The sequence below is a fragment of the Viridibacillus arenosi genome, assembly GCF_001955655.1.
Classification (GTDB): domain Bacteria; phylum Bacillota; class Bacilli; order Bacillales_A; family Planococcaceae; genus Viridibacillus; species Viridibacillus arenosi.
On sequence record NZ_MSPW01000009.1, the window covers coordinates 57672 to 162023 of the forward strand.

A 104352-nucleotide genomic window follows, 5' to 3' on the forward strand; every position below is an offset into this window, starting at 1 on the left:
TCACCAATACCAGGAATAGCAAAGATTTGTTCAACTACAAGAGAACCTGTTACTAAACCTGCTGCTAAAGGACCCATTACTGTTATTAATGGAATTAATGCATTACGAAATGCATGCTTAAATGCAATTTCAAGGCCGCTAGCACCTTTAGCTTTTGCTAGAGTAATATAGTCAGTTCCCAATACTTCTATCATTTCTGTTCGAATGAAACGAGCTGATGTCGCTAGAGGACCCATGGCTAATGCAATTGTCGGCAAAATACTAGATTGCCAGCCATTCTCCCATAATCCAACGGGAAGGAATCCTCCCTTAACACCAATCCAATATTGTAGTAATGAAGCAAATACGAATGAAGGGATGGAGATACCAAATATCGCGATTAACGTACTGCCGTAATCCCATACAGTATTTTGCCTTAAAGCTGCAATCATCCCTAAAATAATACCGCCTATAGTACCGAGTATAAGCGCTTGAATACCTAAAAGGAATGAAGGACCAGCACGGTTAATAATTAATTCTGTAACGTTTGCACCTTTAAATTGATAAGAAACGCCAAAATCAAGTTGTACCATCTTTTTCATATATATTCCATACTGAACTGGAAGCGGTTTATCTAATCCATATTTTGCTTCCACCGCAGCTAACTGTTCGTGGGTTAGTTTAGGTGAGCTAGCTATAGGGGAACCCGGCAACATCTTCATCAAGAAGAACGTAAATGTTGCAATCAGGAATAATGTTAGTATCATATACAATACTCGTTTTAAAATGTACTTTGCCATTCTTGCACCTCCTAAAATAGTGGTCGTAACTATGGAACTCATAGAAATATCTCAATTAGAAAATTCTTTCCTTTGTAAATGTTGTTATTAACAAAACCCTTAGTAGCATGATTTTCCAATTAGTTAATATCTGATTAAAAAGAGAGTATATGGCTTAAAATCAACCACATACTCTCCCTATTCAGGGTTTTAGCATAATCTCATAAAATTGAATACTATTATTTACCTGAGATATATGTCCATTTATAACTATATTGAGCACCAAAGTTATGTTTCACTAAACCTTTAACATAAGGTTTTTGAAGTGCCATAGTACCACGTTGATAAATAGGTGCAAGCGCTGCATCTTCTTCAATCAATGTTTTTTCTGCATCTGCCATTGCTTTCCAACGTTTTGCTGGCTCAGTTGCATAAATTGTTTGAGCATCTGTTACTAATTTATCGTACTTTTCAGATGCATAGCTCATATTGTTTTGTTGACTATCTGATAACCATAAATTTAAGAATGTGTATGGATCTTGGAAGTCTGGAGCCCAACCTGCAACTTGGATATCGTAATCTTGTTTAGAATTCAAATCAACACGTACTAAGAAAGGAACTTCTTTTAGTTTAATACTTAAACCAGGTAGATTTTTTTCTAATTGGTTTTTCAAGTACTCGTCCATTTTTTTAGCTAAGTCACTATCATCGCCTAAGAAGTCTAATTCAAGTTTGTCGGTTCCAAGTTCTTTAAGACCTTTTTCCCAATATGATTTAGCTTCTTCAAGGTTGTATTTGTTCATATCTCCGTTTACTTCACGGAAGTCTTTACCCTCTTCATCAAATGTGAATTCAGCTGGAATTAGGTAGTTAGCTTCGAATGAACCATTAGCTAATACTGCTTTAGTTAAATCTTCTTTGTTGAAAGCCATAGAAATTGCTTTACGAATGTTTACATTTGCAAGAGCTGTATCTGTTTTACCATCACGTTTTTGGTTTAATTTCAAGTAGAAAGGTGAAGATTCAACGTCTTTCACTACATCTGGATTGTCAGCATATTGCATTGCAAATTCACCTGATAGTCCTGCACGGTCTTTTTTACCAGAAGTGTAAAGATTTAATTGAGTCTGAACTTCCTTCACTACGTCAACATTGATTGTGTCTAGTTTTACATTATCTTTGTCCCAGTAGTTATCATTTTTAGTATATTTCCAAGTTAATCCTGTTCCATCCCAGCCTTCAAGAACGAATGGACCATTGTATAAAGTTGTATCTGAGTTTGAAGCGTATTTTTTACCTTGCGCTACTACGAATTCTTCTTTTTGTGGTAAGAATGTACTTAGTGAAATTAAAGACAAGAAATAAGGAACTGGTTTTTCAAGTGTAACTTCTAGTGTTTTTTCATCTAGAGCTTTTACACCAAGGTCAGCAGCTTTTGCTTTACCTTTACCAATTGCATTTGCGTTTTTAACTACTCCATCCATCATATATGGACCATACTCAGATCCAGTTTTAGGATCAATTGCACGTTTCCATGCATATTCGAAGTCATTAGCAGTTACTGCAGAGCCATCTGACCATTTAGCATCACGAATCTTAAATGTGTAAACTGTACCTTCTTTGTTTACTTTTGGTTCTTCAGCAGCCATCGCTGGAATTGGTAAGTTTTCTTGATTTAAACGATATAATCCTTCATTAACGTTGTTTAAAACGTTAGATCCTACTACATCTGTTACTAATACTGAGTCCATTGTTGGAATTTCAGCAGTTTCCATAACATTTAGTTCTTGAGTTGCATCAACACTACCTGAATTTTCTTTGCTACCACTACCAGATTCTTTGCTTGTATCTTTGTCATTTCCTGTGCCACAAGCAGCTAAGAAAACACTAAGAACAAGGATAAGACTTGATAGCCATACTAGTTTACTTTTCTTCATGTATAACTAATCCCCCTTGAATTTTCTGAAAAATCATTACATTGCTAATTATACATATTCAAAAAAAGTTGTACAGTAACCTTTTGATAAAAATGTCTTTTTTTGACGTATACTTGATATTCAAATGTGATAACATCAGTATTTATCAGCACAAAGTTCTAATATTCTGAATATATAATGATGTGAAATTTCTTTGATTTTTCAACTTATTTCAACTAAAATGAATACAGAATTGGAGGTTATTAGCTTGAAAAAGAAAGGTATTCTCTTCTTAGCACTGCAATTTTTAATCGTGATCATCATGTTCTTCCAATATAAAATGCTAAGATTAATCGATTACATTAATATTTCATTTATCATAGGAGCTATTGTACTTTTTGTAGGACTCACCTCATATATTCTATCATCTGGATTTTTTGACATTTTCACGGTTAGTATGCGTAAGGTTTTTGTGAAGTCATCTAGATTAGAGGATGTTAAAAGTATGAGAGCCCCATCTGAAATTGTTTCAATGCCCTATTTGGGTATTTTACAAATCGGTGGAGCTACCATTATGATGATGTTCATTGCCCTTATTTTTTATTATTTGTAATCTGTAAACGATTGCTTGATTTTTGGCTTGGTACTATATTATAATCACACAAAGTAATATAGAAAAACGAAGACGAAGAGTAGTACATTTATGTCGTATGTAAAGAGAGTCTGTGGTTGGTGCAAACAGATGATACGCTAAGTGGAATGGACTTCCGAGTTAACTTTGCGAACCTTTATGTAGTAGCTCTGTTCGTTTACCTCACGTTACGAGGATGAGTGGTCGATTTATCGACAAGCTTGGGTGGTACCGCGGATTCAACATCATTCGTCCCTATTTAGGAGACGCATGATGTTTTTTTATATCCAAGGAGGAATTTAATTATGAAACGTATTTTTTCAGGTGTACAACCAACAGGTGTCATTACATTAGGTAACTACATTGGTGCATTCAGACAGTTTACAACTATGCAAGACGAGTACGATTGTATTTTTTGTATTGTTGATCAACACGCAATTACAATGCCACAAGACAGTAAAGAACTTCGTAACAGCATCCGCACGCTTGCTGCAACATATCTAGCAACAGGTATTGATCCAGAAAAATCAACACTATTTATTCAATCAGAAGTACCTGCACATGCACAAGCTGGATGGATGTTACAATGTATTTCTTACATCGGTGAACTTGAGCGTATGACACAATTCAAAGATAAATCTACTGGTAAAGAGGCGGTTTCTGCAGGCTTACTTACTTACCCACCACTTATGGCTGGAGATATTCTTCTATATAACACAGATATCGTGCCAGTTGGTGACGACCAAAAACAACATTTAGAACTTACACGTGACTTAGCTGAACGTTTCAATAAACGGTACGGTAAAGTATTCACGATTCCTACTATTCAATTACCAAAAAGCGGAGCTCGCATTAAATCACTTCAAGAACCAACGAAGAAAATGAGTAAGTCCGATGAAAACAAAAAAGCAACAATCCGCCTTCTAGATACTCCAAAAGAGATCGAGAAGAAAATCAAATCTGCCGTGACAGATTCTGAAGGCGTTGTTACTTTCAATACTGAATCTAAACCTGGTGTCTCTAATTTACTAACAATTGAAGCATCTTTAACAAATGAATCAATTGATAATCTTGTAGCAAAATACGCTGGGCTGGGTTATGGTGCTTTCAAAGCAGGAGTTGCTGAAAGTGTTATTAATCATCTAGCACCTATCCAGGAACGTTTTAACGAGTTAATCGATTCACCAAAATTAGATGATATTTTAGATACCGGTGCTGAAAAAGCGAACGCTATTGCAAGCGCAACAATCAAGAAAATGGAAGACGCGATGGGCCTTGGGAGAAATAGACGATAACTAGTCCAATACTTGAGCCGATGAAAATTTTGAAATCGACTGTATGCAAAATGAACATAAAAACGGCTGTCCAAGTATATCCTAGTGCTCGGTAGTTCAAATACAGAATCATGTGTGTTGAACTTATTACAATCAGACCGTAAAAAGTTAAGAAAAATAGTAAGCGCATTTGCATATTTCCTTTTCTAGTTTTTATTACTATATGAAAAAATGACTTCGTTATAACTAACGAGGTCATTTTTTATATAAAAATATGATGTTCTTACTAATTAATAATCTTTCACTTACTATAATGAAATACATCACTATTCCAGTAATCATTTAATTTAAACAACAAAATTGTATAGATAAAAAACCACAGGGTATTCACCCTGTGGTCATTTATAACTTATTAAAACTTTTTAAATAGTAGTGAGGCATTATGACCACCAAAACCTAGTGAATTACTTAAAGCATAAGTAATTTCTTTTTCTCTAGCACCGTTAGCAACATAGTCTAAGTCACATTCAGGATCTGCTGTTTCCAGATTCATCGTTGGAGGGAGAATACCTTCTTTTAATGCAAGTACTGAAAAAATTGCTTCAATCCCACCTGCTGCTCCAAGTAGATGACCTGTCATCGATTTCGTTGAACTCATCGCTAATTTATACGCATGCTCACCGAATACAGTTTTCACAGCTTTTGTTTCAAATAAATCATTATACGGTGTACTTGTACCATGAGCATTAATATAACCAATTTCTGTTGCATCAATTCCAGCATCATCAATCGCTTGCTTCATTGCACGTGCTGCACCTTCACCCTCTGGAGCAGGAGCTGTAATATGGTGCGCATCTCCAGTTGAACCGTACCCTACAACTTCACCATAGATTTTTGCGCCACGTTTTACTGCATGTTCGTATTCTTCTAAAATAACAATACCCGATCCTTCGCCGATAACAAAACCATCGCGATTAGCATCGAATGGACGAGATGCAGTTTGCGGATCTTGGTTTAATGTAAGTGCTGTATTTGAGCAAAATCCTGCAACCGCCATATTCGTAATTGGTGCTTCTGCTCCTCCAGTAATCATAACATCAGCATCGCCACGTTCAATAACTTTGAACGCATCACCAATTGAGTTTGTACCAGATGCACAAGCTGTTACTGAACATGAGTTAATAGCTTTTGCACCAAAGTGGATAGATACTTGCCCTGCAGCCATATCTGGAATCATCATTGGTACGAAAAATGGACTAACACGTCGTTGTCCCTTTTCAAGGAAATTGCGGAATTGTTGCTCATACGTCTCCATTCCACCAATACCAGAACCGATCCAAACACCTGTACGAAGACCAACTTCAGGAGTTATTTCTAACCCTGCATCTTTTACAGCCATAATAGACGCCGCTAATGCGTAATGTGTAAAACGATCCATCTTACGTGCTTCTTTACGAGGAATGTATGCTTCAATATCAAAATCCTTTACTTCTGCAGCAACTTTTGCAGGAAATTGCTCAGCATCTATACGTGTTAATGGACCGACACCACTTTTTCCTTCTTTAACCGCTTTCCATGTTGTTTCTACATCATTTCCTAAAGGTGTTACAGCACCCATTCCTGTAACAACTACTCGACGTTTTGTCATGTTATTTTAACTCCCTCTTTTCTTTGTATTGTTATTTTCCCCAGCGCATTGCAACGGCGCCCCATGTAAGGCCGCCACCAAATCCAACGAGTACGAGTAAATCGCCATCATGAATTTTGCCGGCTTCTAGTTCTTCTATTAATGCATTGCCAATTGAAGCAGACGATGTATTGCCATATTTTTTAATAGCAGTAGACATCTTCTCCTCTGGCAAATCTAGTCTTTGTCTTGCAGATTCCATAATTCGAATATTCGCTTGATGCGGAATAAGGAAATCAACGTCTTCCTTAGTGTATCCAGCTTTCTCTATGACATTTAATGCTGATTCACCCATTTGACGTACTGCAAATTTGAAAACTTCACGGCCATTCATCTCAATATGGCCTGCGTCATTTTGGAACAAATGCTTTCCGCCTGAGCCGTCTGAACCTAGCTCAAATGATAAAATTCCTCGATTTTCAGATACTTTACCCATCACAGCTGCACATGCACCATCGCCGAATAGGACAGCAGTATTTCGATCTTCCCAGTTTGTAATTTTCGAGAGTTTTTCAACACCAACTATTAATACATAATCATACGTATTAGATTCAATGAATTGCTTAGCCGTTACCAATCCATACATAAATCCTGCACATGCAGCGGACAAGTCCATTGCAGCTGCTTTGTGTGCACCGAGTTGGTCTTGTATCATACACGCTACACTCGGAAATGGTCGGTCAGGTGTTACGGTTGCAACTAAAATAAGTCCGATTTGATCAGCCGAAATTCCAGCATTAGCTATTGCATTTTTTGCAGCTTCAAAAGCTAAATGAGAAGAGTTATGTTCATCTGATGCGATTCTTCGTTCTTCAATTCCTGTTCTAGTGCGAATCCATTCATCTGATGTATCCATTATTTTTTCTAAGTCAGCATTTGTGACTACGCGATTAGGGATACATCTTCCTAAGCCTATTATTCCAGCGTTCATGAAGTAGCGCCTCTTTTCTTTTGTTATCAATTATTAGTACCTGGTAATAATTATAACGAAAGATTTATATTTTTTCAACACTTCGTCAATTTTTGTCCAAATAACGGGGCATAATAATGAAAAGATTCTTTTATTTAAATGTGGCTATATGATATGATAGAACAGGTAAAAAAGTTAGTTAGAGGTGAAATTAATGAGATATATTATGCTATTTTTCTGGTCAGCATTATTAGTTTCTGTACTGAACTACGTAGTAAGTTCAATTCAGAATGTTGGATTTAACTTAAATCTTGGATTAGGGCTTTCAGTAGTTTTCTCTGTATTCTTAATTATTATTAGCAATGTTATTCCAAACGAATCACCTAAACAAGTAGGTCACCAACAATAATGAAAATCCTGTCCAAAGATTGGACGGGGTTTTTTTCTTTTAAAAAAGTCTGAGCAACCTTTTTTCATGGTTGCTCAGACTTTTTATCTTTACGCTGGTTCTTTTTGAATTGTTACTTTACCATCTTCCATTGAAATATCTAGTCTATCCCCTGGTACTGTCTCCCCTTTTAATAATTCTTTTGCAACGAGCGTTTCAATGTGTCGCTGTACAAATCTTCTTAAAGGTCTTGCACCAAAAGTCGGATCTATTCCTTCTGCTACTACCCACTGGATGACATCTTCATTTACTTCTAGTTCAATTTCTTGTTCAGCCACTCGTTTTTGTAATAACTGAATATACTTCCAAGTAATTTGATAAAAATGTTCGTTTGTTAATGAATGGAACATTATGATATCATCGAGTCTATTTAATAACTCTGGTTTGAAATGCTCTCTTAAAGACGCCATTACTAAGTCCTCAACAGCATGTTCACTATTTTCAGGCATATCGAGTAAATAACTTGAACCAATATTAGATGTCAATATGATCACTGTGTTTGTGAAATTAACCATACGCCCTTGGCTATCGGTAATACGACCATCATCTAGAATTTGTAGCAAAATATTCGCCACATCGGGATGTGCCTTTTCAATTTCATCTAATAATACTACTGCATATGGGTTTCTTCGGACAGCTTCTGTTAATTGACCGCCTTCTTCATAACCTACATAGCCTGGAGGTGCCCCTACTAAGCGAGATACACTATGTTTTTCCATATATTCAGACATATCAATTCTAATGAAATGATCCTCAGAGTCGAATAATTGAGCAGCTAATGCTTTTGCTAATTCTGTTTTCCCGACACCAGTTGGACCTAAGAATAAGAAAGACCCAATTGGTTTTTGTGGATCTTGAATTCCTGCACGCGCTCTCCAAACCGCTTCTGTCACTAACTGAACAGCTTCGTCTTGACCGACAACTCGCTCTTGTAATGTAGCTTTTAAGTTGAGTAATTTCTCTCGTTCGCCTTCAACTAATTTTGTTACAGGAATACCTGTCCATCTTGAAACGATTGAAGCTATTTCTTCAGCTGTCACATCTTCTCGTAGCAGACGATCATTGCCTTGTTGCAAAGTCTGCTCTAGTTCTACTAATTCTTTTTCTAATTCAGGAATTTTACCGTGACGTAGCACCGCTGCTTTATTTAGATCATAATTATTTTCAGCTTCTTCTAAATCCCTACGATAACGATCAAGTGTTTCACGTTTTTCTTGGATAACATGAAGAGAAGATTTTTCTGCTTCCCATTGCTCACGCATATTAGAAGTAGAATCTTTTAGCTCCGATAATTCCTCACGAAGTGCTACAAGTCGTTTCTTACTTGCGTCATCTTTTTCTTTCATCAAAGCTTGCTCTTCGATTTCAAGTTGCATTGTACGACGTGTTACTTCATCTAATTCTTGTGGCATCGAATCTATTTCTGTACGAATCATCGCGCAAGCTTCATCGATTAAATCAATCGCTTTATCTGGCATAAAACGCTCAGTTAAATAACGGTTTGATAATTCTGCAGCAGCGACAATTGCTCGGTCATGAATTTTGACGGCATGATGTAGTTCGAAACGTTCTTTTAAACCGCGTAAAATAGAAATCGTATCCTCTACAGATGGTTCACGAACTAAAACTTGTTGGAAACGACGTTCAAGTGCTGGGTCCTTTTCGATATACATACGGTACTCATCTAATGTAGTTGCACCGATACAATGTAGCTCACCTCTAGCTAACATTGGTTTGAGCATATTCCCTGCATCCATCGCACCATCCGTTTTACCTGCACCAACAATTGTATGAATCTCATCAATAAATAGGATGATTTGCCCTTCACTTTCTTTGACTTCTTTCAAGACACCTTTTAAACGCTCTTCAAATTCCCCACGATATTTGGCACCAGCGATTAATGCACTCATATCCAACTCATAAATTTTACGGTCTTTTAATCCTTCTGGTACATCTTTTTTGACGATACGTTGCGCTAATCCTTCAACAATCGCAGTTTTACCAACACCGGGTTCACCGATTAATACAGGATTGTTTTTTGTTTTACGTGATAATATTCGAATGACATTACGGATTTCTTGGTCTCGACCAATAACAGGGTCCATTTTGCCATTTTTCACTTCTTCTACTAAATTACGTCCAAATTGTTCAAGTGGACTTTTTTGCTCTTCATTATTCATATTCATTTGCATTATAGTTCACTCCTTATTTGACCTTTTTTGACCTTTTGATTAACTACATTATATTATCGTCTTCCCATGAAAGTAAAGTGATTTGTTTGACCTTTTTTGACTAAAATAATTTCCCATTTCTAATATGTTTTTAATCAAACATCCATGTCATCAAATAGGTGAAAAAAGAGAATTTCAAATATTGCCCAATTGCAAGAAAACAGTATGTTATAATTGTGAAAAACAGCAGAGGTTGTGAAAATTTTGGAGGAAATTGAAACTATCCCACCTAAGATCCATTCACTTTTCAAAGAGCATGGTACAGTTGTCAAATTCGCCAAAGACACCCCTATATTCTTAGAAGGTGACCGTACCCAAGATGTTTTTTTTGTTGTATCTGGACAAGTGAGAATTTCAAAAGAAACTGCAAGTGGGAAGGAATTAACGATTCGTATCTGTGGTAGTAATAATTTAATTGGTGAAAGTACTATTTTTAGTTCTCTAGATTATAATTCAACAACAGCTACAGCTATGGAAACGACTACTATTTTAACTATCGATAACAACATGCTTGAACTCTATCTAAGTCAAGAACCGTCATTGATGATTGCATGTTTGCGTTGGATACAGTTGCAAAATATGAAAAGTCAATCTAGACTCCGTGATTTATTACTACATGGAAAAAAGGGTGCACTCTTTTCTACTCTAATACGATTAGCAAACACTTATGGTGAAAATTTAGATGATGGCTCAATCCATATTAACTATAAATTAACCAATAATGAGCTGGCTAATCTTTGTGCCACTAGCCGAGAAGTCATTAACCGTATGTTAAATGACCTGAAGAAGAATAATATTATTACATTTGACAAGAGTACAATCACAGTTCTTAATTTACAATTTCTAAAAGATGAATGTGAATGCGAAAACTGCCCTCTTACTATTTGTAGAATTGACTAACCTCAGATATTATACCCATTTACAAATTTAAAAAACCCGCTCGACTTTTCAAGTCAGAACGGGTTTTCTTTACAATATTAGCGAATACCTAAAGCTATTTTCGCATAACGTGACATATTGTCTTTATTCCATGGTGGATTCCATACAATATCAACAGTTACCTCGCTAATTTCTGGTAATTCAAATAGTGCTGTACGGATTTGGTCAACAATAACTGGACCAAGCGGGCAACCCATTGATGTTAATGTCATTGTTACTACACATAATCCTTCTTCAGATAAATCCACTTCATATACTAAACCTAAGTTGACAATATCAATACCTAACTCAGGATCAATTACGTTTTCTAAAGCGCCGTAAATACTTTCTTTCATATCTGCATCCATAGTGTTTCCCCTTTCTGCATAGTGTTTATCCCATCATAACAAATGAAATGACTTATGCCAAATGGTCTGCAAGCCATTTTGTTGCCGCAATCATTCCTGGACGAGATACTTTATGCCCTGCTTGTTTATCGACGATAAAGACAAGATCTTCAGGATGTTCTGCATAATCTGCTTGTATACTCTCATAAAATTGATATGTAGGCGCAAATGGAACCATATGGTCTTTCTTACCGTGCCAGAATAACACTGGACGGTTAGCCATTGATTCAGGTTGTTTTGACATATCAAAGTAACTAAGTGTTTGTTCCATTTTCTGAAGCTCTTCATCAGATATTGGAATTTTAAAACCTCTTTCTTCAAACTGGGCCATCTGTGCTTTTGATAGCTCCACATAACAAGGTGAACCCATCATAACTGATGCCGTTTGAATCCAAGGGTATACACGTAAGCAACCTAATGTAACAATTCCACCCATAGAAGTTCCTGCCAAACCTATTTTACCTTCTGGCAGCAAACCTTTTTCTATTAACTGCTTATGTAAAAAGTCGACTTCTTCAATTGAAGTTAAGATTACTTCCCAAAAACGCAAACTAAGTTGCACTTCATCTAGCCCTTCATCACGTTCACCATGAAGGTAAGCATCTGGTAAAAGTACTCGAACGCCTCTTTCAACTAGTTTATATGCATAGTGCAAATTATGTTCACTCGCACTCATAAAGCCATGGAGAAAAATGACAACTGGTGATGCTGATGTTACTGTCTCTTCATCATAAATGTGAAGTAACGGAATTTTACCCCACTGTTCTTGTTGAACCTTCACTGCATTCACTCCTTGATAGTTTATTCTAATATCGTAACAAAAATATTTGACGGTGACAAAGTTTTGACGAACAAGTAAGATTAACGATACACTCTATTATAGTAGGAAAGGAGTTTTTTCATATGGTACAACCACATTTGATTGTTTTAGATTTAGACGGTACACTTTTAACCGACGAGAAAGTTATTTCTGAAAAAACAAAACGCACTTTACTACAGGCGAAAGAAGCAGGTCATCAAGTTATGATTGCTACGGGTAGACCGTATCGTGCGAGCAAAATATACTATCAAGAACTAGGTTTACATACACCAATCGTCAACTTTAATGGAGCCTTCGTACATCATCCAACTAACACTTCATGGCAAACACTTCATAGCCCAATAGAGTTATCTGTAGTAAAAGATGTTGTCGAATCAATTCACCATTATGAAATTGAAAATTTAATAGCTGAGGTTATGGATGATGTGTACGTTCAATACCATGACCAAAAAATCTTAGATATTTTAACAATGGGCGAACCAAAAGTAACTACTGGTATATTACGTGATTATTTAAAAGATAATCCTACAAGCCTTTTAATTCAAGCTAGCTCTTCGAATGTACCCTTAATTCGTCAACATTTAGCAGACACAAAAGCAGAGCTTATCGATCATCGCCGTTGGGGCGACCCTTGGGAAGTAATTGAAATCGTTCGTCGTGGCATGCATAAAGCAGTCGGGTTATCGCATGTTGCAAAGGATTTACAAATCCCTCGCGAACGTATTATTGCATTTGGCGATGAAGATAATGACTTAGAAATGATAGAATACGCAGGTCTTGGAGTTGCTATGGGTAACGGTATTGGACAGCTCAAAAACATTGCAGATGAAATAACACAAACTAACAATGAGGATGGTATAGCTAACCTCCTAATTGATCGACTAAACCTAAAATAAATTACACTAGGAGGTAAATAAATGAGAATCTATGCAGATAGCGCTTCTGATTTACCTAAATCTTTTTATGAAGAAAATAATGTAACACTAATCCCTTTACGAGTTCATATGAACAACGAAGAATATGCAGATGTCGTTGGTGTCGATGTCTTGAAAGTATACGAATTTATCCGTCAAGGCGGACAGCCAAAAACTTCTCAAGCATCGCCTGAATTGTTTTTAGAACTTTTCGAAGAGCTAGCAAAATCAGGTGAGGAGGGTCTTTATATAGCCTTTTCATCTGAATTATCTGGTACATACAGCACTGCTGTAATGATCTACAAACAAGTAAAAGAACAATACCCTGATTTAAAATTAACAATCGTAGATTCTAAATGTGCTTCACTTGGCTATGGTCTAGTTGTTAAGGAAGCTGTTCGCCTCCGTGAAGCAGGTTTAAGCCTAGACGAAATCTCAGAAAAAGTTCGTTTAAATGCGCAACATATGGAACATTTCTTTACAGTAGAAGATTTAGATTATTTAGCACGCGGTGGACGCGTTTCAAAAGCAAGCGCATTTATCGGTGGCTTACTTAGTATTAAACCGTTACTTCATGTGGAGGATGGTAAACTCATACCTATAGAAAAACATCGCGGACGTAAGAAAGTGATGAAACGTATCTTAGACAAGATGGAGGAAACAGGTGATGGTTTAAGTGATCAAGTTATTGCCATTAGTCACGGAGATGATTTAGCCGCTGCTGAAGAGATGAAAGCTATGATTATGTACAAATTCCAGCCTAAAGCTGTCGAAATCCATTTGATTGGTTCTGCAGTTGCATCACATGCGGGCCCTGGTACTTTAGCTATTTTCTTCTTAAATCAGTACCCTTCCGCTTAAAATACAAAATCCCTTAGAGATAACTTACATTCTTTAAGGGATTTTAATTTAGTTATTTTTTGCTTTTCGATTTTTTTTACTTCTACGTAACACTAATACGATAAATGTTATGAAAAGTACATAGACAAAACCTAATGAAATCATATATGAAATATTCAAGCCAGTATGTTCTTTTACTTGATATAGTTCGACGATTTCTCGATCAACCACTAGTCGGTATATGCCCTTATCTTTCGGACGCACGATATCACTTTCTAATAAGCCATGTAGCTCTTTGTTTTCTCCAATAATATCTTTACCTAAATCAATATGCTGTGTATTTTTTGTGTTGTTCACAACGACAATCCACTGTTCGTCATTAGAAGAGCGTTCAAATACAATGAAACCATCTTTATTCTTTAATAGTTTAAAGTCCCCAGTACGAAGCGTCTCTGATTTATTACGAACAGATTGCACGTCGCCTATGTATGAAACGATGTCATCCTTCGTTTTGAAATCAAATACTGCATGTGATTCAGGGGCTTGTTCACCATTTTGTGCAATTTCAGTACCATATGTCATTACCGGTACACCAGGTAACGTAAACATTGCAGCCATCGCAACTTTAATACGTGTCGGTGGATACATATTTTCATTTGCAGAAGCAAATGTAAAACGAGAGCTATTTAAACTATCTAACATATTAGCTGAAGGTTTTTCTGCATCGTCTTTTTTAATTGTGCCAAGTGGTTGTTCCACTTTTGACGAATCCATATCGACATTTTTGAAAATCGATTGATAAATATCGATTGTCTCTTTATTAACAGACATATCAAAATTTGCATCGCTGTCTTCGGAAGATATAACATAGATATTTTTATTTGTATTTTTTAATGACTCAATCATCTCATTTAAAAATGCTGTATCACTATTACCTAAATTAGTTAAGCGAATACCATCAATATCGTATTTCTGAGCAAAATCAGTTGCTGCATTAATTAATGCCTCTTGTACTTCAGGATTCTCTGTATTCCAATTAATACGACCGTTATCAGCGGTTTCGTACCATTCTGAATTAGCTTTATCTTTAGCCCAGACGTGATTTTTGCTAACATTATTTAGCGGAAAATCAATCATTAGCTTCATTTTGCCTTTATGAACATCAGCAAGCAAAGATTTAAATTCTTTTGCTGTACCAAAATGACGCTCAATATTTTCGTAATCCACTACCGCACTTCCATCATATGATTCAGTTGAAAAAATCGACCCAATCGATAGAACGGTGAAACCCATATCTTGAATATGTGTTAACTTAGTAGCAATCCCTGTAAGGTCACCACCAGCAAAAGCATTTTGATCTCGAGCATCTACATTATAGTCATTTTCGACCGATGAATTAAAATAACGATCCACTAAGAGATCATAGATACTTTCATCTTTAATATTATGCGTCACTTCAGTCTCGGCCTTCGCAATAGGTGCAAACCCCATTGTCGTAGCCAAAAGCGCTGACGCAACTACCGTACTAATCCACTTTGCAACGTTCACTTATAGTCCTCCTCTGCAGAACTGTCCAACGTAATTTTACCAAACCCCCACCATCCCCGCTACGCTTTAACACCAAAAACAACCGAAACAAAAACAAATTCGACAAAAATGTGAATTTACTTAAATGCTGAAAGCGCTCGTTTAGCTACTAAACCTATCAAATGGAAACTCCCTATAAACTTGTTTGTTGCGCTAACTGCATTGTTTGTTGTGCTAAGTGGCTCCTTTGTTGCACTAACTTCATCATTTGTTGCGCTAAAGCCAATGTTTGTTGCGCTAACTGTACCCTTTGTTATTTAGCAGAATATTCACGTCCTAAAAATGCGTATATTACTGTATAAAAATCATCTTTTCCAATAAAAAAACAACCACACAACGAGATTCGTCATGTGGCTGTTTATCATGCCAGTTATTAAGCTAAGAAGTGCTCACCCATTGGTAATTTAAATCCTAGGAACATAGTGATTAATAAGAATACTGCAAATAGGATCCAGAACATAGTTGTTGGTTTGCCTTTTGCTTTTCTTACTAATACCATTTCCATCATACCGATAACTAAAATACCACCAATGAATTTGAAACCATAAAGCATACCCATATTAAAATCCATACCTTTAGCAAATAATGCGCCACCAGTAATGATGATTAGAATATAGAATACACGTAAAATCATATGCGTTACTTTTTGTCCTTTTGTACCACTTTGCATAGCAGCAGAAACTAGGAACAAGATAATTGCGATTACCCAAGTTGTAATGTGTAAATGGGTGCTAGCTAAAAAATCCATTAATTACCCCACCTTAAATAGTTTTAATAATCATTAATATCCTATCACGAGGTGAAAAACTATACAAATTTAACAGACCGATGGAAATTCATCCACCGGTCTATAGTAATATCTATAATATGCTAAAAAGCTTATTTAAAACGGTTTACTAGAGTTCCAATACCCTCGATTGATACTTTTACTACATCACCAGATGATAAGTATGTTGGTGGGTTCATACCTTTACCAACGCCAGCTGGAGTACCTGTTAAAATTACGTCACCCGGCTCTAAAGTTACTAATCTAGAAATCTCAGAAATGATTTCTTCGATTGTGAAGATCATGTCTTTTGTTGAACCATTTTGGCGAATTTCATCATTCACCTTTGTAACGATTGATAAAGAATGCGGATTAGGAATTTCATCTTTTGTTACTAAATAAGGACCCATTGGACAAGCGCCATCTAGGCTTTTCCCTAAGAAGAATTGCTTGTGCTTTGCTTGTAAATCACGTGCAGTGATGTCATTTGCAATTGTATAACCAAATATATAATCATATGCTAGTTTAGTAGGGATGTTTTTACCCTTTTTACCAATAACAACTGCTAATTCACCTTCATAGTCAAGTGCTGAAGTGACGTCTGCATGTGCAGAGATTGTTTGCTCATCTGCAGCAATTGAAGTTGGTGCTTTTGTGAAGATCATTAAATTTTCTGGAGCAGATTCAGCGCCCATTTCTTTGGCGTGATCTTGATAGTTTTTACCAACACAAATAATATTTTTCGTTGTACGTGGAATTGGTGCTAACCACTCAATTTCCGTGAATGCATATTTAAATTGCTCTGGGTTCTCTGAATTCTGTGCAGCTTCTACAAGTTTACGAGATTGTTCTACAAACTCGAAACCAGCTGTCATCCCCTCTACAATTGTTGTAGCGAAAGAAGGTAGTACTTGAAGAGCTTCTTGGATTGCTAAAACATCCCATACAGCTTCTTCTTTTTTTACTTTCGGACCAAAACTTACTACATCGTTATAACGAAATGATAAAATTTTCATGAATATTGGCACTCCTTCTTTTTTTTCAATGATACATTAATTATCGACTAATTTCCTCTTTTTTCTGTAACATTTTTCCGTAAGTTAATCTTTTCCACACTGCTTCAACCGGTCCTTGTTTAAATTTCAGGAACCAAAGCTCCGCAAATACTATTTGAAGAACAAAAATCCCGACAGCTAACCACGTAACGGTATCGACACCGATTTTACCATATAATCCTAATCCATAGTGATAGAAAATGAATGTTCCAATAATAGACTGCATTAAATATATTGTCATTGACATGCGTCCTGCCTTTGCAACAGGCGACAATATTTTTGTGAATTTAGGAATTTGGCATAATAGGACGATTAGCCCCGCATACCCTATCGCAAGAATTGGACCACCAAAAGAAACTTGCACATAATCAAGGAAAAGATTGCGCTCTAAATTATATGGCAACATTTTAAGTGCCACTCCAACCGGTAGAGTAATAACAGTTAAAGCAATCCAAAACACTCGTTTTTCCTTTGCACGTTCAACTAGTTTCCATTTGGATGCAGCAGCCCCTAATAACATATAAGGTAAAATTGTAAACAACGCCACAATCCACATACTTGGGGATGCCTGTACTTGTAAATCTGCTAGGCGTTGCATGAAAGCCTCTGTCCAAGAACCGGAGCCGTAAGCCGCTATTGCACTTTCGATAGCTGTTATGTCAACAAAATCTGAAAAATCAGTAGACTCTTCCACCAATGATGCTAATCCCATTAATACCACTAAAAAGCCATGTACAATTCCATATAATACGCCACCAATTGTTAATAACCAAACTGGTTTCAGACGTAACAGGATTAATAAAAAGAAACCACAAAATGCATACGTCATTAGAATGTCTCCCCACCAAATAAGGAAGGCATGTAACACACCAATGCCAAATAACACACCTAAACGTTTCGATCCAATCTTATAGAAGTTGTCACCTAACTGTGTTGCTTTCGTAAATTGCATTGCTAAACCATATCCAAATAACATTGAAAATAGTGGATAAAAGCTTCCTTGCACAAAAATATCTAGCCACTGATGATATTGTTTATCTATTGGCGATTCGAACCAAGTTTTTAAATCAATATGTGGCGAAGGTGTACTAAACGCAAACATATTTACTAAAAAAATACCTAGCAAACTAAAACCTCGTATTATATCGAGCGTATCAATCCTTTTTTGCATAGGTGTTGGTGTTAAATTCAAATGCTTTTCCTCCTATAATTCAATTGAGCGCTGTGCGTCAAATGCATATATTAATTTTTCTGCAACTTTGATTTTCAATGTCTCTTCTAACGCCTTTTTATAAAGTGTCAACTGTACGTCGTATCGTTCTTTCATTTCCTTTTGTAAGCCTTCAGTTGTTTTCATCGTTTCTTTAATTCGGTCTGTTTTATAGTCAAGTAGAATCCAGTCGCCATCTAATTCTTTAAATAGGCAATCGACAATCCCTTGTACGATTTGTGAATCTCCGTCCTCATCAGTAATACTAAAGGTAAATGGCGTTTCTCGATAAAGTTCCACTGCATTCATAAAGCGCTGACCCGCAGGTGTTGCAAAGAAACCTACAATTTTAGGTGCATGTACAGCTGCCCCCTCTTCCTTCGTCAAAAGTTGACGGTCAACAAGCCTTTGCACAAAAACCTCAACCTCTTCAATTGAATGCAAGCCTTGCTGCGGTATATGTTGCATTACCGTATGCATAGCTGTTCCAATTTCTGCTGCTGTTAACGAACGTTGTTGTAAAAAGCTAGGTCTTTTTGCCACTTGCTGTTGTTTTTTAGGTGCATTCCAAAAAAGTTCAGGTTGCTCGGATTGTTCTAAATTTTGCAGACGTTTTAGTTCACTAACAGATGTTTTAGATCGTTTTGCTATCGCTCTATCGTACGCATATGCTGTATCAAAACGCTTTTTGATAGTCGTTAATAACCCCTCATCAACAATAGTAGTTTTTTGGGTATCCTCGACAACCTCTTCTTTTATTTCCGTCACTTCTAAAGGTGCTTTAAAATGCTCCGCTCCTATTACTTGAACTTTCCATCTTGATAACTCATTGGTGACTAACTGAGTTTCATCATTTAGACATCGGTCATAGTCTGGGTGTCTAGCTAAAGCTGGACCAATCCAATCTAAATAACTTTTTGCTAAAGCACGAATATGATCAGGTAGCATTTCACCTACAGGTAATAGTTTAGCATCTTCCCAAACAGCCTTTGTCTTATCCCAGTTTTTCACAGTACCTACTAGATAAAGGTGCTCTTTTGCACGTGTCATCGCAACATAAAGAACGCGCATCTCTTCTGCCTTCAACTCAAGTTTCTTTTTCTCCTGCATCGCAAGGAATGGTAGAGAGGTATATTGAATACGTTTCTCAGGATCAATCATTTTCACCGCCAAACCAAATTGTTGGTCAAATAAATACGGTAAATTGAAATCCATTTTATTGAACTCTCGACCTAATCCTGCTACAAAAACATAAGGGAACTCTAAGCCTTTAGATGAGTGTATTGTCATTAAACGTACAACATTTTCCGTTTCACTAATAGCGCGTGCAGTTCCTAAATCATCTCCACGTAATCGCATACGATCTACGAATCTCAAAAATCGGAAAAGCCCTCGGAACGACGTTTTTTCATACGATAACGCACGATCATGAAGTGCACGTAAATTCGCTTGGCGCTGTTTGCCGTTAGGCATTGCACCAACCATTTCATAATAATTTGTATCAATATATACTCTCCAAATTAAGTCTGCTAGCGAACCCCTACGAGCTAAATCACGCCAATCTTCATAATGCAGTAAGAAACGTTGTAGCTTTTCAGCAGTACTCGATTTTAGACCAGTACCTTCGATGCGTACAAATTGTTTCAACGCATCATAAAAAGGTGCTTTCGGGTCAGCTAAACGGATTTTGGCTAGCTCATTTTCCGTTAATTTAACAAATGGCGCTCTTAGGACAGATGCTAAAGGAATATCTTGATACGGGTTATCAATAATTCTCAATGTATTTATCATTATCATTACTTCAAGAGCTTCAAAATATCCTTTAGACAACTCTGCATATAACGGAATACCTGCTAGCTTAAACTCTTCTGCTAAATCACCTGACCAAGTCATCGAGCGCATTAATATAACAATATCACGATATTCCAAAGGTCGTTCAGTGCCTTTTTTTGTATCATAAACCATTTGTCCAGAATCCATTAATTGCTTTATTTTCTCAATTATATAGCGTGCCTCTTGCTGAGATTTTTTTAATTCCTCCTCAGCTTGTAACTCAGAGCTAACACCCGCTTCACCATCATCAGATTCCTTAGACTCTTCCTCTTCAGTTTGATCTGTATATAAAACTGTCAATTCAATAGGGGCATCTTTTTCATTATAAGGAGCTTGTGGCTTTAATTCTGCAGCTTCGTCGTAATTGATTTCACCGACTTCTTCGCCCATGATCTGTGAGAAAATATAGTTAGTACCGTGTAATACTTCCTGACGACTTCTGAAGTTTGCATTTAAGTCAATTTTCATACCTGTATTTGTTGGTTCTTCCTCAAACGCCAAATATTTGTTTAAAAAAAGTGTCGGCTCTGCCAATCTGAAACGGTAAATAGATTGTTTCACATCACCAACCATAAACATATTGCCATCCGCTTCCCCACCATTTTTCACTAGCTGCAAAATGGTTTCTTGAAGCCTATTAGTATCTTGATATTCATCAACAAGTACTTCATTGAACTTTTCTCGATAGCTAAGTGCTACAGCTGATGGAACAAGCTCACCGTCTATTTCATCCGTTAGAATTTGCAAAGCAAAGTGTTCTAAGTCGGAGAAATCTACAAGACCTTTTTCATTTTTTGCAGCGGCATATTTTTCACTGAAACTTGCAGCAATTTTCACTAGTGTTAAGAGTATTGGTTTCATTAAACGAATCTCTTCTAGCAATCGTTCTGGTCTTCTTGTGAAATATTGTTTTTTAGCGGCATCAAATAGTTCCTTTGCTTGCTTACGTTTGTTTTGAGCTAAAGCTTTTAATTCTAAATCACAATCCATCTTCTTCGTAGAAATTCTCGCCCAGCTAACAGCATGAAAATATTCATATGCCTCTTCCCAAGAACGTTCATGTAAAAATGCACGAGCTTCAGTTAATAAAATAAAATCCTTCTCAGCTGTTTCACCATAAGCTGATGGTCCGTTTGGTTCTAGGCTTAGCTCTCGCATATCTTTAATAAGCGCATAGGCAGCTTCAATAGCATGACTAACCGAACGCTTAATTATTTTACTAATTGGCAACTCATCAATTGATGTGATAGCTTCAAGGTCATATTGATCCGGTAGTGATTCTAGCCATTTCATCGGCTCTGGATTAACACGTGACATATCGTATAATTTTTCAATTAATGTCTCAATTGCTTGGTCATCACGGTCAGATGTAAAACTGTCAACTAATCGATAAACATCATCAACTTGATCGCTGTTATAAGCCTCTTCTAGCACTTCAGCTAACGTATCATCTTTTAAAAGTGCAGCTTCTGTATCGTTTGCAATTCGGAAGCCTGGATCAATGTCTAATAGATACGCATATTGTCGAACAATATTTAAACAAAATGAATGTAATGTAGAAATTTGTGCTTTATTTAACAAACTTAATTGTCTTCTGAGGTGCTTTGATTCTGGCTGATTGGTAATAGCTTTTTCTAGCGCTTCTGCCATACGATGACGCATTTCAGCTGCAGACGCATTCGTAAACGTTACGACTAACAGCTCATCAACATCGATTGGATTATCCGATGAGATAACCTTTTCAATCATACGATTGATCAATACGGCCGTTTTCCCTGAGCCCGCTGCTGCTGAAACTAAAGTATCTTGTCCAGTAGTCCAAATTGCTTTCCACTGCTCATCAGTCCAAGTCGCTGTCGCCGGCTTCACAGGAATTTCCTTCATCTGCTTTAGTCTCCTTTCGAATTTGCTCAATAACATCTTCTTTCTTACCGATTGGTTGTAAATATCGATAATGTTGATTTGCATCTGTTGTATCAAACTGACATACGCTTTTAAATGAGCAATACTCGCAAGCTGTACGTGTTTTCATACGGTATGGACTTATATCAGTATGACCTGCTAAAATGCCCTCACCAGCCTGTTGATGCTTGTGACGCACAAAATTCCGCAGATGCCCCATATCTTGAGTCGAGATAACAGAAGACATTTTCGGAGAAACAGTACCATCCTTCTTACCCACATAAACTGGTACTACTTGTGAATGGCCGCCTTCTTCTAGCGCCTCATCCATATCAATCAAAGTCTCTCGATCATCTAATAAAAGGCCCTTCATCTTGAATTCTTTTAATCGTTCCAGCTCCGCCTGTTGGCCATCCAAATTATCATGTGGCTTTAACATCGGATTGTGGACATGTATATATAACACACCACCAGCTTCTGAATGTAACGGCAACCATGCCTCTGAATTCTCAACAGCCACATCTAAATAGGTTAACATTTGTAAAGATAGACCATAATACACATCATTTAAATCTAGTTTTTTCGAAGAAGATTTATAATCTACAACGCGAATATACGGCTTATCATTGATTGTAGTTGCATCTACTCGGTCAATTCGACCACGCATTTGCATTTTCTTACCGCCATCTAATTTGATCATTAATGGTGGTAAGGGTTCCCCCGGTCCAAATGCAGCTTCTAGAGCAATCGGTTTGAAATTTGATACACGTGCATGTTGACTTAAAGAAAGCATCGTTCTTTGTACGATCAATGTCAGTTTTCGTTGAATATAACGATAACGGGATGTACTCATTAAAATTTGGTGATACAACAGTGGAGAAATCTTATCCACTGCTCGTTTTGCTAAATCAGCACATTGCTCTGGCGTCAACTGACCCCATTTAATATTCTTCTCATGTGTTTCCTCAGAAATCCATTTTAACGCTGCATGGAATAAGTCTCCGATCGTCGGTGTTTCAAGTCGATATTCAGCACGCTCCTCAAGACGTAAACCATAAGTAGAAAAATGGGAAAACGGACAACCATAAAACTTCTCAATACGTGAAACACTTGAGGTAAGAGTTGAGCCATACAAGGCATCGGTGATATCAGGTGTAAGTTGCTCTGCTTTATTCAGCACTGTTAATGGACGCATTAAACGCTCTAGAATATCCGACCAATAAGGATCCTCTTCATAATACGCCTGTAACGCACGCCATTCAGGTGTTAGCCCCTTTCCATGCTCAGCTTGTCTCAGTTGCATCATTAAATAGGCTAAAGATGTATTAGGGTGATTAATATAAGGGAGATCCGAGAGCTCTGATAAAGCTTCAGTTGGATCTATTAACGCTTTTGTAAATGGTGCATTAGGAATAAGTTGCTGTAACTTCTTCACATATAGGGATGGTAATAATGCTTTACTTTCTTCATCTGCAATGGCATAACTAACAACGAGTTTTTCAGAAGCCATGGTTAAGGCACGATAGGTGATGAATGATTCTTCTAACAATCGCGTTTTAGATGTTGGTGCCAGTTCCATTCCAAGTTGCATAAACCATTCACGTTCTGCATCAGAAAGTAATCCTTCATGGTCCATCCTTTGTGGATATACCCCTTCATTCATACCGATTACAAAAACAGCTTTCATATTCGTTAAACGAGACAAATCTGCTGTTGCAATGGTCACTTGGTCTAATGACGGTGGGATACGTGAAAATTCTAATGTATCAAACCCTTCCTCTAAAGTGTGAAGTGCTTCTTCTAGTGTCATTTCTTGTTCACCAAACATCATGACGAACTGATCAAGTACATCTACCCATTGATTCCAAGCTTGTTCATGTTCACTTGCGGCTAACAGTTGGCCTTTGTCTATTTCTTTATCTTTTAAATCTTGTAGTTTTTCATAAACTTCGAGATTTTCAATAAAATTAAACAGAGCTGTTGCGAAATCACGTCCCGTTTTACAGCTAGTTAATTGATTTTCTAATTCTTTTAAAGGTTCTCTTACTTTACTACGCGCTGCTTCAATTTCTTGTTGGAAGGCGCGCTCTTCATCTGTTTGATTTTTTGTTAAAAATTCCAGTCCACGATATTTTTTATATAGCCAACGATTCTCATCAAACCAGCGTTCACTATAGATTCCTTGCGCGATAACAAAGTTTTCCAAACGGTCTGCTCGCTCCCGCCAAACTTGTAAATCCGCATCTACTGGGAAAAACAAATCCGTTTTTACTGCACGGAAAATAGGCTCGTACTTCCAATCAGATTGAATAACCTCCAGAGCCGAACGACTTAGTTCAATTAATGGATGGTGAAGCATGGGCTTTTTCTGACTCACGAAAACTGGAATATCGTATTGAGGGAAAATTGTCGCAAACAGTGGATCATATACATCAGCCTGACGATATAAAATAGCCATCTCACGATAACGAATTGCGTCATTTTGCATAAATTCTCTAATTTTTCTCGCAATAGCATGTACTTCTGCACGGCGATTAACTGCTTCAATAATCTCAAAATCCTCGGAAGAGTTACACATTGCTTCATCTTGTAAATCAAATTTTTCTTCGATACATTTCAAATCATTGTTTTGAAAACGAAATGTTGTTTGACAATGTACAGTTCGTTCTACTTCAATACCTTCTTCAAATGCTAATTCTTTTAAGCGTACACTTGTCCGAGCAGATTGATAAAATAGTGCTTGTTCATCGTCTGCATCAGCATCTGACTCCATAGGTAAAACAACCGTTACTCGACGTGCTACTTTTAATAATTCTTGCACTAGTTCAAATTCTCGTGTTGTGAACGCTGTAAATCCATCAATATAAATATCTGCAGATTGAATAATTTCCGAATCCTTTAGCTGTGCTGTTAGCAAGGGGAAATAACCTTCACTATCAATATATGTAGTACCTAATCGCTCTTCTAAAGCTGACAATAATAACTGAAGATCATGTGCCTTATCGCGCAATGTTTGTGGTGCATTCATACCTTCAAAATCTGATAGAAGCAGTTCTAATGTTTTGCTATCTAAACTATAGCGATTAAATTCCTTTAATAAAGTTTCCATCTCATCCGTAAAACCACGTTTTCCAGCAGCTTGACGGAACAATGAAAACTGTTCTTTATTATCCTCTAATAAACGTTTGATAAGCATTCGATAACCGAACCCGTTAATCTCTTGTCGGCTAATACCACCAGTTTCTTGCAGGACGCGCCACGCTAAACGCTTAAACGTTGTAACTTGCGCTCGAATAAGTCCTGATACACCGTATCGATGTGTTAAATCATATTCAGAAGAAAATGACATTTGGTCAGGGACAAGTAAGAAAATTGGTGCCCCTATCGACTGTTCCTTTACAATATCAACTATTTCATGATGAATAAGCGTCGATTTTCCAGAGCCTGACCTTCCGGAAACGATACGCAGTGACATTCTAACTCCCCCTCTTTTAATCAAGATAAAATTCCAATCGCTTTACTATTTATGCTCAAAAATATGTAGACCTGAACAAAAGAACGTTTGTTCCTATTTTATATTATAAATAGAACAGTGGCAAATTACTTCACTTTTTATTCGTTCGGGAAGCTCTTCTCATATCTTCTTCTACTTTTGCATTTAAATGTCCTTCAGCCATTTTTCCACCCCACCACATAACCCCTATCAATATAACGATTATACCAGTACGGATAGGATCTGTTATTAGCGCTTTTAAATCTGAGCCAATCCAGCTAATAACGAAAATCATAACAAGTTTTGAAGCCATTATTGTAAATAAATAATGATGGCGCTTTAAATTGGATAAGCCCGCGACAATATTAACTAGCGCTGAAGGTGTAAAAGGAAAACATAGCAAAATAAATAACGGAGTAAACCCTTTCAGTTCAACCCAATGAATTAATTTTTTCACCGTAGCACGATTTGTTACGTAGTTCAATAATCGACTTTGCCCATATTTTCTTACGATCAAAAATACACAATATGATCCTAACACCGCTCCGCTCCAAGAAAGTAGAAAACCAATCCATAACCCATATGCACTGGCATTTGCAACGACAAATGCTGCTAGTGGAAGGAATGGTAAGAAAGATTCAATAAGTGGCAGTAATATACCTAGAAGTGTGCCAAATAATCTATATTCTTTTGCTAATTCATGAAAATTTTCTAACGTTAACCAGTCAGGCATATGTTTCTCCCTCTCTAACAAATAGCGTCTTGTAGGTATCCCAATTGAGGGATGAGCACTACTTAAAAGTTACTGTTTATATTGTAATATAAAGTGCAGGACAGTCATTTCATCTGCTGTATTCGTATATTGATGGATTTGATGTCCTTTAAATACGAGCGTATCACCGACATTTAAGGTTTCACTCATATCACCAGCTTCGACAACTACTTGTCCTTTTATAGCCGTTATGGTTTCTTCTACCCCATCAGTATGTGCATCACTCTTATGACTACATCCCGGATCCATTTCTACTTTAAAGAGTTCCCATCCCCGTTCAGGGTCATAAGGAATAATAGAATACACGCGATATTTTCCTTCGTTCTCCGTGACAAATGGCATTTCTGCACTATTTATTTTTAAAAATTGCTCCTTCGGCTGTTGTAATAATGTTGAAAATGAAATGCGTAAACCGGCGGCAATTTTCCAAATCGTCGACACAGTAGGATTGGATTCTCCTTTTTCCATTTGTGCTAACTGACCTTTACTTACATCAGTTAATTTAGCCATATCATCTAAGCTCAGCAAACGTTGATGACGGATTTTCTTCAATTGTTTTCCTAAATTACGGCTTATTTCTTCCATAAATTTCACCTCTTGTATATTTTATCATACAGTTGTATACTTTATTAAACATTTCAATGGAGGACCAAACATGAAAAAACTTAGCTTCTCAGCTGGTATGAAGGCAGGTTCTAGTATTGCGATCGGCTACTTTCCAATTGCACTGACATTTGGTTTGCTCGCAAAAACAACTGGTCTGTCAATGATTGAAGCAACGGCTATGAGTATACTCGTTTACGCTGGGGCTTCACAGTATATAGCATTAAATTTATTGACAACAGGGACAGATCCTTTACTGATTGTTCTTAATACTTTTGTCGTAAATATCCGTCACTTTTTAATGACGGCATCACTAAATGAAAAGATGCAATCCGAAACAAAATGGAAAAAATCCATCTATGCTTTTTGGGTAACTGATGAATCATTTTCTGTACTTGCAACACGAAAAGAAGAAAAGCTACCTACTTCATTTGGTGTCGGTGTAATGCTCGTTGCATATGGGAGCTGGGTTGTTTTCACAGCAGTTGGTCACTTAATAGGTGCAAATTTACCAGCCTTTTTGCAAGTCGCCATGGGGATTGCTCTATATGCTATGTTTGTCGGCCTTTTAGTTCCTTCTATGAAGGGTAATCGTAAAGTAGTTATGCTCGCTTTACTAGCTGCAGTTATTAACTGCTTTTTCTACTGGACACAAATTTTATCAACTGGCTGGGCATTATTAGTTGCTGCTCTTGTTTCTTCAATAACAGTTGAAATCGTTTATGCAAATCGTGCAAAACGTAAAGGAGGTTTTGTGTAATGGGTTCTTGGTACTGGTGGATGCTTATTGGTATGGCACTTGTGACGTATATTCCACGCGCAATTCCGTTAACATTTTTAGAGGGAAAAGAATTACCCCCTATTATTTCAGGTGTTTTACAAAATATCCCTTATGCAATTTTAGGTGCAATGATTTTCCCAGCAATACTACTGATTAAAGAGGGCGATATTTTATTCGGCTTAGTTGGAACTGTAACTGCTTTTGTCATCGCATTTGCAGGTGCTAATGTGATCATCGTTGTAATTGGTGCTATTGCCATTTTATCAATTTACAGTTTTTTCTTTTAGTTTTTTCTAAATTATTTGACTTTTCGTTCAATGCAGTATATAGTAATATATAATTCTTACAACAATTACATAGTAATATCACTTTCTTATCCAGAGAGACTGAGGGACAGGCCCTATGAAGTCTCGGCAACAGATTCGCGTATGAACACTGTGCCAATTCCTACAAGCATCATTTGCTTGAAAGATGAGAACGAGATGGTTCGTATATATTTGAGAGCCTATTGTTTTCTTTCTGGTAAAGGAGCAATAGGCTCTTTTCGTTCAATAAAGAAGGTTGATGATCTCAATTGTTTGCTAAGAAACTCTCATTTGAGTATCGCCCATTTGCGAGAAAATCTATTCATTCACTCCCATTCGAGTATAGTCATTTAATTTAGTTGTTACCCATTTGTATTAACTATTCTTTCCGCTCTCATTCGAGCAATATATTTATTAATACTACTCATTCGTAGCTCACATTCCATTCAGGTCATTTCCTGGCAAAGCAAAAGCCCGATTGTCTCATTCGACAAATCGGGCTTTCTTTTTTATTCTTATTGTTCTTTTTTGCGATTCATCATGCGCGTGGCATACCAAAAGCCAACTGTCAATGAAAATGCATCAATGACATATAAAAAAGTTGTATGTGTAAAACCAGCATAAACTGAAGCTGCAATAAGCGCTACAGATAACGCTAAAGCTACATAATGACCGAATGTGATACGTGTAAATAATACGACGAGTAATCCTGGAATGAACAGCGCTAAAATTACTTTAGTAACCATAGAATCTATTTTTTCTCCTTTATCTTACGACGAGTAGACCGATTTTGTAATGATCATGTCGATGAATAACATGTTGTCGCAAGCGAACTTCGCCTTCATGATTTAATACTTCAATACGACAGTGCGCAGCATTTATTTGCAACGCTTCGTATAACTCTTCTTCTTTCTGCACTTCAAGACCATTCACCTTACGTATACATTCGCCCACCTGTAATCCCATCGCTTGTGCAGGAGATCCTGGTAAGACAGCGGCAATAACTACACCAGAATCTCGCGGAGTTACCGCATAGCCTGCATTTCGCTCGGTCCAAGCATATATAACCGAAATTAATACACGCCCACCTACAGCGATACAAACAGCGATAAAGCCAAGAACAGTTACCTTGTATGCAATGCCTGCTCCTATTAGCACAATTATAGCTAATGAGATAATGGTTCTCCCCATTCGAGGATAAAAGTGAACAGGCAATGTTTTACGTGTGCGCTGCTGAAATCCAATCACAACTGGTACTAATATAATTGAAAACGTAGAATCAAACATCGTAAATTTTGGCCAATATGGTATATATTCTTGTATTAAACCACCAGGAATAACGAAGAAGATTGGTAACAACCATAACCTTTTCACTAAATATGTAGTGGCCGGCATTCCACGCTCAGACTTTTCTAATCTTGGTGAAGCAAAATTCTTTGCATGCTTGTAGATGAGTATACCTTCAGCTAATAAGAGTAAACCGATAAACGCTGGTATAACTACATATAAACCTAAGTCCATCGATTCTCCAGAAAACGTCCATCCTAAAAAATCAAAAGACTTGTCATTCGCAGATAAATACCAAATAACACCGAAAGCTATAGCGAAGGGATAAACCGCTGAAGCTGTATAATAATAAAAAGTTAAAATACAAATGATACTAGCGCAACTGAATAACACTAAATATTCAAATGGTACAACTAATCCAATTGCAATGCTTACTATCGATATGCCAAGTGCTAATAGCCATCCATCTTTTAACAAGAAAAGCGTTTCTGTCCAGCCCCAGCGTATCCTTGTATTAAATGATTTACGCTCTGTAATTACTCGTCGATAGCCTAGTAATATGGCAAAAATAATGGCAATGTATAGAATTGGATTTAAAAAGAAACGGCCAATGCCTTTTACAAGCTCTACTATTATATCTAAGTACATTTTCCGTATCACCTTCCGTAGTGTATCTAGTAGTTTGTCTATTTTTTAATTGTATCAAACGAATGTTTGAAAACGTAGTGGTATTTGGATTATATTTCATAATAAGAGCCTATTCTGGGTGAAATATAAGAAAAAAGCTTGTAAAGGTGGGCCATTTCTAAAAATTATAAGGCTCAAGCTTTTTTATTAACTACTTTTTACAAATAAATTGCTTTTAAATTCATCATTTTAAATTTTTCAGCATATACCCGATAGCCATTTGTAATTGATGGTCATTTTCATTGCTACCTTTATATTCTACCATTTCTTTATGTAATGCTGAAAAGAATGATTCATTAATAATAGGTTCTTGTGCTAATTTCTTTGTCTTTCTATATAACAGAACTGCTTCGGCTGTTTGGCGATCAAAATAACCATCTGTTCGTTCTAATTTATAGTCCATTTTCGATAATACTTCTTGTACATATCTTACTTGCTCATTAAAATCTCCTTCTTGGAAGCTACCTGTTAGTGGTGGCAATTCCATATGATATAAATCATCTTGCTCTACATGCAATGTTGCTTCTATTCCTTTACCATGAATCCATTCTTTATCTGGTGTTAGCCATTTATGCGTTGATAACTTTAATTCACCACCATTTAATAATGGCCACGTTTCTTGTACTGTACCTTTTCCAAAGCTCTTTACACCTGCGATAGTAGCTCGCTCTAATTCTTTTAATGCCCCACTTAAAACTTCACTTGCAGAAGCACTTCCTTCATCTTGAAGTAATACAATCGGCACCTTTTTTAATTGTGCATCAAAATTTAATTTCGCTCTCTTTTCATCAGTTAAAAGCGGCTCAAGCTCACCCTTTGCATTTTGCATAAAAGCATATGTAGAGCTTGGTTTTACAACACTTGCTATCACTTGCTCAACGCTGCGTAAATAACCACCTGGATTACTACGCACATCAATAATAAGACCTGAGATTTTTTGTTTCATTAAAGAAGACGTATGCTTTTGCCATTCTTCTGCAGTTTTTTCACCAAATAATGAAATGGACACATATCCGATTAGATTATCATCGGCTTGTAAAATTTCACTATGCACAGTTTCCATGGAAATAGCTGCTCTTTTCATTGAAACTTCAATGTGTCTGTCTTCTGAAGGTCTGAAAATAGTCATTTTTACTGTTGTGCCCTCTTCTCCTTGAATAAGAGCCAAGAGCTGAGCCATAGATTTACCTTCTAGTCGTTCTTTATTTACTTGTACAATTTCATCATAAGGTTTCAGCCCTGCTTTTTCAGCTGGAGATGCCTTAACAGGTGAAACAATAATAAACCGGCCATCACTTGCTGTTATTTCTGCCCCGATACCAACACGGGAATCAGATAACGACTCTTTATGCATTCTAGCTTCTTCCTTTGTGTAATAAGTGCTATATGGGTCTCCCAGTGAACTCGCCATTCCTTTAATTGCCCCTTCAACTAGCTGTTCCTCTGAAGTCTCATGCACTGACTCTTTTCTAATTAAATTAAAAGCCTCATCAATTTTTTCTAACTTACTCACTTTTGCACTTGAAGGTTCGGCCCCCTGCATTTTTGATACTGCATACATTCCTGTAGCACCTAGCAATACTATAAAAAAAAGAAAAATCCAACTCTTCCGCATCATGTCTACCCCTTTCTATCCATTCAGTTTATGAATGATTTCATAGGATTAACACTATCAAAAAGTGGATTTTTCTTTATTAATTTAACGCTTTAACACTTTCCCGCATACTATCCTGATCGACAGGGCCAATTACCTTCTTCTGGATAATTCCTTTCGTATCAAGGAAATAAGTCGTTGGAATCGTGTAAATTTCATATGCTCTCATTTGTTCGCCTTCAGTATCTAATAATACTGGAAAAGTCATTTCATACGTTTTAACAAATTTTTCCACATACTTAATTGTTTCTTTTTGACTTGTTAAGTTGACTGCCACGATTTCAAAATTATCTTCTTTTGCAAATTTCTCGTAATACTTTTGCATATGAGGAATTTCTGCCTTACAAGGTGGACACCAAGATGCCCAGAAATTTAATATAACCTTTTTCCCTTGAAAATCCGATAGCTTTACTTTTTTTCCTTCCAATGTTTCTAATTCAAAATCTGGTGCCAACTCACCAATTGCTAAGCCACTTTTAACACCTAATTTGTCCTCTACAATGGTTGCTCTCGTATCTACTTTTTGCTCTTCAGCAACTTTCGTTTTCACAAAATTAGTGACCGCAATTCCAATCATCGCTGCAATTATTAGCAACGCAAATATTTTTTTCTTCATGAGGAAGCCTCCATCTGTTTACGACTTTTATCTTTTAAGAAATGGACAAGTAACACAAACAAACTAAATATGAAAGTTGCCATTAATGATTTCTGCCAAAAACCATCTGGCTGTAATAATGCGATCATTATATGTGATAAGCTAAATAAAATGATGAGTTGCTTACGCCAAATATCCTGATTGAGACCATTTTTTATCGCTATGAGTAACCAAATGATAAAGGCTACAACCGTCAGCCACCTTTGCCATGAGAGACCATCATTTTGCATGGCCATTGCAATTTGATACACGCTTTGCGTTAAAATAAATGCCATTGTTAATGTACGTAATTGAGAAGCTGCAAATACATTCTTTTTCAATTGACGGAATATAGAAATACAAGTTGCAACTATCGCTATGTAAAAGCCCATCGTGCCACCGTTAAAGAATAGTATAATTAAAGGCTGTTTTATCACCAACGACAAATCTGTGACAATGACACTAAATTTCCAGATTAAAATAAAAAATATAGCATGATCCGCATATACACTTGCTTCTTTTTTGCCATAACGCCACCATAGAATAATTCCTACCAAAGTAAACGCGATAAGAACTGAAACCCACGATGTCGGTAATGTCACTCCGCGTATAGTATACCATTCTGTTACTGACAAAGTTCACACCTACTCCCATTATATACCCTACACCGTATGTTAATGGCTGTCATACTAGAATACAAGATTTTTGTTTTGCTAATTGATGACTGGACTGGTTTTTACAGTATTAAGCTCTATTTAAAATCGTTTTATCCCTAAAAGAAAAGTCGCCTGTAGTCGGTGAATTTACCGATTTCCAGACGACTTTTATTTAACCTGATTAGAATGAAATATAACGACGTGGGTCAACTGCCCCTACTTTTTGTCCTTGCCAAGCTGTTGTATGAAGTTCGAAGTGTAAGTGACTTCCGAATGCACGACCCGTTTGTCCCATATAACCGATTACTTCACCTTTAGAAACAGATTGTCCAGCTTTTGCTTTATAACCACTTAAGTGAGCATACACAGTTGTAAAAGTTTTCCCCTCAATTGAGTGAGTGATCATGATTACATTACCGTATGTAGATAAAGGACTTGCGCGGAAGACTACTCCATCAGCTGCTGCTACGATTGGCGTACCCACACTATTTGCAATATCGATACCATAATCAATTTCTGGACCTGAACCTATATCACGCCAGCCGAAATTAGATGTAACAGTACCAGTTGTCGGTCTTGTCCATGTACCACTTGAAACTGTTGGAATATTATCTGATTCGCCAACATTGCCAACATTTGATACATGTGCTGATTTAGCACTCGCTTTCGCCGCAGCTTCTTTACGTGCTCGTTCAGCTAGACGCGCTTGCTCATTTTGAATTTCTTTCTGAACTTTTTTACTTACTTTAATCGCTTCAGAATACTCTTTCTGAAGTGATTTTTTTTGAGATTTCAGTTTTGATTGCTCACGCTCTAAAGCATCTATTAACTTATTTTTACTTGATTTTTGTGAATCCAAAGATTTCTTAAGGTCTTCTAATCGATCACGATTGTCAATTTGTTTTTGACGTTTTTCTTCAAGTTTCTTCTGTTGCTCTTCTAAGCTTTTTTTATCATCTGCTTGTTCTTGCAAAATTTTACGATCTGCATCTAATAAAGTGTTAACTGCAGAAAAACGGTCAATTAAATCTACAAAACTACTAGCACCAAATAGAACGTCAACATAATTAATTGAACCGCCACCTTCTTGAATGGCACGCGCGCGTTCTTGCAATAATGCATCACGTTCAGCAATTTTCGTTTCTAATTCTTTGATAGAAGTTTGTAAATCTTCAATTTCACTAGTTGTTTGAGCAATTGTTGATTTTACAATACTAATCTTCTCATCCGTTTTGATAATCTTGTTATCAAGCTTTTGGATTTGTTTATTGATTTTCTCTTGCTTTGATTTGTTGTACTTAATCTTACTTGATTTTTCATTTATGTTGGAATTAAGTTTCGATTTCTTTTGATCTAATTCTTGCTGTTTAGACTTTAAATCATTTAGTGATTCAGCATTCGCTATTGGTTGAATAACCAATGATAAAGATACTGTTGCTGTAACGACATATAAAATATTTTTAAACTGCTTTTTCAACTAATAACCCCCTCTGTTTCTATTAATATATCTGGATGACTTATACTTTTAAGAATTTACGTACGGACATGAAACTTCCCCAAACACCGATAAATACACCCATTATCAAAATTAATAAATCTACTTGGATAATAAATGGCGTTACATCTAATAGCTGGAACATTTCACCTTGTAATTTTGGTTGCAATACACTATGTAATTTCACATATGAAATTGTTACAACCGTCATTGGAATGATAGAACCTAGTAGGCCTAACCACATACCTTCAAGAATAAACGGAATACGTACAAACCAGTTTGTTGCCCCTACTAATTTCATAATCTCTATTTCTTTTCTTCTTGCTACAATTGTAATTTTAATTGTATTTGAGATTAGGAACATTGCTGTAAATAGCAACGCCACGATTAAACCAATACCTACGTTTCGACTAATATTTAAAAAGTTAAATAACTTTTCAATCTTACCTTTACCGTATAATACCTCATATGTATTATCGAGCTTGTCTATCTCATTGGCTACTGTAGCCGTTTTCTGCGGGTCACTAGCCTTTACATAGATGACGTTGCGTAACGGATTACTTTGTTTAAATAAGCTTAAATCTTCTCCAAAGTCTTTCACAAGATGATTAAGTTCTTCTTCTTTTGTTGAATACTTAAGAGAATCTACACCTGAAAACTCTTTAATTTGTTTCTGTAAAGCATCCTCAGCTTTTTGATCCGCTTCTAAATCAATAAGTACTTTAATTTCGACATCATTTTCTAGATCTGTAGCAATTTTATTCAAGTTCATCATTATCATGATAAATACGCCAACTATTAATAGTGTGACCGTTACTGCTGAGACAGAAGCTACTGTCATCCAGCTATTACGACCTATCGATTTTATACTTTCACGGAAATGGCGACTTATAGTTCTAGATTTCATAGCCGTAACTACCTCCATTTTCATCACGAACAATCAATCCGCCCTCAATAGCGATAACACGACGTCTTATTGTATTAACAATTTCTTTGTTATGTGTTGCCATAATAATTGTTGTTCCACGTGCATTTATTTCCTCAAAAAGATTCATAATATCCCAAGATGTCTCAGGATCCAAGTTTCCAGTAGGCTCATCAGCAATGACAACTTTCGGCACGTTCACAATCGATCGCGCAATTGACACACGTTGTTGCTCTCCACCAGATAATTCATTCGGAAACATTCGAGCTTTATGTTTTAATCCAACTAAATCTAAAACTTCCATGACACGTTTACGTATCGTAGCCGGTTGTTCTTCAATTACTTCCAAAGCAAATGCAACATTTTCATAGACATTTAGCATCGGTAACAATTTAAAATCTTGGAACACCACGCCAATTTGTCGACGGAGATAAGGTATTTCTTTGTTTTTTAATGTCGTCAAATTCATACCGTTTACGATAACATCCCCAGATGTAGCTCGTTCTTCTCGATACATCATTTTGATAAATGTCGACTTTCCAGCACCACTAGGTCCTACAATATAAGCAAATTCGCCTTGATTAAACTTAATACTTAATCCATTCGCTGCTACTATTCCATTCGGATATTTCTTGTAAACATTCTTCATTTCGATCATTTTTTTACCACCTATTTTCTATAAACCCTACTCTATTATAATAGCTATTATATCATTGAATAGCCTGTCTACTATTACAATTTCATTTCATTTAAATTGAATTTCCAATTCTAGCTTGTTACAAAAAAAATTTGCTGTAATAGCGAATTAATCATAAATATGTATTAAAAAAGCGAAGGAGATAAAATCTCCTTCGCTAAAAATTATTTTATATTACAAATTATATCGAACAACGACAGATCCTGTTTTAGTTTCACCATCAATCGTTAATGTTGAAACATCCGGTAACTTTTTAGAGAAGCGCACCGATTTTTGTAAAAATTGCTCATGCTCATTGCGATATTGAACATCTGACAATTGAACATCCATTTTACCTAGATTCGAAGAAACTTCTCCCTCTAGTGACAATGTACTTGGAATATAAAGTTCCACAGCACCTGCAACGGTTTGTGCTTTCATTCTTGTCGCATCAATTGCACGAGTAGTCACAACAACATGGCCACTGATAGATTTCGCTTCAATATCTCGAATTGCACCGTCAATATACACTTGGCCATTTAACGTCTCGGCTTCAAGGTCTTCTCCTGCAACATCCTTCACTTTAATAGCACCGTTAGCAGTTTCTAGCTCTGCACTCTTAAATGCGAATCTTTCACAATCGATCAGACCATTTTTTGTTTTAACCTTCAGTTTACTGACATCCAAATCAGTTAATACAAAACTACCATTAAATAAGTTCGCTGAAATTGCTTCGTATTGTCTAATCGGTACATATAGGACGATATCAACACGCATCGATTTCAAATCACTAATAATGCGTAGTTTCCCTTGATCGTTAGTGAAGATAAATTTATCGAGAAATTCCTTCTGTATATCTTCACCCGACCGAACAATTGAAGGACGCACTCGACATTCTGCATATACAGTTGCATCAACAGAAGGTTTAATTTGCAATTGACCATTCGGAATATCTACACTAATATGTGAAAAGTCCGCATTATCTAGATCAAAACGCTGTTCGAATGCGTTTTTTTCACCAAATGAAAAGTCAAAATCAATGTCTTTGACTTTTGAGACAGCCGTATTCATGAAGTCCATAAACTTTGCACTAAATTGCGAGAAATCTTGTTTAATTTCTTCAAAGAATTCTTGCTCTGAAGTAGATTTTTGTTTAGATGACTGTTGTTTTGGTTCTTCTTTTTTCTCAAAGAAGTCATCATAATTTGTTTGTTTCTGTTCTCTTTCAGGTTGTGATTGCTCTACTTGTTGATTCATTTCAGTTTGGCTGGAATTTGTAAAATTCGCTCCAGTTGATGTATTAGTAGCTGTTTTATTTTCCAATGCTTCTAGTAGTAATATTGCCTCTTGTGCTGTAATGGTGCCATTTTCAAGCAATGTTAAAATGCGTTTACGCTCACTTTGCATTTTTCGGCCTCCTTCTACTTATTACTATTATTTACGAAATTTCATGGAAAAAGTTTCATATACCTAGAATATTTGTCTCTACTTATTTGTAGCTGTTGTCAATACTTTATCCATACGTGCTCGATCGCGTTCTATAATTGGCTTCAAATAATGTCCTGTGTAAGATTCTTTCACTTTAATTACCTCTTCAGGTGTTCCAGTTGCAATAATCATACCGCCTTTATCGCCACCTTCTGGACCTAAATCAATTATATGATCAGCTGTTTTAATAACATCCAGATTATGTTCAATTACCAACACAGTATCACCACTTTCAACTAGACGTTGTAATACTATCAATAATCGTGCAATATCTTCTGCATGCAAACCCGTAGTCGGTTCGTCTAATATATAAATGGACTTACCATTTGAGCGTTTATGCAACTCAGACGCTAATTTTACACGCTGTGCTTCCCCACCTGATAATGTTGTAGCAGGCTGGCCAAGTTCCATATAGCCTAAACCGACATCTACAATTGTTTGTAACTTACGTGAAATTTTAGGTATGTTTGTGAAAAATGCCACTGCGTCTTCAACGGTCATTTTCAAAACATCGGCGATACTCTTGTCTTTATATTTTACTTCTAATGTTTCACGATTATAACGCTTACCATGGCATACTTCGCACGGTACATAAACATCAGGTAAGAAATGCATTTCAATTTTAATAATTCCGTCACCACGACAAGCTTCACAGCGTCCGCCTTTGACATTAAAGCTAAAGCGACCCTTTTTATAGCCACGCACTTTCGCCTCATTCGTTGTTGCAAATACATCACGAATGTCATCAAAGACACCTGTATATGTCGCAGGATTTGAACGCGGTGTACGACCTATTGGTGATTGGTCGATATCAATTACCTTCTCAAGCTGTTCGATACCTGTAATTTCTTTCACTTCACCTGGCTTCACCTTAGAGCGGTTCAGTTTTTGTGCTAGCGATTTATAGAGAATTTCATTGATTAGCGTACTTTTCCCTGATCCTGAAACTCCAGTTACAGCAATAAATAAACCAAGTGGAATATCCGCCTTAACATTTTTTAAATTATTTTCTTTAGCGCCTTTTATCGTAATGAAACGTCCGTCTGGCTTACGACGTTCAATTGGAAGTGGAATGAACTTTTTGCCACTTAAATATTGCCCAGTTAATGAATGTTTATCTTTCATAACTTGAGCAGGTGTTCCAGCAGCTACGATTTCTCCACCATGTACACCAGCTCCTGGACCAACATCAATTAAATAATCAGCCGCAAGCATCGTGTCTTCATCATGCTCTACGACAATCAATGTGTTACCAATATCACGCATGTTTTTTAGTGTATCAATCAAACGGTCATTGTCTCTTTGATGCAATCCAATAGATGGCTCATCAAGAATATACAAAACACCTGTTAAGCGCGATCCAATTTGAGTTGCTAAGCGAATACGCTGCGCTTCCCCACCAGATAATGTTCCTGCAGCTCGGCTTAATGTTAAATAATCGAGCCCAACGTTAACGAGGAAACCTAAACGTTCTAGTATTTCACGTAAAATCAGGCGGGCAATTTGCATATCCTTCTCAGAAAGTGAAAGTGTCGAGAAGAAAACGTATGCATCCTTAATAGAATACTCCGTCACTTCTCCAATATGTTTGCTATCAACTTTAACCGCCAATGTCTCAGGTTTTAAGCGGTATCCTTTACATGATGGGCAATGTTGCTGTGCCATGTACTTTTCCATTTGCTCACGGATATAATCAGAAGTTGTTTCACGAAAGCGTCTTTCAATATTACGTAGGACACCTTCAAAAATAATATCTTGATCCCGAACATTACCAAAGTCATTCTCATAATGGAAGTGGATTTTTTCCGTGCCAGAACCGTTTAAAATTTTATCCATCTTATCTTTCGGTATTTCTTCAACTGGTATATCCATATCGATGTCAAAATGGTCACAAACTGCTTTTAACAGTTGAGGATAATATTGTGAACTTGTTGGTTCCCAAGGTGCTAGCGCATTATCATTTAATGAACGACTCCAATCAGGTATTACAAGCGTAGGATCTACTTCTAATTTTGTTCCTAACCCATCACATTTTGTACATGCACCAAAAGGACTGTTGAACGAGAACATTCTTGGTTCCAATTCGCCAATTGAAAAGCCACAGATTGGACAAGCGTGATGCTCACTGAATAGAAGCTCCTCATGCTCCATAACATCAACCATTACACGACCTTCTGCCAATCTAAGTGCTGTTTCAAGAGAATCACTTAAACGAGCTTCCACGCCTTCTTTTAAAACAACACGGTCAATGACTACTTCAATACTATGCTTTTTATTTTTGTCTAATTCAATATTATCATCTAAATCACGTAATTCTCCGTCGACACGAACTCGAACATACCCTTGTTTTTTCAAGTCTTCAAGAAGTTTCACATGTGTCCCTTTACGCCCTGAAACCATTGGAGCCAACAATTGCATTTTCGTACGTTCAGGAAATTGCACAAGACGATCCACCATTTGCTCTACAGTTTGTGACGTAATTTCTATGCCATGATTTGGGCAAATCGGTTTGCCGACACGTGCATACAATAAGCGCAAATAGTCATATATTTCTGTGACTGTTCCAACCGTTGAACGTGGATTGCGACTTGTTGTTTTTTGGTCAATAGAAATAGCTGGTGAGAGACCTTCGATTGCATCAACATCTGGTTTGTCCATTTGCCCTAGAAATTGGCGAGCATATGCAGATAAGGACTCCACATAACGTCTTTGACCTTCTGCATAGATTGTATCGAATGCGAGAGAGGATTTTCCAGAACCCGATAAGCCAGTTATAACAACGAGCTTATCTCGCGGGATTTTAACATCTACGTTTTTCAAATTATTTGCACGTGCACCTTGAACGATAATTTCTTGATTTTTCAATTTTTTCATCCTTCCGCTTTCAGTTCCAGGATTGTATCACGAAGCTCTGCAGCACGTTCGAAGTCGAGCGCTTTTGCGGCATCCTTCATTTCTTTTTCTAATGAAAGTAAAAGTGTTTCTCTTTCTTGCTTTGTTAGCTTTTTACCCTTCATTACTTTTGTTACGTATGTTTCTTGTTCTTCGGCTGCCTGTGTTGCCCGAATTACATCGCGAATTTCTTTCTGAATGGTTCTTGGCGTAATGCCATGCTCCTCATTGTAGTCAGCTTGAATTGTACGACGGCGATTTGTTTCGTCGATTGCTTTTGTCATCGAATCCGTCATACGATCGGCATACATAATAACGTGACCGTTCGAATTACGTGCTGCACGTCCAATTGTTTGGATGAGCGAACGCTCTGAACGTAGGAAGCCTTCCTTATCTGCATCCAGTATGGCAACTAAAGATACTTCAGGGATATCAATACCTTCACGAAGTAAGTTAATTCCGATTAATACGTCGTATATTCCCATACGCAATTCACGAATGATTTCAATTCGCTCTAACGTTTTAACTTCTGAGTGTAAGTACTGTACTTTAATCCCTATTTCTTTTAAATAATCCGTTAAATCTTCTGACATTTTTTTCGTTAATGTTGTAATTAATACACGCTCATTTTTTTCAGTCCGTAAATTAATTTCATGGATTAAATCATCGATCTGACCTTCAATTGGTCGTACTTCGATCTCAGGATCAAGAAGACCAGTTGGACGAATAATTTGCTCTACCATATCAGGTGTATGTTCCAATTCATAAGGTCCTGGTGTAGCAGAAACAAAAATTGCGTTATGAACATGTTTCTCAAATTCTTCAAATTTTAACGGTCTATTATCAAGTGCTGATGGTAAGCGGAATCCATGATCAACTAAAACACCTTTGCGCGCTTGGTCACCGTTATACATTCCTCGGATTTGTGGTAATGTAACATGACTTTCATCCACTACTAGCAAAAAATCCTCTGGGAAGTAATCTAATAATGTGTATGGTGTTGCACCTGCTGGTCTTAGTGTTAAATGGCGAGAATAGTTTTCTACTCCTGAACAGAAGCCCATTTCGCTCATCATTTCTAAATCATAATTTGTTCTTTGTTCTAAGCGTTGAGCTTCGAGTAACTTATCTTCCTCTCGAAGTTTCTCAAGTTGTTCCTTCAATTCATCTTTAATATTCTCAATGGCTTTGACCATTTTTTCTTCTCGCGTAACAAAGTGGGATGCAGGGAAGATAGCGACATGCTCTCGTTCGCCAAGAATTTCTCCTGTTAACGCATCAACTTCACGAATACGCTCTACTTCATCACCGAAAAATTCTACACGCAAGCATCTCTCGTCCCTAGATATTGGAAAAATTTCAACAACATCACCGCGTACTCGAAATGTTCCGCGTGTGAAATTAATATCATTACGTTCATACTGAATATCTACAAGTTTACGTAACAATTGATTCCTTTCGATTTCCATCCCTGTTCGGATAGACAACACCATTTCTCGGTATTCTTCTGGTGAACCGAGACCGTAAATACAAGAAACAGATGCGATGACGATAACATCTTCTCTTTCAAATAATGAAGATGTTGCTGAATGTCGCAACTTATCAATTTCATCATTAATACTAGAGTCCTTCTCGATATATGTATCGGTTTGTGGTACATAAGCTTCTGGCTGATAGTAGTCATAATAGCTGACGAAATATTCTACTGCATTATTTGGAAAAAATTCTTTGAATTCACTATATAATTGACCCGCGAGTGTCTTATTATGAGCAATCACAAGGGTCGGCTTTTTGACTTCCTTTATAACATTGGAAATTGTAAATGTTTTACCTGTACCCGTTGCTCCTAGTAAGGTTTGGTGTTGTTTACCTTGACGGATACCTTCTACAAGCTCTGCTATTGCTGCTGGCTGATCGCCATTTGGCTTGTATGGTGAATGTAAATCAAATGCCTGAACCATAGCCACGTCCTCCTTGTTACTAATTACATATATTTTACCATAGCAAATTGGAAATATCGAGCAATAAGCGAACATATGTTTTTCGAAACTAGTTTCATTGTTTTGCCAATTATTGTACTACCGAGGCATTTATCATTATAGATTTACTCATTTCTTTTACTATCGATAATTCAATTTAAAAACAAGTTTATATGTGTCCACTCAATGCTGTTTACACTTACTTATTTCCAATGATATTAAATCAACAAAAAAATCGTTCCAATATAGGAACGATCTTCTTCTATGTTGAAATTCTCTATGTATAAGCTCGAAACTTATACTAGTATTTCTATTATCATTAATTATCTAACAATGCTTATCCGGCGCTTGTCTGCAATTTCTCTAATTCTTTTGCGTATTGATAAAAGGCGACTTCATTTCTTTCATCTAGGGCTGAGTCAATGCAAGCTAATAGATACTCTTCCGTTTGTGCACGATGTACATGGTTTAAAAACAAATCTAAATAGATCGTATCTAACAATTTTTCAGCATTATTCGTGTTGTCAGTTCGTCCAAGAGCTTTTAGAAAATCGGTATAGGAATAATATTTATCCAACGATCTCACCTCGAATGCCTTTTTTCTATTATAAGAAATTTCAGATAAATAAGCAATCTTAATTTATATTAAAGGTAATATATAGGATATTATAATTATATATTCCATTTTACCGTTGCACTTTATACCAATTATAGTTAAAATGATAGTGAAATTATACTAATTTCACTATCATTCGGAGGGAGGAACAAATATTGGATGAAAAACTGACGAAATTATCGAATTTCACATTGTCTTTTAGTACATTTGCCCTTATGCCAGTTTTCGAGGGTAATCACATTTACACAAGAGTAGTTGAAAAGGAGAGGGAATTTCTTGTAGATGCAAGGCCATCTAGAGTAATACATAAATCTTGCTCTGACTATGGTACTTCTTTTAAGCTTGCTACGAACAAGTCAAAAGAATATCTTGGTGCACGCCATAAACTCCCTATTGTCGTTGCTTATGATTATGGTACACCTTGTATTTTCATGCCAACTTTATCGCCTAATTCGCATTATAATGTTTGGTTTGCTATGCATGCAATTGAGTTTTTTGAAGATGCTGGTCCATCAAAAAGTCTTGTGTCTTTTAAAAACGGACAAGATGTTGAAGTAGACGTATCAGTCATCACAATGAGAACTCAACTAGCAATGGCATACTTTTTACAACAACGTTTCGAGATTAAACGTCCTTCTCTTTTTTAAATTGGACTTGTGTTAAATAAAATGTTAACAGTTCTTCTACTCGGTTACGTAATCGAATATTAGAATACCGACGATATTCTTCAGTATTATTGTATATAAAGATGTATTCAGAAAATAACTCATCACGATTTCCTCGCATAATTTTAAGCCGGTTTTTTTGCAAATATTGATGAGCTGCATGTAATTCACTTTGCACCTGTTTCATCGCTTCATGCACTAAATCGATATATGGCCGCTTCAATTTGAATGTTCCTTGTTCAAATGCTTTACAGTCTCTTTCGAAAATGGATAGTACCATTGGTAAGTAAATAACTGTTTCAAGCACCGCAAGAGCTTCATTTGGGATACGCGACATGCTTCCACCTCCAAAATAGGAACATTTGTTCTTACTTTGTATTTTACTACGTTTATAAGAAATTGCAAGTAGGAAACATACCCTTTTTACATGCAAAAAAGCCATTCAACGAATTACTCCGTCGAATGGCTTTTCATAGTTAAATTAAAGTTTAGATCGTAAGTAAGCATTGATAAATTGATCAATGTCACCATCCATAACATTTTGCACGTTTCCTGTTTCAGCACTTGTACGGTGGTCTTTTACCATTGAATATGGGTGGAATACGTATGAACGAATTTGACTACCCCAGCCAATTTCTTTTTGCTCTCCACGAATTTCATCTAATTCCGCTTGTTGTTCCTCAATTTTCAATTGATACAACTTCGCTTTTAACATACCCATTGCTTTTTCACGGTTTTTAATTTGCGAACGTTCAGCCTGACATTGAACAACTGTACCTGTTGGTGTGTGGGTAATACGAACAGCGGAGTCAGTTGTATTAATATGCTGACCACCTGCACCAGTCGCACGGTACGTATCAATTTTCAAATCTTCTGTACGGATATCAATTTCAATTTCATCGTTAAATTCTGGCATCACGTCACATGATACGAATGAAGTATGACGGCGACCTGATGAATCGAAAGGTGAAATACGTACAAGACGGTGAACACCTTTTTCAGCTTTTAAATAGCCATATGCATTATGTCCTTTAATAGCTAATGTAACTGACTTAATGCCGGCCTCATCGCCAGGTAAATAATCCATTGTTTCTACTTTAAAGCCACGTTTTTCAGCCCAGCGCGTATACATACGCAATAACATTGAACCCCAATCTTGCGACTCGGTACCACCAGCGCCCGGGTGAAGTTCCAAGATTGCGTTGTTTTTATCATAAGGTTCACTTAACAATAACTGTAGTTCGAATTCTTTTAAACGTGCTACGAATTCTTTTAACTCAACCGTTAAATCATCTTGTAATTCTTCATCAGGTTCTTCACGTAATAATTCTAGTGTCATTTCTAAGTTTTCTTGTGTATCTTCTAATTCTTTATATTCATTCACAACTTCTTTTAAGCCTTTTGACTCATTAATAATATTTTGTGCTTGTTGTTGATTGTTCCAGAATTCTGGTTCAAGCATTAATTCGTCAAATTCTTGTATTCGTGCCTCTTTGTTTTCTAAGTCAAAGAGACCCCCTGAAGTCCGCTAATTTCTTAGCTGAATTGTCTAACTCGTTACGCACGTCTGCTAATTCAAACATTTTTTGTATTCCTCCAAATTTGGTTTGATTATTTCACAATAATCTTTGCCTAAATGATTACCCCTTAGGACGGCATAAAACATGAGAGGATAAAATCCCCCCATGTTTTGTTAGTTGCCACCTATTCATTTAATCATATAATAAGGCTTTATTATACTGCACCGTGGCAGTTTTTATATTTTTTACCGCTTCCACATGGACATAAATCATTACGACCAATGTTGGCATCTTTGCTGCGGACTGGTTTTTTCTTCACTTTTTCGCCGTCTTCTTTTGGGTTAACAGCTTGGCCTTTCGCCACTTCTTCACGTTCTAAATTGCTGCGAATTTCAGCTTTCATCGCATATTTTGCAACATCTACGCGGATTGCTTCAACCATAGCATCGAACATTTCGAAACCTTCTTGTTGGTATTCGCGAAGTGGATCAGTTTGACCGTATGCACGTAAGTGGATACCTTGTCGTAATTGATCCATAGCATCGATGTGATCGATCCATTTAGAGTCAATTGCTCGAAGTAAAATTACTTTCTCAAACTCACGCATACGCTCTGGTGAAAGCTCTGCCTCTTTTTCATCATAGTGTGCTTTAATTTCTTTACGAATTTCATCTAGGATATCATCAACTGATTTACCTTGTAAATCTTCAACAGTAATAACCCCTTCAGGTAATAAATTCGCAGAAACGAAGTCTTCGATTGCTTTTAAGTTCCAATCAGATTCCGAGTCTGAAGAAGTATATGCATTTACTGTGTTCACTAACACTTCATCAATCATCGTTTCAACTAAATCACGCATATTGTCCGTTTCAAGTACTTCGTAACGTTCTTTGTAGATAATTTCACGTTGTTGACGCATAACATCATCATATTGTAATAGACGCTTACGAGAGTCGAAGTTGTTACCTTCAACACGTTTTTGCGCTGATTCTACTGCACGAGATACCATACTAGATTGAATTGGTTGAGAATCATCCATGCCTAGTTTAGTCATCATATTCTTCATATTTTCAGAACCGAAACGACGCATTAATTCATCTTCAAGAGAAAGATAGAACTGAGTCACACCAGGGTCACCTTGACGACCAGCACGACCACGTAACTGATTATCGATACGACGAGATTCATGACGTTCAGTACCAATTACAGCTAAACCACCAATATCTAATACGCCATCAGCTAATTTAATATCTGTACCACGACCAGCCATGTTTGTTGCAATTGTAACTGAACCTTTTGAACCTGCTTCTGCAATAATTTCAGCTTCACGTTCATGGTTTTTCGCATTTAATACTTCATGTGGAATGCCACGTTTTGTTAACAAGTTCGATATCAATTCAGATGTTTCAATAGCAACAGTACCTACTAGAACTGGTTGCTGATTTTTATGGCGTTCAGCAATATCATCTGCAACAGCTTCAAACTTGCCTTTCATAGAAGCGTATATTAAATCAGGACGGTCATCACGAGCAATCGGTTTATTTGTTGGAATTGTCACAACTTGCATATTGTAAATGTTGCGAAATTCCTCTTCCTCTGTTTTCGCTGTACCTGTCATACCAGATAATTTTTCATACATACGGAAGTAGTTTTGGAACGTAATCGTTGCCATTGTCATGGATTCATTTTGAATCTCAAGACCTTCCTTCGCCTCGATCGCTTGGTGAAGACCATCGCTATAACGACGACCATCCATTAAACGACCAGTGAAAGAGTCAACGATAACAATTTCCCCATCTTGAACGACATAGTCAACATCAAGATGCATTGAAGCGTGTGCTTTTAGCGATTGGTTAATAGCATGGTTTAAACCGACATGTGTTAAATCAAAAAGGTTGTCGATATTGAATGCACTTTCAGCTTTTTCAATACCTTTCTCGGTTAATGTAACACCTTTTGTTTGTTCTTCATACGTATAATCTTCTTCTATTTTTAAAGTACGTACAAATGCATTTGATTGTTTATACAGTTGAGCTGATTTTCCAGCTTGTCCAGAAATGATCAAAGGCGTACGCGCTTCATCAATTAAGATAGAGTCAATTTCATCAATTACAGCATAGTAAAGTGGACGTTGCACGCGCTCTTCTTTATAAAGAACCATGTTGTCACGTAAGTAATCGAATCCTAACTCATTGTTTGTACTGTAAGTAATATCACAATTATATGCTTCGCGCTTTTCATCTTTAGATAAACTATTTAAGTTCAGACCTACAGTTAAGCCAAGGAATTCATATAGTCTACCCATTTCAGCAGCATCACGACTTGCAAGGTATTCGTTGACCGTAATTACATGAACACCTTTACCAGTGATCGCATTTAAATACACAGGTAAAGTAGAAGTTAACGTTTTACCTTCACCCGTTTTCATCTCGGCGATATTACCTTCATGAAGGGTTGCGCCCCCCATAAGCTGTACGCGGAATGGGAACATACCTAAAACACGGCGAGCTCCTTCACGAACAACGGCAAATGCCTCAGGACGAAGCGAATCTAAATCTTCACCATTTGCATAGCGTTCTTTAAATTCTTCTGTTTTCGCCTTCAATTCTTCATCAGATAATTTCTCTATTTGTCCAGCAAACGCTTCAACAGCATCTGCAACTTTTGATAAGTGTTTAATTTCACGTTTATTAAAATCGAAAACTTTATTTAATATGCCAAGCATTTATCTTCACATCCCATATAGTCTCAAAGTTCATTTTAACACTGATTTGATACTTAGTGCAAATGAACCCTAGTTATTTTACAATTGAATTTCTCCATATTTTTCATCTACAAATGTGAAAAGTCCTTCTTGCGTTATAGGTCTACTATAAAAATACCCTTGTACCTTGTCTACTTGCAGCATATTTAACATCTGCATTTGCTTCTCTGTTTCGACACCTTCCGCTACAACTTTCAGTCCTAAACTATGTGCCATTTCAATAATATAATGCACCATTGTTGCCTTTTTAGGATCCTCATCCATTTCTTGAATAAACGATCGATCTAGCTTTACTCGATCAATTGGCAAACGACGCAAATAATTTAGTGAAGAGTAGCCTGTCCCAAAATCATCTAAAGCAAGAGCAATTCCTAATTTTTTTAACGCTGAAAGTTTTTCAATTGTTTCCTCTAAACGATCGATGACAACAGATTCTGTAATTTCTAGTTCAATTAAAGAAGGATCAATATTGTATTTTTCAATCGCCATTTTTACTTGCTCTACAAAATTCCGTTCCCTTAGTTGTACCGAACTAACATTTAAACCGATTCGATGTAATCTAGGATAATGTTGTTTTAACGTTTTTGCCATCTTAATACCTTCATCAATGACCCAAGCACCAATCGAACGTATATGGCCAGAACTCTCTGCTAAAGGGATAAATTCATCAGGTGACACCATTCCCCATTCTGGATGATTCCAGCGAATTAAGGCCTCTGCACTCGCCATATACCCTAAGGAAACATTTAATTGCGGTTGATAAAATAACTCAAATTCATTATTTTCAAGCGCTGTCCGTAATCCAGCCTCTAGACGCATTTTCTTTTCAAAACTTTCTTGCATCTCACCTTTGAAAAATTCAACCTGGTTCCGCCCTTGTTTCTTCGCTTCATAAAGAGCAGTATCAGCCTTCACTAATAATCCTGCCCTTGTTATACTATCTGTCGGATATATTGCAACTCCTATAGAAGCAGTTGCATATACATCATGACCGTTCAAATTGAATGGTTCATTGAATAGCAATAGTATTTCGTTTAGATTTTGTCGACTAACTTCGCAATTCGCTTTAAGTAATAAAATAAATTCATCTCCACCGAAGCGACCTAGATAACTACTGTTACTTAGCCTCGTTTGCACTCGTTGCCCAACTTGAATTAATAACTCATCACCATAAGCATGGCCATGTGTATCATTTACATCTTTGAAATTATCAACATCTATAAAAGCGACAGTCATTTCTTCATTTTGCAAGCGACAATGACGAATTCCGACATCTATTCGACGCTCGATGGAAGAGCGATTTGGTAGTTTAGTTAGCATATCAAAGCTTGCTTGAAAATTCAAAATTTCCATCTGCTTATGTATTTGTTTCCCCATATGTTCAGCTGCATCTGCTATTCTTCCTACTTCATCACGACGTTGAATTTTGAGTTTTTTTGTATAATCTCCCTTTTCAATTTGCTTTAATTGGTCAACTACGGAATTAAAATCTTTCATTGAATAAGTCATCACGGCCTTAATGACAAAAAGTAAAATAAGAATAGCGACCAACCAAAAAAAAATAATTCTCTTTTGGAAATCTTTTAAAGGTGCTAAAACTTTCTCTTCGGGAACATAAACCCCCATCTTCCAATCACTATTACTCACTTTACGTAATTCGACATAATAATCACCTTTATCAATAGAAACTGGTGAGCTTATGTTCAATGGAATATGCTCTTTTTTAAATAATGGCCACATTTGATTTTCATCGAATAATACATGTCCATCTGAAGAGAAGAGAACAATATTTTGACCCGTAATCCCACCTGATTTAGCGGTAGGTAAAAGATTATTTAAAGCCATATCAATGCCTATATAGCCTAACCTCTTATCATTTGTGGAAAATGGATAAATGACGCTGATTGTACTCGTTTTCGTATGTTCATCTTGATAGGGTTTTGTATAAAAAACTCCTTCTTTTTTTGTATCTAGTGTAAACCAAGGACGTTTTTTTATACCAATCATATCCTCTGCCAACAATCCTGAATTCCCTATCATAAATTCTCCATAAGCATCAGTAATCCATATATGATCAATATAACTACTCTTACTTTTAGCATCATCTAATAATTTCTGTACAGAATTATTTAAGTTATGAAATTGCACATTGTTATGTGTATGTGCTTTTTGTATGTACGTTTCTACTTCTTTTTTTTCACCAATACGCTCGGCAATCAATCTTTTCTGAAATAACTCATTTGAAAATTGCTTCTCGATACTTTGAATTTCAAGTGAAAGTTCTTTTTCCAATTGTTGTAATTGTATTTTCTTTGTATTCGAATATGTGTAAGTTGCAGTAAGTATAAAAAAAGAAAGTACGACGATTAACATAGGAACCAAAACTTTCCAAGTAAAACTTATTTCATTTAACCAAAACTTTTTAACCACTAACACACCTCACCTAATAATACATTAGAACTAATCTATACCTATTTTATTACATGGAAAAAATATTGCAATACAAATATTAAATTGGAATATTAAGTAATTTTTAATGAATACAGTTTTACGAAATTCGCTTTTTTTGCATAAAAAAACACCCCTCATTTAAAATGAGGGATGTAAATATTTACTGGTTAGTTAGTTTCAATTAAGCCGTATTTGCCATCGCTACGTTTATAGACTATGTTCGTACCATCTGTTTCTGCATCTGTAAAGATGAAGAAATCATGACCAAGTAGGTTCATTTGAAGAACAGCTTCCTCATGATCCATTGGTTTTAATGAGAATTGTTTAGTACGTACAATTGTTAATTCGTCCTCTTCTTCAGCTACAGCCGCTGCAGTCGGTGATTGTTGAACAGTAGCAAAGTAATAGCCTACACCTTCACGCTCACGGAATTTTCGGTTCACTTTTGTTTTGTGCTTACGAATTTGTCGCTCAAGTTTGTTTATAATTAAATCAATCCCTGCATACAAATCTGCATTGCGCTCTTCAGCACGTAATGTTAGGTTTTTCATAGGAATAGTTACTTCAACTTTAGTTTGCTTATCATTGTAAAGCTTCAAGTTAACGTTAGCTGTTGCTTCGAAATCTTCGTTGAAATAACGCTCCATTTTCTGAATCTTGTTTTCAACGTATTCTCGAATTGCTGGAGTCACCTCAATGTTTTCACCACGAATGTTAAATGTTAGCATGTAAACTCCTCCTTTATTTCAACCATGTCTTACTAATTCTACATTTCCCTAAAAACTCCTTCTTAAACCGTAAAAAAATTTTAAAAAATTTAGGAATTCTGAAGAATTTTGTCGAAATATTGAACACTCAATTATCAGAAGACGTTTTATTATTAATTACTTCAGTGCGTCGTCTCGCTTTGAGTTCTGAAATAATCATCTCTTCAACCGCTTCATCTTCTTCTAAATCAATGCCATATACATACGAGCCATTACCTGATTTTTTCCATTTCACTTCACCTATTGTACGTATAGGCTTCGAAAAAAGAACAAACATTAACTCCATTCGAATTAAATAATTCTCCGCAGGCAAATTTAAAGGTGTCGACAACCTCAAGCCACTCGGGCTCATATCTAAAATCAAACAGTCAACTTTACTCGATAATTTACCCTGTTCTTTGCCATCCATACACAAACGAAATTCCGCTTTCACAGGTTCTTGAAGAATATGGCGAAACGACTCCAAGCGATTATATTTCATCAGAACTCACCTTCTCTTTTTATGTAATTTCATTATAATCAAACTGTTTATATTGGTAAATAGATAGGTATAAGTGATTAGAAAACCCTCCTCAATGGGTGAGGAGGGTTGAAGTTAATTTTTCCGGTCATAATACATGCCATCCATCGTACGGACAGATGCATATGGATTTGTGTACTTTTGCTCCGATGCTTTAGTTGTTTGGAGTTGTTGCATATCAGCTTTAATTAAATTTTTCACTTTTAATAGACGTTCTTTAATGCCTTTATCTAATTCAATAAGGTTCTTTAATAGAGGATGATTATTCAATGCATTAGGATCACTTGCCTGTATATCATCAATGATGGCTCCACGAGCATCCAATAGGGTATCTATATTCTCGATAAAAGCATCCCGGTCTTTATCAGCTGGTAAATTAGTTAAGTGTGAATAAAGCTGTTCAGAGGCAATTAGCAATTGTTGGACTTTCCCCATCAAATCTGATTCCCTGTGAATTGTTGTTGACGATTTAAGCGTATAACTTCTTTCCATGTATCACGGAATTCTACAACATAGCCCTCTACTTCATCAATGATTGCTACATCATTTTGTATATTCGCCTCAACTAAACGACGATTCATATATTCATATAAATTTAGCATTTGTTTAGAAATTTCAATATCCATGTTCAACGTTGACATTAATTCAGAGATAATTGCTTGCGCTTTTAATAGATTCGTATTCTTCGCTTCTACATCTTTCGACCCAATAGCAAGTTTACCTTTATGTAAAAACTTAATACATCCATTATAAAGCATTAACGTAAGCTCACCAGGGGATGCCGTCGTCACACTATTTTGTTTATAGGCTTGATGCGCTGATTGTGCTGCCAAAATCATACAACTCCTTCAAAATGTTTACTACTATTATACCAGTTATTGTCCGCCAAATTGCGCGAAAATTGACGATTGTGAGTTGGCTTTGTTAATTGCTGTCTCCATTGCAGTGAATTGCTTCCAATATCTTGCTTCAACGTCCTTTAAACGATCTGTTAAAGTAGTGATTCGCTTATTCGTATCGATTAAATTTTTACCGATAGCAAATTGGTTATCAGTCATTGTTGCACGGCCAGCTTTTTTCTCGATATTTTTTGTGAAGTCAGACATTGAGTCACGTAATCGTTGTACAATACCACGCGTGTCGCCTTCAGAATCTGTTTTACTACCATTTTGAGTTAACGTTTTAACTACACGATCTGGATCTTCTTCTAGAGCTTTACGTAACTTAGTTTCATCAATAACAAGTTTACCACCATCATTAAAATTACTTGATGTCGTAATCCCCATTTTAAACATAGTATCGATGACGTTATTTCCTAGTCCTAGACCTTTCACTTGGCTATACAGTGCATTACGCATATCACCTAAACCATTACGTAAAATTGAATCACCACGTAAAAGTCCGCTCATTGCTTTTTCATCCCAAAGCTTTTGCTCGCTTTCAGTCATATCTTTACGTTGTTCAGCAGTTAACGGGGTGTAGTCACGGTATTTTGTTTCTTTTAGATGATCATTTAAATCGGTGATTAATTCGTTATATTTAGTGACGAATTCTTTTACTTTGTCTACCATAGAATCTAAGTCTTTATCAGCTGATATGGAAACTGTTGAACCAGAAAAATTTTGGTTCAATGTAACTGTATATCCAGATTGTGTAAATGTATTTGAAGTACTTTCCATTTCCATTCCATTTACTGTATAAAATGCGTTAACGACAGGTTTATCGCTATTAATATTTCCTGTATTACCACTTAAAAAACCTAATTTATTAAAGACACCGGAATTATCTTCATCAACTCTGATAGACACACCCGCTTTATGACCTGTCGAATTTGCTGTTATCGACATTTTCCCATCATTAGATACTATAGCCGTTAATCCTGCTCCATTGAGACGTTTCATAAAAGATTCCAAAGTGTCTGTTTCTTTATAATTTATAGTAGCTGGGGCAAGTTCACCTGTTGAATTAATAACTGATAATTTTATAGTTCCGTCTGTTAGCCCCAATTCACCAAGAGTGGTTTTATTAGTAGTAGTATTATTATTATTTACATTAGAATAAAGCGTTTTAGATGTACCTAACTTTGATCCGGCTGATGTATCATCAAAGCCTAATTTACCTAGTTCTACTGAATTATCAGGATTACCTTGTACTTCAATAGATTCACCTGATTCTTTAGCAGTTATAGATAATTTACCGTTTGTTATAGATGCATTAAAACCTTTAGAATTTAAGTCATCTATAAAACTCTTTAGTGTAGTATTTTTATCAAAACTGATGGATTGAATATTATCTGCTTCCCCATCTTTTTTGATAGCTAAATTTAAAGTAGAATTTGAATTGATTCCTAATTCTCCAAAAGTTGTTTCATTTGTTGCTATACTTTTTTCTGTTGGAGGAGCAGTAATGACAACTTTGTTCGCTGCTGTTGCTAATGTAGCCTTATCAATATTTAATGTACCACTAGCACCAGAACCTGCTGTTACAGATACTGCTGTACTATTCGACACATTCACTTTATTTTTCACAAAATTACTAGATAACGAGAAATTATCAAATAAATAATCACTAAATGTTTTTAGTTTTGTATTTACTGAACGATATGCGTCACGTTGCCATTCATATGTTGTTTTCTTTTGATTTAATTTATTTAGGGGCATACGTTCTGCCGTCATTAACTTTTCTACTAATGCATCGATGTCCATTCCTGAAGCTAATCCACCTACACGGTTTACCATTTATATTACCTCCCAGTAATCTTGCTTTTTAGATTGTTTCATCTACTACCATGCCTAAATACTTTTGCATTGTGTAATAAGCATCTAACAGCTTTTTTGGTGGAATTTCACGTACCACTTCATCTGTTTCGGTGTCTACTACTTGCACAAAATAACGATTTAGTCCATCATGCAGGACAAACTTGGAGTTTTTGCTATGAAACTCCATAAATTCATTTAGAGCATTTACCGCTCTTTCTAACGTTTCTTTAGCTGGTTGTTCTTCATGTTGTGAATTTTGCTGTACTTTAATCATTTTATCCATGTCATTTACTTCAACAATGGATGACTTGACTTGTGTTCCAGCAGTAGTTGTAACACTCTCATTAGGTGCTTGTGACGATATTCGCATTTAACTCAATCCTCCTACGTTCACAATATTTATTACTGTTATTATCGGAGTCAACTAAGAATCTTTCAGCAAATCTAAAAAATTCGTAAGATTTTGCCGATATTACATTTGGTAACAAATATTTCACATGGAGGTGAATAGATTGAGAATACAAAATAAGGCATGGACGACCTTTGCAAATAACCGTGTTCAAAAGAATCAATCTGCAATCACGAAAACACTTGAGAAGTTATCCGGTGGAGATAAAATTGTTCGAGCCTCATTAAATGCTTCTGGTCTCAGTATCTCAGAAACGATGCGCTCACAGATTAAGGGCCTTTCACGAGCTCAACAAAATATGCAAGATGGACTATCTGTTTTAGAAGTTACAGATTCTGGATTACAGAGTGTAAATGTGGCATTGCATCGTGGACGGGAGTTAGCAGTACAAGCTGCAAATGACACCCTAACAGATGATGATCGTAATGCGGCTCAAAAAGAATTAGACCAATTAATGGAATCTATCAATGATACAGCAGATAATTTAGAATTCAACACAAAACGAATTCTAGGTGAAATCCGTCCATTATTTATCCAAGTCGGTTCAAATGCTGACCAAAAGTTGGCTATTGATACTGTTGATGTAAGTACTAAAGCGTTAGGTCTCGAAAATGCTAACTTACAGACTCGAGAAAATGCAGATGATTTAATTAGTAAAATCGATAAAGCCATTGAACATATTTCAAAAGACTTGGCTAATGTAGGTTCTGATTATAATGCATTGACATCCCATCATGAAAATATAGGGCGTGCTGAAGAAAGTTTACAAAAATCCGAATCATTAATCCGGGATCCAGATATGGCTCTTGAAATGATGGATTTAGTTAAACAAAACATCGTTCAAAAAGGCGATGAATTACTTATTCAAAATACAAATCGTAATGTACAATCAATCCTCGGGCTATTTAAATAAATGGTGAAAAAAAGAGCTACCAAAAAAGTCGTTTCCATCGACTTTTTAAGTAGCTCTTTTCAATGAAGTTGAAGTCACAAGTAGTGTGATTTGATAATTATCAACTAAAAAACAAGTGGCTGACACAACATATTGCTTGAAAATACAATTACAGAAATAAACAGGAAAAATCCATTTAAAACAATCACTTAGCTATTTACTCTTAACCAATTATGTATATCAATAAATTCCCCTATTATTTAATATTATCCATAAAGAAATTCTACATTTTTTTTAGATTTTCACAAATTATAAAGTCCATCATATTATCAATATCATATGAATGTTCCTTACTCATCAAATAGCCTACTGTATCATCAGCTAAAAAAGATTTTGACTCTTGAATTACTTTTGTTTTACCTATATAAATAGCACCATTTAATGAGTATGTTAAAGGTAAATCTTGACGCCTTACAGCGATTGGTTCATCCGCAAATAAAGGTTGTAAAACTTTTTCTTCGCTCATTTTATACATCCAATAAGGAGATTCAGATGTTTCTACTACACTAACACAATAGTTACTATCGTTTTTAAGCAATTTTTCAATGGCATTATCAATATCTTCTACAGTTCTCATCGGAGAAGTTGGTTGTAGCAAGATAATATAATCATAGCCTGGGCATTGAGCAATGGCATGTAATACAGGCTCCATACCCGATGTCGTATCATTTGCTAATTCAGATGGCCTTACAAAGGGAACTTCACAGCCATATTCTTCTGCTACTTGAATAATCTCTTGATCTTCTGAAGACAAAATGAGTCTCGTTATATACTTCGATTTTTTTGCTTCTTCAATTGTCCATGCAATGAGTGGTTTCCCTGCTAATTCTTTGATATTTTTACGAGGGATACCTTTAGATCCCCCTCTCGCAGGAATCACCGCTAAAAAGGTTGGCTTCATTTTACTTCCTCCTTATAATCAGAGTTAGCTTGCTCAAAATCTGCCATTCGTCCAATATCTAACCAATATTCTCTCACAGGAAATGCTGATACATTATTTTGTTCATCCATTAATTTTTTAAACAAATCTGGCATATCATAAAATTCATCTTGTGGAATATAATCAAACACTTCTGGACTTAATACATAAATTCCTGCATTCACAAAGCTTCTATGCATTGGCTTCTCTTTAATTGAAACTAACTGCTGCCCTTCCGTTTCAATAACACCATAAGGTATTTGATATTCATATTCACGTACGCACATCGTCGCAGCCGCTTCTGTTTCTTCGTGGAATTGCAAAAGCTGTTCAAAATTTACTTGAGTTAACAAATCACCATTCATAACAAAAATAGGGCTTGAAGGTTTTTCCTTCAATAAAGATAAAGCCCCTGCCGTTCCCATTCTTTTATCTTCTTCTATGTAAGAAATGGACACCCCAAAAGCTGAACCATCCTGAAAATAATCTTGAATGACTTCTTTTTTATAATTTACAGATAGTATAAAATTAGTGAAGCCATATTGCTTAAAACCTTCTATAATCGTTTCTAAAATTGGCTTATTTCCTACATTTAGCATTGGCTTCGGAATATTCTCTGTTAATGGACGTAAACGTGTACCAAGGCCACCTGCCATTAAAATAACCGTATTTCCATTATCTTTGGTAGCTGGGTCCTCATCGGCAAAAATGATATCAATAATTCTATTATCCATATCTATAATTGGTAACTGCTTTAATTTATGTTTTTTTAGTAGGTTTAAACAATCACTATATGTATTATTAATGCATGCACTTACAGGAGAAGAATTCATTACCTGTTTAATTGGAACATCTAATCCTTCTCCTCTTAAAATACCCCTACGAATGTCTCCATCAGTTACAGTACCTAGTAAATTCAATGTTTCATCTACCACTGCTGCAAATTGCATAGAAGAGTCATCGATGATTTTCATTGTTTCTAAAAGTGTTGTATTTTCATTAACTAAGATACTTCGCCAATTTTTCAACTATTCCACTTCCTTTGCAGGTACCCCAAAAGCTTTTTTGTTTGTACCTATATTTGAAATAACAACAGCTCCTGCACCAATAAGAGTATTCTTACCAATTTCAACAGCTTGAATAATAGAACTACCAGTACCAATATGAGACCCATCACCAATAATAACACTGCCTGATAGAGTCGTACCTGGTGCGATATGAACATGGGATCCTATTACACAATCATGTTCAATAATTGCTCCAGTATTAATAATCGTATTCTTACCAATTTGAGCATATGGCTGTATAATCGCTCCAGCCATCACTTGTGTGCCCTCAGCTAATATAGCTGTTTTTGAAATAATAGCCTTATCATGGATGCATGTTGCAAATGTATACCCTATTTTATTCATTTTTTCAAAAAGAGTTTCACGGAAATTTGAAATACGCACAGTTCCTATTCCTAAGACAAGTTCTATTTCTTCGGGATTATAGTTTGTAATTACTACATCATTCCCAAGATACTTTAAGCCATAACTATTTACTTCTTCTTTCGGTGCAGTAAAACCGAGTATATTTCGTTGCTGTAATAATAAGATTTCTGTTAAAACAGAAGCATGTCCACCATTTCCTATTATTATTATCGACTTATTCATCGATTTGTTCATCCTCTTTATAAAATTTAGTAGACTTTTTCCCTAAAATAGACCAATACTTTGATGGAGATATGCCATTTCCAGGTCTTTTAACAGCGATATTAGATATTTTTAATATTTCTCCTTGTTTGATATCAGTACTTGCCACAAGACTTTTTCTAGCAGCTACTCTGTTTTTCATCTCCATTGCTGTTGGTTCTTTTAATCCTGTTCCTAAAGCACTTTCAATCTGACGGATACCTTCAATCATAGCGCTTAATTCCAATGGCTCTAATGAAGCTACATGATCTGGTCCTGGTAAATTTCGGTCCATTGTAAAGTGCTTCTCTATGATAGTTGCCCCCATGCTAGTTGCAGCAATTGGAACTAAGATCCCTTGAGAGTGATCGGAAAATCCAATTGGCAAATTTAGCTCTACTGCTAACTGATTCATTGCTTTTAGATTGATTGTTTCAAATGGTGCTGGATATTCTGTTGTACAATGTAGAACCGTCACAAATTTTTGTAAAATCTCTTTAGCCTCATTTGTTTTATAATAAGAATGAACGTTCTCAATAGAAACTTCCTCATATGGCTTTGCTAAGCCATATGCGACAAAGGATAAGGCTTCATGTATTTCTGCAATTGTAGCCATACCTGTTGAAATAATCATTTTCTTTTTCTTTGTTGCAATATAATGAATAAAAGGTGAATTAGTCAGCTCACCAGATGGTATTTTAATAGTCTGCATTTGTAAATCGTCAACTAAAAAATCCACGCTATCATGGTCAAATGGCGTAGATAAAAATTCGATTTCTATTTCATCACAATAGTTTTTCAGCGCTGTGAATTCTTCATATGATAATTCCAGTGATTTTAACATTTCATATTGAGACGTAGCCTCACCAAGATTTTCAACTTGATAATCTGCTTGCATAGCCTCTTTTGTCACTAAGTTCTCTGCATGAAATGTTTGAAACTTTACTGCATCAGCTCCGGCTTTCTTCGCCGTATAGACTAGCTTTTTTGCCAGGGAAAAGGAGCCATTATGATTAACTCCTGCTTCAGCAATGATATACGTTGATTGGCTCATAAATCATAAAACTCCTTTTGTATAGCAAATGTTGCAATTTGCTTTAATTTACTCATAATCTTTTCTACAACATGTCCATCACCAAAAATTTGATCATAAGGACCATCATAATCTAAAGCATTCTCTATAGTTTTTTTAATTGAGAGTATTTCTAACCTACAATCAAAAACTGAACTCGGCTTTTCACGTCCTGCTTGTCGTTCCCCGCAATTAACAGTTGGTGTTCTTAAATAAGGTACCTCAATTAATCCACTTGAAGAATTGCCTATAACTACAGCTGCATGCTTCACTGCGCTTAAATATCTCAATTGCCCTAAAGAATTAAATAAATAGGCATTGTTATGTTTTGATGTATAATCTTCAAGCACTTCGTTAATTTGTCTTCCACCATTATCCGCATTTGCCTTCGTAAATAACAAATTCATATGTGGATAATTCTCTAAAGCTTCCAATAAAGCATGAACACCATCTGTTTGAAGATTTGTCTCAGGATGATAGGTGACTAAGAATATTGGCTTATCAATGTCTAGGTTTAGATTTCTGTATAACTCTTCCTTCGACATTAAAGACATAGTTAAAATATTTTGAATACCAATAGCACCAACATTCCAAACACGTTCAGGATTTTCTCCTAATTGAATGACCCTTTTACGATGTGATTCCGTACTAGTAAAATGCCATGTTGCCATTTTCGTTATAGCATGACGAATAGCATCATCATATGCACCAAAAGTACATTCTCCACCATGAATATGCCCAATTGGTATTTGCATAACAAGTGCAGACTGTGCTGCCGCTAACATTTCAAAGCGGTCCCCTAAAATCAAAAGTAAATCTGGCTTTAATCTCTCGAATGCATCAGAAAAGCTAATTGTTGCTAATCCCATTGATTTTGCAACTCCTGTTGCTGTATCAGATGACAACAACATCTCTACCTTTTCATTTATGACAAAGCCATCAGATTCAATTTGCTTGTATGTTAAACCGAATTCGGAGGATAAGTGCATACCAGTCACTACAAGCTGTAGCTCGAACTCAGTAGATTGTTGTATAGAGTGCATTAAATTAGAGAGCAATCCATATTCAGCACGCGTCCCCGTAATAACACATATTTTTCGTTTCAACATTTATCCCTCTTTTATCGGTGTGCTTGGAATGTTAATAATTTTCTTATTCAATCGTTCAACAGTTGATAAATCAGCTCTAGGACATTCTATAAATGGTTTTAAATAGTGCATTGGTGTCCAAATAGGTCTGCTCATTACACCATTATCATTTAAGAAAGCTAACACTTCATCTCGCTCTAAAGTATCATCTAAAATCAATGTTTGTAGCCAATAGTTACTTGATGTATTTTCTATCTCTTTAAAGAGTTTTACACCCTCTAATGGTTCAACTAGTTTTTCATAAAAAGCTGTTAATTCACGTTTTTGTTCGATAAAATGTGACACCTGTTCTAGTTGTGCACATCCTAACGCAGCATTAATATTTGGCAAGCGATAATTATAGCCAATTTCATCATGATTATATTCCCAGATATGCGAAACTTTTGCAGTTGTCGTAATATGTTTTGCATAGTTTGCAAGGTCTTCATCATCGGTTAAAATGGCACCACCACCGCCGGTTGTGATGATTTTATTACCATTAAAGCTAATCGCACTTACTTTGCCAAAGCCACCTGTATGTTTACCTTTATAGTAAGATCCTAATGATTCTGCTGCATCTTCTACTAATACTAAATGATACTTTTCGCAAACCAATTGTAACTTTTCTAAATCAACAGGATGTCCAAATGTGTGCATCGGTACAACGGCACGAATAATTCGGCCTGTTTCTTTATTGATTAATTGATTATTTTTTAATTCACCAATATCTAAGATATGTGCTTCTAACTTTTGAGGATCAAGACCAAGTGTATTTTCTGACACATCCACAAAATGCGGTACAGCTCCAAGGTACGAAATAGCGTTAGCTGTAGCAACAAATGTTAAAGCTGGCATAAATACTTCTTCATTTGGATGAACACCCGCAACCTTTAGCGCAATATGTAATGCAGCTGTACCATTCATAACGGCAACTGCACGACCTACACCTGTAAAGCGTGCTAATTCCTCTTCAAATCGTGTCACATATGAACCAACGGACGATACCCACCCAGTTTGAACACAGTCTGTAACATACTCTAACTCTTTGCCATTGAATGTGGGTTCATGCAGTGGCACAAAATCCTTCTTATAATGCTCTTTAATCTGTTTTGTGAACTCTAACCATAGAGTGTTCATATATTATATACATCTGCCTTATATTGAGATAAATTCTTCGGATTTGTGAACCATTCAATTGTTTCTTCTAAACCACGTCGGAAACCATCTTTACCACCATATTGAGGTTGCCATCCGATTAGTTCTTTAGCCTTTTTATTTTCAGCCCATAAACGATTGACTTCACTTTTCTCTGGTCTTAAGCGTTGTTCATCTGTTTCGATAGTTAAATTCACACCCATAATATCTGCAATCATTTCAGCTGTTTCACCTATAGAAACTTCATAATTAGATCCAACATTGATGACTTCGCCTAATGATTTTTCAGAATTCATAACTGAAATAAACCCACTAACAGTATCCTGCACATAATTGAAATCACGTGTTGGACTAATCGCACCTAACTTAATTGTTGTTTGTCCATTTGCTAGTTGGCTAATGATTGTCGGTATTACTGCACGTGCTGATTGACGAGGACCATATGTATTAAACGGACGGATCACTGAAACTGGTGTATCAAATGAACGATAGAATGATAACGCCATTTGGTCTGCACCAATTTTAGAAGCAGAGTATGGAGACTGACCTTGTAATGGGTGGTTCTCGTCTATTGGTACATATTGAGCTGTGCCGTACACTTCACTTGTAGAAGTATGTACAACCTTATCCACACCTAGCTCACGAGCAGCTTGTACAATATTAAGCGTCCCATTTACATTTGTATCAATATATGTAGCTGGTGAATGGTAAGAGTAAGGAATGGCAATAAGTGAGGCTAAATGTAGTACATGCGTACAACCCTTCATCGCTTCTTTTACTCCAAATGGATCTCTAATATCTCCAGAGAAAATATCCAATGATTCTTTTATTTCTTTGGTAGATTGATCCAACCATCCCCATGAATTAAATGAATTATAAAAAACAAATGCTCTTACATCGTGTCCTTGTCTTACAAGTTCTTCTGTTAAGTGGGAGCCGATGAAACCATCTGCGCCGGTTACTAGGATTTTTTTAGTCATCTCAATTACACCTTTTCAAATTATTTACTTAATACTTTATCATCTAAAATCTTTTTATAATCAACAATTGGAGTAGCTACCAATTGTTTTTCCATTTCATCAGCACTTATATAAGGAATACCTTCTATTTTTGCGCCATCCCATGCCGTATTGAATATCCGAATAGATTTGTTTGTCGCCTTTTGTTCGAACCAACGGCGGAAAATGTTAAAATTACTGTATGTATTAATATATTTCCCGCTATTTGAAAGAACTTTTTGAAATTTCATACTTGTTTCAAATGTATTAGAAGATGTAGATAGATTCGCATGAGTCTTATTATTCTTAAAACCTAAATCTTGACCGAATAAATATACTTTTTTAAAACCCATGAATTCTAATAATGATAATCCTGTAGTTGCAACTGACCCACCTGTTTCTATTAAAGGAATGGAATTGGATTTTGCAAACTCCTCTGACAAAGGGTACCCACCTTGGAATAATATTGTTTTTGTTCCTCTATGAATTGTTGTCATTCCATGATTTGCCGTAGCCATATAAAACAATAAACCATTATACTCAACATGCTTAATTTGCTCTTGTACTAAGTCTGTTGGGTCTGTAATGATGACTGCATCTGGCACAATATCTTCTTCCAGTAGTGTCTTAAGCGCCGATCCAACAGCTAAAACATAGCACAATCTCCTAATTTCCTTCAATGACTTAATAGTTTGATTAAGAGATGGCCCTGCTGATACTAATACAGCTTCTTCACTTTGAGCAAAACCTTCAAATTCTGACAATGAAAGATGTGAGTTCGTTAGATTAGCTAAGAAATTTTCATGCATAATGGCACTAACATTTTGATAAGACATTTGTCTTACCTTAATATCCTCTAAAGATGCAAACAAGGGGTGATCTGAGCCTATTGCCTTTAACCATTGTAATGGAATAACAAGTTGCGTTTCTTCCAACCTAATATTTGTTAAATGAACTTTATCACTAATAATATGAATACGTTTATCATTTAATATATGAGTGGCACCATGCTCTTTACATAGCTCAATTTCATTCTTATCTGCAATAAGTATGTAAATAGTAGATGTTGGACTATACTTTATAAGAGCTTCTGCATGATAGCCCAGACCTAGCCCGAATAAAACATATTGCTTTGACTGTGCTGTAGTTTCCTTCACAATGAATTTCTCTACGTCTTTTCTAGGACAATATTTACTATAGAGATAAATACCATTCAATTTAAGAGTATACGAGCCATCCCTTGCCTGTTCTACATTCCATTTCATTAATTTTGTTGTCCCTCTATCAGTACTAATTCTTCAAAAAAAGGCGCGATTTCATATTCAAACATATCTGCTACTAATATATAATCTTGTATTTCTAATCCATGATTAACCTCTTTTAAGAAACCATGGATTTTTTCTGTTTTTAAATTCACTGAAATGTCATTATTTTTTAATGATTCACTAATTTCAGCTAACCAATTTGCCCCTTCTGTAAAATAAATGATTAGTTCAAGTGCTTTACTTATCTTATTTTCCCGGAAATTGTCAGCTATCGTTTGACATCCAGTCGGTAAGTTTTTTAAATATTCATAGTATGATTCAACAGCTTCTTGTACTATTTCTGTCAATTTATACTCCTCCTAGTTTTTCCTTTTTTACTTTCTCTAGTAAATCTTTTGTATAGATTTTAGAAAGTTTTATTGCATTTAGTAATCCTTTATATAAACTACTATTTTGATTGTATACTCGCATATAATTTTCTTGTTCAGTTTCGCCTTTTATGGATGGATAATTATTAATTATATCAATAATAATCGGGTCTAAGATACTATTCATAGAAACTGTTTTAAATAATTTTTTTATTTTTTTATCAACCTGTTCTAATCCTTTAAGAACATTACTTGTGAATTTTTCTTTCACTAGACTTCCTTCCAAATATACTAATCCCTTATTTAAAAGTTTTTCAATTTCATTATATATTTGAATCTCTGATTGTATTCTGAAGCACAAATTTTCCCAATCATTTATTGTTTTAGTATTTGCTTTTTGAACTAGATTAAGATTCTTTTCTTCAGATAAATCTATGAATTCGCCAAAATCGCTAAAAGAGATTTGAGTAAATCCTTTAATCTTTACTCCCCCTTCAGTACAGTTAAAGAATCTTCCTTTTTTATTAATCGATTCAACGATATTTTCGAAATCTTTTTTCATAGAGGTAAAAGGTAAATCCGTCAATACTTTATCACCATTATAGCCCTCTGTATAAAATGTACCTCTAATTTTTTTATCATCATCGTCTATATTTGCAAAATACTTGTTATATTTTGCATGAGTCTGATTATTTGTATAAGCCAAATCTTGTCCAATTAATGCAATAGGACCACTAGAAATATACTGAGCTATTACAAATGCATAATTCGCTACTGATGCTCCACCAAGTAATGTAGGTAATTGTTTTTGAGTCATTTGCTCTATATGCTCGTAAACACCCGGTTCAAATACTGGGATGAAGCTAAAAGATGATTTTTTAAATTGGTTCTTAATATCATAATGATTTTTCACACTATATATTAAATGAGAGTTCTCAAAGATATTATTTTCAAAGTGTTTAAAATTAGCTAACGATCCATCAACTGAAACAATGAAATCAGCTTCAATATTATAATGAAGTAATGTGTTTACAGTTGATCCAGCAGCAATTATAATAACATGATTTTGCATTTTTTTAAGTAACGGAATTTGTTTAATAAGAGAGGGGCCACCAGATGCTATTACCACTGGCATATTATAATAATTCTCTAAAACAGAAAGACTTTCGTCCTCAAAAATATGATATATGTTTCGAATATAATTCTCCTGCCACATTTCAGCAAAATAGTTAATCGTATTTAAATAAATTTTTTTTACACTTAGTATTTCTTTTACTATTTTTAAGACCATTTTATATTCTTTTGATAAGAATTTATCATAATTTGGAGAACAAATTACTTTCACTTTAAGATTTAAATCTTTCAATAAATTGCCTAATGCCATTTCAATATTTTTTTCATTGACATCGCTAATAATTTCAAAATCTTCTTGCGTTATTACACTTTCTATTTCTTTATAAATCGGATCTATAATAAGCAAATGCTCGTTTTCTTTACATTTATCTTTAAAAGCTTTTGCAAAATAACCATAACCATACCCAAATAATATGTGTACTTTATTTTCAGCAAAATGATTATTAACAAATTGTTCTGCTTCTTTTTTAGGATCATACTTACTATGTAAATAATAGTCATTTACTTTTAATGTCGGTAACGATGATTTTGAAGTAACTACTTCTATGTTGAAATCTTGACTCATATTTTTTTCACCTCTAATTTTTATATCGGCTTATTATTAAAATTATAAAGAAAATCCCACTCTATAAATAGAGTGGGATTATTAAACACTATAAAGATTATTGTAAAAGTTGTAATACGCCTTGAGGCTGTTGGTTAGCTTGAGCTAGCATAGATTGTGCAGCTTGAGTTAAGATGTTGTTCTTAGTGAAAGCCATCATTTCTTTCGCCATATCTGTGTCACGGATACGAGACTCAGCAGCTGATAAATTTTCTGATGAAGCACCTAAGTTGTTAATAGTATGCTCTAAACGGTTTTGAACAGCACCTAATTTAGAACGTTGAGTCGAAACTGTTTCGATTGCTTTGTTAATAGCAGTAATTGAAGCACTTGCTGCAGAAGTACTTGATACTTTTACAGCGCCAGCAGTAACTTTTAATGCTGATGCGCCCATTGTAGCGATAGACAATTTAATAGATTGTCCTGAATTCGCACCGATGTGGAAAGTTTTACCACTGAATTTACCATTAAGTAGATTTTGAGTATTGAACTCAGTATTATTAGCAATACGATCGATTTCTGAAGTTAAAGCTGTTAATTCATCTTGGATTGATTTACGGTCAGCAGTAACGTTTGTATCGTTAGCAGCTTGAACAGATAATTCACGCATACGTTGTAAAATAGAGTGTGTTTCGTTAAGTGCACCCTCTGCAGTTTGAATTAAAGAGATAGAATCTTGAGCGTTTTTAGATGCCATATCTAAACCGCGGATTTGTCCACGCATTTTTTCAGAGATAGCAAGACCAGCTGCGTCATCTCCAGCACGGTTAATTTGGTAACCTGAAGATAATTTTTCTAAGTTCTTAGAAGACTGCGTGTTGTTAAATGATAAATTACGGTGTGTATTTAATGCTGCGATGTTGTGTTGAATTCTCATTGTGAGATTCCTCCTTGAAATTGTTTTTAGTTCCACTTCCATGTGGACTGTGTTAGACAGTTAGTTTGTTTACACTTACCCTCTGCCTTACAATAGTTATATCGTACGCCAATGTAAATGTTTAATAGTTTTTTAGAGTTTTTAAAAAGTTTTTTTTGAAAGTTGTTCTAATAGTGATTGAGATACATTCAACGCCTCTTTATTTTGTTGTTGAATAGATTGATAAACTTCCGATCGGTGTACTTTTACGGATTTTGGTGCCACAATGCCCAACTTGACTTGATCACCATCTACTGATAGCACTTTCAGTTCAATTTGATCTCCAACCATAATCGATTCCCCTGTTTTACGTGTGAGGACTAGCATTATTTTGCACTTCCTTCCAATGTACCTATTGGATGGCGCAGCGCATATTCCCCATTTTCTTGAAGGACGATTTGCTTACCAATTTTTTCTTTGATGTTAATAAGGACTGGTGCTAATAGATTTAAAGTTGATGAATCGAATGGGTCCTTTAATGTAACGATAGAATATGTAACAATATCAGATTCCACTTCTGCTTTTAATGAGACCTTATCAGATTTGGGTAAATCAAATGCATAATTTTTTTTAAACAAGAAAGGAAATGCGACAACGAATCCGACTTCAACTTGTTCAATCGATTGTAATATTGCAAATGGCGATTCCTTTTCTAAAGGGAGAATAATGAATTTTTTCGCACCTTCAAAACCAGGAATTCCTTCTTCAAATTTAATTATGTCTTCTTCTTTAATTTCTACAGAACCTAAGAATTTAGTTTTAATATTCATATTTACTCCCCTTTTACAACTGTTGTTTCTATTGATGGGTATTGTAGCATTGTTCCCGTTACATCACCAGGTGTATAGTCATGTACTACTTTTCCAATTTGAACATCAATCTTTGGATTTTGAAGTGTGGTATTAATGTTTAATTGATCAGGTACGTATCGTATTTTAACCGCGCCTACTGATGGCTTCCACGTAATACCTAAATTTTTAGGGGACGGATTTGCATTACTTTGGGCAATTAAAGGTACAACACTTGCTTTTCCTTTACCTATATTCATCATTTGACGACCTTCGCTTGCTCGTCTTCCTACCCCTTCTGAAACTTTTTGCATGCCATCACTTGCAAATTTCTGAATAGATTCACGGTTTGTATATAACCCTAAATCTCGATTAGCCTGTGAAGAATCAATTAGTAATTTAGCTGGGTCAGAATTAATTTGTACCGTAGCCGCAGGTTGTTCAATATGCTGTTGAGCCCTTGGCTGTTTGATTTTTTGTATCGGCTCAGTAATATTAATGCCTATCTTTGCATCTGTGGTACGAATTTGGATATGATCAAGTTTCAAGAACCTTCACTCCTTTAAAAAAGACTCCCGCTCTAGACAGCGAGAGCCTTTTGGCTAAGTATTGATTATAAAAAATCTACTAATGTAGGTTGGATGATTCGTCCACCTACGGATAATGATGCACGGTGGATTGATTCTTCCGTGATAAGTTGTGTTATAACTTTTTCATAGTCTACATCTTCATTGTTAGACAGTTGTTTTGTGACATTTACTTCTTGTGCCGAAAGACGATTTGTCATCATTTCTACACGATTTTGCTTAGCCCCAACCTGAGCAAGTGATTCTAATACCGAGTTCTGTTGAGTTGTAATATCGCCTAATAAGTTACCAATTTCAGTACCTGATGTAGTTCCTGCATTTAATGCATCTGGATCATTTAATTTCGATTGAACATCGCTCATTAATTTATCAATATTTGCAAAAAGGTCTTTGCCGTTTGTATTAACACCTAATGTCACGCCATTGTATACTTCCACTTCAACTTGTTGCGTATTGCCTTGAAGTGTTGTTAGTTGGCCAGCACCTGCATTTGCTGTTGTATCTGCAAATAAAGGTTCTAATGTTTTTGTACCGCTAAAAATGTATTTCTCACCGCTTTGCGTGTTTGCCACATCGCGAATTTGCTGACGAATTTGGTCAATTTCAGTTTTTATTTTTTGACGATCCTCATCTGTATTTGTATCCGTTGCTGCTTGTGTAACAAGCTCTTGTACACGTTTTAAAGCATCCCCAACTTGACCTAGAGCCTCATCGGTTGTATCCAACCAATTATTTACTTCATCCATGTTACGTGTAAATTGGGAATTTTTTGTTAAGTCTGTACGATATCCCATACCTTTAATAGCGGCAACTGGATCATCTGATGGGCGAGTAAGCTTGGAACCCGATGAAATTTGTTGTTGTAGCTTTCCCATTTTGTTATAGCTATTACTTAAGTTACGTAGCATATTACTTGATAACATTGATTGTGTTATACGCATTTAACTAACCTCCTATATACCCACACGGCCCATACCGTTAATAATTTTATCTAAAGTTTCGTCCACTACCGTTACCATTCTTGCTGAAGCATTGTAAGCTTGCTGGAACATGATCATATTCGTCATTTCTTCGTCTAATGATACTGAGCTTACTGAAGCACGATTATTACTAACTGTTAATTGGATAGTAGTTGCATTATATGTCATCTTCTCTGCCTCAGAGCCATTTACTGCTATTTTACCTACAAGCCCTTGGTAGAATGATTGTGTTGTAGCACCTTCTAAATCATCTTCTCCTGCTGTGAATGCTAATGTAATTGAATTACCATTCCCTAAATCAATTACCTTACCATTTGATAAGGAGGTTGTTTTTAAATTGGATAATAAAATCGCTAATTTACCATTACCTTCTTCATTTGGCTCAGTAGATGCAGCAATTTGTGATGGGTCTGTAATTAAAACTGTTACTTTTCCATCATTTTCAATTTTAAAGAAATCTGTTCCTTTTGTATTGCTGTTCAATTGGTATCCTGCATTGTGGATTTGATTAAATGCACTAACAAATGCTTTTGCTAGTTTGCTGAGTTCTTGCATAGAATTTGGGTAGTCACCTTGTGGCAAAGCTACTCCGGTTTTTTCATATCCATATGAGTGAGCTAGTGAGATCATTTTACCACCACCAATTTGCATATCTTCTACCTTAATAGAAGAGGCACCAAATTGATTTGGTTGTAAGTTCTTCGCATCCTCTACACTCACTAAATTCGAAACACCAAAACCCGTAAATGCTTGAAATTCTGTTAAATCATCAGTTAATGCACCAGCAGCTCCAGTTATATTACCATCTTTATCTATACTTTTACCTTGAGCTTGTAATTGTGCTACTTTATTTCCTTCAACTAGTGTCGTACCAGAACCTTTTAATTTAATTACTACTGAACCTTCAGCAATTCCTAAAGCGTTTCCACCTGATTTTGTATAGCTAGTTTCGATTGGTACATATTCCGACAATTGATCGATTAAATTATCTCGAGCATCATATAAATCATTTGGTAAGTAACCATTTGGTTCAACTTTTTGAATTTGATCATTAATATTAGCAATCTGACGTAAGATTGAATTAATTGCATCTGTTTCTACACGGAGTTCGTTTTTTAAGTTTCCTTGAACTTCTTTAAGCTGAGAATTTATGTAATTGAATGAATCTGCTAAATGAGCAGCACGCTCAAGCGCTACTTTACGAGCAGAAGCATTTTGTGAGTTGGTACTAATATCCTGCAATGATTGATAAAAATCATTAAATGCCTGGTTTAAACCATATTCAGATGGCTCAGCCATAATGTCTTCCATCTGACTAATAGCATCCGTTTTAGCCCCCCAATATCCAAGCTTTGTCGTTTCTTGTCTAAACTGTCTATCTAAAAACTGGTCGCGAATACGTTGTACTGAACCTGCTTCCACCCCTGTTCCGATATGCCCAGCAGTCATCGGTGCATTCAGGCCAGCACCAGGATAACCAAGTGTTGCTTGCATATTAACTCGTTGGCGTGAGTAGCCAATTGTATTAGCGTTCGAGATATTGTGGCCGGTTGTGTATAGAGCACTTTGTTGCGTATATAGGCCTCGTTTACTTGTTTCTAATCCCATAAATGTGGAGCGCATTTATATTTCCTCCTTTATATCATTATGCTTGTGAGTCAAAACTTGTTTTTAAGCTGCTGCCACGAACTTCGGTTTGTGAGTAGTTGATTTGGTCTGGTTGCGGGCGCAACATATCGAGTGTCATATTGACGAATTGCAGTGATTGGAAAATCATTTTTTGATTTAAGTCGTTTTGATACTTGAGAGTTTCAATGACGAGTAGCAGTTTTTTGCGGGCTTCGTCTAATTTGAGTTGTTCAATTGGCGTATCAGCTACTTCCATTACTTGAGCGACAGTTGCATGTTCAGCAGAGGCAATTCCTTTTGCCTTAAGGTAATCCGTTACCGCTTGCTGACGCTGTTGCTCGAGCTGTGTGATGGCAGCTACATGCGATTGCTCGTCCTTGAGCAATTGATCGAGTCTGTCCATGTCTCCTGTTTTGATGAACTCCGTTTTGTGATATGCAAGTTCTAACAGGCTTTTATGCATTTTTTCTAATTTATCCATAACGGATAAAATCATTTCAATGGACATATCTCATACTCCTTTTGTTTATGGGCGATAGTATTTCAATAAATCTGAAGCGACTTGTTTTGCGTCTACTTTATAATTGCCCTCTTGAATTTGCGCTTTTAATGCTTGTACGCGCTCAGCTCTTTCATCTGCATAACTGACAATTCCTTGAAGATCTTTTGCAGCTGATGAAATCTCTAGCTGATCTGCCTTATTCGCTACCGATTTATTAGCAAAGTCAGATTTTACAGGCTGGTTTTTATATGGGTTTACAGCGTTCACGCCATAGTTGGTAATTTTCATATAGAATGGCCTCCTCTCAATCGTTCCTTTTATATATTCATTATTTCGGTTGGTTTATATCGATGTTAAGTATTTTGTAATAAAAGCGAAAGACATCCTAATCTGTTTTTTAATTGCTAGTGCTATATGCCTTATTTGTGGGAGGGTAGTTGACGGGAGCTTTCGGTGGTGTTTGTTTGGAGTTTGGGGTTGGTCGCTCTGGATTTGGCGCTACTCGCTTCTGCTTTGGCGCTTCTCACTCTCACTTTAGCGCTACTCGCTCGTGCTTTGGCGCTTCTCACCCCTGCTTTGGCGCTACTCACTCTCGCTTTTGCGCTTCTCACTCGCTTTGGCGCTACTCGCTCTTACTTTGGCGCTACTCGCTTCTGCTTTTGCGCTACTCGCTCCCACTTTGGCGCTACTCACTCTCGCTTTGGCGCTACTCGCTCCCGCTTTGGCGCTACTCGCTCCCGCTTTGGCGCTACTCGCTCCCGCTTTGGCGCTTCTCACCCCCGCTTTAACGCTACTCGCTCCTGGTTTGGCGCTTCTCGCTCGGATTTTAGCACTTTTCCCACTACTCATAAGCTCCTTAACTCAAAAACAAAAAATCCCCACATACTAAGTATGCGAAGATTTATATTTTATTGCTTTTTCTTATTCACGTCGGCATAGTATGTTGCTCGGTCTGAGTCTTCTACGCTTGTTCTAAATTCGCGTGCTGCTTCGAATTTATTGAGTTCGGATTTTAGTTCGGTTTGGCATTTAATGCAGAGCTTGCCTTTCGTCGTTAGAGCTCCGCAGCTGTCACAAGGATAACCTAGGTTTGGGAACATAGCTGGTTGCAAGCGACCTTTCCTTACCCATTTATGTAGTAATTCCTCTTCTACACCTGTAGCTTCGACAATTTGCTCGATTGTCGCTGATCGATTATCGCGTTTGCGTAAGAAACGGTATACAGCCTCGTATATTTTCTCTTCATCTTGCGCACATTTTCCGCAAACTTCTCTAATGCCAGTATAGTTATAAAAGTCCCCACATTTTGGACAACTTCGCAATTCACCCATGTTCTTACCCCCTGGAATTTAAATTCTTCTACTTAATATACTAGTTATATTGTCGGTAAAATCAACCTAAAATTTATAAAACACAGGGAGATTGTACAGAATCGTACGATTTTTTGTATCTTTTTAACTAACCCTGAATTAGGGTGAACGCTTTTACGGAAGATGCTCCAGCCTCAGTGAGTATAGCTTTGGCATGTTTTAAAGTGGTTCCAGTTGTTACTATATCATCTATTAAAATATGTGATCGTTTTTCAATTATAATATTCGGCTTTAATTGAAATAGCTGAGCGCTTTGTTCACGTTCCACTTTTGATTTAGATGATTGGGATTCAATTGAAATTTTCTCGAGTAAATGTGTATAGGGTATGCCTGCCGCTTTCAACAATTCATCAATATGGGCAAATGTGCGTAATATTATTTTTTCTGGATGCATCGGAATTGGCACAATAACAGCGTCAGTGTTTTTTAGTGCTTTGGTAATTTCAGATCTAAATACATCTTTTAACACAATATCTTTTAAAAATTTGTATTGATGTAGGAAGTCTTTCATTGCTTCATTATAATGAAATAATGCTTGGATATCTGGAGACTTTTGTTCCCCTGGCTTAACAAACTCAAATTTGCTATGGCAAGTAGGACAAATGACTGCTTGCTGTTCATACATAATCAGTTGCTTCCAAGTTAATTGTCTTTTTAAAGGCCTTGAACATAGATAACAATTCATATTCATATTGTTGTTAGCTCCGTTTTATTGAGACGTTTTATTTCTTTTGTTGCTCGGTCCATTTCAACAGAGATACCGTGGTGAAAGAAGACAAGGTCGCCTGTAGGACAGTCGTAAGAGCGTCCAACTCTTCCTCCTATTTGAATGAGTGCACTTGAAGTGAAGATACCACTTTCTGCTCCTACTACCGCCACTTGTACGTTAGGTATTGTGATACCTCGCTCTAAAATGGTTGTTGTTAATAGTCCCCTCACTTTTTTTGCACGGAGTTCTAACACTTTTTCTTTTCGATTTGGATCTTCTGCATGAACAGCTTGAATGCTTGGTTCCAATTGCTGAAATAACGGGATTGCCTTTTCCATTAGAGCGATAGTTGGAAAGAAAATGAGAAAAGGTTTATTCTCTTGGAGCTGTTTCTTTGTCCATTGAGTAAGTTTTTTTGGTAACCTAGTTGATTCAATCTGTTTTGTGTATCGCCACAATGATTCATAACGTGGTACTGGAAGTGGATGCCCGTGATATCTTCGAGGAATAAATGAATAGCCGCCTTGCAGTTTTTGTATTTGATTGATTAGTTTTTCAGATGGCGTTGCTGTAACGTACAAAATGGGTGCGTCACTTTTTTTAGCTTTAATAACCGCATGTTGTAAAGTTTCATCATGCGTGTATGGGAATGCATCGGCTTCATCGACAAAGATCGTATCAAAAGCATCCTCAAAACGGTAAAGCTGGTGTGTCGTCGCAATAATAATCGGGGCGTAATTCTTGTCGACATCTGCGCCACCGTAGAGTGCTTGTGTTTTTGTCTTTGGAAAAACATGTTGAATACGAGGTGCGAGCTCTAATACGACATCCGTTCGAGGAGTTGCGACTGCAATTCGTTTTCCATTCTTTAAGCATTCGTAAATAGCCGGGAATAAAATCTCAGTCTTTCCAGCACCACAAACTGCATGGATTAGATGAACTCGGTTTGCATTTATACTTTCAATAAGTTCTTTCGAAGCCTTTTGCTGATAGGGAGTGAAGGTGCCTGTCCATGAGAATAAGTGATTAGGTGATTTTCTAGTTGTTGGTCCAATCCATTTTATGAGATCCGAGCAACTACTGACACGCCCCATGCTGATGCAATGTCTACAATAGATACAAGTTTGCTCACAAGCCGCACAATAATAGGTTACAAATAGATTTGGATTATTGTTAGCACATCGATTACATGTATAGTTCATACGCTTAAATCGAGAATTCATTTTGGAGTTTTTCTGCACACCAGGGAGAGTGGCGATGTAGCCAAATTGGATGTGTTGGGTGATTAGTTCATCTGAGAAGGGAGAATGTTCACGTAGCCAAATGCGTCCTGTTAGGAAATCACGCAGTGACGGGTTTTCTAAGGTGCCTATATAGCGGTTAGTTTTGCTTGGTTGCTTGTATAGTCGTTTACGCAAATATTGCCTCCTTACTAGGGGTTAGAGTTGGATTTATTTTACAATCTTTTATATGTGTTTGCAAATAACAATTTTAGAGTTCCAAATCCACAAAAAAACCACCCTACATTTTGTAAGGAGGTTCGTCGTTTACTTTATTTTTTTACCCAACCTAGCCCCATTGAGCCTTCACCAAGGTGAGTTCCAATAACGGGTCCAAAATAGCTTAGTTTGACGTTAACATTTGGGAATCTATCTTGCAAAGTTGCCATCCATTCTTTCGCTTCATCTTCACAGTTGCCGTGTATTACTACTGCATCAAGTTGATCGTATTTCGCTGCGTCTTCACCGAGCATGTCCTCTACTCGTTTAAGGGCACGCTTACGTGTACGAATTTTTTCGAAAGGTACGATGACTTTGTTTTCAAAATGTAGTATTGGCTTAACTTGTAAAAGTCCACCGATTAAAGCTTGTGCTGCTGATAATCGACCGCCTCTTTGTAAATGCGCGAGATCGTCTACCATGAAATAAGCGCGCATTGTTTTACGCATTTCTTCAAGAGCTTCTAAAATTTCTTTTGCAGATGCGCCGTCTTTGGCCATTTCGCCTGCTTTCAATACATAGAAGCCTTGGACAGCACAAGAGATTTCACTGTCGAATCCATAGACATCAATGCCTTGGACCATTTCTCCGGCTTGTAAAGCGCCTAGATATGTACCGCTAATACCACTTGATAAGTGTATAGCCACAATTTCATCATATTCTTTTGAAAGCTCGTCAAATAATGTCACAAAAGTACCAATTGGTGGTTGTGACGTTTTTGGAAGTTCGTTATCATTTCGTACTTTATCATAAAAATTAGAAGTTGTTATGTTTACTTCTTCTTCAAATGTTTCATGTTTGATTACAACACTTAATGGAACCATGCGAATATTATATTGTTCACGCTCGGCTTGCGTTAAGTAAGCTGTACTGTCTGTTACGATGGCAGTTGTCATTAATCGTTCACACTCCTACATCAATAGTATATTAATATCGTAAGAATGTGAAATAATAAATAATGCATTTACAAAAAATGTTACTCTTCGCTATATTTCGTTTTTATTTACGAAAAAAATAGTAAAGCAGCTACCTGTCTATTAAGTAGCTGCTCCTTTTCTTATTCCATTTTTTCACCAATAGCAGCTACGCGTGTTACTAGCCATTTGCCATCTTCTTTAACAAAGACAGTGTTTGTTCTAGCTGCCTGTTTAAACGGTTCGCCATTATCTAATTCTACTTCAACAGTAATTTGAGCTAAAAGTTGCGCTTCTTTTTCATTATATTGAACTACATTTACGTCTTTTGCAGTATGTTTTATATCGAAATTTTCGAAGTTTAGTTTTTGATATTCCACATCTTCTTCCATATCGAAGCCTGTAGGATTTTTAGAAAGCGTTTTGCTATAGCGCTCTATGTCTTCTGCATTTAAAGCAGCAATGTATTCATCAAATGCTTGACGGAGTGCTTTTTCCTCTTCAGCAGGAACATTTGTCGCTGCTTTTGTTTTGCCATCTACCATTTCAAATCCTATTGCTTGATCGTCTTCGCTTGTTTCTTCTGATACTGCAGATTTTTCTGATTTAGTTACGTCATTTTTTTCATCTTCAGTTTTATCTTTAATACTATGGTCAACCGCATTAGATGTTGTTGCGTTCTCACCATCATTGACTGAACCAGTATTCTCTTTTGTTGTGCTGTCATCATTGCCACATGCCACTAACAATAAGGCACATACTGGGACAAGCAACCATTTTTTTATATTCAATTCCAAAACCTCCCGCGGATATTGTAGCATATTTGTAGATTACCTAAAAATTAATAGCTTTATGAAAGTTCCAACTTATAGCTTAATCTTTTTTATCGATTAATACACCATTTCTTTTTATTAATTATTTACAAATAGATGACGTTTGTAGCACGTTGAAAGTTGCAGAAAAACACACAACCCCGCTTCTCGACAAAGAGAAACAGGGTTGTGCTTGGTACCATCAAATACAAAATGATAGAATGCGTGCAAATAAATTTGCAGTGCTAATCGCAGACTATAAGAATGCAGAAAGTGACCAATACTATTCAAGTTTTAAATGCAGGCTCTGACATTGTGCCATGTTCAAAGTTGAACTGCACTTTTAATAATAGGCTAATTCATAATTGAGCACAAGTAATGCGGCGGAATCTTTACTTACGTCAATTAGCTTGTCATTATCTTGATTTTGTTAAACAATTAGCGTACTTCAACCCAGCCGTTTTTAATTGCTGTAACTACAGCTTGTGTACGGTCATTTACGTTCATTTTTTGTAAAATACTTGATACGTGGTTTTTAACTGTTTTTTCTGAGATGTATAAAGTTTCACCAATTGCACGGTTACTTTGACCATCAGTTAACAATTGTAATACTTCACATTCACGTTTAGTTAGTAAATGGAATGGACGACGAATTTCAGTTTGATGGAATGAACCTTTGTTTTCGCGTTCGCTTAAGCGACGGTACTCAGCTACTAGGTTTTTAGTTACTTTCGGATGTAAGTAAGAACCACCAGAAGCTACGATCTTGATAGCTTCAACAATTTCGTCAGCATCCATTTCTTTTAACATATAACCAAGAGCGCCTGATTTTAATGCATGTGATACATATGATTCATCATCATGGATAGAAAGCATGATAACTTTTGCATCTGCGTATTTCTCTAAAAGTTCAGCTGTTGCTTCAACACCATTTTTTTGAGGCATATTAATATCCATTAATACAACATCTGGATTATACTCTTCATAAAGTTGGATAACATCTTTACCGTCATCGCCTTCTGCTACTACGTCGAATGTATCTTCAAAATCTAAAATGCGTTTTACACCTTCACGGAATAATTGGTGATCATCTACTATTATTATTTTTGTCATATAAAATCCTCCTATTTAATACTACTTTAATTCTTTTGTTCATGATTTAGTGGAATTTTGAATATTATTCGAGTTCCATTATTAATTTCAGAAATCATTTCCATTTCTCCACTAAGTAATTCTACGCGCTCGCGCATACCAATTAAACCGAATGAATTCTTTTTCACAATATTAGTATCGAATCCTACACCATTATCCTTTATAGTTACATTGGCATATTCTTCCAACCATTCGAATTTAACCCATACTTCAAGTGCTTTGCCATGTTTTATAGCGTTATTTACGCATTCTTGTACAAGTCTAAAAATGGCTACCTCATAATTTGTACCCATTCTTCTTTGCTCACCCATTGACTGAAAATGGATTGCAGTACCTTTATTATACTCTTCAACTGAAGAAAGATATTTCTTTAGTGTTGGAATTATACCTAGATCATCTAAAGCCATTGGACGTAAATCGTAAATAATGCGTCTTACTTCATGTAATGCATCGCGCACCATATCTTTTAATTGTAGTATTTCTTGTAATGCTTTTTCTACCCCTCGTTCTTGGTATGTGCGATTGATTAAATCTGTGCGAAGTAATACATTGGCTAACATCTGTGCAGGTCCATCGTGAATCTCTCGAGAAATACGTTTTCGTTCATCTTCTGTTGCTTCGATGATCTTAATCGTAAAGTCTTCTTTCATCTTTGCATTTTCGAGTGCTGGACCGACATGCTTCAAATCAAAGGTCAAATAATTCAATACGACATTTACTTGGTTTACGAGGTGATTTGCTTTTTCAATCGTATCAAGTAAATTGCGCATCCTTCTTTCAAGGTCATCTCTTTTCTCACGTAGCTGTTTTTCTTCAGCTTGGACAACAGAATGACGTATTTGAAGTTGATTTGCTTGATTGTATGCTTTGTGGATTTCTGCTTCAGAATAAGTTTGGAAATTTTTTGATACTTCCGCTAATCTTCCTCTAGCAAATTTCGTTTTGGTCTCTAAAATGTCATTTTCAGTAATTACATCGGCGATTTTTTCACGAACTTCTTCCAGTTCGATTTTCATTTCTTCAAATGTCCGTCTACTCTGTTCACTGATCGTAAAAATATCACTTTTAGATTCGTCTATTGTTTTTACCATTCGATTAAAAATTAAATCTAATGATTTTATATCAATTTTATCTCCCAACATACCAAACCCCTTACAATTTGTGCTACATTTAGAAGAAATAATGAGCATATATTATAATTCTATATATACACCTATTTTCCTGTATCACAAAGTTAATTATAGCATTTTTATGATTTTTTTTTATTAAAATTTCGTGTCAACTAGATGTCAAAAATAAATTGATTTATTTAAGGAGTTTACCATGAGAGATAACTATTATACACTAAAAAGCTTTGGAACAGATGAAATAATCATCTCAAAATCGAGATTTATCGCGCATTGCGGGAGAGCAGAGACTGAAGAAGAGGCCATTACTTTTATAAATAAGATAAAAAAAGAGCATCATTCCGCAACACATAATTGTTCGGCTTATCTAATTGGCGAACATGATCAAATTCAAAAAGCAAATGATGATGGTGAACCTAGTGGTACGGCCGGAGTACCTATGCTTGAAGTTTTGAAAAAACAACAGTTGAAAGATACTGTCGTTGTAGTAACTCGTTACTTTGGAGGCATTAAATTGGGAGCTGGTGGTTTGGTCCGTGCTTACGGTAAATCTACTACCGTTGGAATTGAAGCTGCAACTGTGGTTGAACGTCGCCTTCATAGTTTGATGAAAGTTTCCGTTAGCTATACATGGTTAGGAAAAGTAGAAAATGCTATTCGCAATTCTTCTTATATATTAGATAATATTGAGTATACTGATGATGTGGATTTTTATACCTTTGTACCAAAGGAAGAAGTAGATGACTTTACGAATTGGATGATTGAAATGACTAATGGACAATGTAAAACAAATTGCGAAAAGCAAGAATTTTTAGAATTCGACATGCGGTAATATAAATTTAATTTTACTGTTACAAATCTGCATAGTATAATATAATTCGCTATACATTTACATTTGAAACTTTTTGGATAAGCCATACGTCCAATATTTATATATAGCATTTATTCCTAATTTAGAGGAGATCATGTATGACTAATTTAAGAATGGGCCAAAGAAAAAAGAAGCCCTCAAAGAAAAAACTGATATTACGCACTTCTTTAATTCTGATTGCCCTTATGGTTGTCTCAACTGGCACCTACGCATATTGGTTAACCAAAAAAGCAGAAGAAGCGGCAAATAATGCATATGACAAAGACAATACACGTGTAAAGTCGGATTTACGTGAATCGGCCGTAAAGCCAATGACAGATAATGTCTCTATTCTATTTGTCGGCATCGACGATAGTGAAAAACGCGGTCAAGGTTCAGAACATTCCCGTTCCGATGCATTACTACTAGCAACGTTAAATAATAAATCGAAATCGGTAAAGTTATTAAGCATTCCTCGTGACTCATATGTTTATATTCCTAATGTAGACAAGAAAGATAAAATTACGCACGCACATCTTGGAGGCACAAACGCAACAATTGACACTGTAGAGAATTTATTAAACGTACCGGTTGACTATTATTACCGCTTAAATTTCGATGCATTTATCGAAATCGTTGATGCTCTTGGTGGTGTTGAAGTAGATGTTCCATATGAACTTCATGAACTTGATGAAAATGATAAGCGTACAGTAAACCTAAAACCTGGTTTACAAACGGTAAATGGTCGTGAAGCCTTAGCGCTTGCAAGAACACGTAAACAAGATAGCGATATTCAACGTGGTGAACGCCAACAAATGATTTTAGCTGCCATACTGAAAAAAGCATCTTCCGTTACATCATTTACTAAATACGATAACATTCTTGAAGCTGTTGGTAACAACATGAAAACAAATATGACTTTTAATGAAATGAAATCATTCTTTGAATACATTAAAGGTGGTATGCCAAACGTAGAATCATTGTCCCTTAAAGGTAGTGATGATACTTCTACTGGTATTTACTACTACCAATTAGACGAGCCTGCATTAGTAGAAACGCAAAATATCTTACGTGCTCAACTTGGGCTAATAGATAACAACCTAGCTGATAATTCAGGTGAAGCAGATAATGCAGCAGACACAAATAATACTGAAGGCTCTGGATATAATTCAGATTACAAATCGAACTACCAATCAGACAACAACAATAATCAATAATCACAAAAATCCCTTAGTCGTCTTCGGCTAAGGGATTTTATTATGTTCATCAAGGAGTTTAGAATATAGTTTATTAAGTCAATAATTTAGTGTTACCTCCCCCTAACATCTCTGACCTATATGTACTTTAATGTGAGCATTAATACAGTTGATAACAATGACATTAAAGCTACTAGCTCCCGTTCATATCTTTAATTACTCTAGAAGAATTTATCTCTTTTCAAATAAAAAGACGATATCGCAGTCGTTTCTGCAATATCGTCTTTTACTATTTATTTTTTACTACGTACTAAGTTTAATAGCGGTCTATAATTCGATCCTGCTAGTCCGATTATTTCTACAATTAACTCAATCGCAACAAGCAATACCGTAATGAGTAGTATAGCTCCCCATAGCTTAGCCATAGAGAAAACAATCGCTGCTAGGCCGAACATCGCAGCCATCCCGTAAATGATTAATACAGTTTGACGATGTGTGAAACCAATATTTAATAAGCAGTGATGTAAATGTGACTTATCTGGTGAAAATGGTGGTTGTTTATTTAACAAGCGGCGAACAATTGCAAAGAATGTATCTGAGATTGGTACGCCAAGCATGATAATCGGAATAACTAGTGAAACAAATGTAACGTTTTTGAATCCCATTAAAGCTAATACTGAAATCATGAAGCCGAGGAATAACGAACCTGTATCACCCATGAATATTTTAGCAGGATGGAAATTGTAAAATAAAAAACCAATAGAACTTACAGCTAGCATCGTAGCCATGATGATAACAAATGTATTTCCCATTATAAAAGCCATTCCAGCAAGTGTAATCAACGCAATGGTTGAAACACCAGCAGCAAGGCCATCTAGTCCATCAATTAGATTAATCGCATTCGTAATACCTACAATCCAAATGATTGTTAACGGAATACTTAGGAAACCGAAATCAAGTTCTCCACCGAATGGTAGGTTTATTTGTTCAATTTGAATTCCGCCAAAAAATATTACGATTACTGCAGCAATTAACTGACCAAGCAGTTTAGCCTTCGCTGAAATCTCAAACATATCATCAAGGGCGCCTGTCACAATAATGACAAAGCTCCCAATTAATAGAGGAAGCATTGCTTCATGCATAGGTCGTAAAATCAAAATCCCTATGAGGAATGCAAGATAGATGGCTAAGCCACCAAGTCTTGGCATAATTTTAGCATGCACTTTTCGATAATTTGGACGATCGACCGCACCGACACGAAATGCGAGTCGTTTCACAAGCGGAGTCAGTAAAATTGAAGCTATAAATGCTACAATCCATGCAAGGTATGTCATACCCTTCCTCCTTAATAACTCTTTTCATTTATATTTTATAGACGCCAACAATATGCATCCAATATATTTACAATTTATTTACAATGTATTATAGCATGAATTACTAGAAAACACACTTCGTTTAACCGAAATTATTACTTTCTTACACTCTAGTCAATTCGTTTATAGGACGACGTTTCCCTTTAAATAGTTCCCACTTCTACAGAAAAAATCTCCCAACAATGCAGTTAGGAGAAGCATTACGGCATTTTCTTATTATTGTACCCCCCTCCTAGGAAGGCTAAACATTTTTCCATAAATTACACTTAACTAGACATCTCAAACTTCGTTGTTGATTGACGCATTGTCATCACTTGATCAGAAACATCATGAATACGTGCCGACAATAGTTCTATAGTTGATAGATTATCGCTTAAAAACAATGTCGTCTCTTCAATATGCTCAGTATTTTGAAAAATAGCGTCATTTAACTGGTGAATCAAGGTTTTCGTACTTTCCTTTTCTTTTTCTACAGTTTGTATTTGTCTGGATATCGCTTTAAATTGTTCACGTGTATCGCCTATATATTGTATGATAATCGTCATTTGCTGTGCTGCCTTTTGAATTGCTGTTGCACTTTCTTCTGATGTTATGAGTCCCGCGTTAAAAGTATTCGCCATTGTTGTACCTTGTACAGTTATATCATCGGACAAATTATGAATATTGTGAGCAGCATTCGAAACTTCTTCCGCTAACTTACGGACCTCCTCTGCAACAACTGCGAACCCCTTCCCTGCTTCACCAGAGCGTGCCGCTTCAATTTCCGCATTCAGTGCTAACAAATGCGTTTGTTTCGCAATTTGTTTTACCGATAGAGAGACACGGACAATTTCATCAGTACGCTTTTGCAAAAGTATTCTTTCTTGTTCTGCTTCTATTAAAAGTTGCTGTAACCCCATCATTTTGCTGACAGCTTCAGTCATCGAAACACTACTATCTTCTACATATTGTTCAGCTTGAAGCCCCTGTGTTGACAGTTGCTCTACTTGCCCAACCATTTGCTGCAAATTATTTGAAAAGCGTTCCATAAAAGCGACAATACCATCTGATGAATATTGCTGTGCTTTTGCATTTTGCAAAGACTCCTTAAGTGAGACTGATACTATTTTTGATCCTTCTAAAGATTGTACTGAATAATTTTGTAGTACATGACTGTCATTCGATATTTCATGTGCTGACGATTTAATTATTTGCAACATTTCTACAAGTTGATGCTTCATATGATTCATCGCTGTCGATACTTGTCCTATCTCGTCATTCGTATGAATAGGTAATTCTGCAACGTTCAAATTACCTTTAGAAATACTATCCGCTGTTTGTGCAACTAATTCAAGTTGTTGGCGAATTTGGCGATTTGTGATCATCATTAATACGGTCGAAATGGCTACCGCCAGAAGGAATGACACACATAATACGATTAAAGTTCTTCGTTGACTTTCATTCATATTTTGTAGTATTTGCTCCCGTTCAGTTGATGCTCCAGCACGGATTGTGTCTAAATTTTTCTCTATATTGTCATACGATTGATAAACTGAATTTAGTTGACGTCTTTTTGCAATATTGTCTTTTTTCTCAACTGATACTTTCAAACGCTTTATGTATAATTCATTAATCCTTTTTAGTTCCACTCCGATTGCTTCCAAGTTTCCAGGTTGCACAACATCTCCTGATTTTTTTAGTAAACTTTCAAGAGTAGACATCGATGTGCCATACGAGGCATCATGCTTAGCTATCGGATCTCCTGCATAATGGATGATTGCAATATATAATGTACTAAATTCCTTTGATAACATATCTATGTCATTGATGCTCTTTGATAAACTATCTAATTCTTGAGACCATTTTCTATTCTCATTTACTTGAAAAGTGAGTGTGACTGTCATAATGGCAAACAATAGTAAAGTAATACTAAGTGAAAGAAAATACTTCCTTCTCAAGTCCATTTTATTCCATTTAAACATATATATACCCCTCCTTAATGACAATCTAGCACAAAAAATAGACTAAAAGTTTCATTTTACAAATAATTAACAGTCCCTTTACACTATATTCATAAATATTTTCCGTGAAATGAAAGCGCTTTAATACTATAAAGCGCTGGATTAAGAAAAATCCTACTAGCTTGTCTTTTTTTAAGGTTCCATTCTTAACTTATTCATGTTAAAGTTGTTTAGGAACTTTTATAACATTTGTAATTAGAATTTTCAGATTACAAAGAATATTTATTTACCTAAAGAAAAAATTAGTGTTTTGCTTTCATAGATGAAACCATTACGCAAGTAAATTTTTAAAGGAGTCTTTTTTATGAAGAACAAATCTTTATCTCTCGGGGAACAAGTTGCAGTAGGGTTAATGCTTTTCGCATTATTCTTAGGTGCAGGTAATATTATCTTCCCTCCACAATTAGGTCAACAAGCCGGTGAATCATTCAACCTAGCAATGTTTGGTTTTTTAATAACTGGAGTTGGTTTACCGTTAATCGGGGTCATCACTGTTGCTAAAGCTGGTGGTCAATTACAAGATATGGCCGGTAAAGTTCACCCAATATTTGGGGTCGTTTTTACTTCCATCGTCTACTTGGCAATTGGACCATTCTTCGCAATACCACGTACTGGTACAGTATCTTATGAAATTGGTGTCTTACCATTTTTATCAGACGCGATGCGTGAATCTTCTATTCCGTTATTGATTTCTACAATCGTTTTCTTCGGAATAACAACATTCTTTGCACTGAACCCAACGAAATTAGTTGACCGTGTTGGTAAAATCCTTACACCAATTCTTCTATTAGTAATTGCTCTTTTAGCAGCAAAAAGTATTATTACACCAATGGACGGTCCTGGTGAAGCAGTTGGTAAATATACTACGCAGCCATTTACTGAAGGTTTCCTACAAGGATACTTAACTATGGACTTCTTAGCTGCTTTAATATTCGGAATTGTCATTATTCAAGCATTACATGCTAAAGGTGTAACAGATAATAAAAAGATTGTTAAAACAACTATTTTCGCTGCATTTATTGCCGCAGCTGGTTTAGCTTTAGTTTATATTTCTTTAGGTTATATTGGAGCATCAAGCTTCCAAACAATTGGTGCACAAGGTAGTGGTGCTGAAATTATTGCAAAATCTGCAAACATTCTTTACGGTGATTTTGGTAATATTCTATTGTCAGCAGTTATCCTACTTGCTTGTTTAACTACTTCAATCGGTTTATTAACAGCATCATCTCAATTCTTTACAAAACTTTTCCCTAAAGTTCCGTATCCAGCTTTTGTTTTTATTTTCGCGGTTTTCAGTACTGCTATTTCGAACTTTGGTTTAGAGCAACTAATTTCGATCTCTTTACCAGTACTTTTAGCTATCTATCCAATTGCCATCGTGTTAATGAGCTTAGCTTTAATCGATAAATTCTTTAACGGTGCACCAGTTGTTTACACTGTTGCATTAATCGCTACTGCACTAGTTAGTGTATATGACGGTTTACATGCAGCAAAAATGGATATCCCAGCTTACGCAGATCTATTAAGCCACTTACCTCTTTACGCAGAAGGTATTGGTTGGTTAGTACCTGCAATAGTTGGCACAATCATTGGTTGGATTATTTCATTATTTACAAGAAAATAAGATACTTTTCACAAAAATACCCAGAGCACAAAGCTCTGGGTATTTTTGTGTTAATAAAACTTAAATTAATTAATTATTTTGATTAATCATTATTTTCTGCATTATTTATCTATTTTCCACCCCTTGAATCTATCTCAAATTGTGATATGTTATATAAGTTATTGATATAGATTAAGATTTTTTTATAAAAAAGGGGTGTGACGCATATGGGGTGGTTTGAAGGTATTTCTTCTATATTACTCATATTGCTAGTCGTTTTAGTTGTTATTCCATTAATTTCAGTAGTCTTTTTATATTTCCTTGACCGTCATCAAAAGCAACATGCTATTCTAAGAAACTTTCCTATTCTAGGAAGAATGAGATATATTCTTGAAAAGGTAGGACCTGAATTCCGTCAATACTTATTTGACGATGATCATGCAGCGAAACCGTTTAATCGTGAAGATTTTTTACATATTGTATTACCTGGGAAATACTTAGGAAACGTTATTGGCTTCGGCTCAAAACGTGATTTTAATGAGGCAGGATTTTATATTCGTAATGCAATGTTTACGAAACAAGTGGATGAATTACATGTAGATGCAGAAGAACGTATTCCTACAAAAAAATATGTAATGGATGCTGATAATCTATTTTCACGTAAAGAGCACACTGAAGAAGTTGATATCAATCCATGGTTATTGTCAGAAGATGATGCTGTTGTAATCGGCGCTAATTGCCGTGAGCCTTTCCACGTTCGCAGCTTAGTTGGTCAATCTGCTATGAGTTACGGTGCACTTGGTAAAAATGCTATCACTGCGTTATCAAAAGGAATTGGTATGGCCAAAGGTTCTTGGATGAACACCGGTGAAGGTGGTATTTCAGAGCACCATTTAGCAGGTAAAACGGATTTAATTGCTCAAATTGGCTCAGGTCTCTTTGGTTATCGTACAAAAGATGGTGAATTCAGTTGGGATAAGCTCGCTGAAAAAGCAGCCATGCCTCATGTAAAAGCATTTGAACTGAAATTGGCTCAAGGTGCTAAAACACGTGGTGGTCACGTTGAGGCGGAAAAAGTAACAGAAGAGATTGCTAGTATCCGTAATATTGAACCATTTGTCACGATTAATAGCCCAAACCGCTTCCGTCAATTTGATGACTTCCCTACTCTATTTGACTTCATTGAAAAGATTAGAGAGCACGGTGGTCTGCCAGTTGGTATTAAAATTGTTGTAGGTAGCCCGCAAGATGCGGATGAATTAGCTGCTTATATGAAGGAATCTAGTAAAGGTCCGGATTTCATTTCAATTGATGGTGCTGAAGGTGGTACTGGTGCTACATTCCAAGATTTAGCTGATGGTGTTGGCCTACCTATCCACTCTGGCCTAGTGTTATTACAAGATGCATTGGTTCGTCATGGTGTACGTGATCGTGTGAAGATTATCGCATCAGGAAAAATCATAACACCTGACCGTGCAGCTGTTATGCTAGCTTTAGGTGCAGATTTAATCAATATCGCGCGAGGCTTTATGATATCAGTTGGCTGTATTATGGCACAACGCTGTCATTCAAATGATTGTCCAGCAGGTGTAGCAACAACGAATCCAAAGTTGCAAAATGGTCTGATTGTCGATGAAAAAAAATACCGTGTGACGAACTATATTGTTTCAATGCGTGAAGGACTTTTCCGTGTAGCAGCTGCCGCAGGACTTGATTCCCCTACAAAATTAAGTAGTGAACATATTGTTTATAAAGATGCATATGGCCGTGTATTCTCTGTTGAGGATTTAGAGAAAAAATAAAATTCCCTTAAAAGAAGCATTTCGCAGTTGCGAAATGCTTTTTTTTTATACAAAAAAACCGCTTTATAAGCGGTCTATTGTTATTAATCTATATGTGCCATCTCTATTAAAGCTACTCTTTCAACAGCTTCTGCCACCGATTTATGGACGTTTGGATCTAGTGGGTGTGGTACAAGGTCACCGTTTCGCGTTGCATCTACAATGGCATTAGCGGCAGCTAATAACATTGAGTACGTAATACTTTTAACATTGGCATTTAATGCCCCTCTGAAAATCCCCGGGAAACCTAGAACATTATTTACAAGGCGACCATCTGCAGCATATGAAGCTCCAGCAGCAATTGCATCTTCAGGAGTAATTTCTGGGTATGGATTTGAAAGAGCCAAAATGATTTGTCCTTCACGCACCATTGATGGTTGAATCAGACCTGATACTCCTGTCGTTGCAATGACAATATCACATTTTGCCATCGTTTCTTCAACTGACCCTACTACCGTTCCACCAAAACTACGCAAACGGACTAAGGCACTTTCTTGCGGATCTGTGCCACATACTTCTTTAACGCCATAAGCCATTAGCATACGACAAATTGCCAGTCCTGCTGCTCCGAGACCAATTTGACCAACAACAGCATCTTTCAATTCAACTCCTGCATAACGACAAGCTGATATTACTGCAGCTAAAGTAACAACAGCTGTTCCATGCTGATCATCATGCATAACAGGGATTGGTAGCTCAGCTTTTAGACGTTCCTCAATTTCGAAGCAATGCGGAGAACCAATATCCTCCAACAAAATACCACCAAAGCCTTTTGCTATATGTTTTACGGTTTCAACTACTTCATCAGGATTGCTTGTATCGAGTAAGATTGGAATACCACTAATACCAGCAAATTGATCAAACAATACAGCTTTCCCTTCCATCACTGGCATACCTGCAACTGGTCCTATATTCCCCAAACCTAAAATGGCTGTACCATCTGTAATGATGGCAACAGTATTACCAATACTTGTGTAATAATGTGCTTTTTCAGGTGCTCGTTGAATTTCTTGGCAAACATTCGCCACACCTGGTGTATAAATACGACGTAAATCACTTAATGAGCGCACGTCAATACGACTCGTCATATGTATTTTTCCGCCCTCGTGAGCTTTCATGACGTCATCCGATACTGAACGAACGTGAATATTGTCATCAATATTATTAATCGCATCGACAATCTGATTGAGCTGAGCTATATCTGCACAAGTACATGAAATATCACGAACTGTAGATAATGTACCGATTTTCATTGTTTTAATATCACCAATATCTCCGCCAATTGTGCCAATTGCTGTAGCAACCTTTGCCAAATTACCAGGTATAGATGGTGTTTCTACTATTAGATTACGAATAATGCTTTGAACGTTCAATTTCTTTCCTCCCAATTATGAAAACGCTTTATGTCTATGGAGTTTATAATACTACTCTATATGCTTCACGTAAATACGTTTACCTATAAAAAAACATAAAAAAACTAACTTATTCGCAAATTGAGGTTATTTTTACTACTTTTTACTACTTTCAATTCTTTTACAAATGTATTACATCATTAAATTACATTACAGTTACTTTCTTTTTTTCCTTCTCAATACTGAAAACGCATGAATTCAAATTCATGCGTTTTCGTGAAGAAACAAATATCCTTAAAAAAATTTGTATGCTTTTCTTAACAAATCAATGCATATCACTAAAATCTATTCAGTTCGACACCAGACTCCCACTTCAAATTAAGATTTCTTCTACAACTGTACTCTTGAGTTCAATTATCCATGACATTTTCTGCAGAGTCTCTTTAAATTCCGCCAAGAAATTTGCTAATTTCGACATTTACCACGGTAAACTGATAGACTTCTATAAAATTTCGCTTCCCCTTACTTAACTTTTTTACGACTTTTCATTTTTTCTTCTCGTATCTGCTTCATAATACGATCTCTCCTTTTTTTAATACCGCCTATTGTAAGTCCTTCCATAACAGCTAATTCGCCATAACTATATCCTTTTATATACAACAGGATGAGTAACTGTAAATCCTTCGTCGGTAACGATTCTAATATAGTATCAAGTATATGGATATCTGAGTCTTCTACACGGTAGTTTTTTATTAGCACTTCTAACGTCTCTGATTCGGCAGGTATATTACGCTCTTCATTGCGCGATTCTTTCTTCAATTCATCTAAAACAGCACCTTGAATACATCGGTAGGCATATGGAGCAAAATCACCGCGACTGTCTTCATATTTTGTCCACGCCTTCCAAAGTCCGATACGTGCTGCTTGTCTATATAGCTCTTGATCTCGATAAATACGACAGCGGTTCATAACACTTGTAATCATTGGTTCAAATTGTGCTAAAACAATTTCAAATTGGTCCATTAGATGGCCTTTCTAGTTGTGCACAACACTTTGTTTTCCCGGGTATTGCTTATCGTATATTGAATTATCGTTCAGGACGAATGTCTAAAGTTAACGTTTGATACAACAAACTTAATGTTTACCCTATCTTAAATCCATTAATAATTTATAATATTTGGAAATTATACAATATTATGTTGATTTACATTGGTTATTTTCGTATGATGGATGAAAATGCGAGGTGTTTGATGATGTTTGATAAGGATTTAGATTTAATCACTACCAATTCATTCGTTTTATCCCCCTTATTTGAAGGAGAAGTGAAGTCGAAGGTAATGACTAGAGATGGATATTTACACTCGACTTTAACGCCTATTCAGCTACTCGAAAAAATTTGTATTCGCTATGGTTCCACTTTTCAAGGTCGGATAGATGCAGTGAAGGAACTTCTCGGCTATTCAAAAAAACTACCACTTTATATCGGCGAAGGTATTTACGCGTACCCGACACGATCACCTTATCACCCTGAGTGTGTATGGGTGTTTTATCATAATTATCGTTATGAGGAATATGGTAAAGGACAGACAATTCTTTATTTCGATCACGGCGAAATAGTCATACTGGATGTTTCCCTACATACAGTTAAAGAGCAACAGCAACGATTAGCCTCGATTATTTTATCTTTACGTTTTAATAAACAGCAAACACTAATTCGTCGAAAGTGATATCAAAAAAAGCTCCTTTTCATAAGAAATGCGAGCTTTTTATTATTTAGATATATTGTTAAAAGCTCTTTCCATGTTGTTTTGAAACTAATCTAATGACGGCATTTAACAAATAAAAATTGAAAACTTAATTGATATTTCTTATAGTCGCCATGTAACCACACTACTATTTACGACATAATCTTCGGCAAGTCGATAATTAAAATTGCTTTTGTCGATAACTTTTATGTTTTGTGATATTTTGTATAATTTCATCGTTTCAAGTAAGTTTGATAATCGACGGAATTGTCGAAATAACTCGCGAGTATACATAGAATAATCGAATCCCACTTTTTGGAGGTGATATACCAATGGATGTACCGGTAGGAAAGAAGAAGAAAAAAAGAAAATGGCCGTGGATTATTGGCCTAATTATTTTAGGAATTGGGCTGTATGGATGGAACGTATATGCTAATTTGTCTTCGAATTTAAAGAGTGTGCACGTAGAAATTAATCGAGATAAATCCGATTTGAGGGTGGAAAAAGTCAATTTAGAGAAAAAAGAGCCGTTTTCCATTTTACTATTAGGAGTAGATCAACGAGAAAATGATAAAGGACGATCTGATACCATTATTGTACTAACGATTAATGCTAATGAAGGAAGTACGAAAATGCTAAGTATTCCGCGAGATACTTATACTAAAATTATTGGGTACGGGACGAGCGATAAGTTGAATCATGCATATGCTTTTGGAGGTACCAAAATGGCAATGGCCTCAGTTGAAAATTTACTTGATATTCCAATTGATTATGTAACGGAAGTGAACATGGAAGGCTTCCAAGATATTGTAGATGCTGTTGGAGGTATTACGGTGCATAATATGCTCGCATTCAAGGAAGAAAGTTATAGTTTTCCAAAAGGGGAAATAAAATTAGACGGTGAACATGCACTCGCATATGTACGTATGAGGAAGGAAGATCCTGATGGGGACTTTGGTCGCCAAGAACGACAAAAACAACTCATACAAGGAATTTTAAAAGAAGGAGCTTCTGTTAGTAGTCTATGGAAGTATAAAGATATTTTTAATGCACTTGGTGACAATATTTCAACTAATTTAACATTTGGACAAATGATGGAGCTACAAAAAAATCATAAAGAAGCGATTAATTCGATTGAACAACTCTATTTTAATAAGGGGCAAGGTCAGACGATGCATGGTATTTGGTATTATATGATGAATAAGAAGGAACTTAAGGATGTATCAGCAGAATTAAAAACTCATTTAGGCTTGAAATAGTTAAATAGTTTATTTTTATTACTATTGATATAATTTTATTATTTTTAATTAGTCATAAAAACCCTTGTTATTTTCACAACAAGGGTTTTTATAGTTTTAAATGACCATTACTTTAGAATCTTGCGCATTTTAATAAATTAATCACTATCTTATTACCCCTTTTTACTAATTTCATTGTTTTCTCTGTTTTTTTTCAATAGAATGAGGGTACAAAGAACAGGGATGACAATTTGAAATATAAAGAGGAGTGATTTTTGTGAAAAAAGCTACCTATTCCATTTTGGCTACAGGTGCACTCGCACTTTGTATAAATAGTCAATCGACAGAAGCAAGCTCAAACACTTATACGGTGAAGAGTGGTGATTCTTTATACACAATCGCACTTAAACATGGCACAACAGTCACTAAATTAAAAAAGTCGAATAATTTGAAATCAGATATAATTTATCCAAAACAAAAACTGCTACTTTCCGGCAAAGTATCTACCCAAACATCTAAAGCACCATCTAATACAGCGAATACAAATGCAGTTTCTCCATCTAGTAATACAGCTACTTATAAAGTGAAACAAGGCGACACACTTTCAAAGATTTCAACAAAATATAAAGTCTCTGTCAGTGCCCTTCAAAAAACAAATAATATAAAGGATCATCTTATATTTGTAGGACAAAAGATTAAAATCCCTACTACAACGACAAACGCAGGTAAACCAACTGGTAATACTACAAAACCCAAGCCGGATACAACAACTAAACCATCAAATCCAACAAATGTTAATGCTACTTCCTATAAAGTTGCAGCTGGTGATACGTTATCTGGCATTGCTTATAAATTCGGAATAACGATAACACAATTGAAATCTTGGAACGGTTTAACTTCTGATCTAATTCGTGTTGGACAAACATTAAAAGTCAAAAACAGCTCGAACTCTACTATCCAACAAGATAAGGAAAATACAACAAATGTTTCTAAACCAACAGCACCAACAGTTTCAACAAATGAAATTAAACAAAAAGCTGTTAGCTTAGGTCTATCTTTACAAAATACACCTTATGTTTGGGGTGGACAAACACCAGCAGGTTTTGATTGTAGCGGTTTCATTCACTATGTATTTAATAATGCTGGCCTTTCCATGACTCGTACAAACGCTGCCGGTTATGAAGCTAGATCTTACTATATCAATACTCCTCAAGTAGGTGACCTAGTATTTTTCCGTGATACATATCAAACTGGTATTTCGCATTTAGGCATTTATATTGGTAATGGTCAATTCGTACATGCTGGAGGTACACATGTTCAAGTCTCTTCAGTAAACGAACCTTATTGGGCCAAGCACTTTGATAGTTATAAACGTTTCTATTCACTTGATTGATACTTATACGCAAAAAAATGTATTCTACACTGTTGTTATAAACCAACAGTCAAAAAAAGCATTGCCATGGCAATCCAAATTGCCTTGGGAATGCTTTTTTGTATAGTTAAGTAAGCCAGGAAAAGTATAGAACATAATACTGAAATATTCTTCTTGAACAACTTCAAAGCTATTTACACTGAAATATTTCAATAACAACTAGATTTTGTAACATTATGTTACAAAACACTTCGCTAAAAACTTAAATTATCCAACATATTCCACCAATTTAACCTTTACATAATTTGTTTAACTTTTAAGTAAAAGAAATTAGTGATTTCCCACTAATATTCAAACAACAAAGACTTAAATACCATTCATCATTAGAACTTTATCCTCATTTTTGTTACACAACTGTAATATAACTGTAAACGAAATAGCATTGTGTTTCTTTTCTGAATTCTTTAAAGTATTACTTAGTCAAACAAACTAAAATTCAAAATAATCGTTGAACATTATATACAAAAAAATTGTTGAAAAAGTTGGAGGACGAATTGATGAATATGAAAGCATTATTAACAGCAATCGCATCAAGCACACTTGCTTTAACATTTGCCTTTGGAAGTGCTAAAGCTGCTGAAAACGACAACAACACTAAAGAAAATACAAAAGTTAAAACAGTTGAAGTAACTCAAGTTTCAAACCCGACTGCTACTAAAGTTAATAGTCGTTTTAAAACAACTGCAAGCTTGAACCTACGTTCTAATGCTTCAACTAGCTCAACAGTAAAAACAACTGTTGCTTCAGGCACTGTTGTAAAGGCATCTGCTAAAAAAACAATTGATAACAAAACATGGTATAAAGTTACAGCAAACGGCAAGGTAGGCTGGATGTCTGGTGCTTACCTATCAAAAACATCAAAGAGCGTAACAAAAGCATCTGCAAGTAATGATTCTGGTAGCGACATCGTCGATCAAGCCCTTAAATATATTGGTATTCCATACCGTTATGGTGGTACGACTACTTCTGGATTCGATTGCAGCGGCTTTACACAATATGTTTTCAAACAACAAGGTAAATCTATTACACGTACAAGTCGTTCACAACGTAGTGAAACTAGATATACAAGCAACCCACAAGCAGGTGATTTAGTATTCTTCACACAAGGCGGAGGCTCAATCGATCACGTAGCGATTTATATGGGTGATGGTAAAATCGTACATGCTGCTGGAAGCCAAGTTCAAGTACAATCTATCAATAATGGATACTGGAATCGCTATTTACACAGCTATGGTACTTTTAACTAATTTAAAATAATCAATCATTTTAGAACCTCTAAGTATTGGTCTTTTAGAAAAAAAGCCCTTTACTTAGAGGTTTTTATGTTTGAAATTAGTAATCCTTACTTCTCTTTTAAAACTTAAAGCTTATGTCACATAAAAAAACCTCGAGCTTTGCCGGCTCGAGGTTTAGGTACTTATTCTTCTGATTTTTCATCCGCAGGTTTTTCAGTTGGAGTTTCTGTACCTTGTGTTTCTACAGATTCTTTTTCCTCTTCATCTGATTTTCCATTGTCATCAACTGGTGGCGTAGTTACATTTTCTTTATCTTCTTCTTTTTTGTCACCAGAACCTGATGTCGGCAGATCTGTATTTGTCGATAAGATATTAATTTTTGTAAACTGATAGTCTCCATATTCATCAATAATTATTGTGTACTCAATGGATTGTTTTATCGTTCCTTTTGTACCTGTTTTAACGTCTTTGTAAGTGTATGTCGAGTTAATAATTGCTGTCGCGTAGTGATCAGAGATGTTCGGAGAATCATCATAAATATGCACTGCGCCAAAAGTAAATTTCAAATCTTGATACTCTTTATCTTTTGATGAATAGTTTGCAATCATCTCTTTAGCTGTTGTTGCTGCACTACTGTTTGGTAACAAATAAGTTTCGTAGTAGTTTTTATTTTTATCTTTGATAGCGTATGGGAATAATTCATAGTAGCCATCAATATAGTCTTTAATTAATTTTTTGTCTAAATAAGCATCCTGCTTATGATCGTAATCTTCTTCGTCATCTAGTTTAATGTCGACGTCTTGGTCTGCCCATTTGGTGATAAGTGACATTATTGAATAGATCGGGATTGCGTAACCAATTTCAGGTTTATCCGTTAAAATGATGGAGTTAATACCGATAACATTACCAGTTGTCGCATTAACTAAAGGTCCACCACTAGAACCTGGCTCTAATCTTGCTGTGATTTCATATAGATTTGAATAATTATATTCATCTGTAAAATTGGCGTCTAAACTTTTAATATCGCCTTCTGTTGAAGTACCACCCTTGTTATTAGGACTTCCAACGGCAATGACTGGCGTATTTATTTTTGCTTTTGTAGTATCCAGTACAAGTGGGTCTTTACCTTCTAAACTAGGAACACGAATTAGTGCAATATCTGTTTTTTTGGAAATACCTATTACTTGTCCTTGAAATTCTTGACCATGCTCATTTGTCACAAATACATAAGATGCATCTTTTACAACATGTGCATTTGTAATAATGTCCCCTTTTTTATTGAAAAGAAAGCCCGATCCTTGTTGTAAATCTGTGTAGACAGTGTACACTTGCGTTTTTGCATTCGCAATAATAGCAGATGTATCATTTTTAGGCATTATCACATCTGTGACATCTTCATTCGTGATACCAGCTTTTACATCCGTCGTGACAGATCCTTCTTGTTTCTCAGGAGTGTCCTCATCTAAATCTTCTTTTGGTTCTTCCTGAGTTGGTTTTTGGACATCAGCCACTTTAACATTTGGTTCAGTTGTCGCTTCATCATTTTTTGTAAGGAGTGTGTATAATCCAGCAATAACTGCTATGATTAAAATAATGGAAGCCGCTACACGTTTGAAGGATGTTTTTTGGGGTCGATATCTTCTATTATTATTCACTTTTACATCCACTTCCTGTCTGCATAAAATTCATTACTATAATAGACGGATGAACTACATCTAAAGTTTCAAAAAATGTAGTAATCATTTTTCACAAAGTTTATCATAGCACAATCTATAGAAAATGGACTTAGAAAGGATGATTTTCTTTGAAAAAAATTCTATTAATATGTTGTACCCTTTTTTTACTTAGCGCATGCACCATTTCTGAAAAATACCAAAAAATAGTATCCAATGAAACTATTACTGATAAACAACCAGAAAAAGTTGAGCAAGAAGCGCCCGTTATAAAGGATAAGAAAATTTCCATCGCTATGATTGGCGATATCCTATTGCATGAACAATTATTATATTACCAAGATTACTCCCCTTCTTTTGCTGCGGTAGAAGATACCTTAAAGAGCTACGACTTTCTGCTAGCGAATCAGGAATCCTTACCCGTAGGTAAAGAATTTGGCTTATCTGGCTACCCTAAATTTGCGAGCCCCGATTATATTGTTCGTGATTTAAAAGAAACTGGTATTGATCTCTTATCAGTAGCCAATAATCACACATTAGACCGTGGTGAAGAAGGCGTACTAGCTGCTCTTAAAAATATCAAATCTTATGGCCTTCCTTATGTTGGTGCTTATAAATCGGCTAAAGACCGCGACAAGATGCGTATTATCGATGTCAAAGGCATCAAAGTTGGAACATTATCTTACACCTATGGTACAAATGATAATGAAACACCTGCCGGCAAAGAATATCTAGTCAATCGCATCGATCTTGACACTATTCAAAAGGATATCAAAAAAATGCGGCCTAATAGTGACGTCATCATCGTTAATATGCACTGGGGTGTTGAATACCAATCTACACCAAATAAGAAGCAAAAACAAATGGCAAAAGTCATTTCTGAAGCTGGTGCAGATATAATTTTTGGTCATCATCCACATGTCTTACAGCCCTATGAGAAATTAACTGCAAAAGATGGACATGAGACCCATGTATTTTACTCTTTAGGTAACTTTTTCGCGGCAATGCAAGATCCATCTACTTATGTGGGTGGCATCGCTTCGTTAAATGTTGTCAAAAATGCCGAAGGAGATATTCGAATTATTTCACCCGGCTTCACCCCAACTGCTATTATGAATAAAGACGGTTTCTATTCAGTAGAGTTTTTGAAGGATGTCGAAAAACAGGCTGTAAGATCCGTTGATTGGGTAAAAGAGACTGTAGGCGTTGATAGTAAGAAGTAAACATATTGGACGTTTACACCCTAACCACGCCCCTTTCAGATGCTTTACTATATAATAGAAAGAAATGCTTTTATAAAGAAGGTTTTTAAATGAAGAAAATAGATATTTTATCGATTCCGATTACGGATACAACAAAAAAAGAATTTGTAAATACAGTTACAAAACAAGCAGAACAAGTTTGGATCGTTACCGCGAATCCTGAAATCATTATGCTTGCCAAAGAGCTACCCAGTTATGAGAAGCTATTACACGCCGCTGATTATGTAGTGGCAGATGGTATAGGTGTTGTCATTGGCTCTAAAATGCTAGGACAACCATTAAAAGAACGCATTCCGGGATTTGAATTAGTACATGAGTTTATGGCATCTGCGAATGCTACGGATAAGCGCAATAAGATTTTCATGTATGGCGGTAAGCCTGGTATCGCAGCTAAGGCTGCTGAGATGGCAAAAGCCCAGTACCCTACTATTGAAATTGTTGGCGTCGCTGATGGCTATGGCGGAGACGGTACTGGTGATGAAGTTGCATCAAAAGCGGCTTCTCTATCACCTGACTATGTATTCGTAGCCTTAGGCGCTCCAAAGCAAGAGGAATGGATTGCTGCTCATCTCGAAAAGTTTCCTAACGCCATTTTAATGGGTGTTGGCGGGAGCTTGGATATACTATCTGGGAACATTGATCGCGCACCAGATATCTTCCTTAAGTTGAATTTAGAATGGTTCCACCGCTTGATAACTCAACCTACTCGTTGGAAGAGAATGCTGAAGATTCCGCAGTTTTTGCTTGCTGTGAAGAGAGATGGACGGAAATGATTGTTTGTTGAGTAGTGGGACAAAATTGGAAAGCCGCCTGGATAGGCGGCTTTTTTGTGTGGTTTTGGGTGTGGTTTTGGGATTGTTGTAGTAACTGGGTTGTTTGTTGTGGTAACTCCGATGTTTGTTGCACTAACTCGTCTGTTTGTTGCGCTATCTCCGGTGTTTGTTATTTAGCAGAATATTCATGTCCTTAAAATCTCGATTTTTGTTTGAATAAAGGGTAGTTTTCTAATTTGATTGAAATATCATTATTCCCCTTTTAAGCAAAAGAAAGCCCCTAACCTCCAAAGAGTTGAAGGATTAATTGTATTAAAATATTCTAAGAATCTGGAACCCACTGATTAGATGACTAATGAAATCCACCAAACATGCTGAATGAACACAACGCTGTAAAGAAGAATAGCCGCTCCCATTAATAGCTGCAATGATCTTTTCATCTGAACCTTACTGAGGATATACAATAACAATAGTGGAAACATAATTTTTAACAAATAAAACCCAAAAACACTATTTTCATATATTAATCGCATGAGTGGGTTTGCTTCAGTAATGTGGTTATGTCGAATGCCAAAATCGGTGAAAATGGAGTCTAAAACGGATAAGAATAATAGAAGTAATCCCGCAAATAATAGTTTGCTACGAGGAAAAAATGCAAGTTTCATTTTCAAACAATGTAACCCCTTTTTTATTTAATAGTATGCTTGTACTATTCTGGGATAACTGATGGTGAAATATACTTTTGAGTTGGTGAAATTTCCAAGAAGGGATTTTGAGAAAAAAATAATTTCGATGACTGATACTGTATTCATATATATGCTTAAAAACCAATAACATTCAGACGAAAATCACTTGTTCTGAAATTAAGAGCAATAATGTATCTATCCACGATTATTCAGTTAAATGATCGATTTAGATTATTGCTCATGCTTTTATTTTTAACGTTTTTAACTATAGAATTAACTTACATAACAAATTCTTCATCGAGGTTGTTTAATAGTTATTAATCAAGGTAGTTCTCCTAAAAGAGTCGAATGCGTTCATTAAATAGAAGATTTTATTTCCAATAAACATTTTCTAATTATTAACTTATAGTTATAATTTCATCCTTTTTTGGAAAGCATGTATTTATCACTGAAAGAAGGATGATAAATTATGATTAAGAAGTTTTTCGCCATTTTAATAATATGTTCAATTTCTTTTTTCGCAGGGTCGTATTATACAATGAACAATTCACCCTCTAAGTTCCTTGATTGGAATAAGGAATCGATTTTCCAAGATGGCGTTGAATTAATTTCAATTCTGCCTCAAAACCTAGAGGTCGTATTTGATGATATAAAAATCTTCATATCCGATTCAATCGACTTCGTTGATGAAAAGATCGGAAACTTACTGAATAAAGAAAAAGATGATATAAAAAGTGATATAGTAGAAAATCAAAATGACTATAAAAATCCTTTATTTGAACCAACTGAAGATTTACAACAAGCAAATCTTGATTATGATTTTAATGAAAATACAATCATAAATACGATAGCAGAGAATTACTTAAGTAAATCTCAAGAAATTTTAAGTGAAGACTAATAATTAGGTTAAGAGAACGTACCGATTGATTAAATGATTTTTTTAGGGTTTGTTTCTCAAAGCGCTTTGTTTGTTGACGAAACAACATTCTTCATAATCTTATTAATAAATCGATCAAAAGCCCCTAATCTCTTAAGAAAGTAGGGGCTACATTGTTCCAATTATTAAATTGACTCGTTAATTTAGTTAACAAGCCGATTCGTCTATACCCCATTCTGACGCATCGACTTCTCCTGATGGGTGTTTATAACATACCAAACGGACGCCCCATTTAATAATATGACTGGTTTATTACTTCTACTATAATCGCATATAGGTTACCTATATGATAGAAATTTAAATGAGTTAGCTCATTTTTTTGTATTCAGAACTTAACTAGAAAATGATCTCTACCTTCTTCTCCCAGAAACTCTCTAAATAACTTTGACCCATCTTGGAGCGATTTTACTTTGAAGTTACTATACAACAATAATTCTCCCTTTATTAACTGCATCGATACAATATCTACTTGTCTTGCTTTTACTACTCTTTCTTCCATAATGTATTTCTTCTAAATGTAAATAACCCTAATTCCAAATGGCATAAAGGCTGTTAATACTAACTTAATCATATTATATATTTGAAATGACATTCATTTCACTAGGCAACAAAAAAACTCCTACCTTCCGAAGAAGATAGGAGTCTTTGAATCCGTTCGCCCAATAAGGTAAGGGGTGGATTAAAATAATCGGTTAGATTATTTTGAAACAGTTACTTTAACTGCTTTTTTGTGCTCATTTTTAGCTCCAGATTTATCAGTAACTACTTTAGAAGTTGGGTTAAGAGTTTCAATTGAAATTTCTTTTGTTAAGTCTAAAGTTGTAGCTGATGCTGCTGGTGTACCTGCAACAGCTTTAACAGTTTTCACTGTGAATGTATTACCGTCAGCTGCAGCACCATCAATTGTTACTGTAACACCGTTTAAGTCAACAGTTTGTTTAGTTGCAAGGTCTGCGATAACTACTGCAGAAGTATCAGCATTTTGTAACTCTAATTTACCTGCGTTATTAACTACTTTATAGTTAACAGTTTCGTCAGCAGTTGCTTTATCTTTATTTGTTAATGTTGCAATTTTCGCATCTGTACCTGAAACTTCAGCATCTGCTGGTTTAGCAGGCACTTCTGCTGTATCTGTACCTTTTGCAATTTTAAGTACTAATTTGTTTTCAAAACCTGATGCTACAGAAGCTTTTAATTCAGTTGCAGTTAAAACTAAAGTATCTGTACCTTGAACGATTTTGAATGATTCACCAGCGTCAGCACCAGTTAAAGCTAATGCTTCACTGTATGTTAATTCAATTGTTTTGTTATCAAGAATTTTCGCACTTTGTACAACAGGTGCTACGTTATCTTTAACATCTACAGTATTTGTGTAAGATTTAACTGTTTTTGTACCAGCAATATTTTTAATGTTAGCTGCTGTGAATACAGATGCTTTATCGTCTTTTGCAATTGATTCTGCTGGTAATGTAATTGTTGCCACTTTTTGGTCTTTATCAAGAGTAATAGTAGTACCAGCTTGAAGTGGTTTACCGCCTAAAGTATAGTTTGCAAGGTCAGTTGCTGAACCAGCTACTGCTCCGCCTTTAACTGCTTCTGGGAATGTTACAGTAATAACATTAGAAGATGATATAGCATCTGTTACTACAAATTCAGTAGCTTGTTGACCTTGACCAAAATCGATTGTGTAGTTGAATGCTGCTGATTTGTTGCTAGCTTCAGCTTGGTCAGTTACTAAGTCAGATTTGAATGAGATAGCATATTGACCTGAAATAGTTTCAGCAGTTGCTGCTTTGAATACTACTTTTTTATCTCCAGCTTTTACTTCTTGAGATTTGAAGTTTTTAAATGTATCTGTATCAAGAACACCATTTGCATTAACGATTGAAGATGCTGCAGTGTATACTGTAGTATCTGTTGCTAACGCGCCTGCTTTTAAACCTTCGCTAAAGTTAATTTCGATTGATTCAACTTTACCATCTTTATCTTTAACTACGTTGTAGCCAGTTGCTACTGGTTTAACTGCGTCTTTTGTTAAAGTTACTTTTAGTACTGAATCAGTTGTTTTATTACCTAATTTATCTTCCATATCTTTCGGTAATACTACGCTGAATGTACGGCTATCTTTATTTTTGAAAATTTCATCTGTAACAGTAATTTTAAATTGTGTATCCTTTGAACCTTCTACTACTGCTACATTGCTAACTTTAACATCTGCCAAAGCTTCATCTTTAACTGTGATACCAGCTACTTTAGCTACATTCATTGCTTTACTGAATGTTACTAAGATTTCTTTATCGTTTGCACCAGCTGACACTGTTGCAGATGGAATTGCTGCATCTACTGATACTGTGAAGTTAGCTGAAATTGATACTACTTTGTTACCAGCTGTATCTTCTGCATTGATTACTTCTAAAGTATGTGCTTTACCTGCTTCAAGGTTTAAGCCTGTTAATTCTAATTTATCAGAAGTACCTGTGAATGAAGTTACTGCAACATAATCACCATCAACTTTAACTAGTACGCCAGCTTTTACTGGTTCTGATAATTGGATAGTTGCAGTTTTTGCTACTGTACCGTTTGTTTGAGCTTCAACGCTTAAAATTGAAGGAGCTACTTTATCTTCAAAAGTAATTTTGCTTACGAATTTTTCAGTAGATACTTTAGCATCTGCTTTTGTTTGGATTGCGTTGACTACTACAGTAGCATCTGTAACTTTAATTGCAGTAGTTGAAGTTAATGTTAATGTTTTACCATCTTCTGATAATTTACCAGCAGAAAGTGGAGCACCCTCAATTGTTACTACGTTTAATTTTTCAGCATCTGTTTTATCTACTGCTTTGTTAAATGTAACTTTAACAGTTGTACCGTTAATCGCTTCTACAGCTTTAACTTTAGCTCCAACCTCAATACCTTTTTCGAATGCGCGTTCTACGCCTTCTACTGTGTAAGTGTCGTTAGCAAGTGCTGCATCGAAGTAGAATTTGCCTTCAAATTCAATTAAACCTTTGTTAAGTGCTGCATCTTTATAAAGTTGATCTTTGAACACTACTAAACCTTTGTTTAATACTGCATCTTTGTAAAGTTGATCTTTGTAAACTGTCAAACCTTTGTTTAGGTTACCAGATACATAAAGTTGATCTTTGTAGATTCCTGTTGCTGCTTTACCAGTTTTGTAGTAAACGCCTTTGTAAAGACCTGTCGCTTTTTTACCAGCTTTGTAGTAAGTTTTGTTAACTACGCCAGTGTAAGCTTTACCTGATTTGTAGTATACGTTTTTGTAAGTACCTGTCGCTTTTTTACCAGCTTTGTAATAAGTTTTGTTAGTTACGCCAGTGAATGCTTTACCTGCTTTGTAGTATACAGATTTGTAAGTACCTGTCGCTTTTTTACCAGCTTTGTAATAAGTTTTTTTGTAAAGACCAGTTAATTTTTTACCGTCTTTATATAGAGCTTTGTTGTAAGTCTTGTAACCTTTTACAACTTTACCAGTGCTCTTATAAACAAGTTTACCATTGCTCACCTTTACTGAAGTTGAACTTTTTGCGAATGCTGTATCTGATCCAGCAGCTGCGAATGATCCTGTTAATACTGCAGCACCAATGACAAAGGCAGTAGCCGATTTTACTAGTTTAAGTTTGTTGTTTACCATTTTATTCATTCTCCTTTACTTGCGGACTATCTAAAAGTTTTAAAGTCGTGTAGTTAATACCGTTAAATATCCTTTAAATTTACTTTACGTAATCCTTATTGACTATATTAACACACAACGAAAGGTATACTTAATATTTTTTTGGGTTTTTTACCATTTTGTTCGTTTTTGATAGTATATTCCTATTAAATTTATATAAATTTCCACTTAATAATATAATAGATTTATGTTATTTCAAGATAATTACTTATTAAAATTTTATTAAAACATACTAATTTTCATAAAATGTTATTCAAAAATTACTATAAGTGGATTTTTTATAATAAAATATCACTATAAATTAATTT

At 35.8% G+C, this 104352-nt stretch carries 93 protein-coding genes, 1 riboswitch and 1 other annotated feature (1 of these 95 cut by a window edge); of the genes, 21 read left to right on the top strand and 72 right to left on the bottom strand.

Going from position 1 to position 104352, the window contains the following annotated elements; translation table 11 throughout:
* Positions 1-779: the 5' portion of an oligopeptide ABC transporter permease gene (opp3b, locus tag BK137_RS15645; RefSeq protein WP_038179629.1), read on the bottom strand. 154 nt of this gene lie to the left of the window's left edge; the window shows 779 of its 933 coding nt (coding positions 1-779); its start codon is at positions 777-779; its stop codon lies off the left edge, out of view.
* A gap of 218 nt (positions 780-997) precedes the next feature.
* A complete protein-coding gene (locus tag BK137_RS15650; RefSeq protein ID WP_038179631.1) occupies positions 998-2695 on the bottom strand; it encodes a peptide ABC transporter substrate-binding protein in 1698 nt (565 codons plus the stop codon).
* A 247-nt stretch (positions 2696-2942) separates the two neighbouring features.
* Here BK137_RS15650 and BK137_RS15655 point away from each other — a divergent pair, with 247 nt between their 5' ends.
* Positions 2943-3287: a DUF3899 domain-containing protein gene (locus BK137_RS15655; protein ID WP_038179633.1), complete on the top strand. Its 345-nt coding sequence runs from the start codon at positions 2943-2945 to the stop codon at positions 3285-3287.
* Positions 3288-3347: 60 nt separating this feature from the next.
* Positions 3348-3565: a binding site (T-box leader), on the top strand.
* A 45-nt stretch (positions 3566-3610) separates the two neighbouring features.
* The gene (gene trpS / locus BK137_RS15660) at positions 3611-4600 is read left to right on the top strand and encodes a tryptophan--tRNA ligase (protein WP_038179635.1); all 990 of its coding nucleotides are present in this window, start codon (positions 3611-3613) and stop codon (positions 4598-4600) included.
* On the opposite strand, the gene BK137_RS23075 is transcribed toward trpS, so the two are convergent.
* The 3 genes from BK137_RS23075 to BK137_RS15675 form a co-directional block, all read right to left on the bottom strand.
* Complete coding sequence (locus tag BK137_RS23075; RefSeq protein WP_481937804.1) at positions 4554-4838, bottom strand: YuzI family membrane protein; 285 nt, start codon at positions 4836-4838, stop codon at positions 4554-4556. The genes trpS and BK137_RS23075 overlap by 47 nt on opposite strands.
* A 153-nt stretch (positions 4839-4991) precedes the next feature.
* Positions 4992-6227, bottom strand: a complete 1236-nt coding sequence (gene fabF, locus BK137_RS15670; RefSeq protein WP_038179637.1) for a beta-ketoacyl-ACP synthase II — start codon at positions 6225-6227, stop codon at positions 4992-4994.
* Between the two features lie 31 nt (positions 6228-6258).
* Positions 6259-7197, bottom strand: a complete 939-nt coding sequence (locus BK137_RS15675; RefSeq protein WP_038179639.1) for a beta-ketoacyl-ACP synthase III — start codon at positions 7195-7197, stop codon at positions 6259-6261.
* A 193-nt stretch (positions 7198-7390) separates the two neighbouring features.
* On the opposite strand from BK137_RS15675, the gene BK137_RS15680 reads away from it, so the two are divergent.
* The gene (locus BK137_RS15680) at positions 7391-7585 is read left to right on the top strand and encodes a YjzD family protein (protein ID WP_038179641.1); all 195 of its coding nucleotides are present in this window, start codon (positions 7391-7393) and stop codon (positions 7583-7585) included.
* 89 nt (positions 7586-7674) lie between these two features.
* On the opposite strand, the gene BK137_RS15685 is transcribed toward BK137_RS15680, so the two are convergent.
* Positions 7675-9816 carry an ATP-dependent Clp protease ATP-binding subunit gene (locus BK137_RS15685; RefSeq protein WP_076066872.1) on the bottom strand — a complete coding sequence of 714 codons (2142 nt, stop codon included), beginning with the start codon at positions 9814-9816 and terminating at the stop codon, positions 7675-7677.
* Positions 9817-10050: 234 nt separating this feature from the next.
* On the opposite strand from BK137_RS15685, the gene BK137_RS15690 reads away from it, so the two are divergent.
* Positions 10051-10755, top strand: a complete 705-nt coding sequence (locus tag BK137_RS15690) for a Crp/Fnr family transcriptional regulator (RefSeq protein WP_235175672.1) — start codon at positions 10051-10053, stop codon at positions 10753-10755.
* Between the two features lie 77 nt (positions 10756-10832).
* Here BK137_RS15690 and BK137_RS15695 read toward each other — a convergent pair whose 3' ends face one another.
* Positions 10833-11141 carry a metal-sulfur cluster assembly factor gene (locus BK137_RS15695; RefSeq protein ID WP_038179643.1) on the bottom strand — a complete coding sequence of 103 codons (309 nt, stop codon included), beginning with the start codon at positions 11139-11141 and terminating at the stop codon, positions 10833-10835.
* A 52-nt stretch (positions 11142-11193) separates the two neighbouring features.
* A complete protein-coding gene (locus BK137_RS15700; RefSeq protein WP_038179645.1) occupies positions 11194-11961 on the bottom strand; it encodes an alpha/beta fold hydrolase in 768 nt (255 codons plus the stop codon).
* Between the two features lie 122 nt (positions 11962-12083).
* Between BK137_RS15700 and BK137_RS15705 the strand changes: the two genes are divergently transcribed.
* On the top strand, positions 12084-12896 hold the full coding sequence (locus tag BK137_RS15705; RefSeq protein ID WP_038179646.1) for a Cof-type HAD-IIB family hydrolase: 813 nt from the start codon (positions 12084-12086) through the stop codon (positions 12894-12896).
* A 21-nt stretch (positions 12897-12917) separates the two neighbouring features.
* The gene (locus tag BK137_RS15710; RefSeq protein WP_038179648.1) at positions 12918-13775 is read left to right on the top strand and encodes a DegV family protein; all 858 of its coding nucleotides are present in this window, start codon (positions 12918-12920) and stop codon (positions 13773-13775) included.
* Positions 13776-13823: 48 nt separating this feature from the next.
* Here BK137_RS15710 and BK137_RS15715 read toward each other — a convergent pair whose 3' ends face one another.
* The 8 genes from BK137_RS15715 to BK137_RS15750 all read right to left on the bottom strand — a co-directional run bounded on the left by BK137_RS15715 (position 13824) and on the right by BK137_RS15750 (position 26957).
* Entirely contained in the window at positions 13824-15302 is a 1479-nt protein-coding gene (locus tag BK137_RS15715; protein ID WP_038179650.1) for an alpha-amylase family glycosyl hydrolase, read from the bottom strand.
* A gap of 412 nt (positions 15303-15714) precedes the next feature.
* Complete coding sequence (locus tag BK137_RS15720) at positions 15715-16089, bottom strand: YisL family protein (protein ID WP_038179651.1); 375 nt, start codon at positions 16087-16089, stop codon at positions 15715-15717.
* 131 nt (positions 16090-16220) lie between these two features.
* A complete protein-coding gene (locus BK137_RS15725; protein ID WP_038179653.1) occupies positions 16221-17123 on the bottom strand; it encodes a fumarylacetoacetate hydrolase family protein in 903 nt (300 codons plus the stop codon).
* Positions 17124-17163: 40 nt separating this feature from the next.
* Positions 17164-18354: a DUF418 domain-containing protein gene (locus tag BK137_RS15730; protein WP_235175673.1), complete on the bottom strand. Its 1191-nt coding sequence runs from the start codon at positions 18352-18354 to the stop codon at positions 17164-17166.
* A gap of 12 nt (positions 18355-18366) precedes the next feature.
* Entirely contained in the window at positions 18367-22089 is a 3723-nt protein-coding gene (addA, locus tag BK137_RS15735) for a helicase-exonuclease AddAB subunit AddA (RefSeq protein WP_038179655.1), read from the bottom strand.
* Positions 22046-25582 carry a helicase-exonuclease AddAB subunit AddB gene (gene addB, locus BK137_RS15740; protein ID WP_038179657.1) on the bottom strand — a complete coding sequence of 1179 codons (3537 nt, stop codon included), beginning with the start codon at positions 25580-25582 and terminating at the stop codon, positions 22046-22048. Before addB ends, addA begins: the two co-directional genes overlap by 44 nt.
* Before the next feature lie 130 nt (positions 25583-25712).
* Positions 25713-26333 (bottom strand): TVP38/TMEM64 family protein, encoded by a 621-nt coding sequence (locus BK137_RS15745; RefSeq protein ID WP_038179659.1) that lies wholly within the window; start codon positions 26331-26333, stop codon positions 25713-25715.
* Positions 26334-26402: 69 nt separating this feature from the next.
* The gene (locus BK137_RS15750; protein WP_038179661.1) at positions 26403-26957 is read right to left on the bottom strand and encodes a helix-turn-helix domain-containing protein; all 555 of its coding nucleotides are present in this window, start codon (positions 26955-26957) and stop codon (positions 26403-26405) included.
* A 70-nt stretch (positions 26958-27027) separates the two neighbouring features.
* On the opposite strand from BK137_RS15750, the gene BK137_RS15755 reads away from it, so the two are divergent.
* Both BK137_RS15755 and BK137_RS15760 read left to right on the top strand, forming a co-directional pair.
* A complete protein-coding gene (locus BK137_RS15755; RefSeq protein ID WP_038179662.1) occupies positions 27028-27735 on the top strand; it encodes an AzlC family ABC transporter permease in 708 nt (235 codons plus the stop codon).
* On the top strand, positions 27735-28043 hold the full coding sequence (locus BK137_RS15760) for an AzlD domain-containing protein (protein WP_038179663.1): 309 nt from the start codon (positions 27735-27737) through the stop codon (positions 28041-28043). The genes BK137_RS15755 and BK137_RS15760 overlap by 1 nt, the downstream gene beginning before the upstream one ends.
* Positions 28044-28126: 83 nt before the next feature.
* A riboswitch (SAM riboswitch) is annotated at positions 28127-28234 on the top strand.
* Between the two features lie 342 nt (positions 28235-28576).
* On the opposite strand, the gene BK137_RS15765 is transcribed toward BK137_RS15760, so the two are convergent.
* The 12 genes from BK137_RS15765 to BK137_RS15820 all read right to left on the bottom strand — a co-directional run bounded on the left by BK137_RS15765 (position 28577) and on the right by BK137_RS15820 (position 43020).
* Positions 28577-28807: a CsbA family protein gene (locus BK137_RS15765; protein ID WP_179078280.1), complete on the bottom strand. Its 231-nt coding sequence runs from the start codon at positions 28805-28807 to the stop codon at positions 28577-28579.
* A gap of 19 nt (positions 28808-28826) precedes the next feature.
* Entirely contained in the window at positions 28827-29996 is a 1170-nt protein-coding gene (locus tag BK137_RS15770; RefSeq protein ID WP_038179665.1) for a PDZ domain-containing protein, read from the bottom strand.
* 223 nt (positions 29997-30219) lie between these two features.
* On the bottom strand, positions 30220-31650 hold the full coding sequence (locus tag BK137_RS15775; RefSeq protein WP_038179666.1) for a S41 family peptidase: 1431 nt from the start codon (positions 31648-31650) through the stop codon (positions 30220-30222).
* A 79-nt stretch (positions 31651-31729) separates the two neighbouring features.
* Entirely contained in the window at positions 31730-32305 is a 576-nt protein-coding gene (locus BK137_RS15780; RefSeq protein ID WP_038179667.1) for a peroxiredoxin family protein, read from the bottom strand.
* Entirely contained in the window at positions 32302-32958 is a 657-nt protein-coding gene (locus tag BK137_RS15785) for a hypothetical protein (RefSeq protein ID WP_038179669.1), read from the bottom strand. The genes BK137_RS15780 and BK137_RS15785 overlap by 4 nt, the downstream gene beginning before the upstream one ends.
* A gap of 202 nt (positions 32959-33160) precedes the next feature.
* The gene (locus tag BK137_RS15790) at positions 33161-34456 is read right to left on the bottom strand and encodes a murein hydrolase activator EnvC family protein (protein WP_038179671.1); all 1296 of its coding nucleotides are present in this window, start codon (positions 34454-34456) and stop codon (positions 33161-33163) included.
* A gap of 40 nt (positions 34457-34496) precedes the next feature.
* Positions 34497-35381, bottom strand: a complete 885-nt coding sequence (gene ftsX, locus BK137_RS15795; protein WP_038179673.1) for a permease-like cell division protein FtsX — start codon at positions 35379-35381, stop codon at positions 34497-34499.
* On the bottom strand, positions 35371-36057 hold the full coding sequence (ftsE, locus tag BK137_RS15800) for a cell division ATP-binding protein FtsE (protein WP_038179675.1): 687 nt from the start codon (positions 36055-36057) through the stop codon (positions 35371-35373). Before ftsE ends, ftsX begins: the two co-directional genes overlap by 11 nt.
* 213 nt (positions 36058-36270) lie before the next feature.
* Positions 36271-37482: a DUF4097 family beta strand repeat-containing protein gene (locus BK137_RS15805; RefSeq protein WP_038179676.1), complete on the bottom strand. Its 1212-nt coding sequence runs from the start codon at positions 37480-37482 to the stop codon at positions 36271-36273.
* 78 nt (positions 37483-37560) lie between these two features.
* A complete protein-coding gene (uvrA, locus tag BK137_RS15810) occupies positions 37561-40428 on the bottom strand; it encodes an excinuclease ABC subunit UvrA (RefSeq protein WP_038179866.1) in 2868 nt (955 codons plus the stop codon).
* Between the two features lie 5 nt (positions 40429-40433).
* Positions 40434-42416 (bottom strand): excinuclease ABC subunit UvrB, encoded by a 1983-nt coding sequence (gene uvrB / locus BK137_RS15815; protein WP_038179679.1) that lies wholly within the window; start codon positions 42414-42416, stop codon positions 40434-40436.
* 355 nt (positions 42417-42771) lie between these two features.
* Positions 42772-43020, bottom strand: a complete 249-nt coding sequence (locus BK137_RS15820; protein WP_412104673.1) for an IDEAL domain-containing protein — start codon at positions 43018-43020, stop codon at positions 42772-42774.
* 185 nt (positions 43021-43205) lie between these two features.
* On the opposite strand from BK137_RS15820, the gene BK137_RS15825 reads away from it, so the two are divergent.
* Positions 43206-43697, top strand: a complete 492-nt coding sequence (locus tag BK137_RS15825) for a competence protein ComK (RefSeq protein WP_051448560.1) — start codon at positions 43206-43208, stop codon at positions 43695-43697.
* Here BK137_RS15825 and BK137_RS15830 read toward each other — a convergent pair.
* The 10 genes from BK137_RS15830 to BK137_RS15875 form a co-directional block, all read right to left on the bottom strand.
* Positions 43675-44052: a YhjD family protein gene (locus tag BK137_RS15830; protein ID WP_038179688.1), complete on the bottom strand. Its 378-nt coding sequence runs from the start codon at positions 44050-44052 to the stop codon at positions 43675-43677. The genes BK137_RS15825 and BK137_RS15830 overlap by 23 nt on opposite strands.
* 144 nt (positions 44053-44196) lie before the next feature.
* Positions 44197-45298, bottom strand: a protein-coding gene (prfB, locus tag BK137_RS15835; RefSeq protein WP_143691067.1) for a peptide chain release factor 2 whose coding sequence is annotated in 2 segments (ribosomal slippage) — positions 44197-45222 and positions 45224-45298 — 1101 coding nt in all. Because the reading frame shifts where the segments join, the coding sequence is not laid out codon by codon here.
* 151 nt (positions 45299-45449) lie between these two features.
* Positions 45450-47960, bottom strand: a complete 2511-nt coding sequence (gene secA / locus BK137_RS15840) for a preprotein translocase subunit SecA (RefSeq protein WP_038179692.1) — start codon at positions 47958-47960, stop codon at positions 45450-45452.
* A 78-nt stretch (positions 47961-48038) separates the two neighbouring features.
* Entirely contained in the window at positions 48039-50429 is a 2391-nt protein-coding gene (locus tag BK137_RS15845; protein ID WP_051448561.1) for a bifunctional diguanylate cyclase/phosphodiesterase, read from the bottom strand.
* A 188-nt stretch (positions 50430-50617) separates the two neighbouring features.
* Positions 50618-51178: a ribosome hibernation-promoting factor, HPF/YfiA family gene (hpf, locus tag BK137_RS15850; protein WP_038179694.1), complete on the bottom strand. Its 561-nt coding sequence runs from the start codon at positions 51176-51178 to the stop codon at positions 50618-50620.
* A 127-nt stretch (positions 51179-51305) separates the two neighbouring features.
* The gene (locus tag BK137_RS15855; RefSeq protein ID WP_038179696.1) at positions 51306-51698 is read right to left on the bottom strand and encodes a PilZ domain-containing protein; all 393 of its coding nucleotides are present in this window, start codon (positions 51696-51698) and stop codon (positions 51306-51308) included.
* Positions 51699-51812: 114 nt separating this feature from the next.
* On the bottom strand, positions 51813-52172 hold the full coding sequence (gene fliT / locus BK137_RS15860) for a flagellar protein FliT (protein ID WP_038179698.1): 360 nt from the start codon (positions 52170-52172) through the stop codon (positions 51813-51815).
* Positions 52172-52576, bottom strand: a complete 405-nt coding sequence (fliS, locus tag BK137_RS15865) for a flagellar export chaperone FliS (RefSeq protein ID WP_038179700.1) — start codon at positions 52574-52576, stop codon at positions 52172-52174. The genes fliT and fliS overlap by 1 nt, the downstream gene beginning before the upstream one ends.
* Positions 52577-52612: 36 nt before the next feature.
* Positions 52613-54475 (bottom strand): flagellar filament capping protein FliD, encoded by a 1863-nt coding sequence (fliD, locus tag BK137_RS15870; protein ID WP_051448562.1) that lies wholly within the window; start codon positions 54473-54475, stop codon positions 52613-52615.
* Positions 54476-54503: 28 nt separating this feature from the next.
* Positions 54504-54866, bottom strand: a complete 363-nt coding sequence (locus BK137_RS15875) for a flagellar protein FlaG (protein WP_038179702.1) — start codon at positions 54864-54866, stop codon at positions 54504-54506.
* 133 nt (positions 54867-54999) lie between these two features.
* Between BK137_RS15875 and BK137_RS15880 the strand changes: the two genes are divergently transcribed.
* Positions 55000-55818: a flagellin gene (locus BK137_RS15880; protein WP_327192105.1), complete on the top strand. Its 819-nt coding sequence runs from the start codon at positions 55000-55002 to the stop codon at positions 55816-55818.
* A gap of 262 nt (positions 55819-56080) precedes the next feature.
* Here BK137_RS15880 and BK137_RS15885 read toward each other — a convergent pair whose 3' ends face one another.
* From BK137_RS15885 to BK137_RS16010, 26 genes are all read right to left on the bottom strand, one after another.
* A complete protein-coding gene (locus BK137_RS15885) occupies positions 56081-56758 on the bottom strand; it encodes an acylneuraminate cytidylyltransferase family protein (protein ID WP_038179708.1) in 678 nt (225 codons plus the stop codon).
* Positions 56755-57804: a nucleotidyltransferase family protein gene (locus BK137_RS15890; protein WP_038179710.1), complete on the bottom strand. Its 1050-nt coding sequence runs from the start codon at positions 57802-57804 to the stop codon at positions 56755-56757. Before BK137_RS15890 ends, BK137_RS15885 begins: the two co-directional genes overlap by 4 nt.
* On the bottom strand, positions 57805-58431 hold the full coding sequence (locus BK137_RS15895) for an acetyltransferase (protein ID WP_038179712.1): 627 nt from the start codon (positions 58429-58431) through the stop codon (positions 57805-57807).
* On the bottom strand, positions 58424-59503 hold the full coding sequence (neuB, locus tag BK137_RS15900; protein ID WP_038179714.1) for an N-acetylneuraminate synthase: 1080 nt from the start codon (positions 59501-59503) through the stop codon (positions 58424-58426). The genes BK137_RS15895 and neuB overlap by 8 nt, the downstream gene beginning before the upstream one ends.
* Entirely contained in the window at positions 59500-60630 is a 1131-nt protein-coding gene (neuC, locus tag BK137_RS15905) for a UDP-N-acetylglucosamine 2-epimerase (RefSeq protein ID WP_179078281.1), read from the bottom strand. Before neuC ends, neuB begins: the two co-directional genes overlap by 4 nt.
* Complete coding sequence (locus BK137_RS15910; RefSeq protein ID WP_038179716.1) at positions 60631-61785, bottom strand: LegC family aminotransferase; 1155 nt, start codon at positions 61783-61785, stop codon at positions 60631-60633. It lies immediately after the preceding gene.
* Entirely contained in the window at positions 61782-62783 is a 1002-nt protein-coding gene (locus BK137_RS15915) for an NAD-dependent 4,6-dehydratase LegB (RefSeq protein WP_038179718.1), read from the bottom strand. The genes BK137_RS15910 and BK137_RS15915 overlap by 4 nt, the downstream gene beginning before the upstream one ends.
* A gap of 20 nt (positions 62784-62803) precedes the next feature.
* Positions 62804-64066 carry a motility associated factor glycosyltransferase family protein gene (locus tag BK137_RS15920; protein ID WP_051448563.1) on the bottom strand — a complete coding sequence of 421 codons (1263 nt, stop codon included), beginning with the start codon at positions 64064-64066 and terminating at the stop codon, positions 62804-62806.
* On the bottom strand, positions 64066-64413 hold the full coding sequence (locus BK137_RS15925; protein WP_038179720.1) for a DUF8042 domain-containing protein: 348 nt from the start codon (positions 64411-64413) through the stop codon (positions 64066-64068). The genes BK137_RS15920 and BK137_RS15925 overlap by 1 nt, the downstream gene beginning before the upstream one ends.
* Position 64414: 1 nt before the next feature.
* A complete protein-coding gene (locus tag BK137_RS15930; RefSeq protein ID WP_038179722.1) occupies positions 64415-66133 on the bottom strand; it encodes a motility associated factor glycosyltransferase family protein in 1719 nt (572 codons plus the stop codon).
* Positions 66134-66230: 97 nt separating this feature from the next.
* Positions 66231-67049 carry a flagellin Hag gene (gene hag / locus BK137_RS15935; protein WP_038179724.1) on the bottom strand — a complete coding sequence of 273 codons (819 nt, stop codon included), beginning with the start codon at positions 67047-67049 and terminating at the stop codon, positions 66231-66233.
* A 141-nt stretch (positions 67050-67190) separates the two neighbouring features.
* Positions 67191-67415 (bottom strand): carbon storage regulator CsrA, encoded by a 225-nt coding sequence (csrA, locus tag BK137_RS15940; RefSeq protein WP_038179726.1) that lies wholly within the window; start codon positions 67413-67415, stop codon positions 67191-67193.
* Positions 67415-67858 carry a flagellar assembly protein FliW gene (gene fliW, locus BK137_RS15945; RefSeq protein ID WP_038179728.1) on the bottom strand — a complete coding sequence of 148 codons (444 nt, stop codon included), beginning with the start codon at positions 67856-67858 and terminating at the stop codon, positions 67415-67417. The genes csrA and fliW overlap by 1 nt, the downstream gene beginning before the upstream one ends.
* A 2-nt stretch (positions 67859-67860) precedes the next feature.
* Positions 67861-68424 (bottom strand): DUF6470 family protein, encoded by a 564-nt coding sequence (locus tag BK137_RS15950; RefSeq protein WP_038179730.1) that lies wholly within the window; start codon positions 68422-68424, stop codon positions 67861-67863.
* Between the two features lie 65 nt (positions 68425-68489).
* Positions 68490-69404, bottom strand: a complete 915-nt coding sequence (gene flgL / locus BK137_RS15955) for a flagellar hook-associated protein FlgL (RefSeq protein ID WP_038179732.1) — start codon at positions 69402-69404, stop codon at positions 68490-68492.
* Positions 69405-69416: 12 nt separating this feature from the next.
* On the bottom strand, positions 69417-71066 hold the full coding sequence (gene flgK, locus BK137_RS15960) for a flagellar hook-associated protein FlgK (protein ID WP_038179734.1): 1650 nt from the start codon (positions 71064-71066) through the stop codon (positions 69417-69419).
* A gap of 22 nt (positions 71067-71088) precedes the next feature.
* Positions 71089-71580: a flagellar protein FlgN gene (locus BK137_RS15965; protein WP_038179736.1), complete on the bottom strand. Its 492-nt coding sequence runs from the start codon at positions 71578-71580 to the stop codon at positions 71089-71091.
* A gap of 18 nt (positions 71581-71598) precedes the next feature.
* On the bottom strand, positions 71599-71862 hold the full coding sequence (flgM, locus tag BK137_RS15970) for a flagellar biosynthesis anti-sigma factor FlgM (RefSeq protein WP_038179738.1): 264 nt from the start codon (positions 71860-71862) through the stop codon (positions 71599-71601).
* A gap of 294 nt (positions 71863-72156) precedes the next feature.
* Entirely contained in the window at positions 72157-72423 is a 267-nt protein-coding gene (locus BK137_RS15975; protein WP_038179740.1) for a hypothetical protein, read from the bottom strand.
* A 59-nt stretch (positions 72424-72482) separates the two neighbouring features.
* Positions 72483-72905 carry a TIGR03826 family flagellar region protein gene (locus BK137_RS15980; RefSeq protein ID WP_038179743.1) on the bottom strand — a complete coding sequence of 141 codons (423 nt, stop codon included), beginning with the start codon at positions 72903-72905 and terminating at the stop codon, positions 72483-72485.
* Positions 72906-73032: 127 nt separating this feature from the next.
* Positions 73033-73569, bottom strand: coding sequence for a ComF family protein (locus BK137_RS15985; RefSeq protein ID WP_235175674.1), 537 nt, complete (start codon positions 73567-73569; stop codon positions 73033-73035).
* A 62-nt stretch (positions 73570-73631) separates the two neighbouring features.
* The gene (locus tag BK137_RS15990) at positions 73632-75071 is read right to left on the bottom strand and encodes an ATP-dependent helicase ComFA (RefSeq protein ID WP_081730007.1); all 1440 of its coding nucleotides are present in this window, start codon (positions 75069-75071) and stop codon (positions 73632-73634) included.
* Positions 75072-75205: 134 nt separating this feature from the next.
* Positions 75206-76048 (bottom strand): DegV family protein, encoded by an 843-nt coding sequence (locus BK137_RS15995; RefSeq protein ID WP_038179746.1) that lies wholly within the window; start codon positions 76046-76048, stop codon positions 75206-75208.
* Between the two features lie 161 nt (positions 76049-76209).
* Positions 76210-76857 (bottom strand): YybH family protein, encoded by a 648-nt coding sequence (locus tag BK137_RS16000; RefSeq protein WP_051448564.1) that lies wholly within the window; start codon positions 76855-76857, stop codon positions 76210-76212.
* Between the two features lie 459 nt (positions 76858-77316).
* Positions 77317-77991 (bottom strand): response regulator, encoded by a 675-nt coding sequence (locus BK137_RS16005; RefSeq protein ID WP_038179748.1) that lies wholly within the window; start codon positions 77989-77991, stop codon positions 77317-77319.
* Between the two features lie 26 nt (positions 77992-78017).
* Positions 78018-79172, bottom strand: coding sequence for a sensor histidine kinase (locus BK137_RS16010; protein WP_038179749.1), 1155 nt, complete (start codon positions 79170-79172; stop codon positions 78018-78020).
* 181 nt (positions 79173-79353) lie between these two features.
* Between BK137_RS16010 and BK137_RS16015 the strand changes: the two genes are divergently transcribed.
* Positions 79354-79989 (top strand): YigZ family protein, encoded by a 636-nt coding sequence (locus tag BK137_RS16015; protein WP_038179751.1) that lies wholly within the window; start codon positions 79354-79356, stop codon positions 79987-79989.
* 137 nt (positions 79990-80126) lie between these two features.
* Positions 80127-81224 (top strand): LCP family protein, encoded by a 1098-nt coding sequence (locus BK137_RS16020; RefSeq protein ID WP_038179753.1) that lies wholly within the window; start codon positions 80127-80129, stop codon positions 81222-81224.
* Between the two features lie 272 nt (positions 81225-81496).
* Here the strand turns inward: BK137_RS16020 and BK137_RS16025 are convergent, their stop codons facing one another.
* Together BK137_RS16025 and BK137_RS16030 are read right to left on the bottom strand one after the other, a co-directional pair.
* Positions 81497-82537, bottom strand: coding sequence for a glycosyltransferase family 4 protein (locus BK137_RS16025; RefSeq protein WP_038179754.1), 1041 nt, complete (start codon positions 82535-82537; stop codon positions 81497-81499).
* Positions 82538-82842: 305 nt separating this feature from the next.
* Positions 82843-84537 (bottom strand): methyl-accepting chemotaxis protein, encoded by a 1695-nt coding sequence (locus BK137_RS16030; RefSeq protein WP_038179756.1) that lies wholly within the window; start codon positions 84535-84537, stop codon positions 82843-82845.
* Between the two features lie 343 nt (positions 84538-84880).
* Between BK137_RS16030 and brnQ the strand changes: the two genes are divergently transcribed.
* Positions 84881-86200 carry a branched-chain amino acid transport system II carrier protein gene (gene brnQ / locus BK137_RS16035; RefSeq protein ID WP_038179758.1) on the top strand — a complete coding sequence of 440 codons (1320 nt, stop codon included), beginning with the start codon at positions 84881-84883 and terminating at the stop codon, positions 86198-86200.
* 206 nt (positions 86201-86406) lie between these two features.
* A complete protein-coding gene (locus BK137_RS16040; protein ID WP_038179760.1) occupies positions 86407-87981 on the top strand; it encodes an FMN-binding glutamate synthase family protein in 1575 nt (524 codons plus the stop codon).
* An 83-nt stretch (positions 87982-88064) separates the two neighbouring features.
* Here BK137_RS16040 and BK137_RS16045 read toward each other — a convergent pair whose 3' ends face one another.
* On the bottom strand, positions 88065-89393 hold the full coding sequence (locus BK137_RS16045; protein ID WP_038179762.1) for an NAD-dependent malic enzyme: 1329 nt from the start codon (positions 89391-89393) through the stop codon (positions 88065-88067).
* Between the two features lie 501 nt (positions 89394-89894).
* A complete protein-coding gene (locus BK137_RS16050) occupies positions 89895-90395 on the bottom strand; it encodes a sigma-70 family RNA polymerase sigma factor (RefSeq protein WP_038179764.1) in 501 nt (166 codons plus the stop codon).
* Positions 90396-90622: 227 nt separating this feature from the next.
* On the opposite strand from BK137_RS16050, the gene BK137_RS16055 reads away from it, so the two are divergent.
* From BK137_RS16055 to BK137_RS16070, 4 genes are all read left to right on the top strand, one after another.
* Entirely contained in the window at positions 90623-91099 is a 477-nt protein-coding gene (locus BK137_RS16055; protein ID WP_162148704.1) for a competence protein ComK, read from the top strand.
* Between the two features lie 350 nt (positions 91100-91449).
* Positions 91450-92376, top strand: a complete 927-nt coding sequence (locus tag BK137_RS16060; RefSeq protein WP_038179765.1) for an LCP family glycopolymer transferase — start codon at positions 91450-91452, stop codon at positions 92374-92376.
* A gap of 256 nt (positions 92377-92632) precedes the next feature.
* Positions 92633-93748 carry a C40 family peptidase gene (locus tag BK137_RS16065; RefSeq protein ID WP_038179767.1) on the top strand — a complete coding sequence of 372 codons (1116 nt, stop codon included), beginning with the start codon at positions 92633-92635 and terminating at the stop codon, positions 93746-93748.
* A 536-nt stretch (positions 93749-94284) separates the two neighbouring features.
* Complete coding sequence (locus BK137_RS16070; protein ID WP_038179769.1) at positions 94285-95034, top strand: C40 family peptidase; 750 nt, start codon at positions 94285-94287, stop codon at positions 95032-95034.
* A 170-nt stretch (positions 95035-95204) separates the two neighbouring features.
* On the opposite strand, the gene BK137_RS16075 is transcribed toward BK137_RS16070, so the two are convergent.
* Positions 95205-96677, bottom strand: coding sequence for a S1C family serine protease (locus BK137_RS16075; protein ID WP_038179887.1), 1473 nt, complete (start codon positions 96675-96677; stop codon positions 95205-95207).
* Positions 96678-96991: 314 nt separating this feature from the next.
* On the opposite strand from BK137_RS16075, the gene BK137_RS16080 reads away from it, so the two are divergent.
* Both BK137_RS16080 and BK137_RS16085 read left to right on the top strand, forming a co-directional pair.
* Complete coding sequence (locus BK137_RS16080) at positions 96992-97918, top strand: CapA family protein (RefSeq protein ID WP_143691068.1); 927 nt, start codon at positions 96992-96994, stop codon at positions 97916-97918.
* Positions 97919-98007: 89 nt separating this feature from the next.
* Positions 98008-98730, top strand: coding sequence for a WecB/TagA/CpsF family glycosyltransferase (locus BK137_RS16085; protein ID WP_038179772.1), 723 nt, complete (start codon positions 98008-98010; stop codon positions 98728-98730).
* Between the two features lie 344 nt (positions 98731-99074).
* Here the strand turns inward: BK137_RS16085 and BK137_RS16090 are convergent, their stop codons facing one another.
* Positions 99075-99395: a DUF5658 family protein gene (locus BK137_RS16090; RefSeq protein WP_076065673.1), complete on the bottom strand. Its 321-nt coding sequence runs from the start codon at positions 99393-99395 to the stop codon at positions 99075-99077.
* A 490-nt stretch (positions 99396-99885) separates the two neighbouring features.
* On the opposite strand from BK137_RS16090, the gene BK137_RS16095 reads away from it, so the two are divergent.
* Positions 99886-100314, top strand: a complete 429-nt coding sequence (locus BK137_RS16095; RefSeq protein WP_038179775.1) for a hypothetical protein — start codon at positions 99886-99888, stop codon at positions 100312-100314.
* Positions 100315-100678: 364 nt separating this feature from the next.
* Here the strand turns inward: BK137_RS16095 and BK137_RS22375 are convergent, their stop codons facing one another.
* Positions 100679-100852, bottom strand: coding sequence for a hypothetical protein (locus BK137_RS22375; RefSeq protein ID WP_155981156.1), 174 nt, complete (start codon positions 100850-100852; stop codon positions 100679-100681).
* 198 nt (positions 100853-101050) lie between these two features.
* Entirely contained in the window at positions 101051-104005 is a 2955-nt protein-coding gene (locus BK137_RS16100; RefSeq protein WP_038179777.1) for a toxin-antitoxin system YwqK family antitoxin, read from the bottom strand.
* Positions 104006-104352: the final 347 nt, after the last annotated feature.

Bases quoted from the DNA above. Each gene is read 5' to 3' on its own strand.
- neuB (WP_038179714.1), bottom strand. From the start codon at position 59,503: ATGAGCCAATCAACGTATATCATTGCTGAAGCAGGAGTTAATCATAAT.
- BK137_RS15915 (WP_038179718.1), bottom strand. From the start codon at position 62,783: ATGACTAAAAAAATCCTAGTAACCGGCGCAGATGGTTTCATCGGCTCC.
- BK137_RS15680 (WP_038179641.1), top strand. From the start codon at position 7,391: ATGAGATATATTATGCTATTTTTCTGGTCAGCATTATTAGTTTCTGTA.
- BK137_RS15705 (WP_038179646.1), top strand. From the start codon at position 12,084: ATGGTACAACCACATTTGATTGTTTTAGATTTAGACGGTACACTTTTA.
- hag (WP_038179724.1), bottom strand. From the start codon at position 67,049: ATGAGAATTCAACACAACATCGCAGCATTAAATACACACCGTAATTTA.
- BK137_RS15720 (WP_038179651.1), bottom strand. From the start codon at position 16,089: ATGGATTTTTTAGCTAGCACCCATTTACACATTACAACTTGGGTAATC.
- BK137_RS15805 (WP_038179676.1), bottom strand. From the start codon at position 37,482: ATGCAAAGTGAGCGTAAACGCATTTTAACATTGCTTGAAAATGGCACC.
- BK137_RS15725 (WP_038179653.1), bottom strand. From the start codon at position 17,123: ATGAAAATTTTATCATTTCGTTATAACGATGTAGTAAGTTTTGGTCCG.
- BK137_RS23075 (WP_481937804.1), bottom strand. From the start codon at position 4,838: ATGACCTCGTTAGTTATAACGAAGTCATTTTTTCATATAGTAATAAAA.
- BK137_RS16010 (WP_038179749.1), bottom strand. From the start codon at position 79,172: ATGTTGGGAGATAAAATTGATATAAAATCATTAGATTTAATTTTTAAT.
- BK137_RS16070 (WP_038179769.1), top strand. From the start codon at position 94,285: ATGAATATGAAAGCATTATTAACAGCAATCGCATCAAGCACACTTGCT.
- BK137_RS16100 (WP_038179777.1), bottom strand. From the start codon at position 104,005: ATGGTAAACAACAAACTTAAACTAGTAAAATCGGCTACTGCCTTTGTC.
- BK137_RS15750 (WP_038179661.1), bottom strand. From the start codon at position 26,957: ATGGAAGAAATAAGCCGTAATTTAGGAAAACAATTGAAGAAAATCCGT.
- BK137_RS16095 (WP_038179775.1), top strand. From the start codon at position 99,886: ATGATTAAGAAGTTTTTCGCCATTTTAATAATATGTTCAATTTCTTTT.
- BK137_RS16015 (WP_038179751.1), top strand. From the start codon at position 79,354: ATGAGAGATAACTATTATACACTAAAAAGCTTTGGAACAGATGAAATA.
- BK137_RS15650 (WP_038179631.1), bottom strand. From the start codon at position 2,695: ATGAAGAAAAGTAAACTAGTATGGCTATCAAGTCTTATCCTTGTTCTT.
- BK137_RS16005 (WP_038179748.1), bottom strand. From the start codon at position 77,991: ATGACAAAAATAATAATAGTAGATGATCACCAATTATTCCGTGAAGGT.
- BK137_RS16050 (WP_038179764.1), bottom strand. From the start codon at position 90,395: ATGGACCAATTTGAAATTGTTTTAGCACAATTTGAACCAATGATTACA.
- BK137_RS15695 (WP_038179643.1), bottom strand. From the start codon at position 11,141: ATGGATGCAGATATGAAAGAAAGTATTTACGGCGCTTTAGAAAACGTA.
- BK137_RS16080 (WP_143691068.1), top strand. From the start codon at position 96,992: ATGATTGGCGATATCCTATTGCATGAACAATTATTATATTACCAAGAT.
- addA (WP_038179655.1), bottom strand. From the start codon at position 22,089: ATGAAGGAAATTCCTGTGAAGCCGGCGACAGCGACTTGGACTGATGAG.
- BK137_RS16030 (WP_038179756.1), bottom strand. From the start codon at position 84,537: ATGTTTAAATGGAATAAAATGGACTTGAGAAGGAAGTATTTTCTTTCA.
- hpf (WP_038179694.1), bottom strand. From the start codon at position 51,178: ATGCTAACATTTAACATTCGTGGTGAAAACATTGAGGTGACTCCAGCA.
- brnQ (WP_038179758.1), top strand. From the start codon at position 84,881: ATGAAGAACAAATCTTTATCTCTCGGGGAACAAGTTGCAGTAGGGTTA.
- addB (WP_038179657.1), bottom strand. From the start codon at position 25,582: ATGTCACTGCGTATCGTTTCCGGAAGGTCAGGCTCTGGAAAATCGACG.
- flgK (WP_038179734.1), bottom strand. From the start codon at position 71,066: ATGCGCTCCACATTTATGGGATTAGAAACAAGTAAACGAGGCCTATAT.
- csrA (WP_038179726.1), bottom strand. From the start codon at position 67,415: ATGCTAGTCCTCACACGTAAAACAGGGGAATCGATTATGGTTGGAGAT.
- fliD (WP_051448562.1), bottom strand. From the start codon at position 54,475: ATGGTAAACCGTGTAGGTGGATTAGCTTCAGGAATGGACATCGATGCA.
- BK137_RS15780 (WP_038179667.1), bottom strand. From the start codon at position 32,305: ATGAAGAAAAAAATATTTGCGTTGCTAATAATTGCAGCGATGATTGGA.
- BK137_RS15675 (WP_038179639.1), bottom strand. From the start codon at position 7,197: ATGAACGCTGGAATAATAGGCTTAGGAAGATGTATCCCTAATCGCGTA.
- BK137_RS15985 (WP_235175674.1), bottom strand. From the start codon at position 73,569: ATGTATGAACAGCAAGCAGTCATTTGTCCTACTTGCCATAGCAAATTT.
- BK137_RS15755 (WP_038179662.1), top strand. From the start codon at position 27,028: ATGAAAAAACTTAGCTTCTCAGCTGGTATGAAGGCAGGTTCTAGTATT.
- BK137_RS15710 (WP_038179648.1), top strand. From the start codon at position 12,918: ATGAGAATCTATGCAGATAGCGCTTCTGATTTACCTAAATCTTTTTAT.
- BK137_RS15980 (WP_038179743.1), bottom strand. From the start codon at position 72,905: ATGGGTGAATTGCGAAGTTGTCCAAAATGTGGGGACTTTTATAACTAT.
- BK137_RS15685 (WP_076066872.1), bottom strand. From the start codon at position 9,816: ATGCAAATGAATATGAATAATGAAGAGCAAAAAAGTCCACTTGAACAA.
- BK137_RS15745 (WP_038179659.1), bottom strand. From the start codon at position 26,333: ATGCCTGACTGGTTAACGTTAGAAAATTTTCATGAATTAGCAAAAGAA.
- BK137_RS15760 (WP_038179663.1), top strand. From the start codon at position 27,735: ATGGGTTCTTGGTACTGGTGGATGCTTATTGGTATGGCACTTGTGACG.
- BK137_RS16020 (WP_038179753.1), top strand. From the start codon at position 80,127: ATGACTAATTTAAGAATGGGCCAAAGAAAAAAGAAGCCCTCAAAGAAA.
- BK137_RS15775 (WP_038179666.1), bottom strand. From the start codon at position 31,650: ATGCGGAAGAGTTGGATTTTTCTTTTTTTTATAGTATTGCTAGGTGCT.
- BK137_RS16025 (WP_038179754.1), bottom strand. From the start codon at position 82,537: ATGACATACCTTGCATGGATTGTAGCATTTATAGCTTCAATTTTACTG.
- BK137_RS15975 (WP_038179740.1), bottom strand. From the start codon at position 72,423: ATGAGTAGTGGGAAAAGTGCTAAAATCCGAGCGAGAAGCGCCAAACCA.
- BK137_RS15765 (WP_179078280.1), bottom strand. From the start codon at position 28,807: ATGGTTACTAAAGTAATTTTAGCGCTGTTCATTCCAGGATTACTCGTC.
- BK137_RS16055 (WP_162148704.1), top strand. From the start codon at position 90,623: ATGATGTTTGATAAGGATTTAGATTTAATCACTACCAATTCATTCGTT.
- fabF (WP_038179637.1), bottom strand. From the start codon at position 6,227: ATGACAAAACGTCGAGTAGTTGTTACAGGAATGGGTGCTGTAACACCT.
- BK137_RS16060 (WP_038179765.1), top strand. From the start codon at position 91,450: ATGGATGTACCGGTAGGAAAGAAGAAGAAAAAAAGAAAATGGCCGTGG.
- uvrB (WP_038179679.1), bottom strand. From the start codon at position 42,416: ATGGTTCAGGCATTTGATTTACATTCACCATACAAGCCAAATGGCGAT.
- BK137_RS15910 (WP_038179716.1), bottom strand. From the start codon at position 61,785: ATGAACACTCTATGGTTAGAGTTCACAAAACAGATTAAAGAGCATTAT.
- secA (WP_038179692.1), bottom strand. From the start codon at position 47,960: ATGCTTGGCATATTAAATAAAGTTTTCGATTTTAATAAACGTGAAATT.
- BK137_RS15875 (WP_038179702.1), bottom strand. From the start codon at position 54,866: ATGCGAATATCGTCACAAGCACCTAATGAGAGTGTTACAACTACTGCT.
- BK137_RS15995 (WP_038179746.1), bottom strand. From the start codon at position 76,048: ATGACAACTGCCATCGTAACAGACAGTACAGCTTACTTAACGCAAGCC.
- BK137_RS15920 (WP_051448563.1), bottom strand. From the start codon at position 64,066: ATGAAATGGAATGTAGAACAGGCAAGGGATGGCTCGTATACTCTTAAA.
- BK137_RS15965 (WP_038179736.1), bottom strand. From the start codon at position 71,580: ATGTCCATTGAAATGATTTTATCCGTTATGGATAAATTAGAAAAAATG.
- BK137_RS16085 (WP_038179772.1), top strand. From the start codon at position 98,008: ATGAAGAAAATAGATATTTTATCGATTCCGATTACGGATACAACAAAA.
- fliW (WP_038179728.1), bottom strand. From the start codon at position 67,858: ATGAATATTAAAACTAAATTCTTAGGTTCTGTAGAAATTAAAGAAGAA.
- BK137_RS15830 (WP_038179688.1), bottom strand. From the start codon at position 44,052: ATGTCGCGTATCCCAAATGAAGCTCTTGCGGTGCTTGAAACAGTTATT.
- BK137_RS22375 (WP_155981156.1), bottom strand. From the start codon at position 100,852: ATGGAAGAAAGAGTAGTAAAAGCAAGACAAGTAGATATTGTATCGATG.
- fliT (WP_038179698.1), bottom strand. From the start codon at position 52,172: ATGGGGAAAGTCCAACAATTGCTAATTGCCTCTGAACAGCTTTATTCA.
- BK137_RS15855 (WP_038179696.1), bottom strand. From the start codon at position 51,698: ATGAAATATAATCGCTTGGAGTCGTTTCGCCATATTCTTCAAGAACCT.
- BK137_RS15885 (WP_038179708.1), bottom strand. From the start codon at position 56,758: ATGAAGCCAACCTTTTTAGCGGTGATTCCTGCGAGAGGGGGATCTAAA.
- ftsE (WP_038179675.1), bottom strand. From the start codon at position 36,057: ATGATCGAAATGAAGAATGTTTACAAGAAATATCCGAATGGAATAGTA.
- BK137_RS16090 (WP_076065673.1), bottom strand. From the start codon at position 99,395: ATGAAACTTGCATTTTTTCCTCGTAGCAAACTATTATTTGCGGGATTA.
- flgL (WP_038179732.1), bottom strand. From the start codon at position 69,404: ATGCGTATAACACAATCAATGTTATCAAGTAATATGCTACGTAACTTA.
- BK137_RS15895 (WP_038179712.1), bottom strand. From the start codon at position 58,431: ATGAATAAGTCGATAATAATAATAGGAAATGGTGGACATGCTTCTGTT.
- trpS (WP_038179635.1), top strand. From the start codon at position 3,611: ATGAAACGTATTTTTTCAGGTGTACAACCAACAGGTGTCATTACATTA.
- flgM (WP_038179738.1), bottom strand. From the start codon at position 71,862: ATGAAAATTACCAACTATGGCGTGAACGCTGTAAACCCATATAAAAAC.
- fliS (WP_038179700.1), bottom strand. From the start codon at position 52,576: ATGATTTTGGCAGCACAATCAGCGCATCAAGCCTATAAACAAAATAGT.
- neuC (WP_179078281.1), bottom strand. From the start codon at position 60,630: ATGTTGAAACGAAAAATATGTGTTATTACGGGGACGCGTGCTGAATAT.
- BK137_RS16040 (WP_038179760.1), top strand. From the start codon at position 86,407: ATGGGGTGGTTTGAAGGTATTTCTTCTATATTACTCATATTGCTAGTC.
- ftsX (WP_038179673.1), bottom strand. From the start codon at position 35,381: ATGAAATCTAGAACTATAAGTCGCCATTTCCGTGAAAGTATAAAATCG.
- BK137_RS15770 (WP_038179665.1), bottom strand. From the start codon at position 29,996: ATGTACTTAGATATAATAGTAGAGCTTGTAAAAGGCATTGGCCGTTTC.
- BK137_RS15930 (WP_038179722.1), bottom strand. From the start codon at position 66,133: ATGAGTCAAGATTTCAACATAGAAGTAGTTACTTCAAAATCATCGTTA.